The 112387-nt window shown below is 52.8% G+C and carries 123 protein-coding genes, 5 tRNA genes and 4 rRNA genes (2 of these 132 running past the window's edge); 93 read left to right on the forward strand and 39 right to left on the reverse strand.

Translation table 11 applies throughout. From position 1 onward, the window contains the following. The 3 genes from C1N59_RS01830 to C1N59_RS01840 all read left to right on the forward strand — a co-directional run. Positions 1–310: the end of a phosphoglycolate phosphatase gene (locus tag C1N59_RS01830; RefSeq protein WP_394550232.1), read on the forward strand. It extends 368 nt beyond the left edge of the window; only the last 310 of its 678 coding nucleotides appear in the window; the start codon falls outside the window, past its left edge; it ends in the stop codon at positions 308–310. 17 nt (positions 311–327) lie between these two features. Then, complete coding sequence (gene trpS / locus C1N59_RS01835; RefSeq protein WP_033741566.1) at positions 328–1332, forward strand: tryptophan--tRNA ligase; 1005 nt, start codon at positions 328–330, stop codon at positions 1330–1332. A 353-nt stretch (positions 1333–1685) separates the two neighbouring features. Beyond that, complete coding sequence (locus tag C1N59_RS01840) at positions 1686–2969, forward strand: cytosine deaminase (protein WP_394550233.1); 1284 nt, start codon at positions 1686–1688, stop codon at positions 2967–2969. 36 nt (positions 2970–3005) lie between these two features. On the opposite strand, the gene tsgA is transcribed toward C1N59_RS01840, so the two are convergent. Next, the gene (gene tsgA / locus C1N59_RS01845; protein WP_006120993.1) at positions 3006–4184 is read right to left on the reverse strand and encodes an MFS transporter TsgA; all 1179 of its coding nucleotides are present in this window, start codon (positions 4182–4184) and stop codon (positions 3006–3008) included. Between the two features lie 259 nt (positions 4185–4443). On the opposite strand from tsgA, the gene ppiA reads away from it, so the two are divergent. The 5 genes from ppiA (at position 4444) to C1N59_RS01870 (ending at position 7900) form a co-directional block, all read left to right on the forward strand. Continuing rightward, positions 4444–5016, forward strand: coding sequence for a peptidylprolyl isomerase A (gene ppiA / locus C1N59_RS01850; RefSeq protein ID WP_033741562.1), 573 nt, complete (start codon positions 4444–4446; stop codon positions 5014–5016). Between the two features lie 78 nt (positions 5017–5094). Continuing rightward, positions 5095–5265: a YhfG family protein gene (locus C1N59_RS01855; protein ID WP_394550235.1), complete on the forward strand. Its 171-nt coding sequence runs from the start codon at positions 5095–5097 to the stop codon at positions 5263–5265. Continuing rightward, the gene (locus C1N59_RS01860; protein ID WP_006120990.1) at positions 5255–5854 is read left to right on the forward strand and encodes a putative adenosine monophosphate-protein transferase Fic; all 600 of its coding nucleotides are present in this window, start codon (positions 5255–5257) and stop codon (positions 5852–5854) included. The genes C1N59_RS01855 and C1N59_RS01860 overlap by 11 nt, the downstream gene beginning before the upstream one ends. A 161-nt stretch (positions 5855–6015) precedes the next feature. Beyond that, positions 6016–6591, forward strand: coding sequence for an aminodeoxychorismate synthase component II (locus tag C1N59_RS01865; protein ID WP_006122311.1), 576 nt, complete (start codon positions 6016–6018; stop codon positions 6589–6591). Positions 6592–6679: 88 nt separating this feature from the next. Continuing rightward, a complete protein-coding gene (locus tag C1N59_RS01870; RefSeq protein ID WP_394550236.1) occupies positions 6680–7900 on the forward strand; it encodes a bifunctional acetylornithine/succinyldiaminopimelate transaminase in 1221 nt (406 codons plus the stop codon). 1 nt (position 7901) lies between these two features. Here C1N59_RS01870 and C1N59_RS01875 read toward each other — a convergent pair whose 3' ends face one another. Together C1N59_RS01875 and crp are read right to left on the reverse strand one after the other, a co-directional pair. Beyond that, entirely contained in the window at positions 7902–9977 is a 2076-nt protein-coding gene (locus tag C1N59_RS01875; RefSeq protein WP_033741557.1) for a YccS/YhfK family putative transporter, read from the reverse strand. A gap of 58 nt (positions 9978–10035) precedes the next feature. Then, entirely contained in the window at positions 10036–10668 is a 633-nt protein-coding gene (gene crp, locus C1N59_RS01880; protein WP_000242758.1) for a cAMP-activated global transcriptional regulator CRP, read from the reverse strand. Positions 10669–10970: 302 nt separating this feature from the next. On the opposite strand from crp, the gene C1N59_RS01885 reads away from it, so the two are divergent. Continuing rightward, positions 10971–11375, forward strand: coding sequence for an OsmC family protein (locus tag C1N59_RS01885; RefSeq protein ID WP_394550237.1), 405 nt, complete (start codon positions 10971–10973; stop codon positions 11373–11375). Positions 11376–11404: 29 nt separating this feature from the next. Here C1N59_RS01885 and C1N59_RS01890 read toward each other — a convergent pair whose 3' ends face one another. From C1N59_RS01890 to C1N59_RS01900, 3 genes are all read right to left on the reverse strand, one after another. After that, the gene (locus tag C1N59_RS01890; RefSeq protein WP_394550238.1) at positions 11405–12274 is read right to left on the reverse strand and encodes a phosphoribulokinase; all 870 of its coding nucleotides are present in this window, start codon (positions 12272–12274) and stop codon (positions 11405–11407) included. Positions 12275–12335: 61 nt separating this feature from the next. Then, positions 12336–12554 carry a YheU family protein gene (locus tag C1N59_RS01895; protein WP_006120556.1) on the reverse strand — a complete coding sequence of 73 codons (219 nt, stop codon included), beginning with the start codon at positions 12552–12554 and terminating at the stop codon, positions 12336–12338. Positions 12555–12558: 4 nt separating this feature from the next. Next, the gene (locus C1N59_RS01900; protein WP_006120557.1) at positions 12559–13575 is read right to left on the reverse strand and encodes a hydrolase; all 1017 of its coding nucleotides are present in this window, start codon (positions 13573–13575) and stop codon (positions 12559–12561) included. A gap of 52 nt (positions 13576–13627) precedes the next feature. On the opposite strand from C1N59_RS01900, the gene C1N59_RS01905 reads away from it, so the two are divergent. After that, entirely contained in the window at positions 13628–14230 is a 603-nt protein-coding gene (locus C1N59_RS01905; RefSeq protein ID WP_033741549.1) for a LysE family translocator, read from the forward strand. 2 nt (positions 14231–14232) lie between these two features. Here the strand turns inward: C1N59_RS01905 and C1N59_RS01910 are convergent, their stop codons facing one another. After that, positions 14233–15213: a LacI family DNA-binding transcriptional regulator gene (locus C1N59_RS01910; RefSeq protein ID WP_006120559.1), complete on the reverse strand. Its 981-nt coding sequence runs from the start codon at positions 15211–15213 to the stop codon at positions 14233–14235. 235 nt (positions 15214–15448) lie between these two features. Here C1N59_RS01910 and tauA point away from each other — a divergent pair, with 235 nt between their 5' ends. The 4 genes from tauA to tauD are packed head-to-tail and all read left to right on the forward strand — an operon-like array spanning position 15449 to position 18867. After that, complete coding sequence (tauA, locus tag C1N59_RS01915) at positions 15449–16426, forward strand: taurine ABC transporter substrate-binding protein (RefSeq protein WP_033741547.1); 978 nt, start codon at positions 15449–15451, stop codon at positions 16424–16426. A gap of 10 nt (positions 16427–16436) precedes the next feature. Next, positions 16437–17204, forward strand: a complete 768-nt coding sequence (tauB, locus tag C1N59_RS01920; RefSeq protein ID WP_205955739.1) for a taurine ABC transporter ATP-binding subunit — start codon at positions 16437–16439, stop codon at positions 17202–17204. Further along, positions 17201–18031, forward strand: coding sequence for a taurine ABC transporter permease TauC (gene tauC, locus C1N59_RS01925; protein ID WP_394550239.1), 831 nt, complete (start codon positions 17201–17203; stop codon positions 18029–18031). Before tauB ends, tauC begins: the two co-directional genes overlap by 4 nt. Beyond that, on the forward strand, positions 18028–18867 hold the full coding sequence (gene tauD / locus C1N59_RS01930; protein WP_172913550.1) for a taurine dioxygenase: 840 nt from the start codon (positions 18028–18030) through the stop codon (positions 18865–18867). Before tauC ends, tauD begins: the two co-directional genes overlap by 4 nt. A 53-nt stretch (positions 18868–18920) precedes the next feature. On the opposite strand, the gene C1N59_RS01935 is transcribed toward tauD, so the two are convergent. Continuing rightward, positions 18921–20825 carry an ABC transporter ATP-binding protein gene (locus C1N59_RS01935; protein WP_058701411.1) on the reverse strand — a complete coding sequence of 635 codons (1905 nt, stop codon included), beginning with the start codon at positions 20823–20825 and terminating at the stop codon, positions 18921–18923. A gap of 111 nt (positions 20826–20936) precedes the next feature. Between C1N59_RS01935 and kefG the strand changes: the two genes are divergently transcribed. The 4 genes from kefG to slyD all read left to right on the forward strand — a co-directional run bounded on the left by kefG (position 20937) and on the right by slyD (position 24269). Further along, the gene (kefG, locus tag C1N59_RS01940; RefSeq protein ID WP_006120565.1) at positions 20937–21488 is read left to right on the forward strand and encodes a glutathione-regulated potassium-efflux system ancillary protein KefG; all 552 of its coding nucleotides are present in this window, start codon (positions 20937–20939) and stop codon (positions 21486–21488) included. Continuing rightward, complete coding sequence (gene kefB, locus C1N59_RS01945) at positions 21489–23294, forward strand: glutathione-regulated potassium-efflux system protein KefB (protein ID WP_006120566.1); 1806 nt, start codon at positions 21489–21491, stop codon at positions 23292–23294. It abuts the gene before it with no gap. A 23-nt stretch (positions 23295–23317) separates the two neighbouring features. Next, complete coding sequence (locus tag C1N59_RS01950; RefSeq protein WP_006120567.1) at positions 23318–23512, forward strand: YheV family putative zinc ribbon protein; 195 nt, start codon at positions 23318–23320, stop codon at positions 23510–23512. Positions 23513–23708: 196 nt separating this feature from the next. Continuing rightward, entirely contained in the window at positions 23709–24269 is a 561-nt protein-coding gene (gene slyD, locus C1N59_RS01955; protein ID WP_033784143.1) for a peptidylprolyl isomerase, read from the forward strand. A gap of 118 nt (positions 24270–24387) precedes the next feature. Here the strand turns inward: slyD and C1N59_RS01960 are convergent, their stop codons facing one another. Then, entirely contained in the window at positions 24388–24606 is a 219-nt protein-coding gene (locus C1N59_RS01960) for a protein SlyX (protein WP_006120569.1), read from the reverse strand. A 269-nt stretch (positions 24607–24875) separates the two neighbouring features. Between C1N59_RS01960 and fkpA the strand changes: the two genes are divergently transcribed. From fkpA to bfr, 11 genes are all read left to right on the forward strand, one after another. After that, entirely contained in the window at positions 24876–25712 is an 837-nt protein-coding gene (gene fkpA, locus C1N59_RS01965) for an FKBP-type peptidyl-prolyl cis-trans isomerase (protein ID WP_006120570.1), read from the forward strand. A 158-nt stretch (positions 25713–25870) separates the two neighbouring features. Further along, positions 25871–26593, forward strand: coding sequence for a helix-turn-helix transcriptional regulator (locus C1N59_RS01970; protein WP_054632986.1), 723 nt, complete (start codon positions 25871–25873; stop codon positions 26591–26593). Beyond that, positions 26593–26979 carry a sulfurtransferase complex subunit TusD gene (gene tusD / locus C1N59_RS01975; protein WP_282498263.1) on the forward strand — a complete coding sequence of 129 codons (387 nt, stop codon included), beginning with the start codon at positions 26593–26595 and terminating at the stop codon, positions 26977–26979. The genes C1N59_RS01970 and tusD overlap by 1 nt, the downstream gene beginning before the upstream one ends. Next, the gene (tusC, locus tag C1N59_RS01980; protein ID WP_033741534.1) at positions 26979–27338 is read left to right on the forward strand and encodes a sulfurtransferase complex subunit TusC; all 360 of its coding nucleotides are present in this window, start codon (positions 26979–26981) and stop codon (positions 27336–27338) included. The genes tusD and tusC overlap by 1 nt, the downstream gene beginning before the upstream one ends. Positions 27339–27347: 9 nt before the next feature. Continuing rightward, positions 27348–27635, forward strand: a complete 288-nt coding sequence (gene tusB, locus C1N59_RS01985; protein WP_394550240.1) for a sulfurtransferase complex subunit TusB — start codon at positions 27348–27350, stop codon at positions 27633–27635. 128 nt (positions 27636–27763) lie between these two features. Continuing rightward, positions 27764–28138: a 30S ribosomal protein S12 gene (rpsL, locus tag C1N59_RS01990; RefSeq protein WP_006120575.1), complete on the forward strand. Its 375-nt coding sequence runs from the start codon at positions 27764–27766 to the stop codon at positions 28136–28138. Positions 28139–28234: 96 nt separating this feature from the next. Then, the gene (gene rpsG, locus C1N59_RS01995; RefSeq protein ID WP_006120576.1) at positions 28235–28705 is read left to right on the forward strand and encodes a 30S ribosomal protein S7; all 471 of its coding nucleotides are present in this window, start codon (positions 28235–28237) and stop codon (positions 28703–28705) included. Between the two features lie 93 nt (positions 28706–28798). Beyond that, positions 28799–30913, forward strand: a complete 2115-nt coding sequence (gene fusA / locus C1N59_RS02000; RefSeq protein ID WP_006120577.1) for an elongation factor G — start codon at positions 28799–28801, stop codon at positions 30911–30913. Between the two features lie 68 nt (positions 30914–30981). Next, positions 30982–32166, forward strand: coding sequence for an elongation factor Tu (tuf, locus tag C1N59_RS02005; RefSeq protein WP_006120578.1), 1185 nt, complete (start codon positions 30982–30984; stop codon positions 32164–32166). A 177-nt stretch (positions 32167–32343) separates the two neighbouring features. Further along, complete coding sequence (bfd, locus tag C1N59_RS02010; protein ID WP_033741530.1) at positions 32344–32538, forward strand: bacterioferritin-associated ferredoxin; 195 nt, start codon at positions 32344–32346, stop codon at positions 32536–32538. A 106-nt stretch (positions 32539–32644) separates the two neighbouring features. After that, entirely contained in the window at positions 32645–33118 is a 474-nt protein-coding gene (bfr, locus tag C1N59_RS02015) for a bacterioferritin (RefSeq protein WP_006120580.1), read from the forward strand. Here bfr and C1N59_RS02020 read toward each other — a convergent pair. Beyond that, the gene (locus C1N59_RS02020; RefSeq protein WP_394550241.1) at positions 33105–33878 is read right to left on the reverse strand and encodes a prepilin peptidase; all 774 of its coding nucleotides are present in this window, start codon (positions 33876–33878) and stop codon (positions 33105–33107) included. The genes bfr and C1N59_RS02020 overlap by 14 nt on opposite strands. A 401-nt stretch (positions 33879–34279) precedes the next feature. Between C1N59_RS02020 and rpsJ the strand changes: the two genes are divergently transcribed. The 30 genes from rpsJ to C1N59_RS02170 all read left to right on the forward strand — a co-directional run bounded on the left by rpsJ (position 34280) and on the right by C1N59_RS02170 (position 48735). Continuing rightward, positions 34280–34591, forward strand: a complete 312-nt coding sequence (gene rpsJ / locus C1N59_RS02025; protein ID WP_006120582.1) for a 30S ribosomal protein S10 — start codon at positions 34280–34282, stop codon at positions 34589–34591. A 32-nt stretch (positions 34592–34623) separates the two neighbouring features. Beyond that, on the forward strand, positions 34624–35253 hold the full coding sequence (gene rplC / locus C1N59_RS02030) for a 50S ribosomal protein L3 (RefSeq protein WP_006120583.1): 630 nt from the start codon (positions 34624–34626) through the stop codon (positions 35251–35253). Between the two features lie 10 nt (positions 35254–35263). After that, positions 35264–35869 (forward strand): 50S ribosomal protein L4, encoded by a 606-nt coding sequence (rplD, locus tag C1N59_RS02035; protein ID WP_006120584.1) that lies wholly within the window; start codon positions 35264–35266, stop codon positions 35867–35869. After that, positions 35866–36168, forward strand: coding sequence for a 50S ribosomal protein L23 (gene rplW / locus C1N59_RS02040; protein ID WP_006120585.1), 303 nt, complete (start codon positions 35866–35868; stop codon positions 36166–36168). The genes rplD and rplW overlap by 4 nt, the downstream gene beginning before the upstream one ends. A gap of 17 nt (positions 36169–36185) precedes the next feature. Beyond that, positions 36186–37007, forward strand: coding sequence for a 50S ribosomal protein L2 (gene rplB / locus C1N59_RS02045; RefSeq protein ID WP_006120586.1), 822 nt, complete (start codon positions 36186–36188; stop codon positions 37005–37007). Between the two features lie 16 nt (positions 37008–37023). Beyond that, positions 37024–37302 (forward strand): 30S ribosomal protein S19, encoded by a 279-nt coding sequence (gene rpsS, locus C1N59_RS02050; RefSeq protein WP_001138115.1) that lies wholly within the window; start codon positions 37024–37026, stop codon positions 37300–37302. 13 nt (positions 37303–37315) lie between these two features. After that, positions 37316–37648: a 50S ribosomal protein L22 gene (gene rplV, locus C1N59_RS02055; protein ID WP_002919773.1), complete on the forward strand. Its 333-nt coding sequence runs from the start codon at positions 37316–37318 to the stop codon at positions 37646–37648. 17 nt (positions 37649–37665) lie between these two features. Further along, positions 37666–38364, forward strand: coding sequence for a 30S ribosomal protein S3 (gene rpsC, locus C1N59_RS02060; RefSeq protein WP_006120587.1), 699 nt, complete (start codon positions 37666–37668; stop codon positions 38362–38364). Between the two features lie 11 nt (positions 38365–38375). Beyond that, positions 38376–38786, forward strand: a complete 411-nt coding sequence (gene rplP / locus C1N59_RS02065; RefSeq protein ID WP_002438716.1) for a 50S ribosomal protein L16 — start codon at positions 38376–38378, stop codon at positions 38784–38786. After that, on the forward strand, positions 38786–38977 hold the full coding sequence (rpmC, locus tag C1N59_RS02070) for a 50S ribosomal protein L29 (RefSeq protein ID WP_006120588.1): 192 nt from the start codon (positions 38786–38788) through the stop codon (positions 38975–38977). Before rplP ends, rpmC begins: the two co-directional genes overlap by 1 nt. Continuing rightward, positions 38977–39231: a 30S ribosomal protein S17 gene (rpsQ, locus tag C1N59_RS02075; RefSeq protein WP_006120589.1), complete on the forward strand. Its 255-nt coding sequence runs from the start codon at positions 38977–38979 to the stop codon at positions 39229–39231. Before rpmC ends, rpsQ begins: the two co-directional genes overlap by 1 nt. 168 nt (positions 39232–39399) lie before the next feature. Next, positions 39400–39771: a 50S ribosomal protein L14 gene (rplN, locus tag C1N59_RS02080; protein ID WP_006120590.1), complete on the forward strand. Its 372-nt coding sequence runs from the start codon at positions 39400–39402 to the stop codon at positions 39769–39771. A 10-nt stretch (positions 39772–39781) separates the two neighbouring features. Next, positions 39782–40096: a 50S ribosomal protein L24 gene (gene rplX / locus C1N59_RS02085; protein ID WP_003850150.1), complete on the forward strand. Its 315-nt coding sequence runs from the start codon at positions 39782–39784 to the stop codon at positions 40094–40096. Between the two features lie 14 nt (positions 40097–40110). Beyond that, positions 40111–40650, forward strand: coding sequence for a 50S ribosomal protein L5 (gene rplE, locus C1N59_RS02090; protein WP_006120591.1), 540 nt, complete (start codon positions 40111–40113; stop codon positions 40648–40650). A 14-nt stretch (positions 40651–40664) separates the two neighbouring features. Next, complete coding sequence (gene rpsN, locus C1N59_RS02095; RefSeq protein ID WP_006120592.1) at positions 40665–40970, forward strand: 30S ribosomal protein S14; 306 nt, start codon at positions 40665–40667, stop codon at positions 40968–40970. A gap of 32 nt (positions 40971–41002) precedes the next feature. After that, complete coding sequence (gene rpsH, locus C1N59_RS02100; protein ID WP_006120593.1) at positions 41003–41395, forward strand: 30S ribosomal protein S8; 393 nt, start codon at positions 41003–41005, stop codon at positions 41393–41395. 12 nt (positions 41396–41407) lie between these two features. Beyond that, positions 41408–41941 (forward strand): 50S ribosomal protein L6, encoded by a 534-nt coding sequence (gene rplF, locus C1N59_RS02105; protein WP_033741521.1) that lies wholly within the window; start codon positions 41408–41410, stop codon positions 41939–41941. Between the two features lie 9 nt (positions 41942–41950). Then, complete coding sequence (gene rplR, locus C1N59_RS02110; RefSeq protein WP_003850163.1) at positions 41951–42304, forward strand: 50S ribosomal protein L18; 354 nt, start codon at positions 41951–41953, stop codon at positions 42302–42304. A gap of 14 nt (positions 42305–42318) precedes the next feature. Continuing rightward, positions 42319–42819 carry a 30S ribosomal protein S5 gene (gene rpsE, locus C1N59_RS02115; protein ID WP_006120595.1) on the forward strand — a complete coding sequence of 167 codons (501 nt, stop codon included), beginning with the start codon at positions 42319–42321 and terminating at the stop codon, positions 42817–42819. Positions 42820–42824: 5 nt separating this feature from the next. Further along, the gene (gene rpmD, locus C1N59_RS02120; protein ID WP_003850166.1) at positions 42825–43004 is read left to right on the forward strand and encodes a 50S ribosomal protein L30; all 180 of its coding nucleotides are present in this window, start codon (positions 42825–42827) and stop codon (positions 43002–43004) included. Positions 43005–43007: 3 nt separating this feature from the next. Beyond that, on the forward strand, positions 43008–43442 hold the full coding sequence (gene rplO / locus C1N59_RS02125) for a 50S ribosomal protein L15 (RefSeq protein WP_009087579.1): 435 nt from the start codon (positions 43008–43010) through the stop codon (positions 43440–43442). A gap of 7 nt (positions 43443–43449) precedes the next feature. Next, positions 43450–44781 carry a preprotein translocase subunit SecY gene (gene secY / locus C1N59_RS02130; RefSeq protein ID WP_006120598.1) on the forward strand — a complete coding sequence of 444 codons (1332 nt, stop codon included), beginning with the start codon at positions 43450–43452 and terminating at the stop codon, positions 44779–44781. 32 nt (positions 44782–44813) lie between these two features. Next, positions 44814–44930 carry a 50S ribosomal protein L36 gene (rpmJ, locus tag C1N59_RS02135; protein WP_004160566.1) on the forward strand — a complete coding sequence of 39 codons (117 nt, stop codon included), beginning with the start codon at positions 44814–44816 and terminating at the stop codon, positions 44928–44930. A 144-nt stretch (positions 44931–45074) separates the two neighbouring features. After that, positions 45075–45431, forward strand: coding sequence for a 30S ribosomal protein S13 (rpsM, locus tag C1N59_RS02140; protein WP_003850176.1), 357 nt, complete (start codon positions 45075–45077; stop codon positions 45429–45431). A 16-nt stretch (positions 45432–45447) separates the two neighbouring features. Next, positions 45448–45837: a 30S ribosomal protein S11 gene (gene rpsK / locus C1N59_RS02145; protein WP_004160563.1), complete on the forward strand. Its 390-nt coding sequence runs from the start codon at positions 45448–45450 to the stop codon at positions 45835–45837. A 32-nt stretch (positions 45838–45869) separates the two neighbouring features. Continuing rightward, entirely contained in the window at positions 45870–46490 is a 621-nt protein-coding gene (rpsD, locus tag C1N59_RS02150) for a 30S ribosomal protein S4 (protein ID WP_006120599.1), read from the forward strand. Positions 46491–46515: 25 nt separating this feature from the next. Next, positions 46516–47505, forward strand: a complete 990-nt coding sequence (locus tag C1N59_RS02155; protein WP_033741519.1) for a DNA-directed RNA polymerase subunit alpha — start codon at positions 46516–46518, stop codon at positions 47503–47505. A 40-nt stretch (positions 47506–47545) separates the two neighbouring features. Then, complete coding sequence (gene rplQ / locus C1N59_RS02160) at positions 47546–47932, forward strand: 50S ribosomal protein L17 (protein WP_009087575.1); 387 nt, start codon at positions 47546–47548, stop codon at positions 47930–47932. A gap of 93 nt (positions 47933–48025) precedes the next feature. Continuing rightward, a complete protein-coding gene (locus tag C1N59_RS02165) occupies positions 48026–48394 on the forward strand; it encodes a DnaJ family domain-containing protein (RefSeq protein ID WP_164482646.1) in 369 nt (122 codons plus the stop codon). Between the two features lie 86 nt (positions 48395–48480). Continuing rightward, entirely contained in the window at positions 48481–48735 is a 255-nt protein-coding gene (locus C1N59_RS02170) for an alternative ribosome-rescue factor A (protein WP_039343751.1), read from the forward strand. On the opposite strand, the gene mscL is transcribed toward C1N59_RS02170, so the two are convergent. The 5 genes from mscL to def form a co-directional block, all read right to left on the reverse strand. Then, the gene (mscL, locus tag C1N59_RS02175) at positions 48710–49120 is read right to left on the reverse strand and encodes a large-conductance mechanosensitive channel protein MscL (protein ID WP_006120604.1); all 411 of its coding nucleotides are present in this window, start codon (positions 49118–49120) and stop codon (positions 48710–48712) included. The two genes, C1N59_RS02170 and mscL, sit on opposite strands and share 26 nt — an antisense overlap. Before the next feature lie 109 nt (positions 49121–49229). Further along, a complete protein-coding gene (gene trkA, locus C1N59_RS02180) occupies positions 49230–50606 on the reverse strand; it encodes a Trk system potassium transporter TrkA (RefSeq protein ID WP_394550242.1) in 1377 nt (458 codons plus the stop codon). 20 nt (positions 50607–50626) lie between these two features. Further along, on the reverse strand, positions 50627–51925 hold the full coding sequence (gene rsmB / locus C1N59_RS02185) for a 16S rRNA (cytosine(967)-C(5))-methyltransferase RsmB (RefSeq protein WP_394550244.1): 1299 nt from the start codon (positions 51923–51925) through the stop codon (positions 50627–50629). 47 nt (positions 51926–51972) lie between these two features. Further along, on the reverse strand, positions 51973–52917 hold the full coding sequence (gene fmt, locus C1N59_RS02190; RefSeq protein ID WP_394515196.1) for a methionyl-tRNA formyltransferase: 945 nt from the start codon (positions 52915–52917) through the stop codon (positions 51973–51975). A 20-nt stretch (positions 52918–52937) separates the two neighbouring features. Continuing rightward, positions 52938–53450 (reverse strand): peptide deformylase, encoded by a 513-nt coding sequence (gene def / locus C1N59_RS02195; protein ID WP_006120608.1) that lies wholly within the window; start codon positions 53448–53450, stop codon positions 52938–52940. Positions 53451–53567: 117 nt separating this feature from the next. On the opposite strand from def, the gene dprA reads away from it, so the two are divergent. Genes dprA through C1N59_RS02225 form a run of 6 tightly spaced genes read left to right on the forward strand, consistent with a single transcriptional unit; the run spans position 53568 to position 57364 of the window. After that, entirely contained in the window at positions 53568–54692 is a 1125-nt protein-coding gene (gene dprA, locus C1N59_RS02200; protein WP_394515195.1) for a DNA-protecting protein DprA, read from the forward strand. Further along, on the forward strand, positions 54664–55137 hold the full coding sequence (smg, locus tag C1N59_RS02205) for a DUF494 family protein Smg (RefSeq protein WP_006120660.1): 474 nt from the start codon (positions 54664–54666) through the stop codon (positions 55135–55137). Before dprA ends, smg begins: the two co-directional genes overlap by 29 nt. Positions 55138–55160: 23 nt before the next feature. Beyond that, positions 55161–55706: a DNA topoisomerase family protein gene (locus C1N59_RS02210; RefSeq protein ID WP_006120661.1), complete on the forward strand. Its 546-nt coding sequence runs from the start codon at positions 55161–55163 to the stop codon at positions 55704–55706. 9 nt (positions 55707–55715) lie between these two features. Further along, positions 55716–56288, forward strand: coding sequence for an L-threonylcarbamoyladenylate synthase type 1 TsaC (tsaC, locus tag C1N59_RS02215; protein WP_033741505.1), 573 nt, complete (start codon positions 55716–55718; stop codon positions 56286–56288). Positions 56289–56291: 3 nt separating this feature from the next. Next, entirely contained in the window at positions 56292–57110 is an 819-nt protein-coding gene (gene aroE, locus C1N59_RS02220; RefSeq protein WP_033741503.1) for a shikimate dehydrogenase, read from the forward strand. Further along, complete coding sequence (locus tag C1N59_RS02225; protein ID WP_006120664.1) at positions 57107–57364, forward strand: DUF1488 family protein; 258 nt, start codon at positions 57107–57109, stop codon at positions 57362–57364. Before aroE ends, C1N59_RS02225 begins: the two co-directional genes overlap by 4 nt. Here the strand turns inward: C1N59_RS02225 and C1N59_RS02230 are convergent. Continuing rightward, on the reverse strand, positions 57319–57885 hold the full coding sequence (locus C1N59_RS02230; protein WP_006120665.1) for a gamma carbonic anhydrase family protein: 567 nt from the start codon (positions 57883–57885) through the stop codon (positions 57319–57321). The genes C1N59_RS02225 and C1N59_RS02230 overlap by 46 nt on opposite strands. A 490-nt stretch (positions 57886–58375) precedes the next feature. Here C1N59_RS02230 and C1N59_RS02235 point away from each other — a divergent pair. From C1N59_RS02235 to rrf (C1N59_RS02260), 6 genes are all read left to right on the forward strand, one after another. After that, positions 58376–59917: ribosomal RNA gene (locus C1N59_RS02235) — 16S ribosomal RNA — on the forward strand. A 163-nt stretch (positions 59918–60080) separates the two neighbouring features. Beyond that, positions 60081–60156, forward strand: a tRNA-Glu gene (locus C1N59_RS02240). A 210-nt stretch (positions 60157–60366) separates the two neighbouring features. Next, positions 60367–63271, forward strand: a 23S ribosomal RNA gene (locus C1N59_RS02245). A 103-nt stretch (positions 63272–63374) separates the two neighbouring features. Continuing rightward, positions 63375–63490, forward strand: a 5S ribosomal RNA gene (gene rrf, locus C1N59_RS02250). A 55-nt stretch (positions 63491–63545) separates the two neighbouring features. Further along, positions 63546–63621, forward strand: a tRNA-Thr gene (locus tag C1N59_RS02255). Between the two features lie 37 nt (positions 63622–63658). Continuing rightward, positions 63659–63774 (forward strand): 5S ribosomal RNA (gene rrf / locus C1N59_RS02260). The 16S, 23S and 5S rRNA genes sit together here with 2 tRNA genes alongside, the layout of an rRNA operon. A gap of 525 nt (positions 63775–64299) precedes the next feature. Here the strand turns inward: rrf (C1N59_RS02260) and C1N59_RS02265 are convergent. The 14 genes from C1N59_RS02265 to msrP all read right to left on the reverse strand — a co-directional run bounded on the left by C1N59_RS02265 (position 64300) and on the right by msrP (position 77469). Then, the gene (locus C1N59_RS02265; protein WP_033740081.1) at positions 64300–65058 is read right to left on the reverse strand and encodes an amino acid ABC transporter ATP-binding protein; all 759 of its coding nucleotides are present in this window, start codon (positions 65056–65058) and stop codon (positions 64300–64302) included. Between the two features lie 7 nt (positions 65059–65065). Further along, the gene (locus C1N59_RS02270; RefSeq protein ID WP_375094075.1) at positions 65066–66166 is read right to left on the reverse strand and encodes an amino acid ABC transporter permease; all 1101 of its coding nucleotides are present in this window, start codon (positions 66164–66166) and stop codon (positions 65066–65068) included. Between the two features lie 15 nt (positions 66167–66181). After that, a complete protein-coding gene (locus C1N59_RS02275; protein WP_394550245.1) occupies positions 66182–67360 on the reverse strand; it encodes an amino acid ABC transporter permease in 1179 nt (392 codons plus the stop codon). Positions 67361–67428: 68 nt separating this feature from the next. After that, positions 67429–68454 carry an amino acid ABC transporter substrate-binding protein gene (locus C1N59_RS02280; RefSeq protein ID WP_033740076.1) on the reverse strand — a complete coding sequence of 342 codons (1026 nt, stop codon included), beginning with the start codon at positions 68452–68454 and terminating at the stop codon, positions 67429–67431. 546 nt (positions 68455–69000) lie between these two features. After that, positions 69001–69297: a DNA-binding transcriptional regulator Fis gene (gene fis / locus C1N59_RS02285; protein WP_003855228.1), complete on the reverse strand. Its 297-nt coding sequence runs from the start codon at positions 69295–69297 to the stop codon at positions 69001–69003. Between the two features lie 23 nt (positions 69298–69320). Beyond that, complete coding sequence (gene dusB, locus C1N59_RS02290; protein WP_033740115.1) at positions 69321–70286, reverse strand: tRNA dihydrouridine synthase DusB; 966 nt, start codon at positions 70284–70286, stop codon at positions 69321–69323. A gap of 400 nt (positions 70287–70686) precedes the next feature. After that, a complete protein-coding gene (gene prmA / locus C1N59_RS02295) occupies positions 70687–71571 on the reverse strand; it encodes a 50S ribosomal protein L11 methyltransferase (RefSeq protein ID WP_033740074.1) in 885 nt (294 codons plus the stop codon). 15 nt (positions 71572–71586) lie between these two features. After that, on the reverse strand, positions 71587–73032 hold the full coding sequence (gene panF / locus C1N59_RS02300) for a sodium/pantothenate symporter (RefSeq protein ID WP_033740073.1): 1446 nt from the start codon (positions 73030–73032) through the stop codon (positions 71587–71589). Further along, entirely contained in the window at positions 73022–73264 is a 243-nt protein-coding gene (locus C1N59_RS02305; protein ID WP_033740072.1) for a YhdT family protein, read from the reverse strand. The genes panF and C1N59_RS02305 overlap by 11 nt, the downstream gene beginning before the upstream one ends. 72 nt (positions 73265–73336) lie before the next feature. Beyond that, positions 73337–74686 carry an acetyl-CoA carboxylase biotin carboxylase subunit gene (gene accC / locus C1N59_RS02310; RefSeq protein ID WP_039341728.1) on the reverse strand — a complete coding sequence of 450 codons (1350 nt, stop codon included), beginning with the start codon at positions 74684–74686 and terminating at the stop codon, positions 73337–73339. Positions 74687–74697: 11 nt separating this feature from the next. After that, positions 74698–75162, reverse strand: coding sequence for an acetyl-CoA carboxylase biotin carboxyl carrier protein (gene accB, locus C1N59_RS02315; protein ID WP_033740068.1), 465 nt, complete (start codon positions 75160–75162; stop codon positions 74698–74700). Between the two features lie 25 nt (positions 75163–75187). After that, positions 75188–75640, reverse strand: coding sequence for a type II 3-dehydroquinate dehydratase (gene aroQ, locus C1N59_RS02320; protein ID WP_033740114.1), 453 nt, complete (start codon positions 75638–75640; stop codon positions 75188–75190). A 221-nt stretch (positions 75641–75861) separates the two neighbouring features. Continuing rightward, positions 75862–76464: a protein-methionine-sulfoxide reductase heme-binding subunit MsrQ gene (gene msrQ / locus C1N59_RS02325; protein ID WP_006120980.1), complete on the reverse strand. Its 603-nt coding sequence runs from the start codon at positions 76462–76464 to the stop codon at positions 75862–75864. Beyond that, positions 76465–77469 (reverse strand): protein-methionine-sulfoxide reductase catalytic subunit MsrP, encoded by a 1005-nt coding sequence (gene msrP / locus C1N59_RS02330; RefSeq protein ID WP_394550771.1) that lies wholly within the window; start codon positions 77467–77469, stop codon positions 76465–76467. It abuts the gene before it with no gap. Positions 77470–77751: 282 nt separating this feature from the next. On the opposite strand from msrP, the gene csrD reads away from it, so the two are divergent. The 8 genes from csrD to tldD all read left to right on the forward strand — a co-directional run bounded on the left by csrD (position 77752) and on the right by tldD (position 90242). Next, entirely contained in the window at positions 77752–79701 is a 1950-nt protein-coding gene (csrD, locus tag C1N59_RS02335; protein WP_394550246.1) for an RNase E specificity factor CsrD, read from the forward strand. Positions 79702–80010: 309 nt separating this feature from the next. Continuing rightward, positions 80011–81054: a rod shape-determining protein MreB gene (mreB, locus tag C1N59_RS02340; RefSeq protein WP_003855260.1), complete on the forward strand. Its 1044-nt coding sequence runs from the start codon at positions 80011–80013 to the stop codon at positions 81052–81054. 147 nt (positions 81055–81201) lie between these two features. Further along, the gene (mreC, locus tag C1N59_RS02345; RefSeq protein ID WP_006120977.1) at positions 81202–82224 is read left to right on the forward strand and encodes a rod shape-determining protein MreC; all 1023 of its coding nucleotides are present in this window, start codon (positions 81202–81204) and stop codon (positions 82222–82224) included. Beyond that, positions 82221–82709 (forward strand): rod shape-determining protein MreD, encoded by a 489-nt coding sequence (gene mreD, locus C1N59_RS02350; RefSeq protein WP_006120976.1) that lies wholly within the window; start codon positions 82221–82223, stop codon positions 82707–82709. The genes mreC and mreD overlap by 4 nt, the downstream gene beginning before the upstream one ends. An 8-nt stretch (positions 82710–82717) precedes the next feature. Next, positions 82718–83299, forward strand: coding sequence for a Maf family protein (locus C1N59_RS02355; protein ID WP_394550247.1), 582 nt, complete (start codon positions 82718–82720; stop codon positions 83297–83299). A 1-nt stretch (position 83300) separates the two neighbouring features. Beyond that, positions 83301–84770 (forward strand): ribonuclease G, encoded by a 1470-nt coding sequence (gene rng / locus C1N59_RS02360; RefSeq protein WP_033740062.1) that lies wholly within the window; start codon positions 83301–83303, stop codon positions 84768–84770. Between the two features lie 133 nt (positions 84771–84903). Continuing rightward, complete coding sequence (gene yhdP, locus C1N59_RS02365; protein ID WP_394550248.1) at positions 84904–88731, forward strand: AsmA2 domain-containing protein YhdP; 3828 nt, start codon at positions 84904–84906, stop codon at positions 88729–88731. Between the two features lie 65 nt (positions 88732–88796). Next, a complete protein-coding gene (gene tldD / locus C1N59_RS02370; RefSeq protein ID WP_006120972.1) occupies positions 88797–90242 on the forward strand; it encodes a metalloprotease TldD in 1446 nt (481 codons plus the stop codon). Between the two features lie 178 nt (positions 90243–90420). Here the strand turns inward: tldD and aaeR are convergent, their stop codons facing one another. Continuing rightward, positions 90421–91338, reverse strand: a complete 918-nt coding sequence (aaeR, locus tag C1N59_RS02375) for an HTH-type transcriptional activator AaeR (RefSeq protein WP_006120971.1) — start codon at positions 91336–91338, stop codon at positions 90421–90423. Positions 91339–91567: 229 nt separating this feature from the next. On the opposite strand from aaeR, the gene aaeX reads away from it, so the two are divergent. The 6 genes from aaeX to C1N59_RS02405 all read left to right on the forward strand — a co-directional run bounded on the left by aaeX (position 91568) and on the right by C1N59_RS02405 (position 97692). Then, positions 91568–91771 (forward strand): p-hydroxybenzoic acid efflux pump operon protein AaeX, encoded by a 204-nt coding sequence (gene aaeX / locus C1N59_RS02380; RefSeq protein WP_394550249.1) that lies wholly within the window; start codon positions 91568–91570, stop codon positions 91769–91771. Positions 91772–91778: 7 nt separating this feature from the next. Then, the gene (gene aaeA / locus C1N59_RS02385) at positions 91779–92711 is read left to right on the forward strand and encodes a p-hydroxybenzoic acid efflux pump subunit AaeA (protein WP_033740058.1); all 933 of its coding nucleotides are present in this window, start codon (positions 91779–91781) and stop codon (positions 92709–92711) included. Between the two features lie 9 nt (positions 92712–92720). Then, entirely contained in the window at positions 92721–94673 is a 1953-nt protein-coding gene (gene aaeB / locus C1N59_RS02390; protein WP_039341742.1) for a p-hydroxybenzoic acid efflux pump subunit AaeB, read from the forward strand. A 113-nt stretch (positions 94674–94786) separates the two neighbouring features. Then, a complete protein-coding gene (locus C1N59_RS02395) occupies positions 94787–96241 on the forward strand; it encodes an NAD-dependent succinate-semialdehyde dehydrogenase (RefSeq protein WP_058708613.1) in 1455 nt (484 codons plus the stop codon). Positions 96242–96296: 55 nt separating this feature from the next. Then, positions 96297–96581 carry a barstar family protein gene (locus C1N59_RS02400; RefSeq protein ID WP_033740055.1) on the forward strand — a complete coding sequence of 95 codons (285 nt, stop codon included), beginning with the start codon at positions 96297–96299 and terminating at the stop codon, positions 96579–96581. Positions 96582–96723: 142 nt separating this feature from the next. Beyond that, entirely contained in the window at positions 96724–97692 is a 969-nt protein-coding gene (locus tag C1N59_RS02405) for an Rpn family recombination-promoting nuclease/putative transposase (RefSeq protein ID WP_039341748.1), read from the forward strand. 205 nt (positions 97693–97897) lie between these two features. On the opposite strand, the gene yhcN (C1N59_RS02410) is transcribed toward C1N59_RS02405, so the two are convergent. The 4 genes from yhcN (C1N59_RS02410) to argR form a co-directional block, all read right to left on the reverse strand. Next, positions 97898–98161: a peroxide/acid stress response protein YhcN gene (gene yhcN, locus C1N59_RS02410; protein ID WP_006120965.1), complete on the reverse strand. Its 264-nt coding sequence runs from the start codon at positions 98159–98161 to the stop codon at positions 97898–97900. A 94-nt stretch (positions 98162–98255) separates the two neighbouring features. Continuing rightward, complete coding sequence (locus tag C1N59_RS02415; protein ID WP_394550250.1) at positions 98256–98528, reverse strand: YdgH/BhsA/McbA-like domain containing protein; 273 nt, start codon at positions 98526–98528, stop codon at positions 98256–98258. 73 nt (positions 98529–98601) lie between these two features. Continuing rightward, positions 98602–98865 carry a peroxide/acid stress response protein YhcN gene (yhcN, locus tag C1N59_RS02420; protein WP_039341751.1) on the reverse strand — a complete coding sequence of 88 codons (264 nt, stop codon included), beginning with the start codon at positions 98863–98865 and terminating at the stop codon, positions 98602–98604. A gap of 485 nt (positions 98866–99350) precedes the next feature. Continuing rightward, entirely contained in the window at positions 99351–99821 is a 471-nt protein-coding gene (gene argR, locus C1N59_RS02425) for a transcriptional regulator ArgR (protein ID WP_006120962.1), read from the reverse strand. 536 nt (positions 99822–100357) lie between these two features. Here argR and mdh point away from each other — a divergent pair. Beyond that, on the forward strand, positions 100358–101296 hold the full coding sequence (mdh, locus tag C1N59_RS02430) for a malate dehydrogenase (protein ID WP_394550252.1): 939 nt from the start codon (positions 100358–100360) through the stop codon (positions 101294–101296). Between the two features lie 137 nt (positions 101297–101433). On the opposite strand, the gene mscM is transcribed toward mdh, so the two are convergent. The 3 genes from mscM to rsgA all read right to left on the reverse strand — a co-directional run bounded on the left by mscM (position 101434) and on the right by rsgA (position 106822). Next, positions 101434–104772: a miniconductance mechanosensitive channel MscM gene (gene mscM, locus C1N59_RS02435; protein ID WP_394550253.1), complete on the reverse strand. Its 3339-nt coding sequence runs from the start codon at positions 104770–104772 to the stop codon at positions 101434–101436. 11 nt (positions 104773–104783) lie between these two features. Beyond that, positions 104784–105680, reverse strand: coding sequence for an archaetidylserine decarboxylase (gene asd, locus C1N59_RS02440; RefSeq protein ID WP_033740050.1), 897 nt, complete (start codon positions 105678–105680; stop codon positions 104784–104786). Positions 105681–105772: 92 nt separating this feature from the next. Further along, a complete protein-coding gene (rsgA, locus tag C1N59_RS02445) occupies positions 105773–106822 on the reverse strand; it encodes a small ribosomal subunit biogenesis GTPase RsgA (RefSeq protein WP_033740048.1) in 1050 nt (349 codons plus the stop codon). 99 nt (positions 106823–106921) lie between these two features. Between rsgA and orn the strand changes: the two genes are divergently transcribed. The 4 genes from orn (at position 106922) to C1N59_RS02465 (ending at position 107903) form a co-directional block, all read left to right on the forward strand. After that, positions 106922–107470 (forward strand): oligoribonuclease, encoded by a 549-nt coding sequence (gene orn / locus C1N59_RS02450; RefSeq protein ID WP_394550254.1) that lies wholly within the window; start codon positions 106922–106924, stop codon positions 107468–107470. A 153-nt stretch (positions 107471–107623) separates the two neighbouring features. After that, positions 107624–107699: transfer RNA gene (locus C1N59_RS02455), tRNA-Gly, on the forward strand. Between the two features lie 26 nt (positions 107700–107725). Beyond that, positions 107726–107801: transfer RNA gene (locus C1N59_RS02460), tRNA-Gly, on the forward strand. Positions 107802–107827: 26 nt separating this feature from the next. Further along, a tRNA-Gly gene (locus C1N59_RS02465) sits at positions 107828–107903 on the forward strand. A 342-nt stretch (positions 107904–108245) separates the two neighbouring features. On the opposite strand, the gene queG is transcribed toward C1N59_RS02465, so the two are convergent. Next, positions 108246–109385 carry a tRNA epoxyqueuosine(34) reductase QueG gene (queG, locus tag C1N59_RS02470; RefSeq protein ID WP_394550255.1) on the reverse strand — a complete coding sequence of 380 codons (1140 nt, stop codon included), beginning with the start codon at positions 109383–109385 and terminating at the stop codon, positions 108246–108248. Here queG and nnr point away from each other — a divergent pair. The 3 genes in view from nnr to amiB are tightly spaced (each overlapping or abutting the next) and all read left to right on the forward strand, a layout consistent with a single transcriptional unit that may run on beyond the window. Beyond that, positions 109384–110904 carry a bifunctional ADP-dependent NAD(P)H-hydrate dehydratase/NAD(P)H-hydrate epimerase gene (nnr, locus tag C1N59_RS02475; protein ID WP_394550256.1) on the forward strand — a complete coding sequence of 507 codons (1521 nt, stop codon included), beginning with the start codon at positions 109384–109386 and terminating at the stop codon, positions 110902–110904. The genes queG and nnr overlap by 2 nt on opposite strands. After that, positions 110901–111377, forward strand: coding sequence for a tRNA (adenosine(37)-N6)-threonylcarbamoyltransferase complex ATPase subunit type 1 TsaE (gene tsaE, locus C1N59_RS02480; RefSeq protein ID WP_054633013.1), 477 nt, complete (start codon positions 110901–110903; stop codon positions 111375–111377). Before nnr ends, tsaE begins: the two co-directional genes overlap by 4 nt. Then, positions 111374–112387: the 5' portion of an N-acetylmuramoyl-L-alanine amidase AmiB gene (gene amiB, locus C1N59_RS02485; RefSeq protein WP_283785746.1), read on the forward strand. The gene runs 663 nt beyond the window's last position; only the first 1014 of its 1677 coding nucleotides appear in the window; it begins with the start codon at positions 111374–111376; the stop codon falls past the right edge of the window. The genes tsaE and amiB overlap by 4 nt, the downstream gene beginning before the upstream one ends.

A 112387-nucleotide genomic window follows, 5' to 3' on the forward strand; every position in this document is an offset into this window, starting at 1 on the left:
GTTTGTCGCGCCGCTGCTGCAATCGCTGGGAATCGACCAGGCGTTTTCGTTGATTATTGGTGGCGATGATGTGGTGGTTAAAAAACCGCATCCTGCCGCGATTTTTCTGGTGTTGGGTAAATGGGGGCTGCTGCCCTCACAACTGCTGTTTGTCGGGGATTCACGCAATGATATTCTGGCCGCGCAGTCTGCCGGCGTACCCAATGTCGGCATGACGTTTGGCTATAACTATGGTGAACCTATTGCCAGCAGCCAGCCCAATCTGACCCTTGACTCTTTTGACGAACTTTTGCCCGCTATCGGGCTGTAATTTATCAGGACATAAGCATGAGCAAACCCATCGTTTTCAGCGGCGCACAGCCGTCCGGCGAACTGACCATTGGCAACTATATGGGTGCGCTGCGTCAGTGGGTGCAGATGCAGGACGATTTCCACTGCATTTACTGTATCGTCGATCTGCACGCCATCACCGTGCGCCAGGATCCGGTTGCACTGCGTAAAGCCACCTTAGATACGCTGGCGCTCTATCTGGCCTGCGGCATCGATCCCGAGAAGAGCACCATCTTTGTTCAGTCGCATGTGCCGGAACACACGCAGCTCAGCTGGATTCTGAACTGCTACACCTATTTCGGTGAGCTGAGCCGCATGACCCAGTTCAAAGACAAATCCTCACGCTATGAAGAAAACATCAACGCGGGTTTGTTCAGTTATCCGGTGCTGATGGCTGCCGACATTCTGCTTTACCAGACCGCGCAGGTACCGGTGGGTGAAGATCAGAAACAGCATCTTGAGCTGAGCCGTGATATTGCGAGCCGGTTTAATGCGTTGTATGGCGATATCTTTAAGGTGCCGGAGCCGTTCATTCCAAAATCAGGCGCACGCGTGATGTCGCTGCTGGAACCGACGAAAAAGATGTCTAAGTCGGATGATAACCGCAACAATGTGATCGGCCTGCTTGAAGATCCCAAATCGGTGGTTAAAAAGATTAAGCGTGCGATGACCGACTCTGAAGAGCCGCCGGTTATCCGTTATGACATTAAAGAGAAAGCGGGCGTCTCGAATCTGCTGGACATCCTGTCAGGCGTAACCGGTACGCCGGTGACCGCGCTGGAGCAGGCGTTCGAAGGCAAAATGTACGGGCACCTGAAAGGCGCGGTCGCAGAAGCCGTATCGGGCATGCTGACAGACCTGCAGGAACGTTATCATCGCTTCCGCAACGACGAGGCGTTGCTGGAAAAGGTGATGCGTGACGGTGCACAGAAAGCCCGTGCCCAGGCGCAGGAAACCCTGAAAAAAGTCTATGAAGCGGTCGGATTTGTTTCTCAACCCTGATCGGTAACGTTGTAAGTCAAACGGCGAGCGAAGGCTCGCCGTTTTGATTTTCCCCCCGGCGTAATGGGCGGCGCAGGCTGACCACACTGCCGACAAAGGAAAATGACGGCCAGGTACCACGCGCAAACGGAGCGGAACGTGTGCCAACCCTTCTTGCGTTTCGCTTTCGGTAATCATGTCATCTTATTCGTCCCCGACCTTTTGCTCCCGCGCCTGACCTGTCCGCAGAGGCAGGGCGCCGGTTCGGCCTCGTACGCGCTAAGTGATTTAAATAACGAATAAAGTCATCTGGAGCAGGGCAGAGAGATCGTGTTAGCTTTACTTCGCAGCGCTTAACGCATGAGGAGCCCGGAATGACAACAGCACCACTTCGCTGGATAAACAATCTGCGTTTGCCCACCCGGGAAGGGCTGTGGCAGATAGAGATCGTGGAAGGAAAAATCGCCCGCATCACGGCGCAGCCTCAGCAGCTGTCAGCCGAGGGCGCAGCACTCGATGCGGAAGGCGGCCTGGCGTACGCGCCTTTTATTGAGCCTCATATTCACCTGGATACCACCCAAACGGCGGGTGAACCGGCCTGGAATCAGTCCGGCACGCTGTTTGAAGGTATTGAGCGCTGGGCAGAGCGGAAAGCCTTATTAAGTCATGAGGATGTAAAACGGCGCGCGATGCAAACGCTGAAATGGCAGATCGCGAATGGCATACAGTTTGTGCGCACGCATGTGGATGTGTCCGATCCGACGTTAACCGCCCTCAAGGCTATGCTGGAACTGAAAGCGGAGATGGCGCCCTGGATCACGATTCAAATCGTGGCGTTCCCGCAGGAAGGCATTCTGTCTTACCCTAATGGCGAAGCGCTACTTGAAGAAGCGCTGCGACTCGGCGCGGATGTCGTCGGCGCGATTCCCCATTTTGAGTTCACGCGGGAGTACGGCGTGGAATCCCTGCATAAAGCGTTCGCGCTGGCCAACCGTTACGACAGGCTGGTGGACGTGCACTGTGACGAAATTGACGATGAGCAGTCACGCTTCGTCGAAACCGTTGCCGCGCTGGCACACCGTGACGGGATGGGTGCGCGCGTCACGGCAAGCCATACCACAGCGATGCACTCGTATAACGGGGCTTATACTTCTCGTCTGTTTCGCTTACTGAAGCTCTCCGGCATCAACTTTGTTGCCAATCCCCTGGTGAATATTCACCTACAGGGTCGCTTTGACAGCTATCCCAAACGCCGCGGCATTACCCGGGTGAAAGAGCTGCTGGAGGCGGAGATTAACGTCTGTTTTGGCCATGACGACGTGTTCGATCCCTGGTATCCGCTGGGTACAGGCAATATGCTTCAGGTGCTGCATATGGGATTACATGTGTGTCAGCTGATGGGGTACGAGCAAATTAATGCCGGGCTCGATCTGATTACACGCAACAGTGCCAACACGCTGAATTTAGCAGAGTACGGTATTCAGCGTGGTCATGACGCCAGTTTTATCATTCTGCCCGCAGAAAACGGTTTTGATGCGGTCAGGCGGCAGGTGCCGGTGCGTTATTCGCTTCGGCGTGGAAAGGTCATCGCGGCGACGCAGCCCGCAGAGAGCAAAATCTGTCTGGAAATGTGGGAAGCGGTGACCTTCAGGCGTTGAAGCAAAGGGCGGCGCGTTGCCGCCGCCCTGAGAGGATTAATGCGTGATATGACCGTGCGAGCGGTGTTTGGTCACCAGGCCCAGCAACGCACACATGATAAACACCACGGCGTACAGGCCATTTGCCGTTAGCAGCGCGCTGTGCACGCCGCTGTTTTTCACAATGGGTGACGTAACGACGAAGGTCAGCATGGTACCCACGGTGCCACAGGTCAGAATAAAGTTAACCAGCTTGGGAGACGCGACTTTGGTTTGTAGAGAGCCGAGCGTAATGATGGTGGTATAGATCGCGCTTGAGCTGAAGCCCAGCGTCAGAATAATCCACCGCAACATGCTTGCATCCTGGCTGCTTACGAACCAGTACATCAGCACCGTGGCCAGTCCTGCCAGTACCATCAGAATACGTTGCAGATCGAAGAAGCGCAGCAGGAAGCTGAATACCCACATGCCGACCATATAAGCGGTCCAGAAGCTTCCTACCAGTTGACCGGCATCATCAATATTCATGCCCATCACTTTGGTGGCATATTCAGGCACCCAGGAAATAAAGCCGAGCTGGCCAAGAATGTAGCATAAGGCGGCAATCGCCAGTAACAGTACGCCCAGTCCCCATTTTTCTTTTTCAACCGTTGGGCTGTTCTCTGGCTTACGCAGAACCGGAAACTCCACGAATAACGTCATGATAAAAATACCGACGTAAATGACGCCAATGCAGACGTAAACCCAGTACCACGGCAGATGACGTGCCAGTAAAATGCCGGCCAGAATCGGGAAAATGGTGCCAGCCATACTAAAGAAGGAGTCCGTGAACAGCAGGCGTGAACCCCGTTGGCGGCCTTCGTACATGTGGGTAATCAGGAACGTCCCAATCGACATGGTGATACCACTGACGACGCCCAGTACGAACATGCACAGCGAAAATACCGACAGATCCCGGCTGGTCATCAGTCCGATAACGGCTAATACCATCAGCACAAAGCCAAAAATCAACTGGCGTTTGAGCGGCACAATGACCATCAACCAGGCATTAAGGAAAACGGCAGCCAGGATGCCACTGTTCAGGAAAGTGAAGGTGTTACCCATACTGTCGATGGGAATCTGGAAATCTTTCGCGATATCACCCATTACCATACCGGTGACAATCACCAGGGCACCGGTGAGCGCATAGGAAAGAAAGCTAATCCAGGTAAGGCCGATACGATTACGATTTGTCATGTTCTGAACCTGTTGGGAAGCGGGAGCGCTGAAGCGGCAGAAATTGTAAACGGAACCGTGATCTTAATAAACTAAGAGTGAAAACTGTTGTCATTCATTTCATCAATACTGTGATTTTAATCACGAAGCGGAAGCAATCTTTTTCAGGCGTTTTTGGGTGCGTTTAGCGTAAATATAGGTAAAACGCTGGCTCTTGTATTACATGCTCTTTACAATCAATATCGTTTTTGAGCTAGCTCTCCAAAGTAAGGAATTACTCATGTTTAAACGTACTTTGACAGCGGCAGTTGCCCTGTTAGCGCTCTCTTCTGTTTCTGCCTCAGCTTTAGCGGCCAAAGGTGATACGCATGTCCTGCTGACCACTTCTGCCGGTAACATCGAACTCGAACTGAATAATCAAAAAGCACCGATCTCCGTTAAAAACTTCGTTGATTACGTTAACAGTGGTTTTTACAACAACACGATTTTTCACCGCGTTATCCCGGGTTTTATGATTCAGGGCGGTGGCTTTACCAATGAAATGCAGCAAAAACAAACCAATGCGCCGATCAAAAATGAAGCGGATAATGGTCTGCGCAACCTGCGCGGCACCATCTCCATGGCGCGCACCTCCGACAAAGACAGCGCCACCAGCCAGTTCTTTCTGAACGTCGCTGACAACGCCTTTTTGGATCATGGTCAGCGCGATTTTGGCTACGCCGTCTTTGGTAAGATCGTGAAGGGCCAGGACGTCGTGGACAAAATCTCTCAGGTGCCAACCAAAGATGTCGGGCCTTACCAGAATGTTCCCGTCAAGCCGGTGGTCATTTTGTCGGCAAAAGTCCTGCCCTGATTGTCTTGATTGCCATCCCGTTTCCGGCAAAGGGAAAATTTGCTCTTATACTTAGGGCAAACCTGAGCAGGAGGCGGTATGGCAAATACACTTACAGACAAACAGAAGGCAGCGCTCTGGCGACAGCGGCGGAATGCCAGCTATCGGGCAAGCTGTCGGCTTGAAGGCTTTACCCTGACGGAACCGGAGGTTAAGGGTGAAGAGGCGGAAGCCCGTCTGACCTCTTTAAGGAGGCAATATGGCTGCTAATACTGCCGTCACGCAGGATCCCTACCTGTGGCAAAACGACACGGTCCTCAAAAACCGTCTCGATATTCATGATGAAGCACAGTTACGTAAAGCAGAACTGAGCTTTAGCGCCGCCCGGCTTGCCACACTTGAACTGGGCCCACCCAAAATCGGCCTGCCTTACCTGTGTCACATTCACCGTACGCTGTTTCAGGATGTCTACAGTTGGGCTGGCGAACTCCGCACGCTGGACATCTGGCGCGACGAAACCCCTTTTTGTCACTTCGAATATATCGAAAAAGAGGGTAATGCACTCATGGCCGCGCTAGAAGAAGAGAACGGCCTGGCCGATCTGCCTTTAGCTGAGTTTGCGAAACGCGTCGCCTGGTATTATTGCGAAATCAATATGCTTCATCCTTTTCGCGAAGGTAATGGCCGGGCGCAGCGTATTTTCTTTGAGCAACTGGCCCTGCATGCAGGTTACCTGCTGGAATGGGAAAAACTGAATCCGGAAGAGTGGGTCAGCGCCAGTCAGGCCGGTGCGGCAGGGGATTTACAACCGCTGGAAGACGTCTTTGCCAGCATCGTCAGCGAAGCGCATCCTGTCTGAACCCCGTTCCCGCCAGGGAGGCGAGCGCGTCTCCCTGCGCCTGGTAGTCTGTTTTCCTCACATCACACTCACGTCACACCGAATGATAAGATACGGCTCTGGTCCTCATTCCGGATGCCGGGCCTTGTACGTATCCTTCTGATCTGCCTGAAATCATAACCATGCTGCTGCTTATTGATAATTACGATTCTTTCACCTGGAACCTGTACCAGTATTTTTGCCAACTGGGCGCGAACGTTCAGGTGGTAAGAAATGATGCCATCACTCTGGATGAAATGACGGCGTTGCCGTTAACCCACCTGGTGATTTCACCCGGCCCCTGTACGCCCGATCAGAGCGGGATCTCATTACAGGCCATTCGCCACTTCGCCGGTCGCCTGCCGGTGCTGGGCGTTTGTCTGGGGCATCAGGCCATCGCCCAGGTGTTTGGTGCGCAGGTCGTGCGTGCGCGCGAAGTCATGCACGGTAAGACGTCTGCTGTTCAGCATAACGGCTGTGGTGTATTTCGCGGTCTGAATCAACCGCTGACCGTAACGCGTTATCACTCGCTGATTGTGAAAGCCGATACGCTGCCTGATGAATTTGACGTCACCGCATGGAGTTTACGTGACGGTCAGCCCGACGAAATTATGGGCATCCGCCATAAAACGCTGGCACTGGAAGGCGTGCAGTTTCATCCTGAAAGTATCCTCAGCGAACAGGGACATCAATTGCTCGCTAATTTCCTGCAACAGTAAAGTTGTGTTTGCCTTTAAGTGATTTTTTATGCATATTTCATGATTATTATTTCATCACGAATCAACTCATCAGTTTGCGAGGTTGTCAATGGCAGCGGAAAACATTGCGGTAACACGGGAAACGTTCGATCAGGTTATTTTGCCTGTTTATGCACCTGCGCAGTTTGTACCGGTAAAAGGCAAAGGAAGCCGGGTGTGGGATCAGCAGGGTAAAGAGTATATCGACTTCTCGGGTGGGATTGCCGTCACCGCGCTGGGCCATTGTCACCCGGCGCTGATTGAAACCCTGAAGAAACAGGGCGAAACCCTGTGGCACACCAGCAATGTGTTCACCAATGAACCGGCTTTGCGCCTGGCCAGCAAACTGATTAACGCCACCTTCGCGGACAGAGTGTTTTTTGCCAACTCCGGCGCAGAAGCCAACGAGGCCGCGTTTAAGCTGGCGCGTTATTATGCCTGTAAACGTCATAGCCCGTTTAAAAGCAAAATTATTGCCTTCCATAATGCCTTTCATGGCCGGACGCTGTTTACGGTCACGGTAGGCGGCCAGCCAAAATATTCCGACGGTTTTGGCCCGAAACCCGCTGACATTGTGCATGTGCCATTCAACGATTTGGCGGCAGTGAAAGCCGTTATCGACGACCACACCTGTGCGATTGTCGTTGAGCCCATTCAGGGTGAAGGTGGCGTCATGCCGGCCACGCCAGAATTTATGCAGGGGCTGCGTGAGCTCTGCGATAAACATCAGGCGTTGCTGGTGCTGGATGAAGTTCAGAGCGGTATGGGGCGCAGCGGTAAGCTGTTTGCTTATGAGCACTACGGCGTCACGCCAGACATTCTGACTTCGGCGAAAGCGCTGGGCGGTGGTTTTCCTGTCAGCGCGATGCTGACCACTGAGGAGGTGGCGTCAACGATGGCTCCTGGCGTGCATGGCACCACCTATGGTGGCAATCCGCTGGCCTGTGCGATTGCTGAAACCGCGCTGGATCTGATCAATACGCCAGACGTGCTGAACGGCGTGGAATCCCGTCGTCAGCAGTTTGTCGAGGCACTCAAGGCGATTGATGCCCGTTACGATCTGTTTAGCGATATTCGCGGCAAAGGCTTACTGGTAGGCGCGGCCCTGAAGCCGCAACATGCCGGAAAATCACGCGATATCCTCAATGCCGCCGCGGCTGAAGGCGTTATGGTGCTGGTGGCTGGTACGGATGTGATGCGTTTTGCCCCTTCACTGATTATTGAACCCGCCGATATTGAAGAAGGCATGGCGCGCTTTGCCAAAGCGGCCGGGAAAGTCCTGGCTGCCTGAGTTATTTTCGACCCAGACTACGAATCAGCCAGCGACCATGATGCGGTCGCTGGTTCCACGCCAGCGATGAGATCGTGTGCATCACCTTAAGATGATCCAGAATGCGCCTGATGTGCTGCTCCAGTACTGTGACCGGTCCCTCGTTGATATCTTCAATCCCCTGTAAAAGATCGGTTTGCGAACTTTCGCCATCATATTCAAGCCGCTGCTGGCAACGCTGCAGCGCAATTTCACACCATTGCAGATAGTGCTCCGCCAGCGTAGGCGGCAGCATGGTATGTTCGCGTGCCAGAATCGTCATGGCGTTGATGTGCTCAACGATAAACTGGCTGTGCGTGACCCATAAACGCATATCCTGTAAATAGCGTGCGTTAAACCCCGGCTCCTGCATCGCCTGATTTAGTGAGTTAAAGACTGCATTGTGGGCCTGATTAACGTTAACGCGCTGATAGGCGAGTACCTCGGGAGACTGTTCCGGACCAAGCAACATGCGTAACGCGTCCTGGAAAGCCTCAAGCACATCATGTGCGTTCTGTCGTAGCAGGGCACTTTGCCATTGCGGCCAAAGCCATAACGTTCCGCCAAACGCAATCAGGCAGCCCATCAGGGTATCCAGCAGGCGCGGCAGTAAGAATTGTGCGCCGTTAAGTGACAGAAGTTGCAGGGTATATACCGCGGTGACCGTGAACCCCACCATCGACCAGCCGTAAAACTGGCGGGTAAAGCGATAGCTGATAAAGGTAATCACCAGCATGATGCTCAACACCAGCGGTTCAGGGACATCCAGCCGCAGCGAGGCTGCCGCAATCACCAGCCCGGCAAAGGTGCCCAGCGCACGGTGCTGAATACGCACCCGTGTAGCGCTGTAGTTACTCTGGCTGACAAACATAATGGTCATCAGAATCCAGTAGGGTTTGGGAATCGAAAAGAACAGCGCCAGCCCGCTACCCAGCATCAGCATCACAGAAAAACGTCCGGCCGTGCGCAGGGCAGAAGAGCGCAGCGAGAGATAGCTTCTGAGTGCGGGCAGAAGCGGTAAACGGCGCTGGCGATCCGCCATCAAATCACGCTGATAAAGGGGCTTTTGTGTACGCAGTACCCGTGCGATGCGGCTGAAGTGATAAAGGCAAAAATTTCCTACCGGATTGTCCGGGTGCTGACGGGCGATTTTTTCCAGTGCCCCCAGCTGCTTGTCCATATCAAAGCGACTGGACAGTTGGTGGTACAGGATGTTGTCTGCCAGCTCACGTAAACGGGCGGAAATGGTTTTCGCATTCCAGCGAATCACGGCCTCAGCATGGCTTTGTTCTACCAGTTTTTGCACTTCTTCTGGCTGATGCAGGCTGACAGAAATGTGTTCCTGTAAATCCAGTGCGACCTGAAAAGCGCGGGTCAGTCGCTTATGACTGTGATCGCGGCTGGCGGACAGCATATGCATCTGCTGATAACAGGTGTTGATGAGGTCGATTGCTTTTTGTTGCCGCGCCAGCAACGGTGGTAGCGCCTTCTCCGGATCGGTAAGTTGCGTCAACAAGGTGTACTTGGCGTCACAATAGTTCGCCAGTTCGCGGTAAATCAGACTCAGGCTTTCACGCATTGGCTGCTCTTTCCACAGCCAAAACCAGAACCAGTTAAACAGGCCATACCACAGCGTACCGCCGATGTAGAGCAGGGGCGGTACGTAAATGGGCATGCGGCCAATCAGGCTGGTGGTAAATATCGCTGCGATCAGTGTGGCAGGGAGTAACCGTGCGTGCAGTGGGCTGATTTCACCTGTCACGCCCAGCAGCAAAGGCAGAGCGAAAAGAATAAGCGGTAAGGGCACGTCTTTAAACAGAAGCCACTGCATCAGTAAGCTACCCAGGGCAAACAGGCTGCCGCCGACAATCAGGCGTTTAAAGAAGCGTTTGTGGGGTGTATCCAGACCGGCAATATTGCAGCAGGCAGGCACCAATGAGAACAGCAATCCTTTTTGCAGATCGCCAAACAGCCAGCCGAGCGCGACGGGGAGACACAACACCAGTGTCTGGCGCAGGGCATAGTTAACTTCAGGGTGATAAATTATTCTTCGCCACATCGGCTCAACGCAAATAATTCACGGCATAACGTTGCCATTATGCCGTGAAGAATAAAGCTTAGCGCGTGCCGTAAACAACAATTGTTTTGCCGTGTGCGGAGATCAGATTCTGGTCTTCCAGCATCTTCAAAATACGTCCCACGGTTTCACGTGAACATCCCACGATTTGGCCAATTTCCTGACGCGTAATTTTAATTTGCATGCCGTCAGGATGCGTCATGGCATCCGGCTGTTTCGCCAGGTTGAGCAACGTCTGCGCAATGCGACCGGTGACATCAAGGAACGCGAGGTTGCCCACTTTTTCCGATGTGACCTGCAGACGGCGCGCCATTTGCGAGGAGAGGCGCATGAGGATGTCCGGATTCACCTGAATCAGCTGACGGAATTTTTTGTAGGAAATCTCTGCCACTTCGCACGCGGTTTTCGCACGTACCCAGGCGCTGCGCTCCTGACCTTCTTCGAACAGGCCAAGCTCACCAATAAAGTCGCCCTGATTCAGATAGGACAGAATCATCTCCTTGCCTTCTTCATCCTTAATCAGTACCGCAACGGAACCTTTAACGATGTAGTAAAGCGTTTCCGCCTTTTCACCTTGATGAATGAGCGTACTTTTGGATGGATACTTGTGAATATGGCAATGGGACAGGAACCATTCAAGTGTAGGGTCTGTTTGCGGTTTGCCGAGAACCATTCGCTATTATCCTCTGTTGTAATCGTGCCCAAAATACAGGGCTCTGTTTCCCTGCCAGGCGATGTAAGCGTTAAGCGTCTTTCCATTCAGGAAATTATTCGGGCTGCATTCGGCGCAGTGCGCATCATTCTTCCCGGCTTCGTCTTCGGATGACGAAAAATATTTTCAGCTCTGTTTGTAGCACAGCTTACGTCGACTGTCTTGTGTTGTCTCGCTTCAGCAAGATGGCGTTTTCTCTGGATTGCTGTTTCCCAGGCAAAAGCGTACGCTGAGCCAAAACAGGGTATTCTGAGGTCAAAATTATGCAGGCACGCGTCAAATGGGTTGAAGGGTTAACATTCCTGGGGGAATCATCGTCCGGCCATCAGGTACTGATGGATGGCAATTCTGGCGATAAAGCGCCGAGCCCTATGGAGATGGTGCTGATGGCGGCAGGGGGATGCAGCGCCATTGACGTTGTGTCAATTTTGCAAAAAGGCCGCAACGATGTGGTTGATTGCGAAGTGAAACTATTGTCTGAACGTCGGGAAGAAGCCCCCCGCATCTTTACCCATATCAATCTGCATTTTATCGTCAGCGGCAACGCACTTTCGGATAAAGCCGTGGCACGCGCTGTCGATCTGTCAGCGGAAAAATATTGCTCTGTCGCCATCATGTTAGGCAAAGGCGTCAACATTACCCACAGCTACGAAGTGATCGCGCTGTAATCTCACAGAGGCCAGGCTGGCCTCTGTGGTTATTCAATCCGTTTCCCTTCCATGAGCCGTTTTACTAACGGCGCCATAATTAACTCCATCGCCAGTCCCATTTTGCCGCCGGGTACCACCAGCGTGTTGATATTGGAAATAAACGATCCCTGCAGCATGGCCAGCAGATAGGGAAAATCAATGTCTTCCAGCCCCTGAAAGTGGATAACCACAAAGCTTTCATCCAGCGAAGGGATGGTGCGCGCGGCAAAGGGATTAGAGGTATCCACCGTGGGGACGCGCTGAAAGTTAATATGGGTTCGTGAAAACTGCGGCGTAATGAAATTGATGTAATCTTCCATGGAACGCACTACCGAATCCATCACCGCTTCGCGTGAATGGCCACGCTCGCTGGTATCGCGCACCAGTTTCTGAATCCACTCCAGGTTGACGATGGGCACGACGCCGACCAGCAAATCGACTTTTTCCGCCACATTGTGTTGTGCAGTCACCACGCCGCCGTGCAAGCCTTCATAAAACAGCACATCCATATCCGGAGGTAACGGTTGCCAGGGCGTGAAGGTGCCGGGAACCTGGTTCCAGGGAACGGCTTCATCATAGGTGTGCAGATACTTACGCGACTGGCCCTTACCGTGTTCGCCGTATTCGATGAACGTTTGCTCCAGCAGGCCAAAATCATTCGCCTCCGGGCCAAAGTAGCTGATATGTCGCCCCAGATCGCGCGCTTTTCGGATAGCCATGTCCATTTCGGGTCGGGTAAAGCGGTGAAAACTGTCCCCTTCCAGTTCGGCAGCGTGCAAACCGAGTTGCTGAAAAATTTTACGGAACGCCAGGCTGGTGGTGGTGGTTCCCGCACCGCTGGAGCCCGTTACCGCGATAATCGGATGGCGTGCAGACATAGTTGAAGTCCCTGTGACGTCGGGCGATGAGCATTGTTAGCACGATTTTCCGTTCGTTGCATCAGCCACGAAACTCGCTTTTGCGCATGATGTTGACCGACTCGTGCAGTTCCGACCATACCAGAACGACCTCGCCGTGCTCCAGCTGACGACGCACATCGGCGACTTTTTCCGTCAGGCTGAGCTCCTGCTCGCCGTAATCCGTGCCTTCACGCAAAACAAACGCTTCGATAAGATTTTCAAGGGTTTCGGGAGAAACCTGTTCCCAGGGAATAATCACAGAGTCAGTTATCCAGATAAGAGGAAATCCACTGTGGCACGCGCTGCTCCAGCCACAACCGAGGCTGACGCAGGGTGCCACTGACGAAACCAACATGCCCACCCTGCTGTGTCAGCTGATAGGTAATAGTGGCAGATAATTGCGCAGGCTGCGGGATCACCTCATCGCTCATGAACGGGTCATCTTTTGCATGGATGATGAGCAGCGGTTTTGTCACGAACTTAAGGCGCGGCATAGCGCTGGCGCGACGGTAATAATCCGTGGCGTCGGCAAAACCATGCGCCCGGGCCGTGATCGCGTCGTCAAAGTCCCGCAGACGGCGCAGGGCGTTAAGCTGAATGAGGTTCACCGGCAACGTGTCGGGCCAGGCCCGCAGTTTACGCTGGGCATTCTTTTTTAACTGGCTTAACAGGTAACGCTGATAAACCTGTGAAAAGCCGCGCTCCAGTCGGGCGCTGCAGGGTTCCAGCATCAGGGGCGCAGACACAATCACGCCCGCGTCAATCAGGGCTTCATCACCTTGCTGGCCTAACAGGCAACCGAGCATATTCCCGCCCAGCGAGAAGCCGACAGCAGTTGTGGGCACCCGGCCCCAGCGCGTCGTCAGCCAGTGCAGGAAAAAACGCGCATCCTCGGTTTCACCGGAGTGGTATATCCGGTTCAGACGGTTCGGCTCACCGCTGCAGCCGCGAAAATGCATTACTACCGCCAGCCAGCCACGCTGTTTGCACTGCAGCATCAGGCCATGAATATAGGGACTGTGGAAACTTCCTTCCAGGCCATGAAACAGCACCACGCGCGGTTTATGCCGGGCAAACTGAGGATCTTCACTCCAGGCCAAATCAACAAAGTCACCGTCAGGTAAATCCAGCCGCTGCCAGTGTGGCGTTAACCTTTTCGTCCGCCGTATCAGCCGCGGCAGAATGGTTTGCAGGTGCGGGTTGCCCAGACCGGGCAGGGGAATGAACGCCGCGTCGTCAGGGCCCGAAAATTTCATGTTGTAAAGGCTTGTCTGTTCCATATCACACTGTTAGCTTCGATAAGTTTTCACTAAGGGAGGAGAACCCGGGTTAATGGAACTCAGTCTGTTTTTATCATTATTAGGCTTTCTTTGGGTCGCGGCGATTACACCCGGACCTAATAATATGTTACTCACCGCCTCGGGGGCCAATTTTGGTTTTTTGCGCACCCTCCCGTTGATGATCGGCATTATGATCGGCATGCAGCTAATGCTGCTGCTGGTAGCGTTTGGCGTGGGTGGATTGATACTGCTTTATCCCTCCCTGCATCTCATCCTGAAAATTGCCGGTAGCCTTTACCTGCTGTGGCTGGCCTGGAAGATTGCCACCGCAGCCTATGAGAAGCTGGAAACCGATGCGGCACCTGTCGCACCTATGCCGTTCTGGCAGGGAGGCTTATTACAACTGATCAACCCCAAAGCCTGGCTCATGGCGCTGGGTGCCGTCGCCAGTTTTAGTCTGGCCGGTGCGGGCTATCGCCATTCTGTCCTGTTAATCAGTCTTGGCATGGTTATGGTCAATCTGGTTGCAGGCGTTATCTGGATGGGCTTTGGTGCGATGATCGGCCGTATTTTACGTAGTCCCCGCGCCTGGAAACGCTTTAACCTGAGCATGGGGCTGTTAACGGCGGCCTGCGTATTGCTGATCTGGCACTGAGCTTAGCTGGATGCGCGCTCCAGGCGCGTCCAGGGCAACACTTCGCGAACAACCGGCGCGTGCGGCTGGCGAATTTTTTTCAGCAACAGCTGCACGCTGCGCGCGCCCAGTTGATACATGGGCTGTTCAATGGTGGTTAACGGTGGATTCAGGCTGCTGGTAAAGGGAATGCCGTCAAACCCCACGACGGCAAGGTCTTCCGGGACACGCAGGCCCGCCTCCAGCGCTGCATGCACCACGCCAACCGCCAGCACATCAGACACGGCAAATACCGCATCCGGCGGCTCCGCTAAACGCAACAATTCCTGCAATGCCCGACTGCCTTCTTCGCAGGTAATGCCTTCGGTATAGACGACATTCGTCCAGTCTGACCCCGATTGCGCAACGCCTTCTCGATAGCCTTGTTCGCGATATTGAGAATAGAGATAACGCATATCGCCATTCACCAGTGCAATGCGCTTACGGCCCCGGCCGGCCAGATAATGGACGGTATCACGTGCGGCGTCCAGATGATCGATGGAGACGGACGAGGCCGCAATCTCGGGATCAAACTCACAACACTGAATCCAGGGCGCATCACCGATAATATCGATCAGGCTTTGCAGCCCGGCGGCGGCATCCATCGTAATCACGCCGTCCACCACCTTGCCGGTCAGTAAGGTCAGGTAGGCCGACTCACGTTTAAACTGTGAGGCCGAATTGCACAGCAGAATATGGTAGCCGTGCATTTCTGCTTCAGCTTCGATGCCCTGAACAACTCGGGAGCAAAAAGGGTTCGTGATATCGGAGATCAGGACCAGCAGCATATGACTCTGCGAGGTTCGCAACTGACGCGCCAGCAGGTTTGGCTGATAGCCGCTTGTGGCAATGGCATCCAGCACTTTCTGTCGCGTATCTGCTTTTACCCCAGGATGCGCGTTAAGCACGCGGGATACCGTGGCTTTAGACACGCCAGCTAACAGGGCAACTTTGTCGATCGACATCGAACTCGCAAGCCTCACCGGGGAGCAAATAATAGCGCATATCAATAGCACAACCAGGATGTGAGCGCCTGACAAATTTATGGCTTTTTGTCTGAAATTTAATTTGCGTATAACGGCAATCTATTGCAGATGATGATCTAAGAATTTCTTTCTATTAGGGATAACTTTTAATTCCTTTATGAAATTACTTCTGCCAGCAACACTGCCCACATCATAAAAATGATGGGGAAAAATCATGCAAAAAGGGCGACTCACGATTCTGGCGGCGGTCCTGTCAGTGCTGGCGTTTCAGGCCAACGCGGTCAACGTAACGGTGGCTTATCAGACCTCCGCTGAACCCGCTAAGGTGGCGCAGGCGGATAATACGTTTGCCAAAGAGAGCGGTGCGACGGTCGAATGGCGCAAATTCGATAGCGGATCAGGCGTGCTTCGTGCGCTGGCATCAGGCGATGTCCAGATTGGCAATATTGGTTCCAGCCCACTGGCCGTTGCGGCAACGCAGCAACTCCCCATCGAAGCCTTTTTACTGGCTTCTCAGTTAGGCAATTCTGAAGCGCTGGTCGTGAAGAAAACAATCACCCGTCCCCAGGACCTGATCGGCAAGCGGATCGCCGTGCCCTTTATTTCGACCACCCATTACAGTTTGTTAGCGGCATTAAAACACTGGGGGATTAAGCCGTCTCAGGTTCAACTGGTCAATCTGCAACCGCCTGCGATTGTGGCGGCCTGGCAACGCGGGGACATTGACGGTGCTTACGTTTGGGCACCTGCGGTGAATGAACTGGAGAAAGATGGCACCGTTTTAACGGATTCGTCGCAGGTCGGGCGCTGGGGCGCACCGACACTTGATGTCTGGGTGGTACGCAAAGACTTCGCGCAGCAGCATCCGGATATCGTGACCGCCTTTGCCCGTAGCGCTATTGAGGCGCAGAAAGCCTACCTGGACCATCCCGAACAGTGGCTTAAACAGCCTGATAACCTCAGTAAACTTTCGCGCTTAAGCGGCGTGCCCGAGCAACAAATTCCTGGACTGGTTAAGGGCAACACCTATCTGACCGCCGCTCAGCAGGTGGCGCAACTGCAGCAGCCGGTGAACAAAGCCATCGTGGACACGGCGCAATTCCTGAAAGAACAGGGCAAGGTGCCGCAGGCCGGTAATGATTACAGCGCCTTTGTCACGAGTCGTTTTGTTGCGCCCCTGGTCAAGCCCTGAGGACATCGTCATGTTGCGAATAGCCCATCTGAACGCGAGCTATGGCGGACAGCCGGTATTACAGGACATCTCACTGCGCGTGGAGGATAACGCGCTGGTCGTTGTGCTGGGACCGTCAGGCTGTGGCAAAACCACGTTGCTGAATCTGATCGCCGGTTTTTTACCGGTCGAGTCCGGCAGTATTTCTCTGGACGGCAAGGCGATTCAGGGGCCAGGCGCCGATCGCGGCGTGGTGTTTCAGCATGAAGGCCTGCTGCCCTGGCGGAATGTGCTGGATAACGTCGCTTTCGGATTACAGATTGCCGGTATGGCGCGCCAGCCGCGTGAAGCCCTTGCACGGCAGATGATAAAAAATGTTGGGCTGGAAGGCGCTGAAAAGCGGCATATCTGGCAGTTATCTGGCGGACAGCGTCAACGCGTTGGCATCGCCCGCGCGCTGGCTGCCGATCCCCGCCTGTTACTGCTCGATGAACCGTTTGGCGCACTTGATGCGTTTACCCGTGAACAAATGCAGACCTTGCTGTTAAGGCTGTGGCAGGAGAGCGGTAAACAGATCCTGCTGATTACGCATGACATTGAAGAAGCCATTTTTCTGGCGAGCGAGCTGGTGCTGCTCTCTCCGGGGCCCGGTCGGGTACAGGAAACGCTGACGCTGAATTTTGGCCAGCGTTTCGTGGACGGCGAACCCTGCCGCAGCATCAAGTCTGATCCCGATTTCATCGCCCAACGGGAATATGTGCTGAACCGGGTATTTGCACAACGGGAGGCATTTGCATGAGTGCGATCATTAACGATGTGCCGACCCGCGCCCGGCGTCGTCGCCTGCGCTGGCCTTTCTCCCTGACGGCCACGCTGAGCACAGTGAGCCTGCTTGTGCTGTTGTTCATCTGGTGGAGCGTGACCACACTGGGGCTCATTGCGCCGCTGTTTCTGCCGTCGCCGCAGCAGGTGCTGAGTAAGTTACTGAGCGTTGCCGGTCCGCAGGGGTTTATGGACGCGACGTTGTGGCAGCACCTGTCAGCCAGCCTGACGCGCATGCTGATTGCGCTCAGCGCGGCGGCATTAACAGCCATTCCGGTGGGCATTGCGATGGGCGTCAGCCCGGTTTTACGTGCCCTGATCGATCCCCTGATTGAGCTCTATCGGCCCGTGCCACCGCTGGCGTATTTACCGTTGATGGTCATTTGGTTCGGTATTGGTGAAACATCGAAAATACTGCTGATCACGCTGGCGATTTTTGCCCCGATAGTGCTGTCGACTGTGGCCGGTGTTCGCAACGCACAGCAGGTTCGTCTGCGCGCCGCGGCATCGTTGGGGGCGAATCGCTGGCAACGGCTGCGCTGGGTCATCCTGCCGGGTGCCTTGCCAGAGATACTGACCGGCTTACGCATTGGATTAGGTGTGGGCTGGTCAACGCTGGTGGCCGCCGAGCTCATTGCTGCCACGCGTGGGCTGGGCTTTATGGTGCAGTCGGCAGGGGAATTTCTGGCAACGGATGTGGTGCTGGCAGGGATCGCGGTGATTGCCATTGTGGCATGTAGTTTAGAACTGGGTCTGCGTGCGCTACAGCGCCGTCTGACGCCCTGGAACGGAGAGCAAAAATGAACGAAAAGTTAGCGATTACGCCTCTGGGCCCCTTTATCGGCGCGCAGGTCGGCAACCTTGATGTCTCGCGTCCACTCAGTGACGCGCAGTTTGAGCAGCTCTATCACGCCTTGCTGCGTCATCAGGTACTGTTTTTACGTGATCAGGTGATCACGCCCGAGCAGCATCGTGCGCTGGCCATTCGCTTTGGCGATCTTCATATCCATCCGGTTTATCCGCATGCGCCGGGCGTGGAAGAGATCATTGTCCTGGATACGCATCAGGATAATCCTCCGGATAATGATAACTGGCACACCGATGTGACGTTCATTCAGACGCCTCCGGCTGTGGCGCTGCTGGCGTCCAAAGTCTTGCCGGAGGCGGGTGGGGATACGTTATGGACCAGCGGTATTGCGGCGTATGAGGCGCTGTCTGCTCCCTTCAAAACCTTGCTGTCTGAACTCTATGCGGAGCACGATTTTACAAAGTCGTTTCCGGAATATAAACACCGTAAGACAGAAGAGGAACACCAGCGCTGGCAGCAGGCTGCGGCGAAAAACCCACCTGTGCAGCATCCTGTTATCCGGACGCATCCGGTTAGTGGGAAAAAAGCGTTGTTCGTCAATGAGGGTTTTACAACCCGAATTCTGACGCTGAGTCAGAAAGAGAGCGATGCATTACTGGGCTTTTTGTTTGCGCATAGCACGAAACCGGAGTTTCAGGTGCGCTGGCGCTGGCAGCCTAATGACCTGGCGATTTGGGACAATCGCGTCACTCAGCACTACGCCAATGCCGATTACTATCCGGCCCGAAGAGTGATGCAGCGCGCCACGGTATTAGGCGATAAGCCTTACTGAACCGTACCGCGAGTACACCGGTACGGTTGTGACGAAAGGTGATGCCGCCTCTGTCAGGAGGCGAGCATCGCTTCCAGTTTTTCCTGCGCGTCCAGCCAGGCCATTTCCACCTCTTCCAGCGCCGATTTACTCTCAGCCTGTTTTTGCAGGGCAGCCGTTAAATCAGCCTTGCGGCTGTGTTCGTACAGCGCGCTGTCTGCCAGCAGGTGTTCGGCGTCGGCCAGTTGGGCTTGCCACTTCGCCATCTGTTTTTCTAACTTCTCGATTTCTTTGCGCAAGGGCTGGGTCTGCGTTCGCAGCTCGGCTTCACGACGCTTTTGATCCTTACGGGCCTGAGCACTGTTACCATTGTCCTGTTTAGGCGCGGCCTCATTTTGCGTTTGCTGTTTTTGCAGGTCGCTCAGCCACTGCTGATAATCTTCCAGATCGCCCGGGAACACATCAACGCTGCCATCATGCACCAGATAGAGGTCATCGGTGGTGGCACGTAACAGATGGCGATCGTGCGATACGACAACCAGTGCGCCTTCAAAATCAATCAACGCCTCAGTCAATGCCTGACGCATGTCCAAATCGAGGTGGTTGGTGGGTTCATCCAGTAACAGCAGGTTGGGGCGCTGCCAGACAATCAGCGCCAGCACCAGCCGCGCTTTTTCGCCGCCAGAGAAGCGTTCGGTTACCTCTGTGACTTTATCGCCCTGAAAGCCAAAGCCGCCCAGATAATCCCGTAACTGCTGCTCGAGCACTTTCGGCGCAAGCCGTGAAAGATGTTGTAAAGGCGACTCATCGGCGCGCAGGAACTCCAGCTGATGCTGAGCGAAGTAACCCAGCTTGATCCCTTTCGCCAGGCCAATTTCGCCCGCTTTGGCGGCGAGTTCGCCCGCCAGCAGCTTAATCAGCGTTGACTTGCCGGCACCGTTGCGACCCAGCAGGCCAATGCGCGATCCCGGCACCAGGTTAAGTTTAATGGCGTTCAGAATAATGCGATCGCCATAGCCCGCGGTGACTTTATCCATTTTCAGCAGCGGATTCGGCAGGCTTTCGGGTGCGCGGAAGCTGAAGCTAAACGGATTATCCACATGGGCTGGCGCAATCAGCTCCATCCGTTCCAGCATCTTAATACGGCTTTGCGCCTGTTTGGCTTTGGTGGCCTGTGCACGGAAACGATCGATATATTTTTGCAGGTGCGCCACTTTTTCCTGTTGACTCTGGTATAACGCCTGCTGCTGGGCCAGTTTCGCGCCGCGCTGGCGTTCGAAGGAACTGTAGTTACCGGTGTACTCGGTCATCGTCTGCTGTTCGATGTGGATAATTTTGTCCACCACCGGATCGAGAAAATCGCGATCGTGCGAGATCAGAATCAGCGTACCCTCATAGCTTTTTAGCCAGCGTTCCAGCCAGATCACGGCGTCCAGATCGAGGTGGTTCGTCGGTTCATCGAGTAACAACAGGTCCGATCGACACAGCAGTGCCTGGGCCAGGTTAAGACGCATGCGCCAGCCCCCCGAAAAATCACTGACCGGGCGCTGAAGCTGTTCCTGACTGAATCCGAGCCCGTGCAGCAGGCTTGAGGCGCGCGACTGAATCGTCCAGGCCTGAATGGTATCGAGCTTACCGTGAATCAGGGCGATGGCATTTCCGTCATTTCTGATGTTGGCCTCTGCCAGTTCTGCTTCAAGATGGCGGTATTCACGGTCGCCATCGATGACATAGTCAAGGGCGGCCTGGCTGAGGGCAGGCGTTTCCTGATTCACCCAGGCAAGCGACCAGTTACCGGGAAAGGTAAACGATCCCGCATCGCTGGTGATCTCACCTTTCAGCAACGACAGCAGGGTGGATTTTCCACAGCCGTTTTTACCCACCAGCCCGACTTTTTGGCCGGGATTGATGGTGGCGGTAGCGTTGTCGAGCAGGACGCGAACACCGCGGCGAATTTGTAGGGCAGAAAAGACAATCATAAGCGCCGTATCGTCAGAATATGTTAATTTACGTGCAACATAATTGGGTTTTTGTTGCGTTGTGCATGGTAGCGGAAATCCGCACCAATGACGACGCTTTGGAGGGAAAGGATGTCGCAGCCACCTAAGATTTTGCTGCTTTTTGCTCATCCGGAAGCGCAGGATTCCATCGCAAATCGTATTTTGCTGGACGCGGCCAGGCCCCTTGAGCATGTTACCGTTCATGACCTCTATGCCGCCTATCCGGATTTTTTTATCGATATCCACCATGAGCAACAGCTACTGCGTGAGCATGATGTGATTATTTTTCAACATCCTCTCTATACCTACAGCTGCCCGGCGTTACTTAAAGAGTGGTTAGATCGCGTGTTGTCCCGGGGTTTTGCTAACGGCATAGACGGAAACGCATTAGAAGGAAAGTACTGGCGCAGTATCGTCACAACCGGCGAACCTGAAACGGCCTTTCAGCAGCACGGACTGAACCGCTATTCCATGAATGACATTTTGCGACCTTTTGAGCTGACCGCACAGATGTGCCGTATGCACTGGATGTCGCCGATGATTATTTACTGGGCGCGCCGTCAGCAACCTGATTTACTCAAAAAATATGCCCGTGCCTATAGCGACTGGCTGGCAGCACCGCTGCCGAATGGAGGGTTATAAATGGAAGGACAAACGCTGCTGACCGCAGGAGTCATCTATCTCTTTGCGGCGGTGCTGATTGTACCGGTAGCGGCTCGCCTGGGGATTGGCGCAGTATTGGGGTACTTACTGGCCGGTATTGCCATTGGTCCGTGGGGACTGGGATTTATTAGTGACGTCGACGAGATTCTGCACTTTTCTGAACTGGGCGTTGTCTTTCTGATGTTTATCATCGGGTTGGAACTGAACCCGGCAAAGTTGTGGGCGCTGCGCCGTTCTATCTTTGGTATCGGTGCCGCGCAGGTCATTTTCTCCGCCGCCATTCTTGGCGCATTGCTGTGGCTGACAAACTTTGACTGGCGCGCGGCGGTAATCGGCGGGATCGGTCTGGCCATGTCATCAACGGCGATGGCCTTGCAGCTGATGCGGGACAAGGGCATGAACCGCAGCGAAGCGGGCCAGCTAGGGTTTTCGGTGCTGCTGTTTCAGGATCTGGCTGTTATTCCGGCGTTGGCACTGATTCCGCTTCTGGCCGGGAATGACAGCGGCAGCGTCGACTGGATGAAAGTGGGCATGAAGGTCCTGGCGTTTGCCGGCATGCTCGTCGGGGGCCGCTATTTACTGCGCCCCATTTTTCGCTACATCGCGGCCTCAGGCGTGCGTGAAGTATTTACCGCCGCCTCGCTGCTGCTGGTATTGGGCTCCGCGTTGTTTATGGATGCGCTGGGGTTATCCATGGCGTTAGGCACCTTTATCGCCGGGATTCTGCTGGCGGAAAGTGAATACCGTCATGAGCTGGAAGTGGCGATCGAGCCGTTCAAAGGCTTACTGCTGGGGCTGTTTTTTATCTCGGTGGGCATGGCGCTGAACCTCGGGGTGCTTTATACCCACATTATCGCCATTTTACTGGGCGTACTGACGCTGGTGTCGGTCAAGTTACTGGTGCTGTATGTGCTGGCTCGAATCTATGGCTTACGCAGCTCTGAACGTCAGCAGTTTGCCGGCGTGTTGAGTCAGGGCGGCGAGTTTGCTTTTGTACTGTTCTCGGCGGCCTCGTCAGCCAGACTGTTCTCGGGCGACCAACTGCCGCTGCTGCTGGTTACCGTGACGCTGTCCATGATGACCACGCCGCTGCTTATGCAGGCAATTGATCGGCTGTTGGCGCGTCGCTTTAATGAAAGCGATGAAGACACTGAAAAACCCTTCGTTGAGGACGATCAGCCGCAGGTCATTGTGGTGGGCTTCGGACGTTTTGGTCAGGTAGTGGGCCGTTTGCTGATGGCAAACAATAAGCGCATCACCGTACTGGAGCGTGATATTAGTGCGGTCAACCTGATGCGCAAGTACGGCTACAAGGTTTACTATGGTGATGCAACGGAGCTGGAACTGCTGCGAGCGGCGGGTGCGGCTGATGCGCAGTCAATCGTAATTACCTGCAGCAATCCGGAAGATGCGATGACGATTGTGCATCTCTGCCAGCAACATTTTCCGCATTTGCAGATTATGGCGCGTGCCCGTGGTCGTGTGGAAGCCCACGAACTGCTGCAGGCGGGCGTGACGCAGTTCTCACGCGAAACTTTTTCCAGTGCGCTGGAACTGGGGCGTAAAACGCTTATGTCGCTGGGAATGCATCCTCATCAGGCTCATCGGGCACAGCAACACTTCCGCCGGCTGGATATGCGTATGTTGCGGGAGCTGATGCCTGTCCACTCTGATATGGCGCAGATTTCCCGTGTCCGCGAGGCGCGACGTGAACTGGAAGACATTTTTCAGCGTGAAATGCAGCATGAACGACGTCAGTTCCATGACTGGGATGACGATCAGTAATCAAAAGACACAGGTAGAACAGCATGCGTAAACGCTTTATTGCTGGTGCGGTATGTCCGCATTGTCAGGAAAAAGACACGCTGGCCATGTGGCGTGAAAACAATGTCGATGTCGTCGAGTGTGTGAAGTGCGGCCATCAAATGCGGGAAGCCGATAAACAGGCACGCGATCAGGTTCGCAGTAACGAGCAAGTGATCGGAATTTTCCATCCCGAGTAGCGAAATGGCCCAGCTTTTTTTAAGCTTAAGCACACAGCGGGATTGAATTCCGTTACAATTGACGCCATTAACGCTGAAGTCGCAAGAGAAAAAGAGTGCCTCTTGTACTCAGCCCCGAACCTTTCTGGTTGGTGTTATTGCACGCAAGAATAGACCAATGAGACGGGATCTTAGTTCTCAACGGTTAGGAGATATCATGAAAGTAGCAAAAGACCTGGTGGTAAGCCTGGCCTATCAGGTACGTACAGAAGACGGTGTGTTGGTTGACGAGTCACCGGTGAGTGCACCGTTAGACTATCTGCACGGTCATGGTTCCCTGATTTCTGGTCTGGAAAATGCGCTGGAAAACCACGTCGCGGGCGATAAGTTTGACGTGCATATCCCGGCAAATGACGCGTACGGTCAGTACGATGACAACCTGGTACAGCGCGTACCAAAAGACGTCTTTATGGGCGTTGACGAATTACAGGTTGGCATGCGTTTCCTGGCGGAAACCGATCAGGGTCCGGTGCCGGTTGAAATCACCGAAGTGGAAGACGACCATGTTGTGGTTGACGGTAACCACATGCTGGCGGGTCAGAACCTGAACTTTAACGTTGAGGTGGTTGCGATTCGTGAAGCCACACCGGAAGAGCTGGCACACGGCCATGTTCACGGTGCAGATGGTCATCACCACGATCACGACCATGACCATGACCATGACCATGACCACGGTAAAGGTGGTTGCGGAACGGGCGGTTGTGGCTGCAGCCACTAAGTCCGACGCGGTAGTGCAGGGCCACCTTCGGGTGGCCTTACTTTTTGCGGCATTTTATTGTCAGCAGGCCTCGGCAGAACGGGCCTGCCGACAGTCAGCCTGGCCTGTCACGGATTGATCAGTAATGCGGCGGCGGGGTTTCTTCTGAAGCATCGGCAATCATCGACGGCGCGCTGGCTTTAAACTTCTCAAGTAACAGGCGCATATGTTCGCGCATCTTACTCATTTCAAGTTCATGCTGAACGACGGTATTGTTCAGTTGATCGATAGTGATCTCCTGAAAGGCCAGCTTACTTTCAAGCGCTTCAATACGTTGTTCCCACTCTGACTGTTGCATGATCTTTTCTCCTGTTAAGGGGCTACTCAGCGCATGATTCTAAAGGCTGGCGTTGCAGAATTGCCCTATTTATTCGCTTTTATTTGGTGTTTAGCTTGAAAAAGGGTCAGATGACATCATCTCTGGTGAAACTTCCTGATGCAAAAAAGGTCGGAAGTAGACCAGATAATTACGTTGTGGGAGTGTTCGTCACTGCCACGTAAAGTTATAGTGTGGGCCCTCAGTCCGCAATGATTCCCGAGGTGAGAGGCTTCGGTTTTGGAGAAAGGATGAAATCACTGTTTAAAGTCACATTGTTAGCTACCACCATGGCCGTCGCGCTGAATGCTCCGCTGGCAATGGCTGCAGAAACAGCAGCAGCTCCGGCCGCTGCCGATGCTCCACAGTCTGCTCCTCAGGCTCCAAAAAATGCCGCCTTCAAAAATGAAGATCAGCAATCTGCATACGCTTTGGGTGCGTCACTGGGCCGTTATATGGACAACTCCCTGAAAGAACAGGAGAAGTTGGGCATCAAGCTGGACAAGCAGCAACTGATTGCCGGTGTTCAGGACGCGTTTGGCGGCAAGAGCAAACTGTCTGACGAAGAAATCGAGCAAACCCTGCAGGCGTTCGAAGCCCGCGTGAAAGGCGCGGCGTCAGCCAAGATGGAAAAAGACGCAAAAGAAAATGCCGAGAAGGGTGAAGCTTACAGCGCTAAGTTTGCTAAAGAGAGCGGCGTGAAGAAGACCGAAAGTGGTCTGCTGTATAAGGTTGAGAAAGAAGGGACCGGTGAGGCACCAAAAGACAGCGATACAGTCGTTGTAAACTACAAAGGTACGCTGATCGACGGCACCGAGTTTGATAACTCTTACACGCGCGGTGAGCCCCTGTCTTTCCGTCTTGACGGCGTGATTCCAGGCTGGACTGAAGGCCTGAAGCACGTTAAGAAAGGCGGTAAGATCAAGCTGGTTATCCCACCAAACCTGGCGTACGGTAAAAACGGTGTTCCGGGCATCCCGGCTAACTCCACGCTGGTGTTTGACGTTGAGCTGCTTGATATCAAACCGGCACCAAAAGCGGATGAAAAAACGCAGGCACCTGCTGCTGACGCGAAGAAATCCCAGTAATCTGTCTGCCGCCACCTTCGGGTGGCGGTTTCTCTTTATGACAAACCTCTGGCATAACCCCGCGACATTTGCCAGACTATCGCCTGCATAACTATCCCAATATTGAGTCTGCCCGTAGCCGCTGTGACAGGCTCCAGCCATGTAGGGTGATGTCTTCAATGTCTAATCCATTCAATCCCGGTGAACTGAGCGACTTCGATCTTCTGGAGCAGCATCCGTTCGAGCAAACTGATTACGATATTTTAAAATCGTATGAGGCCGTTGTAGATGGTCTTGCCATGTTGATCGGCTCGCATTGTGAAATCGTCCTTCACTCACTGGAAGATTTAAACTGTTCGGCCGTACGTATTGCTAACGGCGAGCATACAGGGCGTAAAGTGGGCTCGCCCATCACGGATTTAGCCTTGCGCATGCTGCATGATATGCAGGGTGCAGACAGCAACGTCTCCCGCGCTTACTTTACCCGCGCGAAAAGTGGTGTGCTGATGAAGTCCGTCACAATTGCGATTCGTAATCGCCAGCAGCGGGTGATTGGCTTGCTGTGTATCAACATGAACCTCGACGTTCCGTTTTCACAGATCATGTCGACGTTTCTGCCGCCAGAGATGCAGCAGGTCGATTCCAATGTGAACTTTGCCAGTTCGGTCGATGACCTGGTCATGCAGACGCTGGAATTTACGATTGAAGAAGTGAGCGCCGACCGTAACGTCTCGAATAATGCCAAGAACCGTCAGATCGTATTGAATCTGTATGAAAAAGGGATTTTCGATATCAAAGACGCCATAAATCAGGTCGCCGAGCGCTTAAATATTTCCAAACATACCGTGTACCTGTACATCCGCCAGTTTAAAAACGGTGACTTTCAGGGGCAGGATCGTTAATGCGCTATGCGCTTCTTGTCACCGGTCCGGCCTATGGTACGCAGCAGGCGACCAGCGCCCTGCTGTTTGCCAACGCGCTGCTGGCAGCGGGACACCAGCTGGAAAGCGTCTTTTTTTATCGGGAAGGCGTGCTGAACGCCAATCAGCTTAGCGCGCCCGCCAGTGACGAATTCGATCTTGTTCGTGCCTGGCAGTCGCTTCATCAGGCGCATGGGGTGGCGCTGAACATTTGCGTGGCGGCCGCACTCCGGCGCGGCGTAACGGATGCGCAGGAAGCCTCACGGCTTGCGCTGCCGGGCGTGAATCTTCAGCCCGGTTTTACCCTGGCCGGCTTAGGCGCGCTGGCGGAAGCGGCGCTGCGTTGCGAGCGGATGGTGCAGTTCTGATGAAGCGTGTCGCGTTTGTATTCACCCGAGCCCCACATGGCAGCAGTGCGGGACGTGAAGGGTTAGATGCGGTGCTGGCCACCGGCGCGTTGAGTGACGATATCGGCCTTTTTTTTATTGGAGATGGCGTTCTGCAGCTTAACAGTGAGCAACAGCCGGAAAATATTCACAGCCGGCATTATGCCGCTACCTTCGGCGTGCTGGCGCTGTATGATATCGACCAGTGTTATCTGTGCAGGGCGTCGCTGCAGTCGCGCGGTTTAGCGGAAAATGCGCCACGCATTCTGGATGCCGAAATTTTAGATGCGTCGGCCCTGCGGCAAAAACTCGCAGGCTATGACCGTATTTTGACTTTTTAAGAGCACCTAATGCTGCATACGTTATTTCACTCACCGACTTACAGCGACATCGAAAGCCTGACCCGACTGCTTATGCCGGAAGATGACCTGCTCTTGCTGCAGGATGGCGTACTGGCGGCGATTGAGGGCAGCAGAGCGCTGGAACAGTTTCGCGCCTCAGGGGCGAAGCTCTGGGCACTGGAAGATGACCTGAATGCCCGGGGGCTGAGCACGCAAATTTCCCCTGTTGTGCAGTCTGTGGACTATACTTTTTTCGTTGCGCTAACGGTAAAACATCAACAACAAATGGCCTGGTAATGCATTGGCCCCCTGGTTATTTCTTGACACCTTTTTGACACAGCCCTAAAATTCTGCCTCCTCGTAATTCTACGAGGTGATTTATTACGTGTTTACGAAGCAAAAAGCTAAATCCCAGGAGCTATTTAATGGCAACAGTTAACCAGCTGGTTCGCAAACCACGCGTCCGCAAAGTTGCAAAGAGCAACGTGCCGGCGCTGGAAGCTTGCCCGCAGAAACGTGGCGTTTGTACCCGTGTGTACACCACCACTCCTAAAAAACCAAACTCAGCACTGCGTAAAGTTTGCCGTGTGCGTTTGACTAACGGTTTTGAAGTCACCTCCTACATCGGTGGTGAAGGTCACAACCTGCAGGAACACTCCGTGATCCTGATCCGTGGCGGTCGTGTTAAAGACCTGCCAGGTGTGCGTTACCACACCGTTCGTGGCGCGCTGGACTGCTCAGGTGTTAAAGACCGTAAGCAGTCACGCTCCAAGTACGGCGTGAAGAAGCCAAAGGCTTAATGGTTCTCCGTTAAGTAAGGCCAAACGTTTTAACTTAAATGTCAAACTAAACTCGTAGAGTTTTGGACAATCCTGAATTAACAACGGAGTATTTCCATGCCACGTCGTCGCGTCATTGGTCAGCGTAAAATTCTGCCGGATCCTAAGTTCGGATCAGAGCTGCTGGCTAAATTTGTAAATATCCTGATGGTAGATGGTAAAAAATCTACTGCTGAATCTATCGTCTATACCGCACTTGAGACCCTGGCTCAACGTGCTGGTAAAGATGGCCTGGAAGCTTTTGAGGTTGCTCTCGAAAACGTGCGTCCGACTGTCGAAGTTAAGTCACGTCGCGTTGGTGGTTCAACCTATCAGGTTCCAGTTGAAGTCCGTCCGGTTCGTCGTAATGCCCTGGCAATGCGTTGGATCGTAGAAGCTGCTCGTAAACGCGGTGATAAATCTATGGCTTTACGCCTGGCGAACGAACTTTCTGACGCTGCAGAAAACAAAGGTACTGCAGTTAAGAAACGTGAAGACGTTCACCGTATGGCTGAAGCCAACAAGGCGTTCGCTCACTACCGCTGGTAACAGCTGCGTAGTTGTTGTTAAACCAGCGGGCGCTCAAACAGCCAACCCGCTGGGGTCGACTAACTTTGAACGTCCTAAAAACCGAGGAATAAAATGGCTCGTACAACACCCATTGCGCGCTACCGTAATATCGGTATCAGCGCACACATCGACGCCGGTAAAACCACTACTACCGAGCGTATCCTGTTCTACACCGGTGTTAACCACAAAATCGGTGAAGTGCATGATGGCGCAGCGACCATGGACTGGATGGCACAGGAGCAGGAACGTGGTATTACCATCACGTCTGCTGCAACGACCGCGTTCTGGTCAGGTATGGCTAAGCAGTTTGAGCCACACCGCATCAACATCATCGACACCCCGGGACACGTTGACTTCACCATCGAAGTAGAACGTTCCATGCGTGTGCTCGATGGCGCAGTAATGGTTTACTGTGCTGTAGGTGGTGTTCAGCCACAGTCTGAGACCGTATGGCGTCAGGCTAACAAATATAAAGTTCCACGCATTGCGTTCGTTAACAAAATGGACCGCATGGGTGCAAACTTCCTGAAAGTAGTTGGTCAGATCGAATCTCGTCTGGGCGCGACTCCGGTTCCGCTGCAGATCGCTATCGGCGCTGAAGAAAACTTCACCGGCGTTGTTGACCTGATCAAAATGAAAGCCATCAACTGGAACGACCAGGATGCGGGCGTGACCTTCGATTACGAAGAGATCCCAGCTAACCTGCAAGAACTGGCTGAAGAATGGCGCGGCAAGCTGATCGAAGCTGCAGCAGAAGCCTCTGAAGAGCTGATGGAGAAATTCTTCAGCGGTGAAGAGCTGACTGAAGAAGAGATCAAAAAAGCGCTGCGTCAGCGCGTGCTGAAAAACGAAATCATCCTGGTGACCTGTGGTTCTGCATTTAAGAACAAAGGTGTTCAGGCAATGCTGGATGCGGTTGTTGAGTATCTGCCAGCCCCGACCGACGTACCGGCAATCAACGGTATGCTGGACGATGGTAAAGATACCCCAGCTGAGCGTCACGCAAGTGATGAAGAGCCGTTCTCTGCTCTGGCGTTTAAGATCGCAACTGACCCATTCGTGGGTAACCTGACGTTCTTCCGCGTTTACTCTGGTGTAGTTAACTCAGGCGATACCGTTCTGAACTCCGTGAAATCTGCACGTGAGCGTTTCGGTCGTATCGTTCAGATGCACGCTAACAAACGTGAAGAAATCAGCGAAGTTCGCGCAGGTGACATCGCCGCTGCGATCGGCCTGAAAGACGTTATCACTGGTGATACCCTGTGTGATCCAAACGCGCCAATCATTCTGGAGCGTATGGAATTCCCTGAGCCGGTAATTTCTATCGCCGTTGAGCCGAAAACCAAAGCTGACCAGGAAAAAATGGGTCTGGCTCTGGGTCGTCTGGCGAAAGAAGACCCGTCATTCCGCGTATGGACTGACGAAGAGTCTAACCAGACTATCATCGCTGGTATGGGTGAACTTCACCTCGATATCATCGTTGACCGTATGAAGCGTGAATTCAACGTTGAAGCGAACGTGGGTAAACCACAGGTTGCTTACCGTGAAGCTATCCGCTCTAAAGTTACCGGTATCGAAGGTAAACACGCCAAGCAGTCTGGTGGTCGTGGTCAGTACGGTCATGTTGTTATCGACATGTACCCGCTGGAGCCAGGTTCGAACCCGAAAGGTTACGAATTTGTCAACGATATCAAAGGTGGTGTAATTCCTGGCGAATTCATTCCAGCCGTTGATAAAGGTATCCAGGAGCAGTTGAAATCAGGCCCACTGGCAGGTTATCCGGTTGTGGATCTGGGTGTTCGTCTGCACTTCGGTTCTTACCATGACGTTGACTCCTCTGAACTGGCGTTTAAACTGGCCGCGTCTATTGCCTTTAAAGATGGCTTTAAGAAAGCGCAGCCTGTTCTGCTTGAGCCTATCATGAAGGTTGAAGTTGAAACCCCAGAAGAGAACACCGGTGACGTAATCGGTGACCTTAGCCGTCGTCGTGGTATGCTCAAAGGGCAGGAATCTAACGCTACTGGCGTTCAGATCCACGCTGAAGTTCCACTGTCTGAAATGTTCGGATATGCAACTCAGCTGCGCTCTCTGACCAAAGGTCGTGCTTCGTACTCCATGGAGTTCCTGAAGTATGACGACGCACCGAACAACGTTGCGCAGGCCGTTATTGAAGCTCGTAGCAAATAAGCTACGGTTTAAATTTGAACTGATGCCTTCATCCCGGGTGATGAAGGCATAACGTAAGGAATATCGCCATGGCGAAAGAGCAATTTCAACGTAACAAACTGCACGTAAACGTGGGCACCATCGGTCACGTTGACCACGGTAAAACCACCCTGACTGCAGCAATCACCACCGTTCTGGCTAAAACCAACGGCGGCCAGGCGCGTGCGTTCGACCAGATCGACAGCACCCCTGAAGAAAAAGCACGTGGTATCACCATCAACACTGCACACGTTGAGTATGAAACCCCGTCTCGCCACTATGCACACGTTGACTGCCCGGGCCACGCCGACTATGTGAAAAACATGATCACCGGTGCTGCGCAGATGGACGGCGCGATCCTGGTTGTTGCTGCGACTGACGGCCCAATGCCGCAGACCCGTGAGCACATCCTGCTGGGTCGTCAGGTAGGCGTTCCTTACATCATCGTGTTCCTGAACAAGTGTGACATGGTTGATGACGAAGAGCTGCTGGAACTGGTTGAGATGGAAGTCCGTGACCTGCTGTCACAGTACGACTTCCCGGGCGACGACACCCCAATCGTTCGCGGTTCAGCACTGAAAGCGCTGGAAGGCAACCCAGAGTGGGAAGAGAAGATCGTTGAGCTGGCTAACCACCTGGACAACTACATCCCGGATCCGGTTCGTGCTATCGACATGCCGTTCCTGCTGCCAATCGAAGACGTATTCTCAATCTCTGGCCGTGGTACTGTAGTAACCGGTCGTGTTGAGCGCGGTGTTGTTAAAGTCGGCGACGAAGTTGAAATCGTGGGTATCAAAGATACGGCGAAATCAACCTGTACCGGTGTTGAAATGTTCCGCAAACTGCTGGACCAGGGTCAGGCAGGCGAAAACTGTGGTGTTCTGCTGCGCGGTATCAAGCGTGAAGACATCCAGCGTGGTCAGGTTCTGGCGAAGCCAGGCACCATCAAGCCACACACCAAGTTTGAGTCAGAAGTTTACGTTCTGTCTAAAGACGAAGGTGGCCGCCATACTCCGTTCTTCAAGGGCTACCGTCCACAGTTCTACTTCCGTACCACTGACGTGACCGGTTCAGTAGAGCTGCCAGAAGGCGTTGAAATGGTTATGCCAGGCGACAACATCAAAATGGTTGTTACCCTGATCCACCCAATCGCAATGGACGAAGGTCTGCGCTTCGCAATCCGCGAAGGTGGCCGTACCGTTGGTGCGGGCGTTGTTGCTAAAGTTATCGCTTAATTGTGATCTCTGATGTGGCCACATGAGTGGCTACTGCAAAATAAAAAGAGCACTTCGGTGCTCTTTTTTTATGCCTGTCATTTAATCACGCAGGCTTTCTCCTCACAAAAGGTAGGTTTGAAATAAAAACGATTCGCATTTACACTGTGCGCACGAAATAGACCGGGTGATGAATAAATGTACGTCTGTCTGTGTAATGCCATCAGTGACAAAACTCTCCGTGAAGTCGTGCGCCGTTATCAGCCCAAATCTATCCAGCAGTTGCGCCAAATCGTGCCCGTGGGAAAGCAATGTGGAAAATGTATTCGGGATGCCCGCGCGATTATGGATGAAGAGATGCAGCACGCTCCGCAATATAAAGAAATCGCGTAAACGCACACACACCACCGGCTTGATAATACCCACAATTTTCATCGCGTTTTTTTGACTTCTTTTTAACCGCATCTACGCTCAAATAAACATGAGCGGAGGAAGCGAAATGAAGGGCGATGCGAAAATCATAAGTCATCTCAATAAATTGTTGGGGAATGAACTGGTTGCAATAAACCAGTACTTCTTACATGCACGGATGTTCAAAAACTGGGGACTGATGCGTCTTAACGACGTTGAGTACCATGAGTCCATAGATGAAATGAAGCATGCGGATAAATACATCGAACGTATTCTGTTTCTTGAAGGCATTCCTAATCTGCAGGATCTGGGACGACTCAGGATTGGAGAAGATGTCGGGGAGATGTTGCAGTCCGATCTCAATCTTGAACTCGAAGGCGCAAAAGACCTGCGAGAAGCCATCGCCTATGCGGATAAAGTTCATGATTACGTAAGCCGCGATATGATGATCGCCATCCTCGAAGATGAGGAGCACCATATCGACTGGATTGAAACCGAGCTTGATCTCATTAGTAAGATGGGCATTCAGAATTACCTGCAGGCGCAAATCAAAGAAGAGTAAGGCTTTGACTAACGATAACTCCCCAGCCCGCGACGGCCAGGAAAGGGCCAAAGGGAAGCGGGCTGTTCAGGTACCATGCCCGGTTCCTTATCCGCAGCGCGCCGAAAGCGATCAAGGCTGTCGTACAGGCGGTCAGGGCAATGAAGGGCAGGGCCTGCCAACCACACCATGCGCCCAGTGCGGCAAACAGTTTAATATCCCCACAACCTAATCCCTTCCGCCGTGTAACCTGTTGAAAAATTCCGGCAAGCAACCAAAGTGAACCATAGCCAAACATGACGCCACCGATGGCCGAACTGACCGTGAGTGGCTGAAAGAACATGAAACGTGAAAGACCCAGCCACAGGAGCGCGTGGGTGAGAACATCTGGCAGCAGGAAGTGGCGCTGGTCGATGGCCGCAAGGACGAGGAGCAAACAGGAAGCCAGAAGCGGAAACAGCGCATGAATGAGATTGTCGTGAAACAGATAAGCCAGCAACAGGCAGAGCAGGGCGCCTGTCAGCTCAAACAGCACGGGCAGCAAACCGACCGGATGCGAACAAAATCGACAGTGCCCCCGCAACCACAGCCAGCTTATCAGCGGAACGCTGTCGTGCCACAGGATCGTGCGGCGACAGTAACTACAGTGGGAAGGCGGCGTCCACAATGACTGCAGCCAGCGACGTGGTGAAGCGGACGTATTAAAACGTTGACAGGCCAGGGCGAGAAAGCTGCCAAGCGCGCCGCCTGACAGGGAGACAGCAACGATGATGATCAACACGATGACCTCCGGTTAACCTGATGTGATGACTGAGTCTGTCTGAACGCGTCCTCTGCGTCGCGGATAAGAAAAAGAGAATGGAAAACCGCGCCCAGAAAAAAAAGGGCGAAGACATCCGTCCTGCAGGGCTTCTGTGCAGACGTACACAAAAGCGTTAAACACAGTTTTCTGTGGCAAATGTGCATCGTGGGTTGCTTCCTGAGCAAATCTACGTATAATGCGCGGGCCTGCCGATATTGGCAGGCGCGATTCGAGCTGAATCGCAGACGGCAGTTTGTTGGGCCGTCTGACAATACTCCCAACTGTGGAGTTATATGCTGAACGATTACACTCTCCCATCAATCGTAATGGGTTCGAGTAGTAATTTTTTTCGTCTATAAAATGTTTGGAGCCTTGGTCTCATGTCGAACCAAAGAATCCGTATCCGTCTTAAAGCGTTTGATCATCGTCTGATCGATCAATCAACCGCGGAAATCGTCGAGACTGCCAAGCGCACTGGTGCGCAGGTACGTGGTCCGATCCCGCTGCCGACCCGCAAAGAGCGCTTTACCGTTCTGATCTCTCCGCACGTTAACAAAGATGCGCGTGACCAGTACGAAATTCGCACTCACAAGCGTCTGGTAGACATCGTTGAGCCAACTGAAAAAACCGTTGATGCTCTGATGCGTCTGGACCTGGCTGCCGGTGTTGACGTGCAGATCAGCCTGGGTTAATCAGGTCATCGAGCGATTGAGAGGTTGAAACAATGATTGGTTTAGTCGGTAAAAAAGTGGGTATGACCCGCATCTTCACTGAAGATGGCGTATCTATCCCAGTAACCGTAATCGAAGTTGAAGCGAACCGCGTTACTCAGGTCAAAGGCCTGGAGAACGATGGTTACCAGGCAATTCAGGTTACCACCGGTGCTAAAAAAGCAAACCGTGTGACCAAACCTGAAGCTGGTCATTTTGCTAAAGCTGGCGTAGAAGCTGGCCGTGGCCTGTGGGAATTCCGCACCGCTGAAGGTGATGAGTATTCTGTAGGTCAGAGCATCAGCGTTGAAATTTTCGCTGACGTTAAAAAAGTAGACGTAACTGGCACCTCTAAAGGTAAAGGTTTCGCAGGTACCGTTAAGCGCTGGAACTTCCGTACCCAGGACGCAACCCACGGTAACTCCTTGTCTCACCGTGTTCCGGGTTCTATCGGTCAGAACCAGACTCCGGGCAAAGTGTTCAAAGGCAAGAAAATGGCAGGTCAGCTGGGTAATGAGCGCGTAACTGTTCAGAGCCTGGACGTAGTACGTGTTGACGCTGAGCGCAACCTGCTGCTGGTTAAAGGTGCAGTTCCCGGTGCTACCGGTAGCGACCTGATCGTTAAACCAGCTGTGAAGGCGTAAGGGGATAGCAATGGAATTAGTATTGAAAGACGCGCAGAGCGCGCTGACTGTTTCCGAAACTACCTTCGGTCGTGATTTCAACGAAGCGCTGGTTCACCAGGTTGTTGTTGCTTACGCATCAGGCGCCCGCCAGGGTACTCGCGCGCAGAAAACTCGCGCTGAAGTAACCGGTTCAGGCAAAAAGCCTTGGCGTCAGAAAGGCACCGGCCGTGCGCGTTCAGGTTCTGTAAAGAGCCCGATCTGGCGTTCAGGTGGCGTGACCTTTGCTGCTAAGCCACAAGACCACAGTCAAAAAGTTAACAAAAAGATGTACCGCGGCGCGCTGAAAAGCATCCTGTCCGAACTGGTACGTCAAGATCGTCTGATCGTTGTCGAGCAGTTCTCTGTTGAAGCACCGAAAACCAAGTTGCTGGCACAGAAGCTGAAAGACATGGCGCTGGAAGACGTGCTGATCATCACCGGCGAACTGGATGAGAATCTGTTCCTGGCTGCGCGTAACCTGTACAAGGTTGACGTGCGTGATGCAGCGGGTATCGACCCAGTTAGCCTGATCGCCTTCGACAAAGTCGTTATGACTGCTGATGCAGTTAAGCAAGTTGAGGAGATGCTGGCATGATCCGTGAAGAACGTCTGCTGAAAGTACTGCGCGCGCCGCACGTATCTGAAAAGGCATCTAGCGCGATGGAAAAAACCAACACCATCGTACTCAAAGTAGCTAAAGACGCGACTAAAGCAGAGATCGTTGCTGCTGTTGAGAAACTGTTCGAAGTAGAAGTTAAAGACGTTAACACCCTGGTAGTTAAAGGTAAGGTTAAGCGTCACGGACAGCGTATCGGTCGTCGTAGCGACTGGAAAAAAGCTTACGTCACCCTGAAGGAAGGCCAGAATCTGGACTTCGTCGGCGGCGCTGAGTAAGTCGGAGGAGAAAGACAATGGCAGTTGTTAAATGTAAACCGACATCTCCGGGTCGTCGCCACGTCGTTAAAGTGGTGAACCCAGAGTTGCACAAGGGCAAGCCGTTTGCTCCATTGCTGGAAAAAAACAGCAAATCCGGTGGCCGCAACAACAACGGTCGCATCACTACCCGTCACATCGGTGGTGGTCATAAGCAGGCTTACCGTCTGGTTGACTTCAAACGCAACAAAGATGGTATCCCGGCAACCGTTGAACGTCTTGAGTACGATCCGAACCGCTCTGCGAACATCGCACTGGTTCTGTACAAAGACGGCGAACGCCGTTACATCCTGGCCCCTAAAGGCCTGAAAGCCGGCGACCAGATTCAGTCTGGCGTTGATGCTGCGATCAAAGCAGGTAACACACTGCCGATGCGTAACATCCCGGTGGGTTCTACCGTTCACAACGTAGAAATGAAACCAGGCAAAGGCGGTCAGATTGCTCGCTCAGCCGGTGCTTACGTGCAGATCGTTGCGCGTGAAGGTTCCTACGTTACCCTGCGTCTGCGTTCAGGTGAAATGCGTAAAGTCGAAGCTGACTGCCGCGCTACACTGGGCGAAGTCGGTAACGCTGAGCATATGCTGCGCGTTCTGGGTAAAGCTGGTGCAACCCGTTGGCGTGGTGTTCGTCCGACCGTTCGTGGTACCGCGATGAACCCAGTAGATCACCCGCACGGTGGTGGTGAAGGTCGTAACTTTGGTAAGCACCCGGTAACTCCGTGGGGCGTTCAGACCAAAGGTAAGAAGACCCGTAGCAACAAGCGTACCGATAAATTTATCGTACGTCGCCGTAGCAAATAATATTAGAGGATAAGCCATGCCACGTTCTCTCAAGAAAGGTCCTTTTATTGACCTGCACTTGCTGAAGAAGGTAGAGAAAGCGGTGGAAAGCGGTGACAAGAAGCCTTTGCGCACTTGGTCCCGTCGTTCAACGATCTTTCCTAACATGATCGGTTTGACCATCGCTGTCCATAATGGTCGTCAGCACGTTCCTGTCTTTGTTTCCGACGAAATGGTTGGTCACAAACTGGGTGAATTCGCGCCGACACGTACTTATCGCGGTCACGCGGCTGATAAAAAAGCCAAGAAGAAATAAGTAGGAGGAAGAGATGGAAACTTTAGCTCAACATCGCCACGCTCGTTCTTCTGCTCAGAAGGTTCGCCTTGTTGCTGACCTGATCCGCGGTAAGAAAGTGTCGCAGGCACTGGACATTTTGACCTACACCAACAAGAAAGCGGCTGTACTGGTCAAGAAAGTTCTGGAATCTGCCATTGCTAACGCTGAACACAACGATGGCGCTGATATCGACGATCTGAAAGTCGCGAAAATTTTCGTCGACGAAGGCCCAAGCATGAAGCGCATTATGCCGCGTGCAAAAGGTCGTGCAGATCGCATCCTGAAGCGCACCAGCCACATTACTGTGGTTGTGTCCGATCGCTGAGACTCTGGAGACTAGCAATGGGTCAGAAAGTACATCCTAATGGTATTCGCCTGGGTATTGTAAAACCATGGAACTCTACCTGGTTTGCGAACACCAAAGAATTCGCTGACAACCTGGACAGCGACTTTAAAGTACGTCAGTACCTGACTAAGGAACTGGCTAAGGCGTCTGTATCTCGTATCGTTATCGAGCGTCCAGCTAAGAGCATCCGTGTGACCATTCACACCGCTCGTCCTGGCATCGTGATCGGTAAGAAAGGTGAAGACGTAGAAAAACTGCGCACGGTCGTCGCGAAAATCGCTGGCGTTCCTGCACAGATCAATATCGCCGAAGTCCGTAAACCGGAACTGGACGCAAAACTGGTTGCTGACAGCATCACTTCACAGCTGGAGCGTCGTGTGATGTTCCGTCGTGCTATGAAGCGTGCGGTTCAGAACGCCATGCGTCTGGGCGCGAAGGGTATCAAAGTTGAAGTTAGCGGCCGTCTGGGCGGCGCCGAGATCGCACGTACCGAATGGTACCGTGAAGGTCGCGTGCCGTTGCACACTCTGCGTGCTGACATTGACTACAACACCTCTGAAGCGCACACCACTTATGGTGTAATCGGCGTTAAGGTATGGATCTTCAAAGGCGAGATCCTGGGTGGTATGGCTGCTGTTGAACAACCGGAACCGGCTGCTCAACCTAAAAAGCAGCAGCGTAAAGGCCGTAAGTAAGGAGAGTCGCTATGTTACAACCAAAGCGTACGAAATTCCGTAAAGTGCACAAAGGCCGCAACCGCGGTCTGGCGCAGGGTACGGATGTTAGCTTCGGGACTTTCGGTCTGAAAGCTGTTGGCCGTGGTCGTCTGACTGCCCGTCAGATCGAAGCAGCACGTCGTGCTATGACCCGTGCAGTTAAGCGTCAAGGTAAGATCTGGATCCGTGTATTCCCGGACAAACCGATCACCGAGAAGCCGCTGGAAGTGCGTATGGGTAAAGGTAAGGGTAACGTTGAGTATTGGGTTGCCCTGATCCAGCCTGGTAAAGTCCTGTATGAAATGGACGGCGTACCAGAAGAGCTGGCCCGTGAAGCATTCAAGCTGGCAGCAGCAAAACTGCCTATCAAAACCACCTTTGTAACTAAGACGGTGATGTAATGAAAGCAACAGAGCTGCGTGAAAAAAGCGTTGAAGAGCTGAACACTGAGCTGCTTAATCTGCTGCGTGAGCAATTTAACCTGCGCATGCAGGCAGCATCTGGCCAACTGCAGCAGTCTCATCTGCTGAAGCAGGTTCGCCGTGATGTTGCACGCGTTAAGACTTTACTGACTGAGAAGGCGGGTTCGTAATGACCGATAAAATCCGTACTCTGCAGGGTCGTGTTGTTAGTGACAAAATGCAGAAATCTGCTGTTGTTGCTATCGAGCGTTTCGTGAAGCATCCAATCTATGGAAAATTCATTAAGCGTACGACTAAGCTGCACATCCATGACGAGAACAACGAATGTGGAATCGGCGACGTGGTAGAAATCCGCGAATGCCGTCCACTGTCTAAGACTAAGTCCTGGACACTGGTTCGCGTTGTAGAGAAAGCAATTCTGTAATAGAATTTGCCCTCTTTAAAAATCTAATGAACGGCTCGAAAGAGCCGTTCATTTTTTCTACCCATCTGCGAGAACCGGTGTTATAATGCCGCGCCCTCAATTATGGGGCTTTCAATCGACCTGAGGTCTAGGTCCCGAAGTAGTAGTTGACATTAGCGGAGCACTGAAATGATCCAAGAACAGACTATGCTGAACGTCGCCGACAACTCCGGTGCACGTCGCGTAATGTGTATCAAGGTTCTGGGTGGCTCGCACCGTCGCTACGCAGGCGTCGGCGACATCATTAAAGTTACCATCAAGGAAGCAATTCCACGTGGTAAAGTTAAAAAAGGTGATGTCCTGAAGGCGGTAGTGGTGCGCACCAGGAAGGGTGTTCGTCGCCCGGACGGTTCTGTCATTCGCTTCGATGGTAATGCATGCGTTATTTTAAACAATAACAGCGAGCAGCCTATCGGTACGCGTATTTTTGGGCCGGTAACTCGTGAACTTCGTACTGAAAAGTTCATGAAAATTATCTCTCTGGCACCAGAAGTACTCTAAGGAGCGAACAATGGCAGCTAAAATCCGTCGTAACGACGAAGTTATCGTGTTAACCGGTAAAGATAAAGGTAAGCGCGGTAAAGTTAAGAACGTCCTGTCTTCTGGCAAGGTCATCGTTGAAGGTATCAACCTGGTTAAGAAACATCAGAAGCCTGTTCCGGCTCTGAACCAACCAGGCGGCATCGTTGAAAAAGAAGCTGCAATTCAGGTTTCTAACGTTGCTCTCTTCAATGCGGCAACCGGTAAGGCTGACCGTGTAGGCTTTAGATTCGAAGACGGTAAAAAAGTCCGTTTCTTCAAATCTAATAGCGAAACTATCAAGTAATTTGGAGTAGTACGATGGCGAAACTGCATGATTACTACAAAGACGAGGTAGTCCAGAAACTCATGTCTGAGTTCGGCTACAATTCTGTCATGCAAGTCCCTCGGGTCGAGAAGATCACCCTGAACATGGGTGTTGGTGAAGCGATCGCTGACAAGAAACTGCTGGATAACGCAGCAGCTGACCTGGCAGCAATCTCCGGTCAAAAACCGTTGATCACCAAAGCACGCAAATCAGTTGCAGGCTTCAAAATCCGTCAGGGCTATCCGATCGGCTGTAAAGTAACTCTGCGTGGCGAACGCATGTGGGAGTTCTTTGAGCGTCTGATCACCATTGCTGTACCGCGTATCCGTGACTTCCGTGGCCTGTCCGCTAAGTCATTCGATGGTCGTGGCAACTACAGCATGGGTGTACGTGAGCAGATCATCTTCCCAGAAATCGACTACGACAAAGTCGATCGCGTTCGTGGTTTGGATATTACCATTACCACTACTGCGAAATCTGATGATGAAGGCCGTGCTCTGCTGGCTGCCTTTGACTTCCCGTTCCGTAAGTAAGGTAGGGTTACTTAATGGCTAAGCAATCTATGAAAGCACGCGAAGTTAAGCGTGTGAAATTAGCAGACAAATTCTTCGCAAAACGCGCTGAACTGAAAGCGATCATTTCTGATGTGAACGCTTCCGACGAAGACCGTTGGGATGCCGTTCTCAAGCTGCAGAGTCTGCCGCGTGATTCCAGCCCTTCACGTCAGCGTAACCGCTGCCGTCAAACAGGTCGTCCGCACGGTTTCCTGCGGAAGTTTGGGTTGAGCCGTATCAAGGTCCGTGAAGCCGCAATGCGCGGTGAAATCCCGGGTCTGAAAAAGGCTAGCTGGTAATTGTCACCAATTGAATCACGGGAGTAACACAGATGAGCATGCAAGATCCGATCGCGGATATGCTGACCCGTATCCGTAACGGTCAGGCCGCGAACAAAGTTGCGGTCACCATGCCCTCCTCCAAGCTGAAATTGGCAATTGCCAACGTGCTGAAGGAAGAAGGCTTTATTGAAGATTTTAAAATCGAAGGCGACACCAAGCTGGAACTGGAACTGACTCTTAAGTATTTCCAGGGTAAAGCGGTTGTAGAAAGCATTCAGCGAGTAAGCCGTCCCGGCCTGCGCATCTATAAGAAAAAAGATGAGCTGCCAAAGGTAATGGCTGGTATGGGTATCGCTGTCATTTCTACATCGAAAGGTGTTATGACTGATCGTGCAGCGCGCCAGGCTGGTCTTGGTGGCGAAATTATCTGCTACGTAGCGTAATCGGAGGATACTATGTCTCGTGTTGCTAAAGCACCTGTCGTTGTTCCTGCCGGCGTAGAGGTAAAACTCAACGGTCAGGTAATTTCGATTAAAGGTAAAAACGGCGAGCTGACTCGTACTATCAATGATGCTGTTGAAGTTAAGCATGCTGACAACACCCTGACTTTCGCTCCGCGCGAAGGTTATGTTGACGGCTGGGCGCAGGCGGGTACTTCTCGCGCGCTGCTGAACGCAATGGTTATCGGTGTTACCGAAGGCTTCACTAAGAAGCTGCAGCTGGTTGGTGTTGGTTATCGTGCTGCCGTTAAAGGCAACGTAGTTAACCTGTCTCTGGGCTTTTCTCATCCAGTTGATCACCAGCTGCCCGCGGGTATCACTGCAGAGTGTCCGACTCAGACTGAAATCGTGCTGAAAGGCGCTGATAAGCAGGTGATCGGCCAGGTTGCAGCTGACTTGCGCGCCTACCGTCGTCCTGAGCCTTATAAAGGCAAGGGTGTCCGTTACGCCGACGAAGTCGTGCGTACCAAAGAGGCTAAGAAGAAGTAAGGTAACACTATGGATAAGAAATCTGCTCGTATCCGTCGTGCGACCCGTGCACGTCGCAAGCTCAAAGAGCTGGGTGCTACTCGCCTGGTGGTACATCGTACCCCGCGTCACATTTACGCACAGGTAATCGCCCCGAACGGTTCCGAAGTTCTGGTTGCTGCTTCTACTGTAGAAAAAGCTATCACTGAACAACTGAAGTATACCGGTAATAAAGAAGCCGCAGCTGCTGTAGGAAAAGCTATTGCAGAACGCGCAATCGAAAAAGGCATCACTGGTGTTTCTTTCGACCGTTCCGGTTTCCAATATCATGGTCGCGTCCAGGCACTGGCAGATGCTGCCCGTGAAGCTGGCCTTCAGTTCTAAGGTAGAGGTCTAAGATGGCACACATCGAGAAACAAGCTGGCGAACTGCAGGAAAAACTGATCGCGGTAAACCGTGTATCTAAAACTGTAAAAGGTGGTCGTATTTTCTCCTTCACCGCACTGACTGTAGTGGGTGATGGTAACGGCCGCGTTGGTTTTGGTTACGGTAAAGCGCGTGAAGTTCCAGCAGCGATCCAGAAAGCGATGGAGAAAGCCCGTCGCAACATGGTTAATGTCGCGCTGATCAACGGCACCCTGCAGCACCCTGTTAAAGGTGCGCACACTGGGTCCCGTGTGTTCATGCAGCCGGCTTCAGAAGGTACCGGTATCATCGCCGGTGGTGCAATGCGCGCCGTTCTGGAAGTCGCTGGAGTACATAACGTTCTGGCAAAAGCCTATGGTTCTACTAACCCGATTAACGTGGTTCGTGCAACTATCGACGGCCTGGGCAATATGAAGTCTCCGGAAATGGTCGCTGCTAAGCGTGGTAAATCCGTTGAAGAAATTCTGGGGTAATCACGATGGCAAAGACTATTAAAATCACTCAAACCCGTAGTTCAATCGGCCGCTTGCCTAAGCATAAAGCCACTCTGGTTGGCCTGGGTCTGCGTCGTATTGGTCATACCGTAGAGCGTGAAGACACGCCAGCTGTACGCGGCATGGTCAACGCGGTTTCCTACATGGTTAAAGTGGAGGAGTAAGAGATGCGTTTAAATACTCTGTCTCCGGCCGAAGGGTCTAAGCACGCTACCAAGCGTCTGGGTCGTGGTATCGGTTCTGGCCTCGGAAAAACCGGTGGTCGTGGTCACAAAGGTCAGAACTCACGTTCTGGCGGTGGCGTACGTCGCGGTTTCGAAGGTGGTCAGATGCCTCTGTACCGTCGTCTGCCGAAGTTCGGTTTCACCTCTCGCAAAGCAATGATCACCACAGAGATTCGTCTGTCTGATCTGGCGAAAGTTGAAGGCGGTATCGTCGACCTGAACGCGCTGAAAGCAGCCAACATTGTCGGTGTCCAGATTGAGTTCGTTAAAGTCATTCTGTCTGGTGAAGTTTCTGCACCGGTAACGGTTCGCGGCCTGCGTGTCACCAAAGGTGCTCGTGCTGCAATCGAAGCTGCTGGCGGTAAAATCGAGGAATAAGTAGCAGATGGCTAAACAACCGGGATTAGATTTTCAAAGTGCCAAAGGTGGCTTTGGTGAACTGAAACGCAGACTGCTGTTTGTTATCGGTGCACTGATTGTCTTCCGCATTGGCTCTTTCATTCCAATCCCTGGTATTGATGCCACTGTACTTGCCAAACTGCTTGAGCAACAGCGTGGCACCATCATTGAAATGTTTAACATGTTCTCTGGTGGTGCTCTCAGCCGTGCTTCTATTTTTGCTCTGGGTATCATGCCGTATATTTCGGCATCTATTATTATCCAGCTGTTAACGGTGGTTCATCCTGCCTTAGCAGAAATCAAGAAAGAAGGGGAGGCTGGCCGTCGTAAGATTAGCCAGTACACCCGTTACGGTACGTTGGTATTGGCCATATTCCAGTCGATCGGTATTGCTACCGGTTTGCCGAATATGCCTGGTATGCAAGGCCTGGTAATGAATCCAGGCTTTGCATTCTATTTTACCGCTGTTGTAAGTCTGGTTACCGGGACAATGTTCCTGATGTGGCTGGGCGAACAGATTACTGAACGTGGTATCGGTAACGGTATCTCGATCATTATCTTCGCGGGTATTGTTGCGGGACTTCCGCCGGCCATTGGCCATACCATCGAGCAAGCGCGGCAAGGTGACCTGCACTTCCTTCTGTTGCTGTTGGTTGCAGTTCTCGTATTTGCAGTGACCTTCTTTGTTATTTTCGTTGAGCGTGGTCAACGCCGCATCGTGGTGAACTATGCGAAACGTCAACAAGGTCGTCGCGTTTACGCTGCACAGAGCACACATTTACCGTTGAAAGTGAATATGGCAGGGGTTATCCCGGCAATCTTCGCTTCCAGCATTATTCTGTTCCCGGCAACGATTGCATCGTGGTTCGGGGGCGGTACCGGTTGGAACTGGCTGACAACAATTTCGATGTATTTGCAGCCAGGACAGCCGCTTTATGTGCTACTCTATGCGACTGCTATCATCTTCTTCTGTTTCTTCTACACGGCGTTGGTTTTCAACCCGCGTGAAACAGCAGATAACCTGAAGAAGTCTGGTGCATTCGTACCGGGAATTCGTCCGGGAGAGCAAACGGCGAGATATATCGATAAAGTAATGACACGGTTAACCTTAATCGGTGCCCTCTACATTACCTTTATTTGCCTTATCCCGGAGTTCATGCGTGATGCGATGAAAGTTCCTTTCTACTTTGGCGGTACATCGCTGCTTATCGTAGTGGTCGTCATCATGGACTTTATGGCTCAAGTGCAAACTCTGATGATGTCAAGTCAATACGAGTCTGCATTGAAGAAAGCTAACCTGAAGGGCTATGGCCGTTAATTCAGGTGGTTGAGAAGTTACGGAGAGTAAAAATGAAAGTTCGTGCTTCCGTCAAGAAATTATGTCGTAACTGCAAAATCATTCGTCGCGACGGTGTCGTTCGTGTGATCTGCAGCGCCGAGCCAAAGCATAAACAGCGCCAAGGCTGATTTTCACATATTTTTCTTGCAAAGTCGGGTTGAGCTGGCTAGATTAGCCAGCCAATCTTTTGTATGTCTGTACGTTTCCATTTGAGTATCCTGAAAACGGGCTTTTCAGCATGGTGCGTACATATTAAATAGTAGGAGTGCATAGTGGCCCGTATAGCAGGCATTAACATTCCTGATCAGAAACATACCGTTATCGCATTAACTTCGATCTTCGGTATTGGTAAAACTCGTTCTAAAGCCATTTGCGCTTCAACGGGTATTGCTGAAAATGTTAAGATCAGTGAGCTGTCTGAAGAACAAATTGATCAGCTGCGTGATGCAGTTGCTAAATTCGTTGTTGAAGGTGATCTGCGCCGTGAAATCACCCTGAGCATCAAGCGTCTGATGGACCTTGGTTGCTACCGTGGTTTGCGCCATCGTCGTGGTCTTCCGGTTCGCGGTCAGCGCACCAAGACCAACGCACGTACCCGTAAGGGTCCGCGTAAACCGATCAAGAAATAATCGGGGTGAGTAAATAATGGCAAAGGCACCAGTTCGTGCACGTAAGCGTGTAAGAAAACAAGTCTCAGATGGCGTGGCTCATGTCCATGCGTCTTTTAACAACACCATCGTTACCATTACTGATCGTCAGGGTAACGCACTGGGTTGGGCAACCGCCGGTGGTTCCGGTTTCCGCGGTTCACGTAAATCTACGCCGTTTGCTGCTCAGGTCGCTGCAGAGCGCTGTGCAGAAGCTGTAAAAGATTACGGTATTAAGAACCTGGAAGTTATGGTTAAGGGTCCGGGTCCAGGCCGCGAATCAACGATTCGTGCTCTGAACGCCGCTGGTTTCCGCATCACGAACATTACTGATGTGACTCCGATCCCTCACAACGGTTGTCGTCCGCCGAAAAAACGTCGCGTATAACGTCCGTTTTTTAGGTTAGTTGGAGAAAGAAAATGGCAAGATATTTGGGTCCTAAGCTCAAGCTGAGCCGTCGTGAGGGCACTGACTTATTCCTTAAGTCTGGCGTTCGCGCGATTGATTCCAAGTGTAAGATTGAACAAGCCCCTGGTCAGCACGGTGCGCGCAAGCCACGTCTGTCTGACTACGGCGGTCAGTTACGTGAAAAGCAAAAAGTTCGTCGTATCTACGGTGTGCTTGAGCGTCAGTTCCGTAACTATTACAAAGAAGCAGCACGTCTGAAAGGCAACACCGGTGCAAACCTGTTGGCTCTGCTGGAAGGCCGTCTGGACAACGTCGTTTATCGTATGGGCTTTGGTGCCACGCGTGCGGAAGCACGTCAGCTGGTCAGCCATAAGTCTGTTCTGGTAAATGGTCGCGTTGTTAACATCGCTTCTTATCAGGTATCTCCGAATGATGTCGTTAGCATCCGTGAGAAAGCCAAAAAGCAATCTCGCGTGAAGGCCGCTCTGGAGCTGGCTGAGCAGCGTGAAAAGCCAACCTGGCTGGAAGTTGATGCAGCTAAGATGGAAGGTGTGTTCAAACGTATTCCTGAACGTACTGATCTGTCTGCGGACATTAACGAACACCTGATCGTCGAGCTTTACTCTAAGTAAAGCTTAGTACCAAAGAGAGGACACAATGCAGGGTTCTGTGACAGAGTTTCTAAAACCGCGCCTGGTAGATATCGAGCAAGTGAGTTCGACGCACGCCAAGGTGACCCTTGAGCCTTTAGAGCGTGGCTTTGGCCATACTCTTGGTAACGCGCTGCGCCGTATTCTGCTTTCATCAATGCCGGGTTGCGCGGTGACCGAGGTTGAAATTGATGGTGTACTGCATGAGTACAGCACCAAAGAGGGTGTACAGGAAGATATCCTGGAAATCCTGCTCAACCTTAAAGGTTTGGCGGTAAGAGTTCAGGGCAAAGATGAAGTTATTCTTACCTTGAATAAATCTGGCATTGGCCCTGTGACTGCAGCCGACATTACCCATGATGGTGATGTCGAAATCGTCAAGCCGCAGCATGTGATCTGCCATCTGACCGATGACAACGCATCTATTAGCATGCGTATCAAAGTTCAGCGTGGTCGTGGTTATGTGCCGGCTTCTGCCCGAATTCATTCGGAAGAAGATGAGCGCCCAATCGGCCGTCTGCTGGTCGACGCTTGCTACAGCCCTGTAGACCGTATCGCCTACAATGTTGAAGCAGCGCGTGTAGAGCAGCGCACCGACCTGGACAAGCTGGTCATCGAAATGGAAACCAACGGCACAATCGATCCTGAAGAGGCGATTCGTCGTGCGGCGACCATCCTGGCAGAACAACTGGAAGCTTTCGTTGACTTACGTGATGTACGTCAGCCGGAAGTGAAAGAAGAGAAACCAGAATTCGATCCGATCCTGCTGCGCCCTGTTGACGATCTGGAATTGACTGTCCGCTCTGCTAACTGCCTTAAGGCAGAAGCTATCCACTACATCGGTGATCTGGTACAGCGTACTGAGGTTGAGCTGCTTAAAACGCCTAACCTTGGTAAAAAATCTCTTACCGAGATTAAAGATGTGCTGGCCTCACGTGGTCTGTCTCTGGGCATGCGCCTGGAAAACTGGCCACCGGCAAGCATTGCTGATGAATAACCCGATCACAGGTTAAGGTTTCACTGAGAAGGATAAGGTCATGCGCCATCGTAAGAGTGGTCGTCAACTGAACCGCAACAGCAGCCATCGTCAGGCTATGTTCCGTAACATGGCTGGCTCTCTGGTTCGTCACGAGATCATCAAGACGACTCTGCCGAAAGCCAAAGAGTTGCGCCGCGTAGTTGAGCCGCTGATTACTCTTGCCAAGACCGACAACGTAGCTAATCGTCGTCTGGCATTCGCCCGTACTCGTGATAACGAGATCGTGGCAAAACTGTTTAATGAGTTAGGCCCGCGTTTCGCGAGCCGTGCAGGTGGTTACACTCGCATTCTGAAGTGTGGCTTCCGCGCTGGTGACAACGCTCCGATGGCATACATCGAGCTGGTTGATCGTCCAGAAGCTCAAGCAGAAGCTGCAGCAGAGTAATCTGTTGCAACGTGAAAAACCCGCTTCGGCGGGTTTTTTATTGCCTGTCATTCTGCGTCTGCTACGCTTGTGGTGTCATGAAGGAGGTGAACAATGTGGTTAATTGATCAGCTTGCAGAACAGCATATTAAAGCCGCGCAGGAGAAAGGTGAGCTGAGTGATCTGCCGGGCGAAGGCGCACCGCTGAATCTCGAAGACGACAGTCAGGTTCCACCTGATCTACGAGCAGGATACCGACTGTTAAAAAATGCAGGTTTTCTTCCCCCCGAACTTGAGCTGCGCCGCGAAGCACTTCAGGTCAGCGATCTTTTACAGCATTTAGATCCTGACGATCCAGAGGCGCTGATCCAGACACAACGATTACGGCAACTGAAGATAAGGCTGAGCCAGGCCGGTATGCGCACTGATTTTCTTGAGGGGGAATATGGTCGTGCGATTAAGACCAAACTCGTGCCCGATTAAGGTGTATTTTTTGTCGCTGTTGTGCGCGTATAATGAGTTTGCTTCATCTTTTCACCGCATTATTCCATTACTCAACCGGAGAAGTTATGTCCAGATACCGTCATACGAAAGGACAAATACAGGATAACGCCTTACAGGCATTGTTACACGACCCGCTGTTCAGGCAACGTGTTGAAGAAAAACAAAAAGGCAAAGGCAGTTACCGGCGTAAAGAAAAACATGGGAAAGGCTGGGAGGCCAGTGATAAGCAAGCCGTTTATCACTGGCCTTCTGCTTTACAGACACAAAAAAGCCGCTTCAGAGCGGCTTTTTATTTTAGATTTTCGTATTCTGTTGTTTGAGTAAATCGCGGATTTCTGTCAGAAGCAGTTCTTCATTTGTAGGTTTAGGTGCCGGTTTTTCCACTTCTTTCTTCTTATACAGTTTGTTCATCAGCTTAATCGCCATAAAGATAGCAAAAGCAACAATGATGAAATCAAATACGGTTTGCAGGAAAATACCATATTCCATAACCACAGCCGGTGTGTTGCCGACGGCAGGTTTAAGCACCCAGCTAAACGATTTGAAATCAACGCCGCCAATCAGCAAGCCCAGCGGTGGCATAATGATGTTCGCGACCAGTGATGAAACAATCTTACCGAATGCCGCACCGATAATCACACCGACGGCCAGATCAACCACGTTGCCGCGCATCGCAAAATCACGAAACTCTTTGAATAAACTCATACTTCTCTCCTTGCCTTAGCCAATGCCATAAAGTTTAACAAAGCTCACAATATTTGCCATTAACCACAGACAATAAGCCACTGACATGTCAGTGCTGGCTTTTTATGTGTTATAGGAAAAACGGACTGGGCTGGAACAGGCGCTCGACGTCCGGCACAAACTTTTTATCGGTTAAAAACATCACAACGTGATCGCCCTGTTCAATACGCAGATTGTCATTCGCTATCATCACATCGTCGCCGCGCACCACAGCACCAATCAGTGTGCCTGGTGGCAGCTTGATATCATCAACTGACCGTCCCACCACGCGCGATGTGGTTTCGTCGCCATGCGCGATGGCTTCGATGGCTTCAGCAATGCCTCGACGTAATGACGAGACACCCACAATATCGGCTTTGCGCACATGTCCCAGTAAGGCCGAGATGGTCGCCTGCTGGGGAGAAATGGCGATATCAATGACGCTGCCCTGGACCAGATCGACATAAGCACGGCGTTGAATCAGCACCATAACTTTCTTGGCGCCCATTTTTTTGGCCAGCATGGCAGACATGATATTGGCTTCGTCATCGTTGGTGACGGCGATAAACAAATCCACCTGCTCAATATGCTCTTCCGCCAGTAGTTCCTGATCGGAGGCATCACCGTAAAAGACCACCGTGTCGTGCAACTGTTCAGCCAGTTCGGCCGCGCGCTGGGGATTGCGCTCAATAAGTTTCACGCTGTAGTTTTTCTCGAGCTTTTGCGCCAGGCCAAAGCCAATGTTGCCGCCGCCTACTAACATGATGCGTTTATAAGGCTTTTCCAGGCGCTGCATTTCACTCATTACCGCACGAATATGCTGGCTGGCGGCAATGAAGAAAACTTCATCACCGGCTTCGATAATGGTGGAGCCCTGTGGCCGGATAGGGCGGTCCTGACGAAAAATCGCCGCTACGCGCGTATCGATATGGGGCATGTGATCGCGCAGGATCGACAATTGATTGCCCACCAGGGGGCCACCGTAATAGGCTTTCACGACTGCGAGGCTCACTTTGCCTTCAGCAAAATTAACTACCTGCAACGCGCCCGGATATTGAATCAGGCGGTAAATATTGTCGATAACCAGTTGCTCAGGCGAAATCAGATGGTCGATAGGCACTGCTTCGGGGATAAAAAGCTTATCCGCATCGCGCAGATAGTCAGCCGCACGTATACGGGCGATACGATTTGGCGTGTTGAAGAGCGAATACGCGATTTGACAGGCTATCATGTTGGTTTCGTCAGAGCTGGTAACGGCGACCAGCATATCGGCGTCTTCCGCGCCCGCCTCACGGAGAACCCGTGGGTGGGAACCATGACCCTGCACAACACGTAAATCAAATTTATCCTGTAACTGACGTAAACGTGCTGAATCTGTATCAACAACTGTTATATCGTTGTTTTCGCCAACCAGATTTTCGGCCAGTGTGCCTCCAACCTGGCCAGCACCAAGAATGATGATTTTCATCGCTTTTCAAAGCCTTTTCATTATGCGTTAGCGTCTTTAATCAGCTTAGCGTAGAAAAATCCGTCTCCGCCTTCAGCGTCAGGGAACACCTGCCAGCCCGTTTCGGGCGCGCCTGAAAGGGAGACAGCCTGTGCATCCGCATGTCGCTGTAAGAAACCGCTGATTTGCTCATGGTTCTCTTCCGGTAGGACAGAGCAGGTCGCGTAGATCATCGTACCGCCCGCTTTTAGAAGCGTCCAGGTGGCCTCCAGAATGTCACGCTGCAAAGCGGCCAGTTCGCTGATATCGCGATCGCGGCGTAACCATTTGATATCCGGATGGCGGCGAATCACGCCTGTGGCTGAGCAGGGCGCATCCAGCAGGATACGATCAAACTGCCGTTGGTCACACCATTGCTGCGGAGTACGGCCATCACCTTGTTTGACCTCGGCGGTCATTCCCAGCCGTGTCAGGTTTTCGGTTACGCGCTTCAGTCGTTGTGCGTCCACATCCACAGCGAGGACCTGCGCGTCAGGGGCTATTTCTAAAATATGCGTCGTTTTGCCGCCTGGCGCTGCACACAGATCGAGAATATGTTCGCCATTTTTAGGCGCAAGCAGAAGCGCACAGCGTTGTGCTGAGAGATCCTGCACCGTAACCCAGCCCTGGTCGAAACCGGGTAACTGGTGAACCGGCGCTGGCGAGGCCAGGCGTAATGCTTCCGGCACATCCTCTGCGGTCATCGCCTCTCTTTCACTGGCGGTCAGCAGAGCAAGCCAACTGTCACGGGTATGGTGCTGACGGTTAACCCGCAGCCACATCGGTGGGCGTTGGTTATTCGCGTCAACAATCTGTTGCCAGCGATCTGGCCAGGCAAGCTGCAGTCGGTTCAGTAGCCATCCGGGATGAAGATGGCGCTGTGGACCTTCCTGGATGCTGGCAAGGAGTTCCTCCTGACGGCGCTGGAACTGACGTAACACACCGTTGATCAATCCTTTCAGATTGGCACGTTTAAGCACTTCAGCACCAGCAACGGTCTCGGCTAATGCCGCATGTGCCGGGACGCGCGTGTAGAGCAACTGGTACAGGCCCACCATGATCAGAAAATGCAGCGTACGCTGTTTGCCGGTCAGAGGGCGCTCCATCAATTTCCCGATAAGCGCTTCCAGCTGCGGTAACGTTCGTAACACACCAAAGCAGATCTCTTGCACCAGAGCGGCGTCTTTATCGGCGACTTTTTTCTGTGCGGCAGGCAGCACAGTATTGAGTGACTCGCCCTTATCGACAACACGTTCAATCAGTTGTGCAGACAGGCTACGAAGGTTGGATGATTTAGTCATAAGATAGTGCCATCAAACAAAAGGCCCGGATTTACCGGGCCTGAATGTCAGTCCAGAAGAGAGCCAGGTTCAAACCATTCCCGGCGCGAGTTGAGCAGATCCTGTGCCGACATCGGTTTTTTACCGGCGGGTTGCAACTGAAGTAAATTGAGTACGCCGTCGGCGGTGACAATGTGAATGCCCTGTTTGTCAGCCTTAACGATCTCGCCTGGTCGTTTATTGACATGAGGTAAAACACCGGCTTGCCATACTTTTACTGGCTGATCATTTACCATAAAAAAGCTAACCGGCCAGGGATTAAAGGCGCGAATGCAGCGTTCAAGCTGTTCCGCGGGCAACTGCCAGTCAAGACGTGCTTCCTCTTTGCTGAGCTTCTCAGCATAATTTGCCAGGGTTTCATCCTGTTTCACCGGCTGGGCGTTGCCCTCACGCAATTGCGACAAGGTTGTCAGTAGCCCTTCTGGTCCGAGGCTGGCCAGCTTGTCGTATAATGAAGCACTGGTGTCTTCAGCAGTAATAGGGCAGGCCAGTTTTACCAGCATATCACCGGTATCCAGCCCGACATCCATTTGCATGATGGTGACACCGGTTTCCTGATCACCTGCCCAAAGCGCGCGCTGAATAGGCGCCGCGCCGCGCCAGCGTGGCAGCAACGAACCATGTACGTTGATGCAGCCCAGACGTGGCATCTCTAGCACGGCTTTCGGCAGGATAAGGCCATAAGCCACCACGACCATGACATCGGCCTGCAAATCGGCAACCAGCTGTTGGTTTTCCGCAGGGCGCAACGATTTGGGCTGAAAAACCGGAATGTCGTGGGCAAGAGCCAGCGCTTTTACCGGGCTCGCGGTCAACTTATTGCCGCGCCCGGCAGGGCGGTCTGGTTGGGTAAAAACGCCAACGACCTTATGCTCAGATGCGAGCAACGCGTCAAGGTGACGCGCCGCGAAGTCTGGTGTGCCAGCAAAGATTATATTAAGCGGGGCAGACACGTTTATCCCTTTTTCAGATCTCAAGAGGCCTGGGCGTTTTGCCGCGCCAGTTTTTCTAACTTTGTCTTGATTCGCTGACGCTTTAAAGGCGACAGATAATCGATAAACAGTTTGCCATCCAGATGATCAATTTCATGCTGAATACAGATAGCCAGCAGGTCACCGGTTTCCAGTTCAAACGGCTTACCTTCGCGATCTAACGCTCGCACTTTTACCCGCTCTGCACGAGGCACAAAGGCGCGTTGCTCAGGAATGGACAGGCAACCTTCTTCGATACCTGTTTCACCACTTTTTTCCAGAAGCTCGGGATTGATCAATACCAGTCGCTCGTCCCGGTTCTCAGAGACATCAATCACAATGATGCGCTGATGAATATCCACCTGCGTAGCGGCAAGGCCGATACCTTCTTCGGAATACATGGTTTCGAACATATCATCAACGATACGCTGAACTTCTGCGTTAACTTCTTTGACTGGCGCGGCGATCTTGCGCAGGCGCTCGTCAGGAAAATGTAACACCTGTAAAACTGACATAAATATCCAGATCTATATTCTAAAAGGAAAAGATTACTGCCTCATATTGTAGACTTTTTAGTACCTGATTGACAGCATTCTGCGGAGGGATGCGACGGTTATCAGGAGGCCGTGACGATGGAAAAAAGGGCGCGATTACTGCGGCTGGCCGCGATACCCGGCCTGACGGGCCGACGCTGGCTGAACGCGGCGCAGCAACTGTGCGCAGGTCAGGATATTGATGTGATATTAAGCCAAAAGGGCTTCGAGACAGCGCAACATCATTATGCCCATCAGAAAACCACGGACTGGCTGGCAACCGTTAACACTTGGCTGGCACAGTGTTCAACGCATCACCTGATTACGGCGCTGGATGCGCATTACCCCGCTCAACTCCTTGAAACGGCCTGTTTCCCTCCGCTCTTATATGTAAACGGTGATCCAACCGTATTATCTTCACCTCAACTGGCGGTGGTAGGCAGCCGTCTGTGTTCGCCCTCAGGCCGTTACTGGTGCGACTGGTTCACCCAACAACTGGCATTGAGCGGTTTGACCATAACCAGTGGGCTGGCTATCGGGATTGATGGCGTGGCACACCGTGCCGCATTAAATGTGCAGGGTAAAACCGTGGCCGTACTGGGGAGTGGACTGGCCCATCTGTATCCCAAAAAACACACTGCGCTGGCGCAGGAGATTGTTATGCAGGGAGGCGCCGTGATCTCGGAGTTTCCGCTTACTGCCGCGCCACTGGCGCATCAGTTTCCGCGCAGAAACCGTATTATCAGTGGGTTAAGTCAGGGTGTTCTCGTCATTGAAGCGTCATTAAAAAGTGGTTCATTAGTCACAGCCCGTTATGCATTAGAGCAGAATCGCAATGTTTATGCCTTACCGGGTGCGCTGGGTAACAGCGGCAGTGAGGGGACAAACTGGCTGATCCAACAAGGTGCCATGTTGGTGGCACATCCTAATAACATTGTCGAAGATTTACGCGCTATGCTTAACTGGTTACCTGTTAACCCGTCAGATGAAATTTATTCTGATGCCAGTGACGATGCTCCATTGCCATTTGCCGAGCTGTTGGCTAACGTAGGTGATGAGGTTACACCTGTTGACGTTGTCGCTGAACGTGCCGGCCAACCTGTGCCAGTTATTACAGCTCAATTGCTGGAACTGGAGTTAGCAGGATGGATCGCAGCTGTACCCGGCGGCTATGTCCGATTGAGGAGGGCATGCCATGTTCGACGTACTCATGTACTTGTTTGAGACCTATATCCACAACGAAACAGAAATGGGTGTTGATCAGGACAGATTGACAGATGACTTGACGGATGCCGGTTTCCACCGCGAAGATATTTATAATGCGTTGAACTGGTTAGAGAAATTGGCGGACTATCAGGAAGGACTGGTCGCACCAATTTTGCTGGCAAATGATCCGCTCTCTATGCGCATCTATACCGATGAAGAGAGCAAGCGTTTAGATGCCGAAAGCCGCGGTTTCCTGCTGTTCCTGGAGCAAATCCAGGTACTGAGTCTGGAAACACGAGAAATGGTCATTGAACGTGTCATGGCGCTTGATACGCTGGATTTCGATCTTGAGGATCTTAAATGGGTGGTGCTGATGGTGCTGTTTAACATCCCTGGATGTGAAAACGCGTATCAGCAGATGGAAGAACTGCTATTCGACGTCAACGAAGGTATGCTGCATTAAATTTTTACTAATGCATGACTGTTATGAGTAAAACCGCACTCTTTACTGTGCGTAAACAGGATCCCTGCCCCGCATGCGGGGCAGAACTTGTTATACGTTCAGGAAAGCATGGCCCATTTTTGGGCTGTGCAAATTACCCTGCCTGTGACTATATCAAGCCTTTGGGAAACCAGGCTGATGGGCATGTCGTCAAAGTTCTGGAAGGCCACGTTTGCCCACAATGCGGGGCAGATAAAGTATTGCGCCAGGGCCGGTTTGGCATGTTTATTGGCTGTAGCGACTATCCCGCGTGTGATTACACCGAAACCATCGATAAACCGGATGAAACCACGATCGACTGTCCGCAGTGCCAGCAGGGTAAGCTGGTACAACGCCGCTCGCGTTTTGGTAAAACGTTTCATGCCTGCGAACGCTATCCAGCCTGTCAGTTTGCCGTGAACCTGACGCCAGTGGCGGGGCGCTGTCCGCATTGTGAATTTCCGCTTTTAGTCGAGAAAAAGACGGCGCAGGGCATCCGGCTTTTCTGCGCCAGTAAAAGTTGTGGCAAAGCTATTATTCAAGAGACATAAGACATAACCATGTTAAATCAACCCGTTGCCGGCTCATTGCAGGATTGTGTAAGCCATCTTAACCAGCATGCTGTGATTGCCTATCCCACCGAAGCGGTATTCGGCTTAGGCTGTGATCCCGATAATGAATCTGCGGTCATGGCACTGCTGGCATTAAAAAAACGGCCAGTAGAGAAAGGCTTGATCCTGATAGCTGCCGACTATGATCAGCTTAAACCTTACGTATCAGATGAGGCCTTAACCACGGAGCAGCGTGAACGTATGTTTGCCTGTTGGCCAGGCCCGGTCACCTTTGTCGTGCCTGCTTCTCCGGTTACCCCGCGCTGGTTAACCGGGCAATTTGATTCACTGGCCATCCGCGTTAGCGATCATCCGGATGTTCAGGCGCTGTGCCGGGCGTTTGGAAAACCTTTGGTATCGACCAGCGCTAATCTTTCCGGTCAGCCACCGTGCCGTTCAGTCGAAGAGGTCAAATTGCAGTTTGGCACCGCGTTTCCTGTATTGAATGGAAAGACAGGAGGAAGGCTCAATCCTTCTGAGATTCGCGATGTCATCAGCGGCAATTTGATACGCCAGGGTTAATATATGGCAAATTTTGCAGTTTTTGGTCATCCCATTAGTCACAGCAAATCGCCGCACATTCATCAGGCGTTTGCGCGACAGACAGGAATCTCTCTTCAGTATGATCGTATTGATGCGCCTGTTGATGCTTTTCCTGAGACTCTCCGCACTTTTTTCCACGACGGCGGGGCGGGTGCGAACATTACGCTGCCTTTTAAACAGCAGGCGTGGGCATTTGCCGACCAGTTGACCGAGCGCGCTGCGCTGTCAGGGGCTGTGAACACGCTAAAGCTGTGTGATGATGGCCAAATTCTTGGCGACAATACGGATGGTATTGGGCTGCTCAGCGATCTTCAGCGCCTTGGGATGATTAAGCCCGACAGCCATCTTCTGCTGGTGGGGGCAGGTGGGGCCGCTCGGGGCGTCATTCTCCCTCTGCTTTCAATGGGAGCAACGATCACGGTCGTGAACCGAACGGCGTTGAATGCGCAGACTCTGGCCGCAGAGTTTGCCCATCGCGGAGCGATTAATGCGTGCTCGTTTGACGCGCTTGTGGATAGACATTTCGACCTTGTCATTAATGCCACATCAAGTGGTATTCAGGGAGAAGTACCGCCGTTGCCGCCTTCATTAGTTCATGCTGAGCTACGTTGCTACGATATGTTCTATCAGAGTGGTTTAACGCCTTTCCTGCGCTGGTGTCAGCAGCACGGTTCATCTCATCTTGCTGACGGGCTGGGGATGCTGGTGGGTCAGGCCGCGCATGCCTTTCATCTATGGCACGGGGTGATGCCCGAAATCGCACCGGTCATCGCCTCATTAAAAGCCGGGATGCAGTCATGAACCAGGCGATACAGTTTCCTGATCGGGAAAGCCTGAATACAGAATTAAGGGCCGTTTGTTTCCCTGTTCTGGTAAACGGGATGGGCTTAACCTGCGCTATCAGTGTTGAGGCGCTTAATGAACAGTTCGGTGAGGGAGAAGCGATGACGCTGTTTCGCCATCATCGCTGGGATTTGGAAGATCAGGCCGAAGACTGCATTCGAAACGATCAGGTCGATAATGAAGGATGGGTCTGGCTGTCTCCGGCCAGATAGTCGTTCTTCCAGTTAACATAGTTGCTGGCTGAGTAAAGTAGACCTTCAATTTCTTTTTCATTCAGCGGCCGGATTTGTTTGACCGGGCTCCCGACATACAGATAGCCACTTTCCAGTCGTTTGCCGGGGGGAACCAGGCTCCCGGCACCAATCATAACGTCGTCTTCAACAATGACGCCATCCAGTACGATTGAGCCCATTCCAACCAGTACGCGATTGCCTATCGTGCAGCCATGCAGCATCGCTTTATGCCCAACCGTTACGTCTTCCCCAATTATCAGAGGAAAACCGGCGGGGTTGGCCTCTGATTTATGCGTGACATGCAGGACGCTGCCATCCTGAATATTGGTTCGGGCACCAATATGCACCTGGTTCACATCGCCACGAATAGCGACTAAAGGCCAGATACCTACATCATCTTCCATAATGACGTCACCCGCTACCACGCTGGTGGGATCAACCATGACGCGCAGACCCAATTTTGGGAAAAGATGTTTGTAAGGGCGTAACGCTACAGTCATTTTGTTCTCCTTTTACTGAGTTTACTGGCAGCCTGATGCGATTCTGACCAACTGGCAAGGGGATTTTGTGCCGGATCGTTGGTGATCTAATCAATATGAATGTTTTCTCGGCAGTCAGTAAAAAGATCCAAAAAAAGGGTTGTGCAATTCATTCGGATCCCTATAATGCGCCTCCATCGACACGGCACAACGGCTTACGGAAGGCGGTGTTGAGAGGGTCAGGCAACTGAGCCGCCGGAGAAAAACTTCTGAAAAAGAAGTTGACTCTGAAGGAGGAAAGCGTAATATACGCCACCTCGCAACAGACGGTTAACCCGCTGGTTGCACTGCTCTTTAACAATTTATCAGACAATCTGTGTGGGCACTCGCAGGATTGATATCCGCGTCTCCGGACGCAAAAAATATCAAGTCTTAAGAGTGAACACGTATTGAAATTCATTACGACGTTTTCCTTGAGCATCGCTGCACTGGTTGCAGCAAATCAAACTTTAAATTGAAGAGTTTGATCATGGCTCAGATTGAACGCTGGCGGCAGGCCTAACACATGCAAGTCGGACGGTAGCACAGAGGAGCTTGCTCCTCGGGTGACGAGTGGCGGACGGGTGAGTAATGTCTGGGAAACTGCCCGATGGAGGGGGATAACTACTGGAAACGGTAGCTAATACCGCATAACGTCGCAAGACCAAAGTGGGGGACCTCCGGGCCTCACACCATCGGATGTGCCCAGATGGGATTAGCTTGTAGGCGGGGTAACGGCCCACCTAGGCGACGATCCCTAGCTGGTCTGAGAGGATGACCAGCCACACTGGAACTGAGACACGGTCCAGACTCCTACGGGAGGCAGCAGTGGGGAATATTGCACAATGGGCGCAAGCCTGATGCAGCCATGCCGCGTGTATGAAGAAGGCCTTCGGGTTGTAAAGTACTTTCAGCGGGGAGGAAGGTGTTGAGGTTAATAACCTCAGCAATTGACGTTACCCGCAGAAGAAGCACCGGCTAACTCCGTGCCAGCAGCCGCGGTAATACGGAGGGTGCAAGCGTTAATCGGAATTACTGGGCGTAAAGCGCACGCAGGCGGTCTGTTAAGTCAGATGTGAAATCCCCGGGCTTAACCTGGGAACTGCATTTGAAACTGGCAGGCTTGAGTCTCGTAGAGGGGGGTAGAATTCCAGGTGTAGCGGTGAAATGCGTAGAGATCTGGAGGAATACCGGTGGCGAAGGCGGCCCCCTGGACGAAGACTGACGCTCAGGTGCGAAAGCGTGGGGAGCAAACAGGATTAGATACCCTGGTAGTCCACGCCGTAAACGATGTCGACTTGGAGGTTGTTCCCTTGAGGAGTGGCTTCCGGAGCTAACGCGTTAAGTCGACCGCCTGGGGAGTACGGCCGCAAGGTTAAAACTCAAATGAATTGACGGGGGCCCGCACAAGCGGTGGAGCATGTGGTTTAATTCGATGCAACGCGAAGAACCTTACCTACTCTTGACATCCAGCGAACTTTCCAGAGATGGATTGGTGCCTTCGGGAACGCTGAGACAGGTGCTGCATGGCTGTCGTCAGCTCGTGTTGTGAAATGTTGGGTTAAGTCCCGCAACGAGCGCAACCCTTATCCTTTGTTGCCAGCGATTCGGTCGGGAACTCAAAGGAGACTGCCGGTGATAAACCGGAGGAAGGTGGGGATGACGTCAAGTCATCATGGCCCTTACGAGTAGGGCTACACACGTGCTACAATGGCGCATACAAAGAGAAGCGACCTCGCGAGAGCAAGCGGACCTCATAAAGTGCGTCGTAGTCCGGATCGGAGTCTGCAACTCGACTCCGTGAAGTCGGAATCGCTAGTAATCGTGGATCAGAATGCCACGGTGAATACGTTCCCGGGCCTTGTACACACCGCCCGTCACACCATGGGAGTGGGTTGCAAAAGAAGTAGGTAGCTTAACCTTCGGGAGGGCGCTTACCACTTTGTGATTCATGACTGGGGTGAAGTCGTAACAAGGTAACCGTAGGGGAACCTGCGGTTGGATCACCTCCTTACCTGAAGATACCTTCGTGCGCAGTGCTCACACAGATTGTCTGATAGAAAAGTAATGAGCAAAGCGTCTACGCGTTGGGGTGCGGTAACAATAACTATTGTCGCCTGATTATCTAATCTCACCTTCACGTGAAATAACCCGTGTCTGTTGCACAAGGATTTCACGTCCCCTTCGTCTAGAGGCCCAGGACATCGCCCTTTCACGGCGGTAACAGGGGTTCGAATCCCCTAGGGGACGCCACTTGCTTGGTGACAGGTGAAAGGTGTTGCCGATATATCTTAAAGACGACTTGCGAGTCGTGTTTAAGATATTGCTCTTTAACAATCCGGAACAAGCTGAAAATTTGAAACGACGCACGTCGTGTTCCTCCGTAATAAGGAACACAGCACGATGCGTTCGGGTCTCTCAAAAGCTCATAACACGCAAGCGCAAAACGCCTGTGGGTTGTGAGGTTAAGCGACCAAGCGTACACGGTGGATGCCCTGGCAGTCAGAGGCGATGAAGGGCGTGCTAATCTGCGATAAGCGCCGGTAAGGTGATATGAACCGCTACAACCGGCGATACCCGAATGGGGAAACCCAGTGTGACTCGTCACACTATCATGCAGTGAATCCATAGCGGCATGAGGCGAACCGGGGGAACTGAAACATCTAAGTACCCCGAGGAAAAGAAATCAACCGAGATTCCCCCAGTAGCGGCGAGCGAACGGGGAGGAGCCCAGAACCTGCATCAGCTTGTGCATCAGTGGAAGCGTCTGGAAAGTCGCAGGGTACAGGGTGATACTCCCGTACACAAAGGTGCACAGGCTGTGAGTTCGATGAGTAAGGCGGGACACGTGGTATCCTGTCTGAATATGGGGGGACCATCCTCCAAGGCTAAATACTCCTGACTGACCGATAGTGAACCAGTACCGTGAGGGAAAGGCGAAAAGAACCCCGGCGAGGGGAGTGAAACAGAACCTGAAACCGTGTACGTACAAGCAGTGGGAGCACCTTCGTGGTGTGACTGCGTACCTTTTGTATAATGGGTCAGCGACTTATATTCTGTAGCAAGGTTAACCGTATAGGGGAGCCGCAGGGAAACCGAGTCTTAACTGGGCGTTAAGTTGCAGGGTATAGACCCGAAACCCGGTGATCTAGCCATGGGCAGGTTGAAGGTTGGGTAACACTAACTGGAGGACCGAACCGACTAATGTTGAAAAATTAGCGGATGACCTGTGGCTGGGGGTGAAAGGCCAATCAAACCGGGAGATAGCTGGTTCTCCCCGAAAGCTATTTAGGTAGCGCCTCGTGAACTCATCTCCGGGGTAGAGCACTGTTTCGGCTAGGGGGCCATCCCGGCTTACCAACCCGATGCAAACTGCGAATACCGGAGAATGTTATCACGGGAGACACACGGCGGGTGCTAACGTCCGTCGTGAAGAGGGAAACAACCCAGACCGCCAGCTAAGGTCCCAAAGTCATGGTTAAGTGGGAAACGATGTGGGAAGGCACAGACAGCCAGGATGTTGGCTTAGAAGCAGCCATCATTTAAAGAAAGCGTAATAGCTCACTGGTCGAGTCGGCCTGCGCGGAAGATGTAACGGGGCTAAACCATGCACCGAAGCTGCGGCAGCGACGCGTAAGCGTTGCTGGGTAGGGGAGCGTTCTGTAAGCCGCTGAAGGTGTGCTGTGAGGCATGCTGGAGGTATCAGAAGTGCGAATGCTGACATAAGTAACGATAAACAAGGTGAAAAACCTTGTCGCCGGAAGACCAAGGGTTCCTGTTCAACGTTAATCGGAGCAGGGTGAGTCGACCCCTAAGGCGAGGCCGAAAGGCGTAGTCGATGGGAAACAGGTTAATATTCCTGTACTTGGTGTTACTGCGAAGGGGGGACGGAGAAGGCTATATCGGCCGGGCGACGGTTGTCCCGGTTTAAGCGTGTAGGTGTGTGCGCCAGGCAAATCCGGTGCACTTTACACTGAGGCGTGACGACGAGGCACTACGGTGCTGAAGTGATAAATGCCCTGCTTCCAGGAAAAGCCTCTAAGCATCAGGTAACACGAAATCGTACCCCAAACCGACACAGGTGGTCAGGTAGAGAATACCCAGGCGCTTGAGAGAACTCGGGTGAAGGAACTAGGCAAAATGGTGCCGTAACTTCGGGAGAAGGCACGCTGGCGCGTAGGTGAGGGGACTTGCTCCCGGAGCCGAGGCCAGTCGAAGATACCAGCTGGCTGCAACTGTTTATTAAAAACACAGCACTGTGCAAACACGAAAGTGGACGTATACGGTGTGACGCCTGCCCGGTGCCGGAAGGTTAATTGATGGGGTTATCCGCAAGGAGAAGCTCTTGATCGAAGCCCCGGTAAACGGCGGCCGTAACTATAACGGTCCTAAGGTAGCGAAATTCCTTGTCGGGTAAGTTCCGACCTGCACGAATGGCGTAATGATGGCCAGGCTGTCTCCACCCGAGACTCAGTGAAATTGAAATCGCTGTGAAGATGCAGTGTACCCGCGGCAAGACGGAAAGACCCCGTGAACCTTTACTACAGCTTGACACTGAACACTGAGCCTTGATGTGTAGGATAGGTGGGAGGCTTTGAAGCGTGGACGCCAGTCTGCGTGGAGCCGTCCTTGAAATACCACCCTTTAATGTTTGGTGTTCTAACGTGGGCCCGTGATCCGGGCTGCGGACAGTGTCTGGTGGGTAGTTTGACTGGGGCGGTCTCCTCCCAAAGCGTAACGGAGGAGCACGAAGGTTGGCTAATCCTGGTCGGACATCAGGAGGTTAGTGCAATGGCATAAGCCAGCTTGACTGCGAGAGTGACGGCTCGAGCAGGTGCGAAAGCAGGTCATAGTGATCCGGTGGTTCTGAATGGAAGGGCCATCGCTCAACGGATAAAAGGTACTCCGGGGATAACAGGCTGATACCGCCCAAGAGTTCATATCGACGGCGGTGTTTGGCACCTCGATGTCGGCTCATCACATCCTGGGGCTGAAGTAGGTCCCAAGGGTACGGCTGTTCGCCGTTTAAAGTGGTACGCGAGCTGGGTTTAGAACGTCGTGAGACAGTTCGGTCCCTATCTGCCGTGGGCGCTGGAGAATTGAGGGGGGTTGCTCCTAGTACGAGAGGACCGGAGTGAACGCACCGCTGGTGTCCGGGTTGTCACGCCAGTGGCATTGCCCGGTAGCTAAGTGCGGAAAAGATAAGTGCTGAAAGCATCTAAGCACGAAACTTGCCCCGAGATGAGTTCTCCCTGAGGCTTCGGGCCTCCTGAAGGGACGTTGAAGACGACGACGTTGATAGGCCGGGTGTGTAAGCGCAGCGATGCGTTGAGCTTACCGGTACTAATGACCCGTGAGGCTTAACCTTACAACGCCAGAGGCGTTTTGGTTGAGAGACAGAAAGAATTTTCAGCCTTGTTTACCGGATAACGCCGTGCGGCCCGAGAGGGCGGTGCGGCAGACAGAATCTGCCTGGCGGCTGTAGCGCGGTGGTCCCACCTGACCCCATGCCGAACTCAGAAGTGAAACGCCGTAGCGCCGATGGTAGTGTGGGGTCTCCCCATGCGAGAGTAGGGAACTGCCAGGCATCAAATTGAACGACCCGAGCATCAGCATAATAATGCCGGGAATACCTGTTGCGTGCTGATATGGCTCAGTTGGTAGAGCGCACCCTTGGTAAGGGTGAGGTCCCCAGTTCGACTCTGGGTATCAGCACCAGTTATATATGGCTAGAGTTCGGCGAATAAAGAATTTGCCTGGCGGCTGTAGCGCGGTGGTCCCACCTGACCCCATGCCGAACTCAGAAGTGAAACGCCGTAGCGCCGATGGTAGTGTGGGGTCTCCCCATGCGAGAGTAGGGAACTGCCAGGCATCAATAAAGTAAAAAAGCCCCGTACGAAAGTACGGGGCTTTTTTACGTCGGTTATCCGCCTGAAACCGAAAGGGACGAGCCGCACCTCAGCGGAAGCCGCGCTACCGCCGGCCCCACAGCCGTGAAACTCGCCTCATTGGTGGGCTGGCTGACTTCCGCAACGTCGATTTCTACCTGTCGCCAGCAGGCTCGTCCACATAAAGTGCATCACGGGCCAGCTCAGGCAGACGCGTATCAGGGTTTAAGCGGAAAGATCTGTGGATCACTCTATAAGCCGTCAGTAAACCCGCCTGAATCACCCATATCCGATCAATGTACAGGCGAGCACTGGCTGGGCCAGCTCACCCTTGCTGAATACAGCACGATTCAGGCATGCACCGTCGACGACAGCGTTTCCTCAGTTGTTAAAAAGCGGAGTTTTATAAAGGATGACGGTGGATTTACAACGTGGTGCATCATCCGGACAGGAAAGGTCAGAACCGTACCTCTGTCAGAGACGGAGGTACGGTCAGAAACGAGAGCGGTCAGTGAATAACCTGGGACAGGAAAGCGCGGGTACGTTCTGACTTCGGATTTGCAAAAAACTCCTGCGGTGGCGCAACCTCCACGATCTCGCCGCGATCCATAAAGATCACCCGATCGGCAACGGTACGTGCAAAGCCCATCTCATGCGTGACACACAGCATCGTCATGCCATCTTCTGCAAGCCCAATCATGGTATCCAGCACCTCTTTCACCATTTCCGGATCCAGGGCAGAGGTGGGCTCATCAAACAGCATAATTTTAGGTTTCATGCACAATGAACGCGCAATCGCGACACGCTGCTGTTGGCCGCCTGAAAGCTGACCAGGAAACTTATGCGCGTGTTCAGCAATGCGTACGCGCTGCAGATAGTGCATCGCAAGCTCCTCCGCTTCTTTTTTGGCAATCTTACGCACCCACATCGGCGCTAGCGTACAGTTCTGCAAAACCGTAAGGTGAGGAAAAAGATTAAAGTGCTGAAAGACCATACCGACTTCAGTACGAACGCGCTCTATATTCCGTACGTCATCATTCAGATGAATACCATCGACCACAATCCGCCCCTTCTGATGTTCCTCCAGATGGTTGATACAACGAATCGTCGTCGACTTTCCTGACCCTGACGGACCGCATAGCACGATACGTTCGCGCGGTTTCACCTGCAGATTAATGTCTTTCAGCACATGAAACTGGCCGTACCATTTGTTCACATTTTCAAGCGAAATCATCGCATTGGTTGAATCAGTTATTATTTGTGTCATAGAAACCTCAGTGCGATTTACGCCCGGTGTGAAAACGTTTTTCCAGATACTGGCTGTAACGTGACATGCTAAAACAGAAAATCCAGTAGACCAGCGCCGCAAAGACATAGCCCTCTGTGGACATGCCCAGCCAGGCCGGATCGACCGTAGCCTGTTGAACGCTGCTAAACAGATCGAACAAACCGATGATGATAACCAGGCTGGTATCTTTGAATAACGCAATAATGGTATTCACCAGGCCCGGAATGGTGAGTTTTAACGCCTGAGGGAGGATCACCAGCATCTGGGTCTTCCAGTATCCCAGGGCAAGGGATTCAGCGGCTTCATACTGTCCTTTTGGTAATGCCTGCAGCCCACCGCGAACTACCTCGGCCACATACGCCGACTGGAACAGAATCACGCCGACTAAGGCACGTACCAGTTTGTCGATAGTGGTTCCCTCTGCCATAAACAGCGGCAGCATGACCGATGACATGAACAGCACGGTGATCAGCGGAACGCCACGCCAGAACTCAATAAAGATGACAGAAAGCGTACGGACAACAGGCATTTTAGAGCGGCGCCCTAACGCCAGCAAAATGCCTAAAGGTAAGGCGCCCGCAATGCCCACCGAGGCGATGATCAGGGTCAGCGTTAAGCCGCCCCACTGGCGCGTTTCCACGCGATCCAGTCCCAAAAATCCACCGTACAGTAAAAACCAGACGATCAGCGGATAGCATACCGCCCAGACGGCGATATAGCGTCCACGAAAGGGCAACCGTTTCAGGAACATGGGCACAATCGACACTAAGCCAATCACCAGCGCAAGATTAATGCGCCAGCGCAGCTCATGAGGATAGAGCCCATACATAAACTGACCAAAACGGGCATGAATAAAGACCCAGCATGCGCCTTCTTTTGTGCAGTCTGCGCGCGTAGTGCCAAACCAGTTGGCATCAAAGATCAGCCAGTTCAGCGCCGGGGGGATCAGGTGCCAGATCAGCCAGATACATAACAACGTCAGTAAGGTGTTAAACCATCCTGAAAACAGGTTCTTGCGGGCCCATAGCCAGCCCCGGCTCAGCGGCGAGGAGGCTACGGGCGTCGTTTCATGTGCAGTGACAGACATAGTCATCCCGTGTTCTTAACGCTCAACCAGCGCGATTTTGCGGTTATAAATATTCATCAACAGTGAAATCAGCAGGCTGATAATCAGGTAGACGCTCATCGTAATCGCAATGGTTTCAATAGCCTGACCGGTCTGATTCAGTACCGTACCGGCAAACAGCGACACCATGTCCGGGTAACCTATCGCGGCAGCCAGAGAGGAGTTTTTGACGATATTGAGATACTGGCTGGTCAGGGGCGGAATAATCACTCGCATGGCCTGAGGAATGATGACCTGACGCAGCGTGACGGGATTCGGTAACCCCAGTGAACGCGCCGCTTCATGCTGTCCGTAAGGCACAGCCTGAATACCTGAGCGAATCACCTCGGCAATGAAAGATGACGTGTAGATCGACAGGGCCAGCGTGAGCGCTGCCAGCTCAGGTATCATGACGAAGCCGCCCCGGAAGTTAAACCCACGCAACTCCGGGATATCCCAGTGCATGGCGGCACCAAAACCTGCATGCGCAACCAGCGGGAACAGGATCAGCATTGCAACAGCTGCGGGCCAGGAGCGACGTAACTGACCTGTTTTAAGCTGATGCTGTCGGTTAAAACGGTATAAACCGTAACTCGCCACCACAGCCAGTGCTAAAGCGATAACGAAAGGCCAGGTACCAGGCGCATAGGTCGGCCAGGGAATATACAGGCCACGATTACTCACGAAGGCGAGATCAAAGGCATTCAGCGCCTGACGCGGGCCGGGCAGGTTACGCAACACCGCGAAATACCAAAAGAAAATCTGCAATAACGGCGGGATATTGCGGAAGATTTCAATGTAGATATTCGCGATTTTACGTAATAACCAGTTCTCTGAGAGACGCGCCAGACCAATAAAGAAGCCCAGTATGGAAGCAAATACAATACAAAGTGCGGAAACCAGCAGGGTATTTGTCAGGCCAACCAGAAATACCCGCGCGTAGGTATCCCCTTCGGAATAATCAATAAGATGCTGAACGATGCCGAAACCCGCATTACGTTCTAAAAAACCAAACCCGGAAGTGATACCGCGATTAGCGAGATTGATGACGGTGTTGTGGACGAGATAACCCACCACAGACAGTACGATAACGATCGCCACGATCTGGTAAAGCCAGGCGCGAACCGTGGGATTACCGAACGAAAAATCCCTTTTCACGGTTGGGCGTTGTGACATGTTGAAACCTCAATAACGAAAGCCTTGCTGGGGCACCGCAGAAAACGGTGCCCGACGGGGAGGTAGACTTAACGAACCGGTGGTGCGTACTGAATACCACCCTGGTTCCAGAGCGCATTCTGGCCACGAGCGATTTTCAGCGGGCTGTCTTTACCGACGTTGCGATCAAAACTTTCCTGATAGTTACCGACCTGCTTGATGATGTTGTACGCCCATTTGTTATCGAGCTTCAGATCCTTGCCATAGTCACCCTCGGCACCTAACAGGTGGGCCATATCGGGCGTCGCTGGCTTCGCGGCTTTCTCATCCACGTTTTTAGAGGTGATGCCCATTTCTTCGGCGTTCAGCATGGCAAACAGTGACCATTTCACGATGGTGAACCAGTCATCATCACCACGACGAACAACAGGACCCAACGGTTCTTTAGAGATGACTTCCGGCAGAACGATAAAGTCGTCTGGTTTACCTAATTTGATACGCAGTGCATAAAGTTGTGACTGATCGGAAGCCAGCGTATCGCAACGGCCGCTATCCAGTGCTTTTGCCGATTCGTCGGAGCGGTCAAATGTCACCGGGGTGTACTGCATCTTGTTCGCTTTGAAATAATCCGCAACGTTCAGTTCAGTGTCAGTACCGGCCTGAATACAGACGGTGGCACCATCCAGCTCTTTCGCACTTTTCAGGCCCGCTTTTTTGTGTGTCAGGAAACCAATGCCGTCATAGTAGTTAACACCGGTAAACATGAAGCCCATGCCGCCATCACGTGATGAGGTCCAGGTAGTGTTACGAGAAAGCACGTCCACTTCGCCAGACTGTAATGCGGTGAAGCGCTCTTTTGCGGTCAGCGGGGTATATTTTACTTTTGTTGCATCACCAAATACGGCTGCTGCCGCGGCACGACAGATATCCACATCAAGACCGGTAAATTTACCGCTGGCGTCTGCATAAGAGAAACCTGGCAGGCCATCGCTGATACCACATTGAACGAATCCTTTCTTTTTAATCGCATCCAGCGTGGCGCCTGCGTGGGCTTGCTGAGCAACGGCGAGCAGCGAAGCCGCAGCAACCAGAGTAGAGAGCATCATCTTTTTCATAAAGCATCCTGTGTGGCATGTCGTGTTGTGTTGTTATGTAGTGCGCACTTTGGTGTGCGTTTCCTGTCTGTGGCGATCAGCCATCCACGACTTTGCAAAGCCAGTGCCAGGTTTGCAGAATTCTGAATTCACCTGAAATATCGGGTAATAATCTGAATTATCCGGAAGGCTGCAATAATATGGCGCACCAAAAGGATGCATTTCGAGTCGGGTAGATCACATTTAGTGCAATTTGTTTCACTATTTAGCAACAGTGTGAGCCTGTTTGCATGTGGCTGATGTAAGCAGACATGAGATTGCTTAAAAAGGTAGCCGTGCTCACAAAAGGCCGACAGGGCTGGGCTGAAGGGCATGGTGGTACAAAAGACAAAGGCCGCGAAGAAGAGAAAATGTGAAAGGTAAGTCTGTTAAAGTCACGCTGGCGACTGCAACTACAGTTACCATATGTGATGCAACTGTTTCAGCGTTTTTAAAAAAATTTGCGTAGTAACGCACAAATAAAAACGCCAGCCCGAAGGCTGGCGAGATTAACGGTGTGAACCTGAATCAGTTCATGCCGTATTTTTTCAGTTTCTTACGCAGCGTACCGCGGTTGATACCCATCATCAGGGCAGCACGGGTCTGGTTGCCACGGGTATACTGCATCACCATGTCCAACAGAGGCTGCTCGACTTCAGCCAAAACCAGCTCATACAGGTCACTCACATCCTGACCATTCAGTTGAGCAAAATAGTTCTTCAGTGCCTGTTTAACCGAATCACGCAAAGGTTTTTGAGTTACCTGATCCTGTGAGTTAACGGTAGAAACGGTCAGTACGTCAGAATTTACGCGTTGTTCGAACATAGTTCTTTCAGCTCTTTATTTCGTTACGCAAGATTTTCGAAGTATGCCTCCAACGCCTCCAGCTGTTCGCTGGCATCCTCAATGGCGTTGAATGTGCGCCGAAACTGGTCATTTGGGGCATGTTCCTGGAGATACCAGGACACGTGCTTCCGCGCTATACGGTATCCCTTGCCTGGACCGTAAAAGTCGTGCAGCTCACGTATATGCGAAACAAGCAAACGCTTGACCTCTGCCAGTGGCAGCGGGGCAAGCAGCTCCCCAGTGTCCAGATAATGCTGGATTTCCCGGAAGATCCACGGTCTTCCCTGAGCAGCACGTCCTATCATCAAAGCGTCGGCTCCGGTGTAGTCGAGCACTGCTCTGGCTTTATGCGGGTCAGTTATGTCTCCGTTCGCGATAATCGGAATAGAGACACTCTGCTTAACTGTCCGAATGCTGTCGTATTCAGCGTCTCCGTTGAACAGGCAGGCACGAGTGCGGCCATGTATCGTCAAAGCCTGAATGCCACAACGCTCAGCCAATTGGGCAATCGCGACACAGTTTCTGTTTTCTGGATCCCAACCGGTACGGATTTTCAATGTGACCGGTACATCAACCGCATTTACCACGGCAGAGAGAATAGACTCGACCACGGCAGGATATTGCAGTAAGGCCGACCCCGCCATTTTGCGGTTCACCTTTTTGGCTGGGCAACCCATATTAATATCAATCACCTGTGCACCAGCATCGACATTAATACGTGCAGCCTGAGCCATCTCACTGGGATCACAGCCTGCAATCTGGACGGCACGAATGCCGGGTTCATCACTGTGCACCATGCGTAAACGAGATTTGTCACTGGCCCACACTTCGGGATTGGATGACAACATCTCAGAAACCGCCATTCCTGCACCCATCTCATGACAAAGCGTTCTGAAAGGCCTGTCTGTAATACCGGCCATCGGTGCCGCAATCAGTCGATTTCTCAGCTGGAGGTTTCCAATGCGCATGAAGTCGTAATGCCATACTGTGTCTGCAAGGCGGCGTATATTACGCATTTTTTTCTTAAGATGAAAGGCCAAACTTTGAACAATTCGCAAGAAAACTGCTTTTAGTCTGCTCTGACAAGGGTGTTATGGATAAATGACATTAAAAATCATGGTGTTATCCAGTTATGTTTATTTTGTGAACAAAGGTTTTTCCGACGAAGATTCGGCATTCGCCAGATAAAAAACGTCACATACCGTGATTAACGACACAACACGCCGTACAGACGGTTGACAAAAGCATAGCGATTGAGCGTGAAAGGCAGCGACGACCAGACAGGTTCGCTTTCATCTGTATGAGGAGAAGGTATACAGCCCTGCGACGTTCGCAGGGCTGAGTCTGACGCTCGCATCGTTTACGACGCTAAGCGTTTTTTACACCCGTAATCCGGCACCATTCTTCCTTAACGGCGACAGGGTCCAGCGCAAAGTGCATGGCATAAGCTTCACAGACACTCTCGGCCTGGCTTTCCAGCACGCCTGATAATCCCAGATGCCCGCCTGGTTTAGGCAGCACCCGGATAAGCGGCGCTAACTCACGCAGCGGTCCGGCAAGAATGTTTGCCACTACCACATCAGCCTGCAGGTTTTCCGGTTGCTGATGCGGCAGATAAAGAGACAGACGGTCCGCCACCCCATTGCGCTCGGCATTGTCGCGGCTGGCCTGAATCGCCTGAGGATCGATATCAATCCCAATGGCCTGCGCTGCACCCAGCTTTAAGGCGGCGATCGCCAGGATCCCAGAGCCGCAGCCAAAATCGATCACCGTTTTACCGTTCAGATCCAGACCGTCGAGCCACGTCAGACAGAGCGATGTGGTGGGATGTGTGCCGGTTCCGAAAGCCAGCCCGGGATCCAGCATGACATTGACGGCATTCGGATCGGGCACATCGCGCCAGCTCGGGCAGATCCACAAGCGCTCACCAAAGCGCATAGGATGGAAGTTCTCCATCCACTCGCGTTCCCAGTCTTTGTCTTCGATCTGCTCGATCTTGTGGCGAAAATTCTCTCCCAGCAGTGGATGCTGTGAAAGTTCGGCAATGACGCCTTCCATGTCGCTTTCGGCATCGAACAACCCGATAACATCGGTATCGCCCCATAAACGGGTTTCCCCGGGCAGAGGTTCGTAGACGGGCGTGTCATGGGTATCCTGAAAGGTCACTGACACGGCACCGGTTTCCATCAGTGCATCGCTCAGCGCCTCTGCGTTGGCACCAGAACTGTTAATTTTGATTTGAATCCACGGCATAACATCTCTCTTAATTCAGTGTTGTGGTGCGTTAACCACGGCGGGTAAACGCCCAAACAGATTGCCGACCAGGAACGCCAGCAGACTTAACAATAAGGAAGGCACGATGGGATGAAATCCCCACAGTTGCAGGCCCAGGGTTGCCAGAATGGCATAACAGCCTCCGCCGACCACCATCCCGCTGAGCGCGCCTGCGGCATTGGCGCGTTCCCAATATAACCCCAGAACCAGCGGCCACAGGAATACTGCCTCCAGCCCACCAAACGCCAGCAGGTTAAGCCAGATAATCATGTCGGGCGGATGCCAGGCCACGAACAACAAAACGACACCCAGGGCAAATGTCACCGTGCCCGATAACATCCGCAGTCGTGGCTCATTGTCCAGTTGCTGAGGTGCGAGGCGTAAATACAGATCTTTTACCAGCGTAGCGGAAGCCTGCAACAGCTGCGCATTGATGGTCGACATGATCGCCGCCATCGGCGCCGCTAAAAACAGCCCAGCGGCCAGCGGCGGCAGGACGGTAATCATCAGCGTCGGGATAACCCGATCCGGCACGGTCAGATCGGGCAATATGGCGCGGCCCAGCGCGCCTGCCAGATGCATTCCCAGCATCAGTACCACCACCACGATAGTGCCGAGAACAATCGCCCGGTGAACGGCTTTACTGTCCTTGTAGGAAATACAGCGGACAGCGGTATGGGGCAGACCGATAACGCCAAAACAGACCAGAACGATAAATGAGCTCAGGAACGTCGGCGTAATGATATCGCCCGGCCCCTCAGGAGACAGCAGTTTGGGATCAATCGCATGCAGTTTTTCTACAGCAGTGTGGATCCCTCCGGCATGGTGAATAATTGCAAACAGCAGCAAAAAGGTGCCAATCAGCATCACAATGCCCTGCATGGCATCGTTAAGCACGCTGGCCCGGAAGCCACCAAATGCCGTATAAAGCGCGATAGTCCCACCGAAGATCAGTAATCCCGTGTCGTAGGGGATACCGGCTGCGGTTTCCAGCAGGCGTGCGCCACCGATAAACTGCACGGCCATCGCGCCCACAAAGGCAACGAGTAAACTCAGGCTGGCCAGGACCACCAATAGTGTGCTGCCATAGCGCGCATAGAGCATATCGTTAAGCGTGACCGCATTATGCTTACGCGCCAGAATGGCAAATTTCTTCCCCAGTACACCTAGTGAAAGCCAGACAGCAGGAACCTGAACCATGGCCAGCAGCACCCAGCCCAGACCATATTTATACGCTGCGCCTGGGCCACCGATAAAGGAGCTGGCGCTGATATAGGTGGTGGTGATGGTCATAGCCAGCACAAATCCGCCCATCGAACGGCTACCCAGAAAATACTCGGTCAGGAAATTTCCTTTGCGCTGTTTACGCATCGCAAAGACGGACAGACCGGCAATAACGACCAGATAAGCCAACAGTGGCAGGATGATTTCAGTGTTCATCTTCCTCCTCAAGAGACATCTCACGGAAGCGTGTACGGACCATTAGCCAGCACAGAAAAATGAACAGCAGAGGCGCAAAAATGCAGGAGAGCTCAAACCAGCGTGGCAAACCGGTTATGCCAACCGCATCGCCGCCCGACCAGGCGGAAATGCCCCAGACAGCCAGCCAGGCCAGCGTGAGACAGAGCGACCAGCGAGCCTCTTTGTGAGCCTGTAAAAAACGCGCGTCCATGATGTGACCTTAACGCCAGCGGGAAAAGAAAAAGGCCGGAATATCCGGCCTCAGACTAACTCAGCATTGCGATTACTTCTCGTGCAGGCCGAGTTTTTTCTCCAGATAGTGGATATTGGTGCCACCGTGCTGGAAGTTTTCATCGGACATGATTTTCATCTGCAGTTCGATGTTGGTTTTGATGCCGTCGATAATCAGCTCCGCCAGCGCGTTTTTCATACGGGCAATGGCGATATCACGGGTTTCACCGTAGGTGATGAGCTTTCCGATCATGGAATCATAATACGGCGGCACGCTGTAACCCGCATAAATATGGGATTCCCAACGCACACCAAAACCACCCGGTGCATGGAAACGGGTAATCTTACCAGGGCTTGGCAGGAAGGTGACCGGATCCTCGGCGTTGATACGGCATTCAACCGCATGACCGCGAATAATCACATCTTCTTGCTTGATTGACAGCGGCTGGCCAGCAGCAATACGCAGCTGCTCTTTAATCAGGTCGACGCCGGTGATCATTTCGGTGACCGGATGTTCAACCTGAATACGGGTGTTCATTTCAATGAAATAGAACTCGCCATTCTCGTACAGGAACTCAAACGTCCCTGCGCCGCGATAGCCGATATCGATACAGGCTTTAGTACAACGCTCACCGATGAATGAACGCAGCTCTGGCGTAATGCCCGGTGCTGGCGCTTCTTCCACGACTTTCTGGTGGCGGCGCTGCATAGAACAGTCACGCTCGCCCAGATAGATGGCGTTGCCCTGGCCATCAGCCAGAACCTGGATTTCGATGTGACGTGGATTTTCCAGATACTTCTCCATGTACACCATGTCGTTGTTGAAAGCCGCTTTGGCTTCCGCTTTCGTCATGTTGATGGATTGTTCCAGATCTTTGTCACTGCGCACAACGCGCATACCACGACCGCCGCCGCCGCCGGAGGCTTTAATAATGACCGGATAGCCGATGCGCTTGGCGAAGGCACGGTTTTTTTCCATGTCATCGGTCAGTGAGCCATCGGAGCCAGGTACGGTCGGCACGCCAGCTTTCTTCATCGCCGTGATGGCCGACACTTTATCGCCCATCAGGCGGATGGTGTCAGCTTTTGGACCCACAAAGATAAAGCCAGAGCGCTCAACCTGCTCAGCAAAATCCGCGTTCTCAGACAGGAAGCCGTAGCCAGGGTGAATCGCCACCGCGCCGGTGATTTCTGCAGCAGAGATCAACGCCGGGATGTTGAGATAACTTTTGACCGACTGTGCCGGGCCGATGCAAACCGTTTCGTCTGCCAGCAGCACGTGTTTCAGGTCACGGTCCGCGCTTGAGTGAACAGCGACAGTCTTAATGCCCAGTTCTTTACAGGCACGCAGAATGCGCAGTGCAATCTCACCGCGGTTAGCAATAACAATTTTATCCAGCATGGTTCGCCCCGTTATTCGATGACAACAAGTGGCTCGTCAAATTCTACCGGTTGACCACTTTCGACCAGAATGGCTTTAACAACGCCAGATTTGTCGGCTTCGATCTGGTTCATCATTTTCATGGCTTCAACGATGCACAGCGTGTCACCGGCATTGACTTTCTGGCCCACTTCCACAAACGCTTTCGCATCCGGGCTTGGTGTGCGGTAGAAGGTACCGACCATCGGTGAACGTACGATGTGACCACTGATTTCTGCTGGTGCAGCTTCTGCGACAGCGGCAACAGGTGCCACGGCGCTCGCCAGCGCCGGTTGCTGAGCAACAGGCGCAGCATAAGCCTGCTGCATCATCGGATAACCAGTGTTTGCAGGTGCACGACTGATACGAACAGACTCTTCACCTTCGGAAATCTCCAGCTCAGAAATGCCAGATTCTTCAACCAGTTCGATCAGTTTTTTAATTTTACGAATATCCATGAATGGGGTTCCGTACTCAGTTTGATTAATTAGTATGAGACAGGCGCTTTACTGCCGTTTGTAATGCCCACGAGTAGCCATCGGCGCCAAGCCCACAAATAACGCCCGCAGAGACATCAGAAAAATAGGAATGTTGGCGGAAGGGCTCGCGGCTGTGCACATTTGACAAATGAACTTCGATAAAGGGAATGTCCACTGCTAACAGCGCATCACGAAGTGCGACGCTGGTGTGCGTAAACGCGGCAGGATTGATGATGATATAATCCACGTTGCCTTTTGCCTCATGAATGCGATCAATGAGCTGATATTCAGCATTGGACTGCAAATGGCTTAACGCTACATTCAACTGGTCTGCCTGCTGCACCAGACGAGAAACGATCTGATCCAGCGTGACGTCCCCGTATTTTTCAGGCTCGCGCGTTCCCAACAGATTAAGGTTGGGACCGTTCAAAAGCAGAATATGTAATTTATCGGCCATCTTGCTGCCATCTCCCGCAATCATTGAGGCATCGCGTAAAATACCTTGCCGCTTTCCATTTGTCACCCGTCACGGTGAAAAAGAAGCGTCAAATCGCAATAAAGCCGGCCATTATATCCGTTTCGTGGCATTTCGCAGCAAAATACTGGTCTTATCTGCGAAGTTGATCGGATGCGGTCCGGAGACCGCATTTTTGCAGACGATAGCGGGGAAAAGAGCGGTTAACGCGGCCACCACTTAATGAACTTTTTGTAGCGCCACGCTAACAGGACCAGGGCTAAAAGCGCATAAATAATGGGTTGCGGCGAAAGGATTTTGACTGACCAGAGATAATGGACAGGTGCCAGGATCGCGACCAGATAGATCAGGTTATGCAATGTTTGCCACCGTTTGCCAAGTTTACGCTGCATGCGCTGGAAAGACGTGACGGCCAGCGCCAACAAGATAAACCAGGAGAGGATCCCCAGCGTCAGATAGGGCCGGGAAATCAGCTCACTGCCCAGCAGGCCGATGTTATTTATTCCCAGCTCCAACAGGTAGTAGCTGGTCAAATGCAAACTGGCCCAGAAAAATGTCCAGATCCCCAGCAGGCGTCGGGTCCGAATAAGCAGGGGTTGTTTTATCAGGCGCGTTAAGGGCGACACCAGCAACGTAGCCAGCAGCAGTTTCAATGCCATTCGGCCGGTAAAATGCTGGATATCCTTTGCCGGATCGGCGCTCAGTCCACCGTGCATCGCGGCCATGATCAAATAAACCAACGGCAGGAACGCAGCCAGATGCAACAGGACTTTAAGCCAGCCGATCTGCTTTATTGTCAGGCGCACTCAATAATTCTCCCGCAAATCCATGCCGCGATAGAGCGAGGCAACCTGATCGGCATAACCGTTGAAGAGTAACGTGGGCTGACGATCCACATTAAAGCTACTGCCCGGACCAATAAAACGTTCGGTCGCCTGTGACCAGCGTGGATGGTTCACATGGGGATTCACGTTGGCATAGAAACCATACTCATTGTCGGCAATCTGATTCCATGTCGTTGGCGGTTGATCGTGAGTGAGCGTAATTTTCACAATGGACTTGATGCCCTTAAAGCCATATTTCCACGGAACCGTCAGGCGAATCGGCGCACCATTCTGCGGCGGCAGCGCTTTACCGTATACGCCCGTTGTCAGAATCGTAAGCGGATGCATCGCTTCATCCAGGCGCAAACCTTCTACATAAGGGTAATTGAGCCCGCCGCCAATAAACCGGTCTTTTTGCCCTGGCATCTGATCGGGCGCGTACAGCGTCTGGAAGGCGACGAAGCGGGCTTTGCTGGTGGGTTCTGCCAGCTTCAGCAGTTTATTTAGTTCAAATCCGATCCAGGGAACGACCATCGACCAGGCTTCAACACAGCGCATGCGATAGATTCGTTGCTCCATCGCGAAGCGCTTAAAAATATCATCCATGTCCAGCGTCACGGGCTTAGCCACTTCGCCCTCAATCGTCAGTTTCCAGGGATCGGTTTTTAGGGTACTGGCGTTCGCCGCAGGATCGGCTTTATCCAGACCAAATTCGTAGAAATTGTTGTATCCGGAAACTTTATCGGCGGGCGTTAAGGGCAGGTTAGCCTGGTACTGGGCGGGTTTGGTAAAGTCAAGCGGACGGCCTGCGGGGGCAGCAGGGCGGTCGTTGCCTTTGAACCAGCTCAGGATATCAGCATTCGCCATGCCGGGAAGGCCCATGGCTGCGGCACCCAGCCCCAGCGTCTGAAGCACCCGACGACGGTTCATATTAAAGATGCTTTCTGGCGTTACATCTGCTTCGGTCAGGCTTTTAGTCGGCTTCATCATTTTTCTCCAGGCGCGATAGTCTCAACCAGCATGATGACTATTACTTATGCTGGCGAATTTCGCTGCAAAAATGTGAAATTTCCTGGCTTCGCTCTCAAATGGGAATCCACTGAAAAATGTAGAATCAGGCGCTGTGAGATCTTCTCAGCGGTATACTTCGCCTTCACGCACAACGCCACTGTTGCCAGACGACATTTGTGTTATTTTGCACAAATTTCTTCCGGCTGCCGTGCAGCGCCAGCGTGATCCGGCGACAACCGAAGTGAAACAGGCACAGGGATGCGATTAACGACCAAACTTTCTGCATTTATTACACTGATTAGCGTACTGGCAATGGTTTTAATGCTGGTGGGTTGTGCTTTTAGTGTTTTCTGGCTCACGCATCAGCGCGTCGAAAGTCGCGTACAGGTGCTGGCGACCGAAGTTGATAACGTCTTGCTGAGCCAGCCTCCCGATGCGCTCAAGGCCTGGCTGGCCCCGATGTTGCCTGTTATCAACGCGAAGCAACTTTCTCTCTATAATGGTCGCCAACCTGTTTTTACGCTGTCCCGCCATGAAAATCAGATGCTCGAGCACGAAAAAAACCGCTATATCCATTTTGACATTGCGCTAATGCACCAACCGGGAATGCGGCTCCAGTTGACGATTCTCGATCCTGCACAAACCTGGCTACGCTCGATTCCTGCAACTTATACCCTTGTCGCCCTCGTGCTGGTTGTACTGATTATGGCGGTGATGCTGTCCATCATCCATCGCTGGCTGGTGCGTCAATGGCGCGGGATGGAACACCTGGAAAGTCGTTCGGCATCGATTCTTGCTGGCGAGCGTACCTTCTTCCGCCAAAAGGAGCGTGATGAGTGGCCGCCCAAAGCCAGTCGGGCGATCGATCAGCTTCTGTCAGATTTACAGGAAGCCGGCGAGCAGCGCGTTCGCATTGATACGTTAATTCGTACCTTTGCTGCGCAGGATGGCCGAACCGGGCTGAATAACCGGCTTTTCTTCGATAATCAGTTGGCCACCTTGCTGGAGGACCAGGAAGATGTCGGGACACACGGCGTGGTCATGATGATCCGCTTTCCTGAGCTCGACACGCACGATCACTCGCTTGGACCGGTGCTGGTTGAAGAGTACCTGTTTAACGTCGTCAATATGCTGTCCACTTTTGTCATGCGTTATCCCGGCGCGCTTCTTGCGCGTTATTTTCGCAGTGATTTTGCGGTATTGCTGCCGCACCGCAGCCTGAAAGAGGCCAACAGCATCGCTGACCAGTTAATTAATGCCGTTGATGCGTTACCTCCTATGCGCATGGTGAACCGTGACGACTTTATTCACATTGGTATCAGCGCCTGGCACAGTGGCCAGACGGTGCCGCAGGTAATGGAAAATGTGGAGATGGCGACGCGACGGGCAACGCTGTCCGGTGGCAATAACTGGTCAAACGGCGCGGGCAATCCGCAGGATGCCGGGCGCGGCAGTGTTCGCTGGCGCACTTTGCTGGAAAATACACTCAGTCGCGGTGGGCCGCGGCTCTATCAAAAACCTGCCGTGGACCGTGAGGGCAAGGTTCGTCATCGTGTCATACTCAGCCGCATCTTTGATGGTGATAAAGAAGTGCTGTCGGCTGAATACATGCCACTGGTGCAGCAGCTTGGGATGGTAGAGAGCTGGGACCGGCAGATGGTGTTGCGCATTGCCGCTTTGTCAGAGCTGTGGCCTGAAGAAACACTGGTTATCCCGGTCAGTATCGACTCTCTGTTAAAGCGTCCCTTTGTCGTCTGGTTGCAGCGAATGTTGCTGGCCTGCCCAAAAAGTCAGCGAAAACGATTTTTATTTGAACTTGCGGAAGGGGATGTTTGTCAACACATCAGCCGTTTGATTCCGGTGTTGCATTCGCTCCAGGCATTTGGCTGCCGGATTGCCATCAGTCAGGCAGGACTGACGGTAGTCAGTAGCGCCTATATCAGGCAACTGCCGGTCGCGTTAATCAAGCTGGATGCCGGCCTGGTGCGCAACATTGAGCGCCGTACTGAAAATCAGCTGTTTGTGCGGAGCCTGCTGGACGTCTGCAAGCCGACCGGTACCCGGCTTTATGCGGCAGGCGTTCGCACAAAAGCGGAGTGGCAAACTCTGGTCGAATTAGGGGTTGAAGGCGGGCAGGGCGACCTGTTTTCACCTTCTCAGCCGGTCAACAGTAATGTGAAAAAGTACTCGCAACGTTACCAGATTTAATCGTTTGCCTGAATTCGCCGGTTTTACGCCAGCTTTTAGTGAATACAGGACAACAAACAGGCAGAATAGAGCGCCTGAAATGTTAGATTTTATGTCGGAGTAAAGTTAAGAAAATTCTTTAACAAGCAGCTCTGATAGCGTGATATCGCTGTTCCGCTCGTGTGCGAAACAGCTGTAAATGATTTAATGCGAATGTCGCCTAATTTTTCACCGAAGCAGAACGTTTTTGCGCCTTGTGGCAGCTTCGTGTGGTTGGTAAAGTAAGCGGATTTTATTTTCCGCCTCCAGCTTGCAGGATTATCCCTTAGTATGTTTAAAAAATTTCGTGGCATGTTTTCCAATGACTTGTCCATTGACCTGGGTACCGCGAACACCCTGATTTATGTAAAAGGACAAGGCATCGTGCTGAACGAGCCTTCCGTAGTGGCTATTCGCCAGGATCGTGCCGGCTCACCTAAAAGTGTAGCGGCCGTTGGTCATGACGCCAAACAGATGCTAGGCCGTACACCGGGCAATATTGCAGCCATTCGTCCTATGAAAGATGGCGTTATCGCCGACTTCTTCGTGACCGAGAAAATGCTGCAGCACTTCATTAAGCAGGTTCACAGCAACAGCTTTATGCGCCCAAGTCCGCGCGTGCTGGTATGTGTGCCTGTCGGTGCCACGCAGGTTGAGCGCCGCGCAATCCGCGAATCTGCCCAGGGGGCGGGTGCACGTGAAGTGTTCCTGATTGAAGAACCTATGGCGGCCGCCATTGGCGCTGGCTTACCGGTTTCTGAAGCGACCGGGTCAATGGTAGTCGATATTGGTGGCGGTACCACTGAAGTTGCCGTCATTTCTTTGAACGGCGTAGTTTACTCTTCTTCCGTGCGTATCGGTGGTGACCGCTTCGATGAAGCCATCATTAATTATGTGCGCCGTAATTACGGTTCACTGATTGGTGAAGCCACAGCGGAACGTATCAAGCATGAGATCGGCTCTGCTTACCCGGGTGACGAAGTGCGTGAGATCGAAGTGCGTGGTCGTAACCTGGCAGAAGGTGTGCCACGCGGCTTTACCCTTAACTCAAATGAAATCCTTGAAGCCCTGCAAGAGCCGCTTACCGGAATTGTGAGTGCAGTAATGGTCGCGCTGGAACAGTGTCCGCCAGAACTCGCCTCTGACATTTCCGAGCGTGGCATGGTCCTGACAGGCGGTGGTGCGCTGCTGAGAAATCTGGATCGTCTGCTGATGGAAGAAACAGGCATTCCTGTTGTCGTCGCGGAAGATCCGCTGACCTGCGTTGCGCGCGGCGGCGGTAAAGCCCTGGAAATGATCGACATGCATGGCGGCGATTTATTCAGCGAAGAATAATGGCCTCAACCGGCTGAGACCGTCGTAACAGTGCGCAGGGAGTAGCGTGTAAACCGGCGCTGCGTGCATCGGTATGATGTGTCCAGCCCAGGAAAGTGCGGTACGTCCGTACTTTCTTACCTTGTAGTCGAGGAACACGCAGATTATATGAAGCCGATTTTTAGCAGAGGCCCTTCTCTGCAATTGCGTCTCTTTCTGGCGGTGATTGTGGCGATTGCCATCATCATCGCAGATAGTCGCGTGAGTTCATTTACGCAAATACGCAACTATCTGGACACATCGGTCAGTCCGTTTTACTTCCTGGCCAACGGCCCGCGTCAACTTCTGGATGGCGTGTCAGATACGCTGGCTTCACGCCAGCAGCTTGAGCTGGAAAATAAAGCGTTACGTCGGGAGCTGTTTCTGAAAAACAGCGACCTGCTCATGCTGGGGCAATACAAGCAGGAGAATGCACGCCTGCGCGAATTGCTGGGTTCACCTCTGCGTCAGGACGAGCATAAGATGGTGACCCAGGTGATCTCCACCGGTACCGATCCCTATACCGATCAGGTCGTGATTGATAAAGGCAGCGCCAATGGCGTATATGAAGGTCAGCCGGTCATCAGTGATAAAGGTGTTGTGGGCCAGGTCATCGCTGTCGGTCAGTTTACCAGCCGCGTTCTGCTCATTTGTGATGCATCACATGCGCTACCCATTCAGGTACTGCGTAATGATATTCGTGTCATTGCGGCGGGCAATGGCTGTACGGAAGATTTACAACTCGAACATCTGCCAGGCAATACCGATATTCGCGTGGGCGATGTGTTAGTCACCTCAGGCTTAGGTGGCCGCTTCCCTGAAGGCTATCCTGTCGGTGTCGTGTCCTCGGTAAAAGTGGATACGCAACGCGCTTATACCGTGATTCAGGCACATCCTACTGCGGGTCTGCAACGTCTGCGCTATTTGCTGCTGCTTTGGGGAGCCGATCATAATGGTGATATGCCTATGGCGCCTGATGAAGTGCATCGGGTCGCGAACGAGCGCCTGATGCAAATGATGCCGCAGGTGCTGCCGCCTGCCGGCGAAATGGGGCCGCCTGCGCCCACTACACAGACTACCACACCCGCTTCGGGCAGCAGCGAAAGTCGTTCGCAGGATGCCGCTTCCCGCTCACGCGGAGGCCAGAATTGAGTCGATATCGCAGCCAGGGACGATGGGTGATCTGGCTGTCCTTTCTGATGGCGTTTATTCTGCAAATCATGCCATGGCCGGAACAGATCTATATGTTCCGGCCATCGTGGCTATTGTTAATTCTGGTGTATTGGGTGCTGGCGCTGCCGCATCGCGTGAATGTGGGCAGCGGTTTTCTGCTGGGGGCGATTATGGATTTAATCGCCGGTTCGACGTTGGGCGTTCGCGCACTGGCGCTCAGCATTATCGCCTATCTGGTTGCGTTTAAATTCCAGTTATTCCGTAACTTAGCATTGTGGCAGCAGGCGTTAATGGTTATGGTGCTGTCATTAGCAATGGATGTGATCGTCTTCTGGGCAGAGTTTCTGGTGATCAACGTCTCATTCCGCCCTGAAATTTTCTGGAGCAGTGTTGTCGACGGGATTCTCTGGCCGTGGCTATTCTTATTGATGAGAAAGATCCGCCGTCAGTTCGCTGTTCAATAAGGAAATTTATGGTAACCCTGTATCTGGCCTCCGCGTCTCCCCGCCGACGTGAACTGCTGAGCAAGCTTGGCATCACCTTCGAGCGTCTTGTCACTGATGTTGAAGAGCAACGTCAACCCGGTGAAACGGCAGAGGGCTATGTTCGACGCCTGGCGCATGACAAAGCTAAAGCGGGCGTCACGCTTGCCCGGCAAGACTTACCGGTGCTGGGTGCCGACACCATCGTGGTGCTCAATGGCGAGGTGCTGGAAAAGCCCCACGATGCCGACCATGCCAGCGCAATGCTCAGTAAACTCTCGGGAAAAACGCATCAGGTCATGACGGCTATCGCGCTGGCCGATCGTCAGCAGGTGCTGGACTGTCTGGTGGTCACCGAGGTGACGTTTCGTAACTTAACCGCACACGACATCAATGAGTACATCGCCACAGGTGAACCTATGGATAAAGCAGGCGCTTACGGTATTCAGGGAAAGGGCGGAAACTTTGTTCGTAAAATCAATGGAAGTTATCACGCAGTCGTCGGATTACCGTTGGTTGAGACCGCGGAACTGATCGACCAGTTCCAGTCACTGCGTGCCGTAAGGGGTTAACATGACGGCAGAACTACTGGTTAACGTTACGCCTGCTGAAACGCGCGTCGCCTACATTGATGGCGGTATCCTGCAGGAAATTCACATTGAGCGCGAAGCCCGGCGGGGCATCGTCGGTAATATTTACAAAGGGCGCGTCAGCCGGGTTTTGCCTGGCATGCAGGCGGCATTTGTGGATATCGGGCTTGATAAAGCGGCCTTCCTGCATGCGTCCGACATCATGCCGCATACAGAATGCGTTGCGGGCGATGAAAAGAAAAATTTCGTGGTACGTGATATCGCGGAGCTGGTGCGTCAGGGACAGGATCTCGTGGTGCAGGTGGTGAAAGATCCCCTCGGCACCAAAGGCGCGCGGCTGACCACAGATATCACGTTGCCCTCGCGCTACCTGGTGTTTATGCCCGGCGCTTCACACGTTGGCGTTTCACAACGCATTGCCAGTGAAAAAGAGCGTGAACGGCTTAAAGCCGTCGTGGCCGACTACTGTGACGACCTGGGCGGTTTCATCATCCGCACCGCCGCGGAAGGCATTGGCGAAGAAGAGCTGGCGCAGGATGCTGCGTTTCTGAAACGGCTCTGGACCAAAGTCAGCGAGCGGAAAAAGCGCAATCAAACCCGTTGTTTACTCTATGGTGAGCTGGCGCTGGCGCAGCGTATTCTGCGCGATTTTGCGGGCGCAGCGCTGGATCGCATTCGTGTCGATTCGCGCCTGACCTGCGATCTCCTTAAGGAATTCACCAGCGAATACATCCCGGAGATGTCCAGCAAGCTCGAGCTTTACAATGGCAAACAGCCCATCTTTGATCTGTTTGATGTTGAGAACGAGATTCAGCGCTCACTGGAACGTAAAGTTGAACTGAAATCTGGCGGATACCTCATCATCGACCAAACTGAAGCGATGACGACAATCGACATCAACACCGGTGCCTTTGTCGGACACCGAAACCTTGATGAAACTATTTTTAACACCAATGTGGAAGCGACACAGGCGATCGCCCGCCAACTGAGGCTACGTAACCTTGGCGGCATCATCATTATCGACTTCATTGATATGAGTAATGAAGATCATCGCCGTCGCGTGCTGCATTCGCTGGAAACCGCACTCAGTAAAGACAGAGTGAAGACGGGCATCAGCGGGTTTTCCGCCTTAGGGCTGGTGGAAATGACGCGCAAGCGTACGCGCGAAAGTATCGAACACGTGCTGTGTGAGGATTGCCCGGTGTGTAAAGGGCGCGGCACACTGAAGACCGTCGAAACGGTGTGCTACGAAATTATGCGTGAAATTGTTCGTGTTCATCATGCTTATGATTCTGACCGTTTCCTGGTCTACGTGTCGCCGACGGTGGGCGAAGCGTTGAAAACGGATGAGTCCCATGCGCTGGCGGAAGTGGAGCTGTTTGTCGGCAAGCAGGTAAAGGTGCATGTTGAAGCGCTCTATACTCAGGAACAGTTCGATGTGGTCATGATGTAGTGCTGGCCGGTCAGGCTCACGATGTCTGGCCGCACATTTTAGGGTAAAATGTGGCCCCATACCGCTTATGTCATAAGACGCCGGGTATGAGCAGCAACCATCCGTCGTTAACGGTAGACAAGGAGAGGTGTGAGTGAGGCAGTTGCCAAGAGTGATGTTACTGCTGCTCGCGACAGTCATTGTGATTGTGGCGCTGCTGGTCAGTGCGCTGCGTCTGGCGATGCCGCACCTCGATAACTATCGTAGTCAGGTCTTAGAGTTTGTTTCTGACGTCAGCGGTGCCAATGTTAACGCCAGCCAGCTGAAGGGCAAGTGGGAAAATTTTGGGCCCACGCTGCAAATCCGTGACCTGAACGTGGACATGAAACAAACGGGGACGCTCTCGATCGCGCGTATTACCGTTGCGCTGGACGTCTGGCAGTCATTGCTCCACTGGCGCTGGCAGTTCCGCGATCTGACGTTCTGGCAGTTGCACTTTAACAGCACTCAGCCTCTCCTGACCAGTGACAACGAGAAGCACAGCTTCAGGCTCACCCAGATCAACGATCTGTTTTTACGCCAGTTCGATCACTTCGATCTGCGCGACAGCACGATTGGTTTTATCACGCCATCCGGTCAGCATGCTGAACTGGCTATTCCTAAACTCACCTGGCTGAACGAACATACGCGACATCGCGCAGAAGGTGAGGTCAGCCTGTCGAGTTTTACCGGACAGCACGGTGTTGTGCAGGTTCGTCTCGACCTGAACGATAACGAAGGCTTACTCAACGACGGTCGCATCTGGATGCAGGCTGATGACGTGGATATGCGCCCCTGGCTGGGCCGCTGGGTACGGGATAACACCCGTCTGGACAGCGCCCGGTTTAGCCTGGCAGCCTGGGTCACTCTGCGTGATGGTGATATCTACGCTGGCGACCTGTTGTTAAGTCAAGGCGGCGCAAGCTGGCAGGGCGAGAGCGGTCCCCATACTCTCAACGTTGATGGTCTGACGGCGCACCTTTCGCGTTATAAAAATGGCTGGGTGGTAACGGTGCCGCAAACCAAACTCAGCACAGACGGTAACGCGTGGCCTGCTGGTCATTTTTCGCTGTTCTGGCAACCGCAGGACGAGCAAATGCTGGGCAGCAACAGCGAGGCCGAAGTCCGCGTTCGTGCGACGCAGTTAGCATTAGATCGCATCGCGCCGCTGGTGCCGCTTTTTGCGCCTCTCTCCCCTGCGCTGTTTGATAACTGGCGTGCATTGCGACCGCGGGGCACGATTGATGGGCTTGCGTTAGATATTCCCTTAGCACAACCCGAGCAGACCCGCTTTCAGGTAAAGTGGCGTGATTTTAGCTGGCAGTACTGGAAGCTGGTTCCCGGCATCAGCCATCTTAATGGTGAGGCGACAGGCAGCCTGAACGATGGGCAAGCCGCAATTGCGATGGGGCAGGCTACGGTGCCTTATGGTGATATGTTCCAGGCACCGCTGGAGATCAAACAGATCACCGGCAACCTTAACTGGACGCAGGATAAGCAGGGGCTGACGCTGGCGGGTCACGACCTTGACATTCAGGCCCGTTCCCTTTGGGCGCACGGCGATTTCCGCTATCAGCAAAACAGTGATGCGCAACCTCAACTGAATATTCTGGCCGGCATTAACGTCACGAACGCTGGTGATGCGTGGCGCTATTTTCCGACACCGATAATGGGCCACTCGCTGACACACTATTTAAGCGGTGCGATTAAAGGCGGCAAGGTCAGTAATGCCACGCTGCTGTTTAACGGTAATCCAGCGCTTTTTCCCTTCCAGCACAACGACGGGATGTTCCAGGTTTGGGTGCCGTTACGCCAGGCAACCTATGCGTTCCAGCCGGGCTGGCCCGATCTCAGCAATCTTGATATCGATCTTAACTTCCTGAATGACGGCCTGTGGATGAATGCGCCACTGGCGAAACTGGGTGAAGTCGATGCCCGCAATGTCAGCGCCGTCATCCCGGATTACCTGAAGGAAAAGCTGATTATCAATGGCGATATCAGCGGTGACGGGCAGCAAATCGGTGAGTACTTCCAGCACACGCCGCTCAAATCGTCGCTGGGAGCGGCACTGGAACAGCTCCAGGTCAAAGGCCTGACCAAAGGTCATCTCAAGCTGGATATTCCATTGAATGGCAAAGATGTTCACGCCAGCGGGGATGTGCAGATGAATAACAACAGCCTGCATATCAAACCCCTGAATACCACAATGACCCATTTGACGGGGCAGTTCCGCTATAACAACGGCAATCTCGAAAGCGATACGCTGCAGGCCAACTGGTTTGGACAGCCGATCGATGTCAGCTTCACGACGCAGGAGAATCCTGACGATTTTGGCGTGAACGTCAAATTACAGGCGGACTGGCAACTGGCAAAAATCAATGATATACCCCGACAGATTAGCAGCCAACTGGCCGGTCATCTTCCGTGGCAAGGTGAGGTAAACGTCACCTTGCCTCACAAGGGCGGTGCGCATTATGCCGTGCAACTCAAAGGAGACGGTAAGGAAGTAAGTAGTCGCTTACCTCCGCCACTCGACAAAAAGGCTGGCGAGAGCCTGCCGGTTACCGTTAATGCAAACGGCGACTTAACGCATTTCGATCTAAGCGGCAGCGTTGACGAGCGGCACCGGTTTAACAGCCGCTGGCTGCTGGAGCCCACGCTGCGCGTTGAGCGAGGCATCTGGCTTAACGACACCAAAACCACACCGGCGCTGCCGGATCGTTCAGGCATGGTGCTGAATTTGCCTGCGCTCGATGGCGAAGCCTGGGCGGCACTCCTGATGGTAGGCGAAGGCGGAGCGGCCAGCCCGACGGGTGAGCATAAGGTGGGCGGGGCAACGCTGCCAGGCAATATTATCTTACGTAGCCCCGCTGTCAGTCTGGCAGGGCAAGAGTGGCATGACGTGGATACCACCGTCACCCAGGTGATGGGCGGTAAAACCCAGGTGAAGGTTAATGCCAAAGAGTTACGTGGCCAGCTTACGACCTCGCCGTCAGCAGCGTGGCAGGTTGCTCTGGATTATCTTTATTACAATCCCGACTGGCAGGGCGCTGACGGAAAAAATACCGCGGCTTCGCCACTGGGGCAAAAAAGCGATCAGATTGACTTTAGCAAGTGGCCTGCGGTGCAGTTTCAGTGTGCAGAATGCTGGCTGATGGGACAAAAATACGGGCGCGTTTCCGCCGGGCTGCAACCTAAAGGAAGTACGTTAGCACTTACTAATGGCTTGGTGGATACAGGCAGTTCGCGTCTGAATATTCAGGGCGAATGGGTTAACCGGCCCAACGACCAGCGTACCTCGCTGAAAGGCACCTTGCAGGGCAGCAATATCAATAACGCAACCAACTGGTTCGGCGTAAATACGCCATTACGCGATGCACCTTTCAAAATTAACTATGACCTGCACTGGCGCGCTGCACCCTGGCAGCCATCAGCGGAAACGCTGAGCGGCACACTGAAAACACACTTTGGTAAAGGCCAGATAACGGATGTGGATACCGGTGCGGCGGGGCAGATTTTGCGCCTGCTCAGTTTTGATGCACTGCTACGTAAACTGCGTTTCGACTTCAGTGATACTTTTAAACAGGGTTTCTATTTCGATTCAATCAATGGTACCGCCTGGATTGAAGATGGCGTCATCCGTACTGATAACCTGTCAGTCGATGGGCTGGAGGCGGATATCGCCATGCAGGGCAATATGGATCTTGTGAAGCGACGGATTGATATGGAAGCCATAGTTACCCCGGAAATTTCCGCCTCCGTTGGTGTCGCCACCGCGTTCGCGATTAACCCAGTCGTCGGGGCCGCGGTATTTGCGGCCAGTAAAGTTCTGGGGCCGCTCTGGAGTAAAATTTCTGTGCTGCGCTATCACATCAGCGGCCCGCTCGATAAGCCCAAAATTGACGAGGTTATGCGTAAGCCACGCGAAACCTATAACAAGTGATATTTGACGGCGTAACATAATTGCCTCAGGCTATGAATATCCGAGCACATATTGAGTGAGAAACGATGACTCTGAATCTGGTAAGTGAGCAGTTGCTAACTGCTAACAACATTAATCAGCAGGACCTTTTTTCCCTGTTAGGGCAGCTTTCAGAACGTCGTCTGGACTATGCCGATCTTTATTTTCAGTCCAGCTTCCATGAATCCTGGGTTCTGGAAGATAAAATCATTAAAGATGGTTCCTACCATATCGATCAGGGCGTGGGTGTCCGCGCCGTCAGCGGCGAAAAAACCGGCTTCGCCTATGCCGATCAGATCACAATGAATGCCCTGCGTCTGTCATCAGAAGCGGCCCGCAGCATCGTACGCGAGCAGGGGAATGGCAAGGCGCACACGCTGTCAGCCGTCGTCAACCGCGCGCTCTATGCGCCTGTCGATCCGCTTGGCAGCCTCAGCCGTGAAGACAAAATCGCCCTGTTACATCGTGTTGACCAGGTTGCGCGGGCTGCGGACCCACGGGTTCAGGAAGTGAATGCCAGCCTGACCGGCGTATATGAGCAGGTCCTGGTGGCGGCAACCGATGGTACCCTGGCCGCCGATGTGCGTCCGCTGGTGCGTCTGTCCATCAGCGTTCAGGTGGAAGATCAGGGCAAACGCGAACGGGGTACCAGCGGTGGCGGTGCGCGTACTGGTTACGCGTTTTTCCTCGCTGATGAAAATGGCGATGTGCGCGCTGATGCCTGGGCACGCGAAGCGGTACGCATGGCACTGGTCAATCTTTCCGCAGTGGCTGCGCCTGCAGGCGCTTTACCGGTGGTGCTGGGGGCGGGCTGGCCAGGCGTGCTGCTGCATGAAGCCGTGGGTCATGGTCTGGAAGGCGACTTCAATCGCCGTGGAACCTCCGTTTTTAGCGGTAAGATGGGCCAACTGGTGGCGTCTGACCTCTGTACGGTGGTTGATGATGGCACGATCGAGGGATTACGCGGTTCACTGGCTATTGACGATGAAGGCGTACCCGGACAGTACAACGTACTGATTGAAAATGGCGTATTGAAAGGCTACATGCAGGACAAGCTGAATGCCCGGCTGATGGGCGTGAATCCTACCGGAAACGGTCGTCGCGAATCTTATGCGCACCTGCCAATGCCTCGTATGACCAACACCTACATGCTGGCGGGTAAATCGACGCCGCAGGACATTATTGAAAGTGTGGAATACGGGTTGTATGCGCCTAATTTTGGTGGCGGCCAGGTCGATATTACGTCGGGTAAATTTGTGTTCTCCACGTCCGAAGCCTATCTGATTGAGAAAGGCAAAGTCACCAAACCGGTAAAAGGGGCGACATTGATCGGCTCCGGTATTGAGGCAATGCAGCAAATCTCTATGGTTGGCAACGATCTGGCGCTCGATAAAGGCGTTGGCGTGTGCGGTAAAGAAGGCCAGAGTCTGCCGGTTGGCGTGGGCCAGCCTACGCTCAAGCTGGACAAGCTGACTATCGGCGGCACCGCCTGATTAGCCTGACAAACCCGCCTGCTGGCGGGTTTTTAGTGCGCTACTATTACATCCTGAAGGCGCCACATTCAGTAAACGCTGGCGCGATTTTCCTGTCTCTGCCGTAAATGATGCCTGTTTAAAGTCCTGCTCCGCACCTTTGTGATGCCCTGTTCTGCACCTTGCTAAAGGCGACGCGCTATGTCTTGCGGTGCTGCTTGTACTGCTCGGCAACCTGTTCAAAGTAGTGCGTCAGGTAGTCGATACAGACCTGAACTTTCAGCGGCAGCTTGTCTTTTTCGGTGTATAACGCATAAACCGGACGCGGGTCGGATTGATAGTGTGGGAATAAAATATCGATCTCTCCGCTCTTGATCTCATCTGCCACCCACATCATCGGGACATAGGCGATGCCGTTGCCTGCCTTAAGCCAGCGAATTAACGTCTGGGAGTCATTGGTGACGAAACGCCCCTGAGGTGACAAACGAGTCACAAGGCCTTCGGGTGCAATCAATTCAAAATTGTTGTCGGGGCGAACGCTGTATTCCAGCCAGGCGAATTTTGTAATGTCTGCCGGTTTTTCGGGTGTTCCATGCTGCGCCAGGTAGGATTTAGCGGCACACACCACCATGGGCATTGCGCCCAGCCTGCGTGAAAACAGACTGGAATCTTTCAATGCGCCCACCCGAATAACCACGTCCAGGCCATCGGCGATTAAATCGGGGGCAGGAATGCCGGTGACAAGATTGACACTCAGGCCGGGATAGTCACGCAACATATCACTGGTCATGCCGGCCAGGACGTTCTGCGCCATCGTGGAGGAACTGCCAATCCGTAACACCCCGACAGGCGTATTATTAAACGCATATAACTGCTCATGTACCTGGCTGGCTTCAGCCAGCATGCGGCGGCAACCCTGATAGTAAATTTTCCCCGCTTCGGTCAGGCCAATGCTGCGTGTGCTGCGATTGAGTAACTTAACCTGAAGGGCATCTTCCAGCCTGGCGATTATCTGGCTGATGGATGACACGCTGAGATGAAGCTGTCGTGCGGCCGCCGTGAAAGAACCTAATTCAACCACTTTGGCAAATATCGACATACCTTTAAGTCGTTCCATTGTTTACTCTGGCTAAAAAGTGATTTAGATCACATTCAGTAGAAAACGTATAGTTAAGCGCGTTACTATAAGCGTACCGGGGTATCACCTGGCGACGCTTCATTACCTGAAAACACCCGATGATACGCTATTATTAAGCCAGCCGTAGTTCAGATGTGGCTTAGGGCGCAGGCTTTTGCGTCGATCAAGGCGGTGGACTATCCCGGCCGTGTCGAACTAAGGATTTTTAATGAGTGTACTTCCGGTCTTTGTCATGTTTGGGCTCTCTTTTCCGCCCATTTTTACCGAACTCATCGTTTCACTTATGCTGTTTTGGCTGGTGAAACGCGTGCTGACGCCCAGTGGTATTTACGATCTTGTCTGGCACCCGGCACTCTTCAATACAGCTCTCTACTGCTGTGTATTTTATTTAGTATCCCGTTTATTCGTTTGAGGTTTACGTGAACACGCTTATAAGAAAAATCGCGCGTTACGCGATCACCATCCTGCTGGTCATCATCGCCGTTATCATCATATTCCGTGCCTGGGTGTTCTACACCGAATCGCCCTGGACGCGTGATGCCAGATTTGCAGCCGACGTGGTGGCCATTTCTCCTGATGTCACTGGGTTAATTACGGATGTGCCGGTTCATGACAACCAGCTCGTTAAAAAAGGCGATACACTCTTTGTTGTCGATCGTCCCCGCTATCAAAAGGCGCTGGATGAAGCCCAGGCGGACGTAGAATATTACCAGGCGCTGGTGAATGAAAAACGCCGCGAGGCCGGACGTCGTAACCAACTCGGCACCTCTGCGATGTCGCGTGAAGCCATCGAGCAATCCAATAACGATTTGCAAACCACAGAACACCAGCTGGCGAAATCTGTTGCGACCCGCGATCTGGCGAAAATTGATCTGGAACGGACCACGATTAAGGCACCGTCAGACGGCTGGGTGACGAACCTGAATGTTTACCAGGGTGAATTCATTACGCGCGGCTCGGTTGCGGTCGCCCTGGTGCAGCAGCACTCCTTTTATGTGCTGGCCTATCTGGAAGAGACCAAACTGCACGGCGTCAGACCGGGCTTTCGGGCAGAGATCACGCCATTGGGCAGCAACATCACCTTACGTGGCACCGTGGACAGCATTGCGGCAGGCGTAACCAACAGCAGTAGCAGTGTTGACAGCAAGGGGATGGCAACCGTTCAGTCTAATCTGGAATGGGTTCGCCTGGCTCAGCGCGTACCGGTCCGCATCCGACTTGATCAGCAGCCCGGTAATCAGTTCCCTGCCGGCACGACGGCGACCGTGGTGATTACTGGCGCGGAGGATCGTCCGCATCAGGCGGTTTCACCCATGATGTCCTTCTTTAACCGCCTGCGTGAGTTTGGTTAAGAGGGCGATATGATCGAATTTCTGCGTTTCCCGATAAAGCTGACCTTTGCGCTGGTGGCAGCGTTGATGATCGGCTTTCATCTCAACCTTGAAACACCGCGCTGGGCCGTGATGACCGCCGGGATTGTTGCAGGGGGAACGGCGTTTGCGGCAGGAGGCGATCCCTACTCTGGCGCATTACGCTATCGCGGTCTTCTGCGTATTATCGGTACTTTAATTGGCTGTGTTGCCGCTCTGGTTATCATGATTGCCACTGTGCGAGCGCCAGTGGTCATGCTGTTGCTGTGCTGTATCTGGGCCGGTTTTTGCGTATGGCTTTCGTCGCTGATTAAAGTCGAAAATTCCTATGCGCTCGGTCTCGCGGGCTATACCGCATTAATTATCGTGGTCACGGCAAACGCCAGCGGCGGCCTTACGCTGGTTCCGCAATATGCGGTGGAACGCTGTAGCGAAATTATCCTGGGCATCCTTTGCGCCATTCTGGCAGATATGATTTTTTCCCCGCGCTCCATTAAAAAAGTGATTGATGCCGAGGTGACGTCGCTGCTGGTGGCCCATTACCGGTTGCTGCAACTGTGTGTGGCGCATCAGGACAAAGAGGAAGTCGATAAAGCCTGGAGTGCGCTGGTACGACGCACAACGGCGCTGAGCAGTATGCGTAGCCAGTTAATGATGGAGTCGTCACGCTGGCAAAATACCAGCCGCCGTCTGCAGATGCTAAACACGCTATCGCTGACGCTGATTACACAGGCGGCGGAAACGTTTTTGATTCAGAACTCACGTCCTGAGTACATTCCCACGCAGTATCGCGTGCTGACGGAAAAAGAGGCCACGACGCCAGAAGATGTGCATAAACGTCTGAAAACGATGCGGCGACTCATGGCTGCCAGCAGTAAAACCGTGCCGGAAACGTTGGGGAGTTGGATGAGTGCCGCAACGGAATACCAGCTGTTGATTCATGGTGTGAAGAGTAATAGTCGTATTACCGATCTGGAAGCGCGCATTCTCCAGCGAGAAGTCGTGATTCAGGCGCGTTCGGCAGAAACCCACCATGCGATGATAAATGGTATTCGTACGTTTGTGGCGACGGCACTGGGCTCATTATTCTGGCTCTATACCGGCTGGACTTCAGGTAGTGGCTGTATGGTCATGCTTGGCGTGATTACCGCCCTGGCGATGCGCATGCCTAATCCGCTCATGATGGCGAAAGACTTCGTTTATGGCATGACGGTCGCGATACCGCTGGGGGCGCTTTATTTTATGTACATCTTGCCCAATACGCAGCAAAGCGCTCTGCTGCTGTGCATTGCCATCGGTTTACTGGGCTTTATTTCAGGCATTCTCATTCAACGCCGCCAGATTGGTACGCTGGGCGCGATGGCCGGTACGATTAACGTCCTGGTGCTGGATAATCCGATGCAGTTCAACTTTACGGTTTTTATCGATAACGCACTGGGGCAGTGGATCGGGAGTTTTCTTGCCTTAATGGTGATTCTGCTGATCCGTGATAAATCGAAAGCGCGAACAGGACGTAAATTGCTTAACCGCTTTATGTATGCTGCGGTGTCGGCAATGACAACCAATAAGGCGCGCCGGCGTGAAAACCATTTGCCAGCATTGTACCAGCAGCTCTTCTTATTGCTTAACCTGTTTCCCGGTGACATCGACAAATACCGCATCGCCCTGACGTTAATCATTGGACATCAACGATTGCGTGCGGCAGACGTGCCGATTAATGCGGAGCTTTCCGCCTTCCACCGCCAGTTACGGCACACGGCCGATCGTATCATTGCCGTCCGTAGTGATGAGAAACGCCGTTATTATTTCCAACGCTTGCTGCGCGAGCTGGATGTCTATCAGGAAAAGCTGGCCCTTTATGATGCACCGGACAGTGTTACCGAGCCGGTGAAACGGCTGTCTGAGATGCTTTCAAAGTATCAAAATACGCTCGTCCAAATCTGAATTTGGGCCGTCAGCCATGCTGGCGGCCCTTTCACTTTCCTTCCTTCCCCGACCTGTCATTTTTGCCATCTATACTTTCCTGAAGTAAAAACAAACTGACAGGAGTAACGCAGATGCCTTCTTCACTGCAAGACAGCGAACTGTTCCAGACCGGCTATTTAGTCAACGGGCAGTGGCTGAGGACGACGTCGACTTTTGACGTAACCAATCCTGCAACGGGGGACGTTGTTGCTCAGGTGGCGAAAGCCGGTAAAAAGGAAACCGAAGACGCGATTAAGGCTGCACAAGACGCCTTTCCCGCCTGGCGGGCGCAGACGGCTAAAGCGCGTTCAGCGCTGCTTTACCGCTGGTATACGTTAATCATTGAAAACAAACGCTGGCTTGCTGAGCTCATGACAACGGAGCAGGGCAAACCGCTTAAAGAAGCGGAAGGCGAGGTTGAGTACGCCGCAAGTTTCATCCAGTGGTTTGCCGAGCAGGCCAAACGAGCCAACGGTGAAATCATTCCGCCTGCTAAAGCGGGGTCGCGTATCCTGGCCACGCGGGAACCCGTTGGTGTTGTAGCGGCGATCACCCCGTGGAACTTCCCGATGGCCATGTTGACCCGTAAGTTAGGTCCGGCGTTGGCAGCTGGATGTACAGGGATCATCAAGCCTGCCAACAATACGCCGCTTTCTGCGTTTGCCTTGCTGGCTTTGGCAAAGAAAGCCGGTATCCCGGACGGCGTGCTTAACGGCGTGGCAGGAGATACGCATGCTATCAGCGATGCGATTATGGCGAGCAACGCCGTACGTAAAATCTCGTTCACCGGTTCGACGGCGGTGGGCAAAACGTTGATGCGCAATGCGGCCGAGACCATGAAAAAAGTGTCGATGGAGTTGGGGGGCAACGCGCCCTATATCGTGTTTGAGGATGCGGATATCGATGCTGCCGTTCAGGGCGCTATTGCCAATAAATTCCGTAACGCGGGCCAGGTGTGCGTCAGCGTAAACCGTTTTTTTGTTCATAATGCGATCTATGAGCGTTTCACAACGCAACTGGCAGATGAGGTCAATAAACTCAAAGTGGGTAACGGTATGGACAGCGGCGTCATTGTCGGACCGTTAATTGAGCGTTCGGCGTTAGAAAAAGTGGAAGAACATGTTAACGATGCGGTTGCCCAGGGCGGCAAGGTGCTCGCGGGCGGTAAGCGACATGCGCTGGGCGGCAATTTCTGGCAGCCTACGGTCATCGTCGATGCGCATGAAGGCATGAAGCTGGCTCAGGAAGAAACATTTGGCCCGGTTGCGGCGTGCTTCCGGTTTGAGGATGAAGACGAGGTTATTCGTCGGGCGAACCAAACCGAATACGGGCTGGCGGCGTATTTCTATACGCAGAATCTGCAACGCGTCTTCCGCGTTTCCTCGGCGCTGGAAAGTGGGATGATAGGCATCAATGAGTGTGCCGTCTCGACAGAGCTGGCCCCCTTCGGCGGTGTGAAAGCGTCGGGACTGGGCCGGGAAGGATCGGTACTGGGAATGGAAGAGTACCTTGAGGTCAAAGCGCTGCACCTTGGCGGTTTAAGTTAAACGGCTATCTGGGCGGCACCGGGCCGCCCAGCGACGAATAACAGGAGTCACCTGTATGAGAGTCGAGCGTTTTGATTTTAATGAGATTGTCGATCAGGCCCATTTCTTCCGGCAATTCTGTGAACGCTTTTCCCTGAAAGCGCGCTATATCTGCGATTTGGATGGATTGTGGGACGTGATTGTCTGCAGAGGGCTACCTTTGCCCATCAAAATAGAGTTTGTGAACCTGGGGCAGGGACAGAAGCGGCGCTACGGTGCCTTGATTCTGCTGTTCGACGAGGCGGAGGAGGAACTGGAAGGGCAACTGCAGTTTAACGTGCTCTCATCTTCAACACGCTAAGGTCGGCTGTGATCATCAGGCTTAATGCCTTGTCCGCGTAAGTAAACATTATTTCTCGAGCATCCTCGCAACGTTAACGCTTACTGACGCCTCGCTTTTTCTGGTCGTGATACTCTGCCCGCCAATCATCAGGACAGGTCACATGAAAAGTAAAAGAGGCACGCCCACGCCACATGATGCGACTTTCCGGCAATTTTTGTCCCAGCCTACGATTGCCCGTGATTTTATGGAACTGCACCTTCCCGCAGCGCTGCTCGCCCTGTGCGATCTGAATACATTAAAACTGGAATCGGGTGCTTTTGTGGAGGAGGATCTGCGGCAATATTTCAGCGATGTGCTGTATAGCATGAAAACTACAAGCAGAGAGGATGGCTACATCCATGTCTTAATCGAACACCAGTCATCACCGGATAAGCATATGGCGTTCAGACTGATGCGCTATGCCATTGCGGCAATGCAGCGGCATCTTGACGCAGGGAACAAACGGCTACCGTTAGTCATCCCGGTTCTGTTCTATAGCGGCAAACGTAGCCCGTATCCTTACAGTACCCGCTGGCTTGATGAGTTTGCAATGCCCGTGCTCGCCAGTGAACTGTATGGCAACGCTTTTCCGCTGGTGGACGTGACGGTTATTCCGGATGAGGACATTATCGGTCACCGCAGCATGGCGGCTTTAACATTGCTGCAAAAGCATATACATCAAAGAGAGTTGACAGAACTCATCGATAAGCTGGCCCCCGTCTTACTGGCTGGATATCTCTCTTCATCGCAAGTGATATCGTTGGTACACTATCTCTTGCAGGCAGGTGAAACAGCCGACGCCGACATTTTCGTCAGGACGCTGGCACAGCGAGTACCGCAACATGAGGATGCATTGATGACTATTGCACAGCAGCTTGAGCAGAAAGGCATTGAAAAGGGCATTCAGCAAGGTTTAAAAGAAGGAATTCAGCTCGGTGAGCAACGTGGTCTGGAGAAAGGACGCAGCGAGGGAGAGCGTGCGGCCGCGCTGAAGATCGCACGCACGATGCTGCAAAATGGTTTGCATCCCCGTGTTGTCGCCGAGATGACAGCACTCTCTGATGACGACTTAGCGCAACTCTGTCATTAAATACGTCACCCATTTCGCGTCAGAGCACCTCATGCGAAAGCCAGTTCCTTTCTTTTAACGCGCCTGAGTGTTGTGCCGCTGGCGCGATCGTTAGCCGATGTCCGTTTTCCTGCGCCTTACGGCTGTCAGGTTCTGCCTCGCCGTTTCAGACAGAAAAAAGCCCCGGCGATCGGGGCTAAAGGGTTCGTCATGAACAGACGAGGAACTATTTATAAAGCTGTGCGGTGAGGTGATAGCTGTCACCGGTATTTGCTTCAATGATTTTGTAAGCGCTTGCGCCTTGCTCATCAGCTTTTTGAGACAGCTGAGCACGATAATCAATCGGAGAGCCTGCTACACCGCTGATGCTTACGGTTCCGGCAGGTTGTAAGTTCTGTGCTTGTTCGGCGGTCACCAGCTGTGCAGCGGAAGCGCCGAATGTCATAGCAGAAAGAAGACTTACTGTTGCGATGGTTGCTTTGATGTTCATGTTTATTTCCTCATAACTGTCAACAACCTACGGAGTCAAAACACAGAGCGGGTTGTCGATTAATTTCAGATACGGCACGATTGCCGTCGATGCATTACTTATAAAGTTCAGCGGTAACGTGGAACGTATCGTCGCGATTATTTTCAATGACGCGATAGTGACCCGCACCCTGGGCATCTGCCTTTTGAGACAGAACCTGGCGAACATTCGTCTGATCGCCGTCGATGCCGCTGACGGTGATGGTTTGATTCAGGGGCTGCAGGTTCATCTCCTCCGCCTGTTGATTTGTTACCGGGCTGGCGGCATGGGCACCAAAGGACAGGAGCGAAGCCAAACTCAGGGCGGCAAAGGTTAATGTGGTTTTCATTACTCTTCTCCAGCAATGTTAATTAACCAGTGAGCATGTGGTCTCATCTGGTTACCTGTCAGTTCAAACGCTTTTATTTGTACAACTCAGCGGTGGCGTGATAGTTGCCATCGTTGTAAGCCTCGATAACACGAAAAGCTTTAGCGCCGTGTTGATCCGCTTTCTCACTCAGTTGCTGTCTGATATCTGATGGCGCACCGGCGACACCACTAACGCTCACAGTGCCGACAGAGTGCAGATTCTGAGCATCCGCAGCAGAAACATATTCAGCTGCAGATGCACCAAATGACAGGGCAGAGAGAATGCTTAAAGCAGCGATGGTAGTTTTAATTTTCATGAAAGATGTCCTCGTCGTGGCTGTTCTTCTTTTTTATTAGTGTGATTCACATCACGAAAGTAAGTATAGGACTAATAACGGCAGAAATTAATATCTGCCTAATAATGTTTTGTAGTCATACTTTAACCTTATGGGATTTTTTTATAACTAAACGTTATTAAAAGCGGTTAAAAAACGGCCTTTGACAGGTAATTACTTATAAAAACAGTAAGATGCGCAACTTTAACTTTTGGTGCGGAAATTTATGGTCGATCAGGCTGCTTGTGAACATAAACTCAAAGGATAGCACCATCGATGCGGTGTAGAGCAGTATAAAATAGCGTGTAAAAGTAGTCAGGATAAAGGGTATGACCAATAGTACAAGGTAAATTGCGGCAATGAGATAGGCTCAACTCGTTGATAATAGAGCGTTTAAACAGAAGAGAACACAAGGAGGGACGCGCTGCAGATCAACCGGCAGATGCGCTGCCGGTCAGAGATAAAGGCTAAAGTTCTTGTTCAAACAATACCAGAATAGCATCGTGCAGTTGCCTGACAGTAAAGGCGCGTGCTGGCGTGATAAAAATGGTGTCGTCTCCTGCAATCGTGCCCAGGATGCCTTCGGACTTACCTAATGAGTCAAGTAAACGTGCAATTAACTGTGCGGCACCCGGGCTGGTATGAATCACGACCAGAGCATCGTTATAGTCAATATCAAGCACCAGATTTTTCAGAGGACTGGTGGTAGTCGGCACGCCCAGTTCCGCAGGTAAACAGTAAACCATTTCCATTTTGGCATTGCGGGTGCGCACCGCGCCAAATTTCGTCAGCATACGAGAAACTTTTGACTGATTAATGTTCTCGAAGCCGTCTTCCTGAAGCGCCTGAACAATCTCGCCCTGAGAGCTGAATTTTTCTTCTTTTAATAATGCCTTGAAGGCTTTAATCAGATCGTCTTGTTTCGATGGGTTTCGCATAATTTACCAGTATACGTAAGACAAACCGCGAACCAGGCCGCAGCAAAGACATTATTATGCATATAAATGAATTTTTATGCAATCGGTTGTTAATTGTACTGCGAGGTCATCATCGCGGGCGGCGATAATAGCAAAGAATCTCCTCAGACCAAAACCCAGCTCACAGCCTGAAAAGGCAAAGGTTGCAAAGGTGTTATATTATTGATGAGGTAAGAAAATAAAAATGTACATTGCCGATCTCTTTCTGCGGATAATACGGTTGCCAGTTCACGGGTATAATGTTTACAGCCTGTTAGTGAGAATGATGCCTTCATCATTTGTTACTAAAGTAAACCTGAACCGGGAATTGCCTGACTCGCGTGAGTAACCTGGCGAGTAAGGGACAGGAAGATGATGTGTCATTTTTTATCCGGCGCTTCTGTATTGAAGCAGGTAGAGCAGGCACCGGACAAACGTCATCCACTGAGCCGTTGGTTACGCTCTGATACAGATGGAATATCGGATCTTCTCTGCCCCACCTTAATAAGGAGTTATGAATGAAAGTTGCCGTTCTCGGTGCCGCGGGTGGCATAGGCCAGGCGCTCGCACTTCTACTCAAAACCCAGCTTCCAGCAGGTTCAGAACTGTCTCTTTACGATATCGCGCCTGTCACGCCGGGCGTGGCAGTAGATCTCAGCCATATTCCTACCGCAGTAAAGGTGCAGGGGTTTAGCGGTGAGGATGCGAAACCAGCCCTGAAAGGGGCCGACGTTGTGCTTATTTCCGCGGGTGTGGCACGCAAACCGGGCATGGATCGTGCGGATCTCTTTAATGTTAACGCCGGCATCGTCAGCAACCTGATCGAGCAGGTGGCGACTACCGCCCCTAAGGCGCTGATTGGTGTCATTACCAACCCTGTTAATACGACCGTGGCGATTGCGGCGGAAGTGCTCAAAAAACACGGCGTCTACGATAAGAATCGTCTGTTCGGTGTCACTACGCTGGACATCATCCGTGCAAACACCTTCGTTGCGGAGCTTAAAGGTAAACAACCTGGCGAAGTTGAAGTGCCTGTCGTCGGTGGGCATTCCGGTGTGACCATCCTGCCATTGTTGTCTCAGGTGCCGGGCGTCAGCTTCAGTGAGCAGGAAGTGGCTGACCTGACCAAACGTATCCAGAATGCGGGTACTGAGGTCGTTGAGGCCAAGGCTGGTGGCGGCTCTGCTACATTGTCTATGGGCCAGGCAGCTGCCCGTTTTGGATTATCGCTGGTGCGCGCATTGAATGGCGAAGCGAACGTAGTGGAATGTGCTTATGTTGAAGGTGAAGGAAAGTATGCCCGCTTCTTCTCCCAAGCGCTGCTGCTGGGCAAGAATGGCGTTGCTGAGCGCAAGCCCATCGGCGCATTAAGTCCGTTTGAACAGCAGGCACTGGAAGGCATGCTTGAAACGCTGAAAAAAGATATCGCGCAGGGCGAAGCCTTTGTGAAGCAATAAAGCGTTTCAGACAACATAACGCCCGGTTCGACCGGGCGTTTTTTATTGCGTTCTGATAACCAACCTGAACAAGATTACGCGCTGTCTCGCTGCGCACCAATCCGCTCTTAACCGGCCCGTTACGGCAATTTTTATTCTCAGAGCCCACCTGAACGGAACGTTCGGGTGGTCGATGCGCTATTACCTGTCGGCGTTTTTCGGCTCAGCGCTTCTACGCGCATCTGGAACGGCGGGAACGGCATTTCAATGCCATGCTCTGCAAAGCCATGTAAAATCAGCTGATGCAGTTCATGGCGAAGCGGCATTCGGTGGCCCATTTCCGCCGCATGCACGCGCAGTTCAAACAACTGAATTCCCTGCTGTAAATCCACCAGGAACACTTCAGGTGGCGGTGTATCCAGCACATAGCTGCAGCGCTCTGCCGCCTGTTTAAGTAGGGTAGTGACTTCTTCACTGCTAACGGTTGCGGGGGCAGGGATGGTCAGCACCACACGCGTGACGGAATCGGAAAGCGACCAGTTAACAAACTGCTCAGTAATGAACGCCTTATTGGGCACGATAATCTCTTTGCGATCCCAGTCAGTGATCGTGGTTGCGCGGGTATTGATGCGCGTAATGCTGCCGGTAAGGTCGCGGATGGTCACGGTATCACCGATACGAATCGGTTTTTCAAACAGGATAATCAGGCCGGAAATAAAGTTCGCGAAAATCTCCTGCAGACCAAATCCCAGCCCGACGCCCAGACCGGTAACCAGCCATTGTAGTTTTGACCACTCAATGCCGATGAGTGAGAAGCCCAGCAAGCCACCGATCAGCAACAGCACATATTTTGTCAGCGTGGTGATGGCATAACCGGTGCCCGGTGACAAATCAAGATGCTGCAGTAACGCAAGCTCAAGCAGAGCCGGCATATTGCGCACCAGTTGTGTGGTAATCACGAATACCAGAATGGCAATCAGGACGGCACCCAGCGTAATAGGTTGAATGCTTTCGACGCCCTGAACGGAGGTATTCACGTCCCACAGACGAATATTTTCAAGGAAACCAAATGCAGAGTGGATTTCTGACCACAGGACGATGACCGATACCAGTGCGATAAGTGTCAAAATGGAGCGTACCAGACGCAGCGACTGGGCACTGATGGCGTCCAGGTCGATAACAGGCTCTTCAATTTCAATTACGTCCGTATTTTGTGCGGCCTGATCTTTCTCCTCTTCGTTGCGCGCACGGTTGGCGAGCATATCGGCACGGCGTTGGCGTGCGCGATCAAAGCCCAGCCTACGTCGCTGAATCAGCATCCAGCGGCGAATGATGTGGTAAATCACCAGCAGGAAAAACCAGATCGCCACAGAGGTTTCCAGACGGGCGAGCAGCGCCTGCGCGGTTTCAAGATAGCCCGTCATTGACGCAAGGGCGGCTACCAGTGGAATAGCGATCATTAGATTCCACAGCAGGCGGTTAATCATATTCTCGCCGCTGCCCTCTTTATCGAGATAAAGCGGTATGCCTGCACGCTTCAGGCTTACCGTTACAATACTGAGCGCGCCACAGATCAAAATAAAGCACAGCCGCCCCAGGGTGGCGGAGAACAGGCGATCGTTAAGGTTATCGAAGGTAATTAGCAACATGATCAGCGGCACGATCAGGCCAATACTCAACGAGTAATAGCGCATCGCGCGTGCAACACGCACCTGAGGCCAGCGGAAATGCACGATGAACAGGCCGTTCGGGCGTGCAAACTGTGCGCTGACCATAAAGATCCACAGCAAAGGTAAGGTGGCGGTGATGCCGTCGCCTATCGCCACGGCGACAGGATAGGGCCAGGCATTTTGCAGGCCGTATCCCAGCGTAGCCCAGAGTACCGGCAGCGGCAGCGCCACCAGAATCGACCAGAACACGGTACGGATTGTCAGGCGAAAACGATCCTGCGTCACCTTACCGACTTTGCTGGCTGAGCGTTCAAGGAAAGCATTGAAGTGACGGCGGGTACTGAGACTGAAGCCGACCAGCAGCACCGCACCGAGAATGGGTAATACCGTGCTGCGGCTGGTAAACATCATGGCCAGCGCTTTACCGAGCTGCCCCAGTGTGTCCAGCGTCAGCAGGTGAGACAGGCCGTTAGCCACATCAAGGGGATAACTCAACGAAATCGGGCTGACATCCGCCGTCCAGAACAGGTAGCGGTGCGTCGCGTCTTTAACTTCGGTTAACGCATCCTGTAGCTGCGTGTTCGCCACTTTCAGCTTGGTGATTTCCAGAATCAGCGTATCGCAGCCCGAAATCAACGAGTTAAGCAGTTCGCGTTGCGTTTTAAGCTGCGCATCCAGAATCCGCTTTTGTTCGCTGGTAAAAGGCTGTCCGTCGGGCTGATGGGCCTTACGCAATACGTTTTGCTGTTCGAGCAAATCTTCATAATGCAGTCGCTGAACACGGAGCTGAGCCATCTCATTGTCGATCTGCTGAGACTTCGGCATGTCAGGTAATCGTGCGACCTGCGCGCGAAGGGCATCACCGAGAAGACTGGATGCACCCAGCCATTGAGATTGTTCCCGTAACGTGGATAGTGCCTGGCGGACCTGAATGATTTGATTGGTAGCGAGGCGTTGTTGTGAGGCCACCAGGTCCATTCGCTGCGCCTGCTGATTCAGTGCGCCAGATAACTCGCGGTTAACGTGAAATTGTTTACTGATCGCTGGCGGCAGATCACCGCTGTTTTCCGCCAGCTGTTCTGTCCGGGCCAGTGCAGTTTCTGCCTCGCGCTGACGTTGCTCATTAAGTTGATTACGCAGCGCCTGGAGATAATTATCGAGCTGGGTGACCTTACGCTGGTGGACTTCGGCGCGCATGCGCGCCAGTTCCTGACGGTTATTTGCCGACAGCTGCGCCAGCTCAAACTCATCCACCCGGGCCTTATTCGCGGCATTTTCTGCCTGACGGGCCATCAGTTGTGCCTGGCCGGCTGGCGTGGCAGGGCTGCCCGCGCTCTGCAGACGTCGCTCGCTCTCCGTCAGCGCCCGACGTGCTTCCGTTTGCTGCTGCGGCAGTTGTGACAGGGAATCGCTGATCTCGCGGGCCCGATCCTGCTCCTGTTGAGCCTGGCGTCCTTCCTCAATCAGCTGACTGCTGATTTGCAGAATCTCTTGTTCCAGCTCGGCACTGCTCATTGTGCTGCGTACCGTCTTCACACTGTCGTTGAGTGAGGCGATTTGCTGTCTCAGCTCGCGTGCCAGACGCGGAAAATCATCAATGACCTGTTGATACTGCTGCGCGCGCTCAACGGCATCATCACGTTCAGAAAGGGCCGCCAGTGCAGCTTCAAGCGACTGAATCTGATCGGTTTGCGAAGTGGCGTTTTTAGCGGACTTGACTTCTTCCAGCTGTTGTCTGAGCTGGCTGGCATCTGGCAGGCTGGCGGCAAACGTAGTACTGCTGAGCCCCAGGCTCAGCAGCAAACAGAGGAACGCGCGTACGAACACAGGGCTTACTCTTATTCGACAGCGTCAGACGGTGCGGTGGCCAGAGGCAGGGCGACCGCCATAGGTTGTCCCATCCGGACTTTGCTTTCGGCCTCAAGGCTTTCTGCCAGCCTGACACGGCCAGGCGCAAACAGGTTAATCACGGTCGAGCCCAGCTTGAAGCGGCCCATTTCCTGGCCTTTAAGCAGAACAACGGCACCATCGTGGTCGGCGGCCGGATAGTGCCAGCGTTTGATAATGCCTTCGCGTGGTGGCGTGACCGTGCCAGCCCAAACGGTTTCAATGCTCCCGACGATAGTCGCGCCCACCAGGATCTGTACCATCGGTCCCATATCGGTCTCGAAGTAACAAATGACCCGTTCGTTACGGGCAAACAGGTTAGGGATGTTGCGTGCGGTCAGAGGATTCACTGAGTAAAGATCGCCTGGCACGTAAATCATTTCACGCAGGATGCCGTTGCACGGCATATGGACGCGGTGATAATCACGCGGTGCCAGATACGTCGTGATAAATTCACCCTCACGAAACAACGCGGCCAGTTGCTCGTTCCCTGCCAGCAGCGCGTCGATCGTATAGTAGTGGCCTTTTGCCTGGAAAATCTGGTCGCCTTCAATATGCCCAAGTTGACTGATGGCACCGTCCGCAGGCAGCGCAATCAGGCTCGCATCCGGATCCACAGGGCGCGCCTCATCCTTTAACGGGCGGACGAAGAAATCGTTGAAGGTGCGGTAACTGGCGGTATCCGGTTTACGTGCTTCAGTCATATCGACTTTATAAAACCAGACGAAGCCGTCAATCACCAGCTTAGTCAGCCAGCCGCCGCGACGGCTTGCGCCCCAGCCAGCAAGTTCAGTCAGCCATTTTTTGGGGAGAATGTGGTTCAAGCCAAGTTTAAAACGATCAAACACCCTAGCCTCCTGGCTATCTTTTATAACATTGACAAAATGGGGGCGGATTGTAGCAGCGCCCCGGTCAGATGGCGACTACGCTGTTACTGGCCTTAATCTTCACTCTCAGCAAAGTTTTTCCGGACTTTCACCTGCGCCATACTGTCCAGAATGCGGTGATAGTTGTCAAAGCGGGATGCGTCGATTTTTCCTTGCTCAACGGCTTCACGGATGGCACAGCCAGGGTCCGAGCCATGTTTGCAGTCACGGAACTTGCATTCGCCTAAAAACTCACGGAATTCGACAAATCCCCGGGTGATTTGTTCCGGCTCCAGATGCCATAAACCGAACTCACGAACGCCGGGCGAATCGATCACATCGCCGCCGTCGGGGAAATGATAAAGCCGGGATGCTGTCGTCGTATGCTGACCCAGACCCGACACGTCGGACACGTCATTGGTCAGAATGGCCGTATCTTCCTGTTGATCAAAACCGAGCAGGGCATTCAACAGGCTCGACTTGCCGACGCCGGACTGTCCCGCAAAGATACTTATCCGGTCAATCAATGCCGCCTGCAATTCACTCAGACCGGCTTTCTCATGGCTGGAGACCATTAAGACCCGATAACCAATCTTGCGATAGATCGCCATTTGCTCATCGACAAACGCGCGGGCTTTATCATCCAGCAGGTCGATTTTATTGAGCACCAGCAGCGGCTCGATATCCAGCGTTTCACTGGCGACCAGATAGCGGTCAATTATGTTCAGGGAGAGCTCGGGCAAAATGGCCGACACGATAATAATCTGATCGATGTTCGCGGCAATAGGTTTAACGCCGTCGTAAAAATCAGGACGTGTCAGTACGCTGGTGCGCTCATGCACCGCTTCAACAATGCCTTTGCCGCCGTTGAGGGCAGGGCGCCAGACCACACGATCGCCCGTCACCAGTGAACGAATCGTCCTGCGAATATTGCAGCGATGCGTAATGCCCGCACTGTCTTCGACATCGGCATGCATGCCAAATCGGCTGACCACAATGCCCTCAGCATCTTCACCAAATAAATTATCGTCCGCTTCCGGGCGCGTTTTGCGCTGATTTAAACGACGATCGTGGTTAGCGCTTACGCGGCGTTGTTGACCTTTCGACAGTTTATTTTTACTCACTCACCCTCACCGGTTTAGCTGGATTTCGCCACAGGGGCAAAACGTCTATGATACACCTTATTGATGACGAATGACGACTCAGCAACCACAGGTAATAGCATGGCCACTGGAAACGAAAATAATTTAATCTGGATTGATTTGGAAATGACCGGGCTCGATCCGGAACGCGATCGTATCATTGAGATTGCCACTCTGGTGACTGATGCCAATCTGAATATTCTGGCGGAGGGGCCGGTGATGGCGGTTCATCAGTCTGATGAACAACTGAGCCTGATGGATGACTGGAACGTCCGTACTCATACTAACAGTGGACTGGTTGCGCGCGTTAAGGCCAGCCAGACAGATGACCGTGCTGCTGAAAAGGCAACGATCGAATTTCTGAAACAGTGGGTGCCAGCCAATACCTCGCCGATCTGCGGCAACAGTATCGGCCAGGATCGCCGTTTTTTGTTTAAGTACATGCCGGAGCTGGAAGCCTACTTCCATTATCGCTATCTGGATGTCAGCACACTGAAAGAACTGGCTCGCCGCTGGAAGCCAGACATCCTGCCAGGCTTCAAAAAGACGGGTTCGCACCAGGCACTGGACGATATTCGTGAGTCTGTTGCCGAGCTTGCTTATTACCGTCAACACTTTTTGCAGCTTTAACCAGCAAAGGGTGCACAGGAAATCGCCATGTTGCTGCAATAATCAGCAAACGCGTTAAAAGCGCAAAATTTTGTTGTCAGCATCTTGCAGCAGCAGCGATTTCTCGTATAATGCGCACCCCGTACCGGTGAAGAATTTATGACGGTACAAGGCGCGGGAATAGCTCAGTTGGTAGAGCACGACCTTGCCAAGGTCGGGGTCGCGAGTTCGAGTCTCGTTTCCCGCTCCAAAATGTGTTTTGCAGTGCCCTTCTATGCGGGAATAGCTCAGTTGGTAGAGCACGACCTTGCCAAGGTCGGGGTCGCGAGTTCGAGTCTCGTTTCCCGCTCCAAAATGTGTTTTGCAGTGCCCTTCTATGCGGGAATAGCTCAGTTGGTAGAGCACGACCTTGCCAAGGTCGGGGTCGCGAGTTCGAGTCTCGTTTCCCGCTCCAGATTTATCGTCACGTTTTTGTTAACAGCCTGTCAGGCTGGCAGCAGTATCAACGACAATTCAGTCCAGTTATCCACAGCCGTTATCGCGTTGTCTGTGCCGTTTTCGCCCTTCTGAAATTTTGTTTTAAACAGAGTTATCCACAGGTTTGTGAATTAAGCCAGACGGTAGACGCATTTGCAAAATAACACAAATTTTATTTAAATTGCTGATTTTTAATGAAATAATAATATTTCATTATGTTATTCTTTTCTGTCAGTTGTGTTATTACGATTGAATGACAACGCGTTTTTATTTTTATTCACAGGATGTGGAAATCCGCGCCTTCTGGACAGTTGCGCAATCAGGCATCACGTGGTAATCCCTTTTCAATGATTCTCACCAGCCGTTTTTGCTGCGCGGGTTGAACATCGATCGCCAGCGCTTTTCGCTTATGTAACTGCTGCGTGATGGCCCACTCAATATGTTCGTCCAGCAGATCGCTTTCGCCACGTCGTTGCTTAAGGACGCTAAGGATCTCTGTATGCCAGGGGGCATTGCCCAGCGCGACGGCAATATTACGGGACCAGCGCTGATAACCAATGCGCCGAATAGGGGACCCTTCAGTAATGCGCAGGAATTTAGCTTCATCCCACTGAAACAGCGCGGTTAACTCTGGGGCATGCAGCGCGGCGCGGGGCGAAAAATCGGCTTCGTCAGTCAACTGCCCATAGCGATTCCAAGGGCAAATCAACTGGCAGTCGTCACAGCCATAAATCCGGTTTCCCATGAGCGGCCGAAACTCCTCCGGTATAGCTCCTTCGAGTTCGATCGTCAGGTAGGAAATGCAACGTCGCGCATCGACGGTATAGGGCTCAACAATCGCGCCCGTCGGGCAAATGGTCATGCAGGCAACGCAGCGCCCACACTGTTCTTCCTGCGGTGTATCGATGGGAAGGGGCAGATCGATCAGCAGTTCACCCAGAAAAAACCACGAACCGGCTTCACGATTCAGAATCAGTGAATGTTTACCGGTCCAGCCCAGTCCGGCTTTCGCCGCCAGCGGGCGTTCAAGCAGCGGCGCAGAATCCACAAACGGGCGAAACTGGCTTTCGCCACAGTGCATCTGGATCATTTCTCCAAGCTTTTTCAGGCGATTGCGCAATACTTTGTGGTAATCGCGGCCCAGCGCGTAACGGCTGACATAACCCAACTGTGGGTTTTTCAGCGTGCTGGCAAACGCGGCTTTCGCGGGCAAGTAGTTCATGCGAACGCTGATCACCCTCAGCGTGCCGGGTAGCAGTTCATGCGGACGTGCGCGCATCATTCCATGGCGGGCCATCCATTCCATTTCGCCATGGTACTGCTTATCCAGCCAGGCTTGCAGGCGCGGTTCTTCTGCGCTGAGATCGGTATCGGTAATACCGACCTGCTGAAAGCCCAGATCGCGTCCCCACTGCTTAATGTGTTGAGCGAGTTGATCAAGATCCAGAGGGTATGACATGACTAACCAGAATCCGAAGAGAAACCGCGGCAGTTTACCACACTCTGTCTGGCCTGCGCAGGCGCTGAAACAACTTGAGCGCGAGGGGGCAGATGCGCTGGGCATTACGCTCTACGAGCTGATGTTACGTGCAGGTCAGGCGGTATATGAACATATTATGGCGCACTGGCCAGAAGCTCAGCACTGGCTGGTGTTGTGCGGTCACGGCAACAACGGAGGCGATGGCTACGTTGTTGCCCGGTTGGCTCAGGCTGCAGGTAAACAGGTGACGTTGCTGGCGTGCGATGGCAGTAAACCTTTACCCGACGAAGCGCGTACTGCGCGAGACGGATGGCTTGAATCGGGCGGCGAAATTCACGCGCCCGACGCCGCCTGGCCTGAAAACGTCGACGTGATCGTAGACGCGTTGTTAGGCACTGGCGTTTCACGGGCGCCGGTTGAGCCTTTATCCACCCTGATTGCACAGATCAATGAGCATAGCGCGCCGGTCGTGGCCATCGATATGCCATCCGGCCTGTCGGCAGAAAACGGCACGACGCCGGGTGAGGCGACAGAAGCCACGCATACGGTGAGCGTGATCGCGTTAAAACCCGGACAGCTCACCGGTAAAGCACGGGATTGTGTCGGACAACTTTATTTCGCCGGTCTGGGTTTACACGACTTTCTGGCAGCACAGCAGCCCCCCATGGCCCGATACGATGCACACAGTTTACGCCAGTGGCTTAAGCCGCGTAAGGCGACCTCCCATAAAGGTGATCAGGGCCGCCTGCTGATTATTGGTGGGGACAGTGGAACCGCGGGCGCTATTCGGATGTCTGCGGAAGCAGCGCTACGCACCGGTAGCGGCTTGGTGCGAGTACTTACTCACAAGGATAATATTGCGCCCATTCTTACCGCGCGCCCGGAAGTGATGGTGGACGAGCTGTCGGATACGCGCCTGGATGACGGCATCGCCTGGGCGGATGTCATTGCGATTGGACCGGGGCTGGGACAGCGTGAATGGGGCCAGAATGCACTGGAGAAGGTTAAAAGCGCTGAAAAGCCGATGCTTTGGGATGCTGATGCGCTTAACTTGCTGGCAATAAAGGCAGAGAAACGTCAGAATCGCATTATAACGCCGCATCCAGGCGAAGCGGCTCGCTTGCTGGGTGTTAAAACCAGCGAAATTGAAAGTGACCGCTTACATGCTGCACAGGAACTGGTGAAACGCTATGGTGGTGTCGTGGTCTTAAAAGGCGCCGGCACCATTATTGCCAGTGAAAGTGGTCAGATGGCTTTTGCCGATGTGGGTAATGCAGGAATGGCATCGGGTGGTATGGGTGATGTGCTCACCGGTATTATTGCCTCGTTGATGGGACAAAAATTGGCGCTGTTTGATGCTGCCTGCGCAGGTTGTGTCGCTCACGGTGCTGCCGCTGATAAGCGAGCGGCACTATGGGGCACGCGCGGTATGCTGGCATCAGACTTATTTGATCTGCTGTGGCAGTTTGTTAATCCAGAGATGAATCAAGAAGCATGAAGAGCTGTGTTATACCTTTGCCCACTGAGGCGGCAACACTCGACCTGGGTGCTCAACTGGCGCATGCCTGTGGCAAGGCGGCGGTTATCTATCTTTACGGCGACCTCGGTGCGGGAAAAACCACATTCAGCCGCGGTTTCTTACAGGCATCCGGCCACGTGGGCAATGTGAAAAGTCCGACCTATACGCTGGTTGAGCCGTATGTTCTGGACGGGCGGGCTGTCTATCATTTTGATCTTTATCGCCTTGCCGATCCGGAAGAACTTGAGTTCATGGGGATTCGTGACTACTTCACCAATGACGCGATTTGTCTGGTGGAGTGGCCGCAACAGGGGGCCGGTATTTTGCCTCCCCCGGATATCGCCTTAACGCTGCGTTATGTCAATGAGGCACGCGAGGCCGAACTGGTGGCACATTCCGAACAGGGACAGCGCTGGGTGACGCAGATCGAACAAGGCAGGGCACCGGCATGATGTCATGGATGAAAACAGTTATCGTGGCAGGATTGCTACTGGTTGCGGGTCCGCTATTTGCCGCTAATTTATCGGACATTCAGGTATCAAATGGCGGGAACCAGGCGACAGTAACGCTCAGCTTTTCTGGCCAGCCGGTTTATGCCTATTTTCCCCTACATAATCCCGACCGCGTTGTTCTGGATATCCGTCAAAGTGGCGTGATTAAAGGGCTACCCTTAACGTTTAGCGGCGATAACATCGTAAAGCGCATTCGTACCAGCACGCCAAAAGATAAACAAAGTATCCGGCTGGTTTTTGAGCTAACGCAGTCGGGAAAAACCCGCGCAGTGACACAGCGCAATGGCAGCAATTACAGCGTTGTCTTTACTATTCAGGGTAAGCATCCCGCCGTTACGCGCAGCGCAACTGCTGCCGTGGCAGAATCCCAGCCCACCCGAACGCGACAACGCAATGCCAGCAATCCGTTCAATGCGAATCCGGTCACTACGGTAACCAATACCAACAGCACGGCCGTACCGGGTGGCACGTCCAGCCGCAACGATACGGTGATTGTCGCCATTGATGCGGGACATGGCGGTCAGGATCCCGGCGCAATTGGGCAGCACGGCCTGAAAGAGAAAAACGTCACTATTGCGATTGCGCGTAAATTGAAAGTGCTTTTAAACAATGATCCGATGTTTAAAGGTGTATTGACGCGTGATGGCGACTACTTTATTTCAGTGATGGGCCGGTCAGACGTGGCGCGTAAAGCGAATGCCAACGTGCTGGTCTCTATCCATGCGGATGCTGCCCCCAGCCATGCGGCCACAGGTGCCTCGGTCTGGGTCTTGTCTAACCGTCGTGCAAACAGTGAGATGGCGAACTGGCTGGAGCAAAAAGAGAAACAGTCTGAACTCCTGGGCGGGGCTGGCGATTTACTGGCCAACAGCCAGGCCGATCCTTATCTGAGCCAGGCGGTGCTTGATCTCCAGTTTGGTCACTCGCAGCGCGTCGGATATGACATTGCG

This window comes from Pantoea sp. SGAir0183, assembly GCF_043545505.1.

Bases quoted from the DNA above. Each gene is read 5' to 3' on its own strand.
- panF (WP_033740073.1), bottom strand. From the start codon at position 73,032: ATGAACACTGAAATCATCCTGCCACTGTTGGCTTATCTGGTCGTTATT.
- aaeX (WP_394550249.1), top strand. From the start codon at position 91,568: ATGAGTGTACTTCCGGTCTTTGTCATGTTTGGGCTCTCTTTTCCGCCC.
- C1N59_RS02225 (WP_006120664.1), top strand. From the start codon at position 57,107: ATGAACCAGGCGATACAGTTTCCTGATCGGGAAAGCCTGAATACAGAA.
- rng (WP_033740062.1), top strand. From the start codon at position 83,301: ATGACGGCAGAACTACTGGTTAACGTTACGCCTGCTGAAACGCGCGTC.
- rpsG (WP_006120576.1), top strand. From the start codon at position 28,235: ATGCCACGTCGTCGCGTCATTGGTCAGCGTAAAATTCTGCCGGATCCT.
- smg (WP_006120660.1), top strand. From the start codon at position 54,664: ATGTTCGACGTACTCATGTACTTGTTTGAGACCTATATCCACAACGAA.
- C1N59_RS01910 (WP_006120559.1), bottom strand. From the start codon at position 15,213: ATGTCGATCGACAAAGTTGCCCTGTTAGCTGGCGTGTCTAAAGCCACG.
- rpsH (WP_006120593.1), top strand. From the start codon at position 41,003: ATGAGCATGCAAGATCCGATCGCGGATATGCTGACCCGTATCCGTAAC.
- rpsE (WP_006120595.1), top strand. From the start codon at position 42,319: ATGGCACACATCGAGAAACAAGCTGGCGAACTGCAGGAAAAACTGATC.
- rplD (WP_006120584.1), top strand. From the start codon at position 35,264: ATGGAATTAGTATTGAAAGACGCGCAGAGCGCGCTGACTGTTTCCGAA.
- bfd (WP_033741530.1), top strand. From the start codon at position 32,344: ATGTACGTCTGTCTGTGTAATGCCATCAGTGACAAAACTCTCCGTGAA.
- rplC (WP_006120583.1), top strand. From the start codon at position 34,624: ATGATTGGTTTAGTCGGTAAAAAAGTGGGTATGACCCGCATCTTCACT.
- C1N59_RS02210 (WP_006120661.1), top strand. From the start codon at position 55,161: ATGAGTAAAACCGCACTCTTTACTGTGCGTAAACAGGATCCCTGCCCC.
- C1N59_RS01960 (WP_006120569.1), bottom strand. From the start codon at position 24,606: ATGCAACAGTCAGAGTGGGAACAACGTATTGAAGCGCTTGAAAGTAAG.
- C1N59_RS02400 (WP_033740055.1), top strand. From the start codon at position 96,297: ATGAGAGTCGAGCGTTTTGATTTTAATGAGATTGTCGATCAGGCCCAT.
- mdh (WP_394550252.1), top strand. From the start codon at position 100,358: ATGAAAGTTGCCGTTCTCGGTGCCGCGGGTGGCATAGGCCAGGCGCTC.
- queG (WP_394550255.1), bottom strand. From the start codon at position 109,385: ATGTCATACCCTCTGGATCTTGATCAACTCGCTCAACACATTAAGCAG.
- mreB (WP_003855260.1), top strand. From the start codon at position 80,011: ATGTTTAAAAAATTTCGTGGCATGTTTTCCAATGACTTGTCCATTGAC.
- tusD (WP_282498263.1), top strand. From the start codon at position 26,593: ATGCGCTATGCGCTTCTTGTCACCGGTCCGGCCTATGGTACGCAGCAG.
- accB (WP_033740068.1), bottom strand. From the start codon at position 75,162: ATGGATATTCGTAAAATTAAAAAACTGATCGAACTGGTTGAAGAATCT.
- C1N59_RS02270 (WP_375094075.1), bottom strand. From the start codon at position 66,166: ATGTCTGTCACTGCACATGAAACGACGCCCGTAGCCTCCTCGCCGCTG.
- rpsL (WP_006120575.1), top strand. From the start codon at position 27,764: ATGGCAACAGTTAACCAGCTGGTTCGCAAACCACGCGTCCGCAAAGTT.
- rplQ (WP_009087575.1), top strand. From the start codon at position 47,546: ATGCGCCATCGTAAGAGTGGTCGTCAACTGAACCGCAACAGCAGCCAT.
- C1N59_RS01875 (WP_033741557.1), bottom strand. From the start codon at position 9,977: ATGTGGCGAAGAATAATTTATCACCCTGAAGTTAACTATGCCCTGCGC.
- bfr (WP_006120580.1), top strand. From the start codon at position 32,645: ATGAAGGGCGATGCGAAAATCATAAGTCATCTCAATAAATTGTTGGGG.
- rplX (WP_003850150.1), top strand. From the start codon at position 39,782: ATGGCAGCTAAAATCCGTCGTAACGACGAAGTTATCGTGTTAACCGGT.
- rplE (WP_006120591.1), top strand. From the start codon at position 40,111: ATGGCGAAACTGCATGATTACTACAAAGACGAGGTAGTCCAGAAACTC.
- C1N59_RS01870 (WP_394550236.1), top strand. From the start codon at position 6,680: ATGGCAGCGGAAAACATTGCGGTAACACGGGAAACGTTCGATCAGGTT.
- C1N59_RS02415 (WP_394550250.1), bottom strand. From the start codon at position 98,528: ATGAAAACCACATTAACCTTTGCCGCCCTGAGTTTGGCTTCGCTCCTG.
- csrD (WP_394550246.1), top strand. From the start codon at position 77,752: ATGCGATTAACGACCAAACTTTCTGCATTTATTACACTGATTAGCGTA.
- aroE (WP_033741503.1), top strand. From the start codon at position 56,292: ATGGCAAATTTTGCAGTTTTTGGTCATCCCATTAGTCACAGCAAATCG.
- C1N59_RS02305 (WP_033740072.1), bottom strand. From the start codon at position 73,264: ATGGACGCGCGTTTTTTACAGGCTCACAAAGAGGCTCGCTGGTCGCTC.
- rpmJ (WP_004160566.1), top strand. From the start codon at position 44,814: ATGAAAGTTCGTGCTTCCGTCAAGAAATTATGTCGTAACTGCAAAATC.
- C1N59_RS02230 (WP_006120665.1), bottom strand. From the start codon at position 57,885: ATGACTGTAGCGTTACGCCCTTACAAACATCTTTTCCCAAAATTGGGT.
- C1N59_RS02170 (WP_039343751.1), top strand. From the start codon at position 48,481: ATGTCCAGATACCGTCATACGAAAGGACAAATACAGGATAACGCCTTA.
- C1N59_RS01855 (WP_394550235.1), top strand. From the start codon at position 5,095: ATGGCAAATACACTTACAGACAAACAGAAGGCAGCGCTCTGGCGACAG.
- tuf (WP_006120578.1), top strand. From the start codon at position 30,982: ATGGCGAAAGAGCAATTTCAACGTAACAAACTGCACGTAAACGTGGGC.
- rplR (WP_003850163.1), top strand. From the start codon at position 41,951: ATGGATAAGAAATCTGCTCGTATCCGTCGTGCGACCCGTGCACGTCGC.
- C1N59_RS01950 (WP_006120567.1), top strand. From the start codon at position 23,318: ATGCGTAAACGCTTTATTGCTGGTGCGGTATGTCCGCATTGTCAGGAA.
- ppiA (WP_033741562.1), top strand. From the start codon at position 4,444: ATGTTTAAACGTACTTTGACAGCGGCAGTTGCCCTGTTAGCGCTCTCT.
- aroQ (WP_033740114.1), bottom strand. From the start codon at position 75,640: ATGGCCGATAAATTACATATTCTGCTTTTGAACGGTCCCAACCTTAAT.
- rplF (WP_033741521.1), top strand. From the start codon at position 41,408: ATGTCTCGTGTTGCTAAAGCACCTGTCGTTGTTCCTGCCGGCGTAGAG.
- C1N59_RS01885 (WP_394550237.1), top strand. From the start codon at position 10,971: ATGCAGGCACGCGTCAAATGGGTTGAAGGGTTAACATTCCTGGGGGAA.
- rpsC (WP_006120587.1), top strand. From the start codon at position 37,666: ATGGGTCAGAAAGTACATCCTAATGGTATTCGCCTGGGTATTGTAAAA.
- trpS (WP_033741566.1), top strand. From the start codon at position 328: ATGAGCAAACCCATCGTTTTCAGCGGCGCACAGCCGTCCGGCGAACTG.
- C1N59_RS02405 (WP_039341748.1), top strand. From the start codon at position 96,724: ATGAAAAGTAAAAGAGGCACGCCCACGCCACATGATGCGACTTTCCGG.
- rplW (WP_006120585.1), top strand. From the start codon at position 35,866: ATGATCCGTGAAGAACGTCTGCTGAAAGTACTGCGCGCGCCGCACGTA.
- tusC (WP_033741534.1), top strand. From the start codon at position 26,979: ATGAAGCGTGTCGCGTTTGTATTCACCCGAGCCCCACATGGCAGCAGT.
- kefB (WP_006120566.1), top strand. From the start codon at position 21,489: ATGGAAGGACAAACGCTGCTGACCGCAGGAGTCATCTATCTCTTTGCG.
- fkpA (WP_006120570.1), top strand. From the start codon at position 24,876: ATGAAATCACTGTTTAAAGTCACATTGTTAGCTACCACCATGGCCGTC.
- C1N59_RS01970 (WP_054632986.1), top strand. From the start codon at position 25,871: ATGTCTAATCCATTCAATCCCGGTGAACTGAGCGACTTCGATCTTCTG.
- rpsN (WP_006120592.1), top strand. From the start codon at position 40,665: ATGGCTAAGCAATCTATGAAAGCACGCGAAGTTAAGCGTGTGAAATTA.
- C1N59_RS01890 (WP_394550238.1), bottom strand. From the start codon at position 12,274: ATGTCTGCACGCCATCCGATTATCGCGGTAACGGGCTCCAGCGGTGCG.
- C1N59_RS02280 (WP_033740076.1), bottom strand. From the start codon at position 68,454: ATGAAAAAGATGATGCTCTCTACTCTGGTTGCTGCGGCTTCGCTGCTC.
- rpsK (WP_004160563.1), top strand. From the start codon at position 45,448: ATGGCAAAGGCACCAGTTCGTGCACGTAAGCGTGTAAGAAAACAAGTC.
- trkA (WP_394550242.1), bottom strand. From the start codon at position 50,606: ATGAAAATCATCATTCTTGGTGCTGGCCAGGTTGGAGGCACACTGGCC.
- tsgA (WP_006120993.1), bottom strand. From the start codon at position 4,184: ATGACAAATCGTAATCGTATCGGCCTTACCTGGATTAGCTTTCTTTCC.
- rplB (WP_006120586.1), top strand. From the start codon at position 36,186: ATGGCAGTTGTTAAATGTAAACCGACATCTCCGGGTCGTCGCCACGTC.
- prmA (WP_033740074.1), bottom strand. From the start codon at position 71,571: ATGCCGTGGATTCAAATCAAAATTAACAGTTCTGGTGCCAACGCAGAG.
- rplO (WP_009087579.1), top strand. From the start codon at position 43,008: ATGCGTTTAAATACTCTGTCTCCGGCCGAAGGGTCTAAGCACGCTACC.
- yhcN (WP_039341751.1), bottom strand. From the start codon at position 98,865: ATGAAAATTAAAACTACCATCGCTGCTTTAAGCATTCTCTCTGCCCTG.
- C1N59_RS01860 (WP_006120990.1), top strand. From the start codon at position 5,255: ATGGCTGCTAATACTGCCGTCACGCAGGATCCCTACCTGTGGCAAAAC.
- fusA (WP_006120577.1), top strand. From the start codon at position 28,799: ATGGCTCGTACAACACCCATTGCGCGCTACCGTAATATCGGTATCAGC.
- C1N59_RS01935 (WP_058701411.1), bottom strand. From the start codon at position 20,825: ATGATTGTCTTTTCTGCCCTACAAATTCGCCGCGGTGTTCGCGTCCTG.
- rplV (WP_002919773.1), top strand. From the start codon at position 37,316: ATGGAAACTTTAGCTCAACATCGCCACGCTCGTTCTTCTGCTCAGAAG.
- rpsJ (WP_006120582.1), top strand. From the start codon at position 34,280: ATGTCGAACCAAAGAATCCGTATCCGTCTTAAAGCGTTTGATCATCGT.
- kefG (WP_006120565.1), top strand. From the start codon at position 20,937: ATGTCGCAGCCACCTAAGATTTTGCTGCTTTTTGCTCATCCGGAAGCG.
- msrP (WP_394550771.1), bottom strand. From the start codon at position 77,469: ATGAAGCCGACTAAAAGCCTGACCGAAGCAGATGTAACGCCAGAAAGC.
- accC (WP_039341728.1), bottom strand. From the start codon at position 74,686: ATGCTGGATAAAATTGTTATTGCTAACCGCGGTGAGATTGCACTGCGC.
- tauB (WP_205955739.1), top strand. From the start codon at position 16,437: ATGTTGCGAATAGCCCATCTGAACGCGAGCTATGGCGGACAGCCGGTA.
- tsaC (WP_033741505.1), top strand. From the start codon at position 55,716: ATGTTAAATCAACCCGTTGCCGGCTCATTGCAGGATTGTGTAAGCCAT.
- crp (WP_000242758.1), bottom strand. From the start codon at position 10,668: ATGGTTCTCGGCAAACCGCAAACAGACCCTACACTTGAATGGTTCCTG.
- tusB (WP_394550240.1), top strand. From the start codon at position 27,348: ATGCTGCATACGTTATTTCACTCACCGACTTACAGCGACATCGAAAGC.
- secY (WP_006120598.1), top strand. From the start codon at position 43,450: ATGGCTAAACAACCGGGATTAGATTTTCAAAGTGCCAAAGGTGGCTTT.
- rpsQ (WP_006120589.1), top strand. From the start codon at position 38,977: ATGACCGATAAAATCCGTACTCTGCAGGGTCGTGTTGTTAGTGACAAA.
- C1N59_RS02165 (WP_164482646.1), top strand. From the start codon at position 48,026: ATGTGGTTAATTGATCAGCTTGCAGAACAGCATATTAAAGCCGCGCAG.
- C1N59_RS02355 (WP_394550247.1), top strand. From the start codon at position 82,718: ATGGTAACCCTGTATCTGGCCTCCGCGTCTCCCCGCCGACGTGAACTG.
- mreC (WP_006120977.1), top strand. From the start codon at position 81,202: ATGAAGCCGATTTTTAGCAGAGGCCCTTCTCTGCAATTGCGTCTCTTT.
- rplN (WP_006120590.1), top strand. From the start codon at position 39,400: ATGATCCAAGAACAGACTATGCTGAACGTCGCCGACAACTCCGGTGCA.
- dprA (WP_394515195.1), top strand. From the start codon at position 53,568: ATGGAAAAAAGGGCGCGATTACTGCGGCTGGCCGCGATACCCGGCCTG.
- rpsD (WP_006120599.1), top strand. From the start codon at position 45,870: ATGGCAAGATATTTGGGTCCTAAGCTCAAGCTGAGCCGTCGTGAGGGC.
- dusB (WP_033740115.1), bottom strand. From the start codon at position 70,286: ATGCGCATTGGAAACCTCCAGCTGAGAAATCGACTGATTGCGGCACCG.
- C1N59_RS02275 (WP_394550245.1), bottom strand. From the start codon at position 67,360: ATGTCACAACGCCCAACCGTGAAAAGGGATTTTTCGTTCGGTAATCCC.
- tauC (WP_394550239.1), top strand. From the start codon at position 17,201: ATGAGTGCGATCATTAACGATGTGCCGACCCGCGCCCGGCGTCGTCGC.
- C1N59_RS02395 (WP_058708613.1), top strand. From the start codon at position 94,787: ATGCCTTCTTCACTGCAAGACAGCGAACTGTTCCAGACCGGCTATTTA.
- tauD (WP_172913550.1), top strand. From the start codon at position 18,028: ATGAACGAAAAGTTAGCGATTACGCCTCTGGGCCCCTTTATCGGCGCG.
- slyD (WP_033784143.1), top strand. From the start codon at position 23,709: ATGAAAGTAGCAAAAGACCTGGTGGTAAGCCTGGCCTATCAGGTACGT.
- def (WP_006120608.1), bottom strand. From the start codon at position 53,450: ATGTCAGTTTTACAGGTGTTACATTTTCCTGACGAGCGCCTGCGCAAG.
- C1N59_RS01900 (WP_006120557.1), bottom strand. From the start codon at position 13,575: ATGGAACAGACAAGCCTTTACAACATGAAATTTTCGGGCCCTGACGAC.
- tsaE (WP_054633013.1), top strand. From the start codon at position 110,901: ATGAAGAGCTGTGTTATACCTTTGCCCACTGAGGCGGCAACACTCGAC.
- rpmD (WP_003850166.1), top strand. From the start codon at position 42,825: ATGGCAAAGACTATTAAAATCACTCAAACCCGTAGTTCAATCGGCCGC.
- fis (WP_003855228.1), bottom strand. From the start codon at position 69,297: ATGTTCGAACAACGCGTAAATTCTGACGTACTGACCGTTTCTACCGTT.
- argR (WP_006120962.1), bottom strand. From the start codon at position 99,821: ATGCGAAACCCATCGAAACAAGACGATCTGATTAAAGCCTTCAAGGCA.
- rpsS (WP_001138115.1), top strand. From the start codon at position 37,024: ATGCCACGTTCTCTCAAGAAAGGTCCTTTTATTGACCTGCACTTGCTG.
- C1N59_RS01865 (WP_006122311.1), top strand. From the start codon at position 6,016: ATGCTGCTGCTTATTGATAATTACGATTCTTTCACCTGGAACCTGTAC.
- nnr (WP_394550256.1), top strand. From the start codon at position 109,384: ATGACTAACCAGAATCCGAAGAGAAACCGCGGCAGTTTACCACACTCT.
- yhcN (WP_006120965.1), bottom strand. From the start codon at position 98,161: ATGAACATCAAAGCAACCATCGCAACAGTAAGTCTTCTTTCTGCTATG.
- rplP (WP_002438716.1), top strand. From the start codon at position 38,376: ATGTTACAACCAAAGCGTACGAAATTCCGTAAAGTGCACAAAGGCCGC.
- aaeB (WP_039341742.1), top strand. From the start codon at position 92,721: ATGATCGAATTTCTGCGTTTCCCGATAAAGCTGACCTTTGCGCTGGTG.
- orn (WP_394550254.1), top strand. From the start codon at position 106,922: ATGGCCACTGGAAACGAAAATAATTTAATCTGGATTGATTTGGAAATG.
- tldD (WP_006120972.1), top strand. From the start codon at position 88,797: ATGACTCTGAATCTGGTAAGTGAGCAGTTGCTAACTGCTAACAACATT.
- mscL (WP_006120604.1), bottom strand. From the start codon at position 49,120: ATGAGTTTATTCAAAGAGTTTCGTGATTTTGCGATGCGCGGCAACGTG.
- aaeR (WP_006120971.1), bottom strand. From the start codon at position 91,338: ATGGAACGACTTAAAGGTATGTCGATATTTGCCAAAGTGGTTGAATTA.
- C1N59_RS01905 (WP_033741549.1), top strand. From the start codon at position 13,628: ATGGAACTCAGTCTGTTTTTATCATTATTAGGCTTTCTTTGGGTCGCG.
- rpmC (WP_006120588.1), top strand. From the start codon at position 38,786: ATGAAAGCAACAGAGCTGCGTGAAAAAAGCGTTGAAGAGCTGAACACT.
- rsmB (WP_394550244.1), bottom strand. From the start codon at position 51,925: ATGACTAAATCATCCAACCTTCGTAGCCTGTCTGCACAACTGATTGAA.
- tauA (WP_033741547.1), top strand. From the start codon at position 15,449: ATGCAAAAAGGGCGACTCACGATTCTGGCGGCGGTCCTGTCAGTGCTG.
- C1N59_RS02155 (WP_033741519.1), top strand. From the start codon at position 46,516: ATGCAGGGTTCTGTGACAGAGTTTCTAAAACCGCGCCTGGTAGATATC.
- C1N59_RS01840 (WP_394550233.1), top strand. From the start codon at position 1,686: ATGACAACAGCACCACTTCGCTGGATAAACAATCTGCGTTTGCCCACC.
- C1N59_RS02265 (WP_033740081.1), bottom strand. From the start codon at position 65,058: ATGACACAAATAATAACTGATTCAACCAATGCGATGATTTCGCTTGAA.